Genomic DNA, 115,343 nt, shown 5'->3' on the forward strand with positions numbered 1-115,343 from the left:
CGACGGCATCGTCAGCGTCACCCAGCAGGGGCAGACCGCCGCTCAGCAGGTGGGCCAACTGACGCTGACCACGTTCGTCAACGACAGCGGTCTGGAGAGCGTGGGCGAGAATCTGTATCAGGAAACCGAAAGCTCGGGCGCGCCGAACGAGAGCACGCCGGGGCTGAACGGCGCCGGTCTGCTGTATCAGGGCTACGTGGAAACCTCCAACGTTAACGTGGCGGAAGAGCTGGTCAACATGATCCAGACTCAGCGCGCTTACGAGATCAACAGCAAAGCGGTATCGACCTCCGATCAGATGCTGCAAAAGCTGACGCAACTGTAATCTGTCCTTGACGGGCCCGGCATGCCGCGCCCGTCATTCTCTTTCGTGAAACAAAGGCGATACCCGTGGTAACCACATATTCGATGGCAATCCTGCCGCGGCAGGGACAACGCTGGCTGGCGGGAATGGTGATGCTGACGCTGAGCGGCTGCGCTTATATTCCGCACAAACCGCTGGTGGACGGCGCGACCACGGCGCAGCCCGCGCCGGCCAGCGCGCCGATGCCGAACGGCTCAATCTTCCAGACGGTGCAGCCGATGAACTACGGCTATCAGCCGCTGTTCGAAGACCGCCGGCCGCGCAACGTCGGCGACACCCTGACCATCGTGCTGCAGGAAAACGTCAGCGCCAGCAAAAGCTCCTCCGCCAACGCCAGCCGCAACGGCGCCAGCAAGTTCGGCGTCGCCACCTCGCCGCGTTACCTCGACGGCCTGTTGGGCAATGCGCGCGCCGATATGGACATTTCCGGCGACAGCACCTTCGGCGGCAAGGGCGGCGCCAACGCCAACAACACCTTCAACGGCACCATTACGGTGACGGTCAACCAGGTGCTGGCCAACGGTAACCTGCACGTGGTGGGGGAAAAGCAGATCGCCATCAACCAGGGCACCGAATTCATTCGTTTCTCCGGCGTCGTCAACCCGCGCACCATCAGCGGCAACAACTCGGTCACCTCGACGCAGGTGGCGGACGCGCGGATCGAATACGTCGGCAATGGCTATATCAACGAAGCGCAGACCATGGGCTGGCTGCAGCGCTTCTTCTTAAATGTTTCACCGTTCTAAGGATTGACTGATGCTGAAAAAATGGTTTATCGCGCTGTGCGTCGGGCTGGTGTGCTTGCCGGCGGCGGCGGAGCGCATCCGCGATCTGGTGACGGTGCAGGGCGTGCGAGACAACGCCCTGATCGGCTACGGCCTGGTGGTGGGGCTGGACGGCTCCGGCGACCAGACCATGCAGACGCCGTTCACCACCCAAAGCCTGAGCAACATGCTGTCGCAGCTGGGCATCACCGTGCCGCCGGGCACCAACATGCAGCTGAAAAACGTGGCGGCGGTGATGGTGACCGCCAAACTGCCGCCGTTCTCGCGCGCCGGGCAGAACATCGACGTGGTGGTCTCATCAATGGGCAACGCCAAGAGCCTGCGCGGCGGCACCCTGCTGATGACGCCGCTGAAAGGCGTGGATAACCAGGTCTATGCGCTGGCGCAGGGCAACGTACTGGTCGGCGGCGCGGGCGCGGCGGCCGGCGGCAGCAGCGTGCAGGTCAACCAGTTGGCGGGCGGGCGCATCAGCAACGGCGCCACCATCGAGCGCGAGCTGCCGACCACCTTCGGCAGCGGCGGCGTACTCAACCTGCAGCTGAACGACGAAGACTTCACGCTGGCGCAGCAGATCAGCGACGCCATCAACCGCCAACGCGGCGGCGGCACCGCGACGCCGCTCGACGCCCGCACGATCCAGGTGCTGGTGCCGCAGGGCAACAGCTCTCAGGTGCGCTTCCTGGCGGAGATTCAGAACATCACCGTCAACGTCGGGGCGATGGACGCCAAGGTGATCATCAACTCGCGCACCGGGTCGGTGGTGATGAACCGCGATGTGATCCTCGATTCCTGCGCTGTCGCCCAGGGCAACCTGTCGGTGGTGGTCGATCGGCAGAACACCGTCAGCCAACCGACGACGCCGTTCGGCGGCGGCCAGACGGTGGTGACGCCAAACACCCAGATCTCGGTGCAACAGCAGGGCGGGTCGCTGCAGAAGGTGAACGCCAGCGCCAACCTGAACAACGTCATTCGCGCGCTGAACGCGCTGGGCGCCACGCCTATCGATCTGATGTCGATCCTGCAGGCGATGCAGAGCGCCGGCTGCCTGCGCGCCAAGCTGGAAATCATCTGATGGCGGGCGATCTGATGGCGATGTCGGGCGCGGCCTATGACGCCCAGGCGCTGAACGGCCTGAAGCGCGACGCGGCGGCCGACCCGCAGGGCAACCTCAAGCAGGTGGCGCAGCAGGTGGAAGGCATGTTCGTGCAGATGATGCTGAAAAGCATGCGTTCCGCCTTGCCGCAGGACGGGGTGTTGAGCAGCGATCAAACGCGGCTCTATACCTCGATGTACGATCAGCAAATCGCCCAGCAGATGTCGCAAAAAGGGCTGGGGCTGGCCGACATGATGGTCAAGCAGATGAGCAACGCCAATACGGTGCCGAGCGAAACCGCGGGCTTGTCGCCGATGGCGCTGGACAACGAGGTGCTGCAAACGCTGCCGAACCAGGCGCTGGAGCAGATGGTGCGCCGGGCGATGCCGAAAGCCCCGCCGGCCGCCGCGCCGCTGTCGCTCAACAACGGCAACTTCGTCGCTCGTCTGTCGATACCGGCGAAGGTCGCCAGCCAGCAGAGCGGCATTCCGCATCAGCTGATCGTCGCGCAGGCGGCGCTGGAATCCGGCTGGGGGCAGCGCGAGATCCCAACCTCAGACGGCACGCCGAGCTACAACCTGTTCGGCATCAAGGCCGGCGGCAGCTGGAGCGGGCCGGTGACGGAGATCACCACCACCGAGTTCGAACAGGGCGCGGCGAAGAAGGTGAAGGCGAAGTTCCGCGTCTACGGCTCGTACGTCGAAGCGATCGCCGATTACGTCAAACTGCTGACCAACAACCCGCGCTACGCCGACGTGGCCGCCGCGCGCAGCCCGGAGCAGGCGGCGCATGCGCTGCAGCGCGCCGGGTACGCCACCGATCCCCAGTACGCCAGCAAGTTGGTCAGCGTGATTCAGCAGATGAAGAGCGCGGGGGAGCAGGCGGTGAAAGCTTACACCCACGATCTGAAAGATTTGTTCTAAATCCCCGTCATTCTTGACGCCGCTGCGGCGCCAATTATTTAGGGGATAGGCGGTAATGAAGGCTCGCTGGATGCTGACCGCGTTACCGCTTTTTTTCCTCAAGTTCTTCTCATTTTTGCCGATAACCGAAACAGGCTGAGCGAACAGGCTCAGCAGCTCAATTAAGAACCCTGTGGGCCACCGGCGCCGCAGCATAAGGAATTCCGATGTCCAATAGCTTAATCAATACCGCGATGAGCGGGCTGAATGCGGCTCAGGTGGCGCTCAGTACCGTCAGCAACAACATCTCCAACTACAACGTGGCGGGCTACAACCGCCAGACCGCGATCCTGGCGCAGAACGGCGGCATGGCCACCATGAGCGGCTTTATCGGCAACGGCGTGACCGTCACCAGCGTCAACCGCGAGTACAACCAGTTCATCACCAACCAGCTGCGCGGCGCACAAAGCGCGTTCGGGGCGCAAAATGCCTATTACGAGAAGATTTCACAGATCGACAACCTGTTGGCGAGCAAGACCAACCCGCTGTCGACCAACATGCAGGACTTCTTCACCAACCTGCAGAACCTGGTGAGCAACGCCGGTGACGACGCCGCGCGCCAGACGGTGCTGGGCAAGGCTAACGGCCTGGTGAACCAGTTCAACAACACTGATAAATTCCTGCGCGACATGGATAACGGCGTTAATCAACAGATCAGCGATACGGCGCAGCAGATCAACAGCTACGGCCAACAGATCGCCAAACTGAACGACGAGATCACCCGTTTGCGCGGCAGCGCCGCCGGCGAGCCGAATGCGTTGCTGGATCAGCGCGATCAGCTGGTCACCGAATTGAATCAGCTGGTGGGCGTACAGGTCACGCAACAGGACGGCGACGCCTATACCGTCTCCTTCGCCAACGGCTTGACCCTGGTGCAGGGCAGCAACACCTATCAGGTGGAAGCCGTGCCTTCCAGCAGCGATCCTTCCCGTCTGACTATCGGCTATAACCGCGGCAACGGCGCCAGCGAAGTGCCGGAAGGCCAGATCACCAGCGGCACGCTGAGCGGTGTGCTGAAATTCCGCAGCGAAACGCTGGACGGCGTGCGCAATCAACTGGGCCAGTTGGCGCTGGCGATGGCGGACAGCTTTAACCAGCAGCATCGCGCCGGCTTCGATCTGAACGGCGATGCGGGCGGCGACTTCTTCAGCTTCAGCGGCGGCCGGGTGGTGGATAACACCCGCAACACCGGCGACGCGTCGCTGTCGGTCTCTTACACCGATACCGGCAAGGTGAAGGCCAACGATTATCGCGTCGAGTTCGACGGCAGCAGCTGGCAGGTGAGCCGCCTGCCGGACAACGTGAAAGTCAACGCGACGCCGGGCACCAGCGCCGACGGCAAGCCGACGCTGAACTTCGACGGGTTGGAAGTGAGCATCGACGGCAATGCGCAGGCCAAAGACAGCTTCACCGTGAAGCCGGTCAGCGACGTGGCGGGCAATCTGAAAGTGGCCATCACCGATTCGTCCAAGATCGCCGCCGCCGGTAAAGACGACAGCGGCCGCGGCGATAACGAAAACGCCAAGAAGCTGCTGGATCTGCAAACCAAAAACCTGGTGGACGGCAAGGCGACCCTGAGCGGCGCTTACGCCGGCATCGTCAGCGGCGTCGGCAACCAGACCGCTGCCGCCAAGGCTATCGCCACCTCGCAGGCCAAGATCGTCACGCAGCTGGGCGCGCAACAGCAGTCGATGTCCGGCGTCAACCTTGACGAAGAGTATGGCGAGCTGCTGCGTTTCCAGCAGTACTACATGGCCAACGCGCAGGTGATTCAGACCGCCAGCTCGCTGTTCGACGCGCTGCTGAATATTCGTTGATTTCATTGTTAATCGGCGCCGATAACGGCGCCGGTCGCTCAGAGTAAGGAACCCACAGCATGCGCATGAGCACCAGCATGATGTACCAACAGAACATGAACGGCATCACAGGCAACCAGTCGCTGTTCATGAAGGCGGCCGAGCAGCTTTCCTCGGGCAAGCGGGTGATCAACCCGTCCGACGATCCGCTGGCGGCGTCGCGCGCGGTGATGTTGTCGCAATCGCAGGCGGAAAACAGCCAGTACACGCTGGCGCGCACCTTCGCTCGTCAGAACGTGTCGATGGAAGAAACGGTATTGGCCGGTGCGACCTCCACCATCGCGGACATGAAGGCGTTGATCGTCAACGCCGGCGGCACCGAAAGCGATAACGATCGCCAGTCGCTGGCCACCCAGCTGCAGGGGTTGAAAGATCAGCTGCTGAACCAGGCCAACAGCACCGACGGCAACGGCCGCTATATGTTCGGCGGGTATGTGAACGACAAGGCGCCGTTCGTCGACAACGGCGGCACCGTCAGTTACCAGGGCGGCGACAAGACGGTTGAGCAGAAAGTGGACGCTAACCGCACCATGACCATCGGCCATACCGGCAACGCGGTGTTCATGTCGTTGACCAGCAATCCGAAGCCCGAGCCGGACGGCAGCGCGCCGGTCAGCAACATATTCGAGAGCATCGATATTGCGCTGAACGCGCTGAAAACCCCGCTGCAGGACGCCGACGAGGCCACCAAGCAGCAGGTGAACGATGCGCTGGCGAAAGCCAACCGCGGTCTGGACAACTCCTACAACAACGTGCTGAGCGTGCGCGCCGAGCTGGGCAGCCAGCTGCAGGAGATGGATCAGTTGGACAGCATCGGTAAAGAGCGTGACATGACCAACCAGATCCAGATGAGCGCGCTGACGGATGCCGACCTGGCCGAGTCTATCTCGTCCTACTTCATGCAGCAGGCGGCGCTGCAGGCGTCGTACAAAACCTTCAGCGATATGCAGGGCATGTCGTTGTTCCAGATGAATCGTTAAGAGCAATACCCCGTTGCCTGACCGCGACGGGTTTCCCTTTAGTGCGCTTAGAAAACGCCTTCTCCGCCCCGCGGGGAGGGAGGCTTCTTGAAACCGGGCGCACTCGTTTGGCGCGTCGCTCGTTCTCCCACTACTGACTGAGTGACGCGCCTTTTTTTGTCTGCGTGTTCCCCATTCACCTTAAGCCTTAGCGGAAAGGCACGCCGCGATCGTTGCCGGACCCTTTAGTGCATTGACCGCCTATGTTGACAAAGGCTGAGGCCGGCGCCGCTCATCCGTTGCATTTCTGCTCTGGCCAGTTCTCTCAACATAGGTCGATCTCCTGTTAACGCGACTTGGCGTTATTTTTAGGGCTGTTGTTTTCGATTTGAGGCTTGCGGCTCTCATTGAACAGCCACCGTATTGGCGTATAGAGGCACTCGGCCAACTTCCATGAGCCAAATAAAGTAAACGGGATGATGACGAAACTATCGACGCCAGGCGGAAGAACAAATAATTCCCAGGAAAAGCCCAGCGTATTTAAAATAGTGCTCATGATCAAAAGGGCGATGCCGCTGATGAATAAATCACTCAGCTGGAATTTTATCTTCATGTTTACACCGATTATATTTGAGCGAGGCTTGCAGCGTGCTGTCTGCAAGGTTTCTTCCAATATAACGCTGGGGGAGTAAGGTGAGAAATCGATTTTTCTTGTCAGTGAATAAATAAGGGGTGTGAGTAAATTAAATCATTAATACATTGTTTTTAAATTTAACGCGGCAGTCAGGGTGATGTGGCGCGTTATTTCCTTCCTAAGAATAAAGTACACCGGCACGGTTTGCCGGCGAGTGATGAGTGTGGGTCCCGGGCTGCCGATGCGGCGCCGCGTCGAATGACGTTGCAGAAGCCGGATAGGGGGCAACCCGGAATTTTTGCTACAGGTCCTGCGCGATTATTTCTTTTTCTTCACCACTTTCCATTTTCCGCCATCGCTGGTCTCGGTGAAGGAAACTCTAAACTTGTTGCTTTTCCAGTGGGTCAAACCGAATAATCGGCGTGCCTTGCGGTTGCTTTTTGCTTTAATCATGATCTCGCTCCTGTAGTTAGCAAAGGTCGATGCTGCGCCCTGCAGCCGGCAGGCTGCCGGACGCATTTATTCAGGGTGTAAGTTATCTGCCGCGCATTTGACTCTGCGTGGCTGCGTTATTTTATTTTTCTCTAATCAATAAGTTTATATTATCGCCATGGGTGACTGACGGGGTGCTGGCGATATTTTTTCTACCGGGTCTATTTTAGGTCGGGGTTTTATTTATTCAAGCCGCCGGAGACATTTGAACCTTAATCCGGATAAAAGGCGTTTCTCAGGCTTTTGTCCCAATAAAACGGTTTTATTGCCATTTTGTCTCAGGCGGAAGAGGGGGGGAAGGAAGGGGCCGCACAGGGGCTCAGAAGGTCATGCCGCCGATCACCGCCGCCAGACGATCGAATATCTCACCGAACAGGTGCTCACAGAATGGCGCCAACATCGGCATCATCATGCCCAGCGTCATGATGCCGAAGGTCATGGTGACCGGGAAACCGATCACGAAGACCGACAGCTGCGGCGTCATGCGGTTGAGCAGGCCGAGCGCCATGTTGAGCGTTAACAGCAGGCAGATCAGCGGCAGCGCCAGCATCATGCCATTGATGAAGATCAGCGAGCCGACCTGAGTCAACACCAGGAAGCCGTTGCCGTTCAGCGGCTGCGTTTGGATAGGCAGGGTGTGGAAGCTGTCCGCCAGCAGCGAAATCAGCCACAGATGGCCGTCAAAGCTGAGGAACAGCAACATCGCCAGCAGGTTGAGCAGGCGCGCCAGCACTGGCATGTTCGGGCCGCCGCTGGGATCGAAGAAGGTGGCGAACGACAGTCCCATCTGCATGCCGATCACTTCCCCCGCCAGGCGCACCGCCGCGAAGGCGAACTGCATGGTTAACCCCAGCGCCACGCCGATCAGAATCTGCTGAATCGCCAGCCACAGGCCGGCGGCGGAGAAGATGGGGATATTGCTGGCGGGCAGCGTCGGCGCAATCAGGATGACGATCAGCCCGCCAAGGCCGATTTTGACCTTTTTGCTGATTTGCTTTTCGCTGAATATCGGCGCGGTGCTGATCAGCGCCAGAATGCGCAGCAGCGGCCAAAAGTAGTGGCTGAGCCAGACGGTGAGCTGGGCGCTGTCGAAGGTGAGCACGGTCAGCCGATCAGGGTAGGCAGGTTGCTGAACAGGGTGCGCATATAGTCCAGCAACAGATTCAACATCCAGGGACCGGCGATGATGATGGTGGCCACCACCGCCAGAATTTTAGGGATGAACGACAGCGTCATTTCGTTGATCTGGGTGGCGGCCTGCAGCAGGCTGACGACCAGGCCGCTGATCAGCGCCGCCAGCAGCAGCGGGGCGGCCAGCGCCAGCGCGACTTTCATCGCTTCGGTGCCGAGCGCCATAACCGATTCAGGTGTCATCTCGCTTTCTCCGGTCAGGGGTTACGAATAGAAGCTCTGCGCCAGCGAGCCGAGCAGCAGCTGCCAGCCATCGACCAGCACGAACAGCATCAGCTTGAACGGCAGCGAGATGGTGGCGGGCGGCACCATCATCATCCCCAGCGCCATCAGCACGCTGGCGACCACCAGGTCGATAATCAGGAACGGAATGAACACCGTAAAGCCGATCTGGAAGGCGGTTTTCAGTTCGCTGGTGACGTAGGCGGGCAGCAGGATGCGCATCGGCACCGCTTCCGGGCCGGCCAGCGGCGGCTGATTGGCCAGTCTGGCGTACAGCGCGAGATCGGTTTCGCGCGTTTGCCGCAGCATGAATTCGCGCAGCGGCTGCGCGCCTTTATCCAGCGCGACTTCCAGCCCGATTTTGTCCTGGCTGAACGGCAGATAGGCATCCTGATAAACCTTGTCGAACACCGGCGACATGATGAAGAAGGTCAGGAACAGCGCCAGCCCCAGCATCACCTGGTTCGGCGGCGCCGACGGCGTGCCCAGCGCGTTGCGCAGCAGGCCGAGCACGATGATGATGCGGGTGAAGCTGGTCATCATCAGCAGCATGGCCGGCAGGAAGGTCAGCGAGGTCAACAGCACCAGCGTCTGCACCGGCAGCGACCAGCTCTGGCCGCCGTTGGCCAGCGGCTGGCTGATCAGCCCCGGCAGTTGCGCGAAAGCCGCCGGGCTGATGAACAGCAGGGCGGCAGGGAGCCAAACCGCCGGGCGGCGGACGAGGGTATGAAGAGTCGAGGTCATGCCGATTTTTCCGGGCGTTTCAGAACTTTTTGCATCAGTTGGCGGAAGTCCGCCGGCGTCGCCGCGTCGGCTTCGCCTGCGTCTTTCGGCGGAGCGGGCAGGGTGTGCAGCGGGGTGATCTGCTGGGCGGTGACGCCCAATACCAGCAGGGTGTCGTCGACTTCCACCACCACCACGCGCTCGCGCTGCCCGACCTGGCAACTGGCGCGCAGGTTAAGCAGTTTGTTGTTGCGCGCCTGTGGGGCGAACCCCAGCCGACGGAACAGCCAACCGGCCAGCAGGATCAGCAGCAGAATGCCGCCGAGCGCGCTGCTGACCTGCATCAACACCGAACCGGCCGGCAGGGCCGGCGCGGCGGGGTGTTGGGTGCTTTGCACGGTAACGGGCGCCGCGGCGGTCATCAGCGGCTCAGTCGACGCATGCGTTCGGATGGGGTGATGATGTCGGTGATGCGCACGCCGAACTTGTCGGCCACCACCACCACTTCACCTTGTGCGATCAGGTAACCGTTGATCAGGATATCCAGCGGTTCGCCGGCCAGGCCGTCCAGCGCCACCACCGAGCCTTGCGACAGGCGCAGCAGCTCTTTGATGGTCATCTTGGTGCGCCCCAGTTCCACGGTCAGCTTGACCGGAATATCCAGGATCAGGTCGATATCCTGCAGGCTGCCGAGCGCATCCTGAGCTTCCAGCGACTTGAACACCCCTTCGGTGCTCGCGCCGGATTTCTCTGAAGACTGCTGCTCGTTAAACGCATCAGCCCACAGATCGTCTACGGATTCCTTTCCTTCGCCAGACGGTTGCTTAGGATCACTCATTGGGCTGTTCCTCACTCAGAGCATTCAAAATAGGGTTAATCAAATGTTCAACACGCAGGGCGTATTGCCCGTTCAACGTGCCGTATTGGCTGGTCAGAACCGGTACGCCGTCCACATGGGCGATCAGGCGTTCCGGCTTGTCTATCGGTAATACATCGCCCGGTTGCAGCTTCAGGACTTTCGACAGCCGCATCGGGATATCGACGAAGTTGGCGATCAGCTCCAGTTCGGAATGCTGCACCTGCTTCACCAGGGTTTCGCGCCAGTGGCTGTCTTCCTGCCGCGAATTTTCCAGCGGCGGGTTGGTCAACAGCTCGCGCAGCGGCTCAATCATCGCGAACGGAATGCAGATGTTGAACTCGCCGGTCAGCGCGCCGATCTCCACCTGGAACGGCGTGGTGACCACGATGTCGTTCGGCGAGGTGGTGATGTTGGTGAACTTCACCTGCATTTCAGCGCGCACGTACTCTACGTCGATCTTGTAGATGGCGCTCCAGGCGTCGCCGTAGGCGTCCAGCGCCAGGCGCAGCATGCGCTTGATCACCCGTTGTTCGGTCGGGGTGAATTCGCGGCCTTCGACCTTGGTCGGGAAGCGGCCGTCGCCGCCGAACAGGTTATCGACGGCGATGAACACCAGGCTCGGCGCGAACACGAACAGGGCGGTGCCGCGCAGCGGATTCAGATGCACCAGGTTCAGGTTGGTCGGCACCGGCAGGTTGCGAGCGAACTCGTGATACGGCTGGATTTTGATCGGGCCGACGGTAATGTCCGGGCTGCGGCGCAGCAGGTTGAACAATCCCATCCGGAACTGCCGGGCAAAACGTTCGTTGATGATTTCCAGCGCGTGCAGGCGCTCGCGCACCACGCGGCGCTGGGTGTTCGGATCGTAAGGCTTGACCTCGCTCTCTTTGCCGACCACCGCCTCGGGTTCATCACCCGCGCTGTCGCCGTTGAGCAAGGCGTCGATCTCTGCCTGTGAAAGAATGCTATCGCCCATAGTGATTACCGCAGTATGAAGGCGGTGAACAGCACGTCGCTGACCACCTGCTTCGGTTGTCCCTTAACCAGCGGCGGGCTGAGCACGTCCTTAATCTGCGCCACCAACTGTTGCTTCCCTTGTTCATTGGCCAGCTGGCTCGCTTCCTGACGGGAGAGCAGCATCAGCAGACGGCTGCGCACTTCCGGCAGAAAATCGTTCAGCTGGCGGCGGGTACTTTCGTCCGGCAGACGCAGCGTGAGGCCGATGTACAGCACGCGATCCGGGTTGTTGTCCGGCGTCACCAGGTTGACGGTAAAGGTGTCGAGCGGCATGAACACCGGCGCCGCCGGCGGTTGTTCTTTGACGGCGGCCGGTTCGGCGCCGTTTTTATGCTGTTGCAGCAGCCACCAGCTGTAACCCGCGGCGCCACAGGCGACGACGCTGATCAACACCAGCAGGATGACCAGAAGGGGGCGTTTCGGTGCTGCCGGAAGGGAGTTCTGAGACATAGCCAAATCTAATTCCTGTTGTTCCACCCGCGGCCTGTGAGGCGGCGGGCATAGCGCGCGGCAAAGCCGCACGCATGACATGTAAAGGTATTATCGCGTCTATCGCGGCGTGCAATAGCCTGAATAGACGCGCAAATGGGTGCCAGCTTGGGCGTTTGCGGCGGCTCAGGCGAAAATATCGACGCCGTTGACCGCGCTGGCCATGCGCTGCAACGCCACTGGCGCGCTGACGCCGTCGGCGACCGCCGCCTCGCCGCCAGAGTGTTCAGCATAGCTGGAACGCCCCTGGCCGTTGGAGGCCTGCTGCTGTGCCTGTTGCCATTGCGGGGTGGACTCGCCGCCCACGCTGCTCTGCCCCAGGTTGATACCGCTCTCCGCCAGCGCGTGCCGCAGCTGCGGCATCGCCGCTTCCACCGCCGCACGCACCTGGCCGTGCGCAGAGGCGATGTGCAGCTGCGCCTGCTGGTCGTCCAGTTTCAGCGTGATCTGCAAGGCGCCCAGCTCCTGCGGGTGCAGGCGCAGTTCGGCGCTCTGCTGGCCGTTGCGGTGGAACATCAACACCTGTTGGTTCAACGCCTGCTGCCATTCCGGGCTGCCCAACTGCGCGTTGAGCTGCGGCGTAGGCGGTACACTTACCAGCGCGCTGGCCGGGGCGGCCGTTTGCGTCGGGCTGGCGGCGGCCAGGGCGACAGCGTGATTGAGCGTCGGTTGCTGCTGTGCATCGTTCGCCGGCAGCGGCTGTGCGGTGCTTGCGCGTTCGCCGCCGGTCGGCTGCGGGAGCGCTGCGGCTGCGTTGTCGCCATCGGTAGCCGGCGTTTTCGCGCCCGTCACCGCCGGAGCGGGGGCCGCCGACGAGCGCGCGGCGGGGTTATCACCGGCCGCCGCGATGTTCAGCAGGCCGTTGCCGGGCTGCAGCGCAGTGGCCTCGTCAGCGTTTTCCACCGGCAGCGACTGTTGACCTTCGGCCGGTTGCGCCTGAGCGACGATCGCGGCCGGCAGCATGGCGTACAGCGCCTGCAGCGTCGCGGCATCCAGCTCTTTGGCGGCGACGATCGGCGGCTGCGCCGGTTTATCGCCGGCGGCGGGCGCATCGCCTTCAACGGCTTCAGAAGAAGGCGCGTCGGCTGAGGCTGACAGGTTCGGCAACAGGCCGCCGCGCTCGCCGAAGGTGGCCAGCAGCTGATTGAGCTGGTTGCGGCTCAAGGCCGGGGCGCGTTCATCGTCCGCGCTCAGCGTGGCCGGCTGAGGTTTGCCATCGGCGGCGGGCGCGAAACGCGCGCCGAGCAGCTGGGCAAAAGCGGACGACAGCTGGCTTTCGTCCAGCGCCGAGGTCAGTTCGGTCAGACCGCCGGCGTCGCCGGGTAAGGCCAGGCCGGGCAGGGCGTTCAGATTCATGGGTTGATATTCCTTTGTGCGCTGCGTTGAGCGAATTCATCCATCAATTTTTGATCCCGTTTGTTCTCCTGCTGCTGCTCCGCGTTCATTGCGCGGGTATGCAGGGTGTCGAAAGCGTTCAGCCGCTGTTGTTTGTCTTGCCATTGCTTCACCGCGTGATCCACTTTCTGCCCCCACTGCAGCAGCTGCTGGCGGTGCTGGTCGATGGCCTGCTCCAGCGTGCCGATAAACTGCTGGTAGTTTTGCCAGCGTGAGCTGTCCATGCCGTCGCAGAGCGTATGATTCAGCTTCTGGCGGTATTCGTCCTGATAGTTGAGCAGCATCGACAGCTGTTGCTCCGCCGCCTGCTGCGCCTGCCGTACCTGGCCCAGCTGTTGCGCGGCTTGCTCCACCGCATCCTGCGCCAGATCGCGCAGGGTAATCAGGGGGGATTGTGATTTCATCGCTGTGCGCCTCTGGTGACGTTAAACAATCAACTGCTGCAGCTGTTGACAGGCTTCATCATAGCCGCTGCGTTCGAAGATACCCTGCTGCAGGTAGGCTTCCATCTGCGGATACAGCGTCATCGCTTTGTCCAGCAATGGATCGCTGCCCGCCGCGTAGGCGCCGACGCTGATCAGATCGCGGTTGCGCTGATAGCTGGCCAGCATCTGTTTGAAGGTGCGAACCCGGCGATAATGCTCTTCGTCGATCAGCGACGTCATGGCGCGACTGATTGACGCTTCGATGTCGATAGCCGGGTAGTGGCCGGCCTCCGCCAGCCGCCGCGACAGCACCACGTGGCCATCAAGGATGGCGCGCGCCGAGTCAGCTATCGGGTCTTGCTGATCGTCCCCCTCGGTCAACACGGTGTAGAAAGCGGTGATGGAGCCGCCGCCGCTGATGCCGTTGCCCGCGCGTTCCACCAGGGCGGGCAGCTTGGCGAAGACCGAAGGCGGATAGCCTTTGGTCGCCGGCGGCTCGCCGATGGCCAGGGCGATCTCACGCTGCGCCATGGCGTAGCGGGTAAGGGAGTCCATGATCAGCAACACGTGCTGCCCGCGATCGCGGAAATCTTCGGCGATGCGGGTGGCGTAGGCCGCTCCCTGCATGCGCAGCAGCGGCGACACGTCCGCCGGAGCGGCGATCACTACCGAGCGCGCGCGGCCTTCGGCACCGAGAATGTTCTCGATAAAGTCTTTGACCTCGCGGCCGCGCTCGCCGATCAGGCCAACGACGATCACGTCCGCCTGGGTATAACGGGCCATCATGCCGAGCAACACGCTCTTACCGACGCCGGAGCCGGCGAACAGGCCCATGCGCTGGCCGCGCCCGACGGTCAGCAGGCCGTTGATGGTGCGCACCCCCACGTCCAGCACCTGCTCGATCGGCGTGCGCTGCAAGGGGTTGAACGGCGCGGTGATCAGCGGCGCGCGGTAACCGGTTTCCGGCGAAGGCAGGCCGTCGAGCGGTTTGGCGCTGCCGTCCAACACGCGCCCCAGCAGGGCCGGGCCGAGCGGCAGCTGTTTGCCGGCGCTTTGGCCTTCCGGCGCGATGCGGGCGTAAACCCGCGCGCCCGGCACGATGCCTTCCACTTCTTCCAGCGGCATCAGGAACAGCCGCTGGCCGTTGAAGCCCACCACTTCGCTTTCCACTTCCTGCACTTCACCGGCGTCGTGCCGTTCGATGAGGCAGGTCGCCCCGAGCGGCAGCTGCAGGCCGGTGGCCTCCAGCACCAGCCCGGTGGCGCGGGTCAGGCGACCGTAGCGGCGCACCGTCGGCGCGCGGGCGATGCGTTTTTCCAGCGTATCCAGAGAACTCAGCCAGCGGCCGAGACGCGCGGTCATCAGACTTCTCCCGGTGCCGCCAGGCGGCACAGTTCATGCCAGCGCGTCGCCAGGCTGGCGTCGAGATCGCCTTCCTCGGCGCTGACCTTGCAGCCGCCCGGATGCAGTTCGCCGTCCGCCAGCAGGCGCCAGCCGTGCAGGCTGAGGGTAACCCCCAACTGCTGCTCGACGCGTGGGTAGTCGTCCGGGTGGACCCGCAGCTGCGGCTTGCCGTTGAACATCGGCTCCTGCTGAATCAGCTGTTGGATCTGCGCGAGCAGGGCGGTGCCGTCGCACACCGGCGGCTGGCCCAGCACCTGTTTGGCGGCGGTCAACGCCAACTGCATCAACCGTGACGCGATCACGCTGTCGAGCGCGTCCAGCGTGTGCTGGAATTCGGTGACCAACTGCTGCCAGTGAGCGGTCAGCGGCTGTTGCTGCTGCTGCGCTTCCAGCAGCCCCTGCTGGCGGCCTTCCTCCAGACCGGACTGAAAACCGGCCTCGTAACCTTTCTGCTGGCCGTCGGCATAGCCCAGTTGCTGGCCCTGTTGCTCCGCCTGCAGGCGCAGCGTCGCCAGCTGCTGCTGCAATTCGGCCTGCGCGTCCGGCGACGGATCGTCAAGTTCGAGCTCCGGCAATGGCGGCAGGTCGAGAACCGGTTTCTGTTCGCCCAAATCGTTGAGCGACCAGGGCTGCCAGGGCAGGGTGTTAATGCGATCAGACATAGGTGTCCTCGCCGCCGCCGATGATCATTTCGCCGGTTTCCGCCAGGCGTCTTACCACCAGCAGGATGGCTTTCTGCTCGTTCTCCACCTGCGACATGCGCACCGGCCCACGGTTGGCCAGGTCGTCGCGCAGGATGTCGGCGGCGCGTTGCGACATGTTCTTGAGGAACTTCTCGCGCAGCGGCTGTTCGGCGCCTTTCAACGCGATCAGCAGCGACTCGCCTTCCACTTCCTGCAGCAGGCGTTGGATGCTGCGATCGTCGACTTCCACCAGGTTTTCGAACAGGAACATCTCGTCGATGATCTTCTGCGCCAGCTCGCCGTCGTATTCGCGCATCGCGTCGATGACCGCTTCTTCCTGCTGGGTTTTCATCAGGTTGATGATCTCGGCGGCGGTGCGCACCCCGCCCATTTTGCTGCGCTTGAGGTTCTGGCCGTCGAGCAGGTTGTTCAGCACTTCGGTCAGCTCCGCCAACGCCGCCGGCTGCACGCCGCCGAAGGTGGCGATACGCAGCATCACGTCGTTGCGCAGGCGTTCGTCGAACAGGGCCAGGATGTCTGCCGCCTGGCCGCGTTTGAGGTGCACCAGAATGGTGGCGATGATCTGCGGGTGTTCGTCGCGGATCAGATCGGCGGCGCTCTGCGGCTCCATAAAGTTGAGCGTTTCCATGCCGGTGGTGGTCTCGCGCGATTCGAGAATGTCTTCCAGCAGGCTGGCGGCGCGCTCTTCGCCCAGCGCTTTGACCAGCACCGAGCGCAGGTAGTCGCTGGCGTTGACGCTCAGCGCCGCGTATTGCTCGGCGTCGTCTTCAAACTCGGTCAGTATCTCGCCGAGCTGTTTGTGTGAAACCTGGCTCATGCCGGCCATGGTGCCGCTCAGCAGCTGTACTTCGCGCGAGGAGAGGTGTTTGAACACCTCCGCCGCGCGATCTTCACCCAGCGTCATCAGCAAGATGGCGCTTTTGTCGGTTCCGGTCAGGCTCATATCTCGTTACTCATCCATTGGCGGATTACCAGAGCGACCACGCGCGGGTCTTTGTCAGCCAGATCGCGGATCCGCTGGCTCTGGACTTCTGCGCTGACGCGCTGCTGCGATTTGCGACGCTGCGCCAGCTCCTCGTTGCTCGGTTTGTTGCTGTCGGCCGCTTTGGCGGCAGGGGCGTTGGCGGCGGCGAGGGCGGCCTGTTGCGCGGCCTGGCGCTGTTGCAGCTGCGGCCGCACCAGTTTGCGCCACAGCAGCCAGGCCACCAGCAGCACCAGCAGATAGCGACCCGCGTCGATCAGGCGATCGATAAACGACTGGCTTTGCCAGAACGGCAGTTCACCGCCGGTCACCTGGCTGTCGGTAAACGGTGTGTTGACCACGTTCAGGGTATCGCCGCGGCTGCTGGAGTAGCCCATCGCTTCACGCACCAGCGCTTCGATCTGCGCCAGCTGTTCTTTGCTCATCGGCTGCGGTTTGCCGTCTTTATCCGCGCCGAGGTAGTTGACCACCACGGCGACCGACAGACGCTGCACGGTGCCGGCTTTGTGCTGGGTATGACGGATGGTGCGATCGAGCTCGTAGTTGGTGGTCGCGTCGCGACGGGTATTTTGCGGCACGCCGCTGGCCGCCGCGCTGCGGGTGGTCGCGGCGTTTTGCGTGGTGGCGTTGGCGTTATTGCCCGCCGCCGGCTTGGCGGTTTCAATCGGCGCCGTAGGCGGAGCGCTCGGTTGGTTAGACAGCGCGCCCGGCACGCCGCCGACCTGCGGCCCGCCGATCTGCTCGCTCAGGCTGGTTTGCTGGGAGCGGATAGCGGCTTTATCCGGCTGCTGGTTAGGTTGGTACTGTTCATCGGTTTGTTCGCGCGTGGCGAAGTCGATCTGCGCCGTGACCTGCGCACGCACGTTGGCGCTGCCGACCACCGGGGCGAGGATCGCTTCAATGCGGCGCTGGAAGCCGTTTTCCACTTCGTTGGCGTATTTCAGCTGCGAAGCGTTGAGATCGCGCCCGGTGCCGTCGGACTGGGTCAGCAGGCGGCCGGCCTGATCGACCACGGTCACATTGCCCGGCGGCAGGCCGGCAACGCTGCTCGACACCATATAAACGATGGCGTTGATCTGGCCGTCGTCCAGGGCACGGCCGGGTTGCAGGGTGAGCGTTACCGAGGCGGAAGGGGATTTCTGTTCGCGCACGAACAGCGAAGGTTTAGGCAGCGCCAGGTGAACGCGGGCGTTTTGCACCGGCCCCAGCGATTCGATGGTGCGCGACAGCTCGCCCTCGAGGGCGCGCTGATAGTTAATCTGCTCGCTGAACTGGCTGATGCCGAATTTTTCCTGATCCAGCAGTTCGAATCCGACGGCGCCGCCTTTCGGCAGCCCTTGCTGCGCCAGACGCAGGCGGGTTTCATGCACCTTTTCCGCCGGGATCAGCAGCGCCGCGCCATTCTCGGCAAAGCGGTAAGGGATATTCATCTGCGTCAGCTGGGTGACGATGGCGCCGCCGTCGCGGTCGTTCAGATTGCTGTACAGCACGCGGTAGTCGGGGCTTTTCACCCACAACAGCAGCGCGACGACGATCGCGATCGCGGCGGAAGCGGCGACCAGCAACGGAATTTTCGGGTTGGCGCGCAGACGGTTCCAGATGGCCTGCAGGCCGTTGTCGCGGCTTTCGCCGGCGGTTATCGAAGCACTCATTTTAGGTCTCGTCCTTCAATGGCGCTCACGATCCCGTACGGGCCGCTGAGCAGCTCCCTGCCAGGCTGATGAACGGTATGGTTAGCGTTGTGTGACAAAACAGACTCCCTGATACACATATCTTCTAAATAGCGGCGCTCCCATTTCTGGGCAGGCCATTATTCGCCTTATCAGACAATTCCGATTGCCCGATAAGCCGGGTTTTTTGCGGTTAATTAACCGCTTTAGGTCCGAAAACGCTGTGCTAGGGTGTGCATCATTGGAGAAGTGCAGGGTGAAAACGTCACCCGGCGAGACGAGAGGATTGAGGACCAGATGGCGATTCAGGGCATTGAAGGGGTACTGCAGCAGATGCAGGTCATGGCGGTTCAGGCCGGCAAGATGGGGCAGAATGCGGCGCCGCAGGGCGTCAGCTTCGCCAGCGAACTGACCGCGGCGCTCGGCAAGATCAGCGAGACCCAGCAAACGGCGCGCAAACAGGCGCAGGACTTCGAGCTGGGCGCGCCAGGCATCAGCCTGAACGATGTGATGGTCGATCTGCAGAAATCGTCGGTCTCTTTGCAACTGGGCGTACAGGTGCGCAACAAGCTGGTGGCGGCCTACCAGGACATCATGAATATGCCGGTGTGATGAACGTGCCGACTATTTTTCAGTGAAATTTGGTTCGGCGCTGTTACCTTAGAGTGACGGCCAGTCCGACAATGCTGAAGCCGCAGCGCCAGCCGAGGAAAAAAAAACCAGCTATCGAAATAGCTGGTTGAAGGTGCGATAAAACATTTATGTCATGTAGGAGCGTCGACACCCGCTCGAGGTGGCGTCAACGCGATTATCATATTTGTTATGTTATAACAAATCAATGCTGCCGTGCGTTTGCTTCAGCCCGCCAATTCCGCGATCCGCTGGTGGGCGTTCGCCAGCCCCTGATCGCGGCCGTGCGGTTTCATATCCAGCCCTTCGGCATAGATAAATTGTACGTCGCCGATCCCCATCAGCCCCAGCACCGAACGCAGGTAGGGCGTTACGGCATCGGTCGGATGCCCGGCGTGCATGCCGCCGCGTGAACTGAATACCAGCGCATTGACGCCTTCCACCAACCCCACCGGGTAGGTGGCGGTATAGTTGAAGGTCATCCGGGCGCGGGCTACCAGATCGAACCAGTTTTTCAGCTGGGTCGGGACGTTGAGGTTGTACATCGGCGCCCCGATCAGTAACAGGTCGCTCTCTTTCAGTTCGGCAATCAGTTGATCGGAGAGCGCTATCGTGGCTTTGGCGCGCGGGCTGACATTTTCCGCGCCGCGCAGCGCGCTGAACAGCTCGCCGTCCAACACCGGCAGATCCAGCGCCGTCAGATCGTGTTCGACGATCCGATCGTCGTATCCTTTCGCTTTGCGCGCCGCCAGATAGCGGTCAATCAGGTTATTGGTCTGCGAGTCATTTCCCATAATGCTGGATTTGAGTGCCAGTATTTTTTTCATGCTGTTGTCCTCTGACGGTAATCTGTGGTTTTCACCGGGGACTCCGGAATGACTGCAGGTTATCATTGCTTAAGGTTCACCAGTGGTGATAGGTTTTCACCTAATTGATTCCATATTGGCAACATTAAGATGAAAAGCGATCTGAGTGCGCTGCCGGCCTTTGTTGCCGTAGCGGAAGGCGGCAGTTTCGCCGCCGCCGCAGAGAAACTGCATCTGACGCGTTCTGCGGTCAGCAAAATCGTGTCGCGTCTGGAGGCGCGGCTGGGCGTGATGCTGTTTATGCGCACCACGCGCAGCCTGAGCCTGACGGACGAAGGCGCGCTGTACTATGAACACTGTCGACAGGCATTGGCGAACGTTCAGGCGGCGGAAAACCAGCTCGACAGCGGCAAGATGCAGGTCAGCGGCCGGCTCAGAGTCTCGGTGCCGGTGCTGTTCGGCCACCTGTGCATTGCGCCCTTGTTGACGGCGCTGGCGAATGAGCATCCGTTATTGACGCTGGAAATCTCATTCAGCGACCGCAGGATCGATCTCGTCGACGAGGGATTCGATCTGGCGGTGCGCATCGGCGAACTGGCGGACAGCGGCAGTTTGGTTGCCCGACGTTTGGGCGAACATGGCATGCTCCTGTGCGCGTCGCCCGACTACGTGCGGCGCTGCGGCGAGCCGAGCACGGCGGAAGCGTTAAGCCGGCATCAGGCGGTGGGGTATCTGCACGCCGGCGCCGTGCTGCCGTGGCAGCTGCGTGGCGAAAACGGTGAGCTGCAATCGTTCAGCCCCCCGACCAAGATGATGATGGATGATATGCAGGGGATCGTCGATGCGATATCCGCCGGCGCCGGCATTGCCTGGCTGCCGGAGTGGCTGGTGCGCGAGCGGCTGATGGCGGGGACGTTGGTAGAGATCATGCGCGGTGAGTCCAGCCTCAGTTTCCCGGTGAACGTCGTGTGGCCCTATATGCCTTACCAGCCGCTTAAGGTGCGGCTGGCGGTAGACAAGCTGGTGGCGGAGCTGCCGGGAAAATTGGCGCTTGCGGCACCGTGGGTATCGCATCGCTAATGGCCGGTGCCACAACCGACTAATGTACCGAATAGAGGGCAGAAAATGGTGCTGTCAGGTTTATTGAATGCGCAGGTGACCGTTTATTATGACGTGATTAGTAGGGTTATTATTCGAGGCCGGTCAATGAGCACGAAAAGCGAATCCAGATGGCGTCTGATCAGTATTTTAATGTTGGCGCTGCTGGCGGTATTAATTGGCGTTCTGGTTAAACTGGACTGAAGTCTGACCAGACGATAAAAAGCCTGGCCGTTTTATTGTGCGGCCAGTAAACGCATCATCTCTTCTTCATTCAGTAAGGCTAACAGCCACAGCCCCAACAAAATTATTGCCAGAGAAAATAATCGCTTTTCATTACGCATCATTTAATTCGCTGTTCGGCAGATGGGTGTTGCTTAGCGTATCTCAGCGTTGTTACAACCGTTAGGGACTTGTGTTAAATAAAGCCATTTTGTTGCGCGTCTATTTATGTTTCTCCGGCGACCATCGCCTCAACGCCCTGAGAGCCGGGTTCCATAATCCTTTGATGGCCGCGAATGGCGGTAGGCGCGAAACCGAAGCGTTTGCGAAAACGTTCGGCGAAACGCGATGCGCTTTCATAACCCACATGTTGCGCGATGGCGGAGATCGGCCAGTCGGTCGACTGCAGCAGGGCCAGCGCGCTACTCATGCGCACGTCGATCATCAGATTGCGCAATGCGGTATTTTCCATCGACAGTTTGCGGCGCAACATCACTTCACTCATCGACAGGCTTTCCGCGACTTTGGCCGCCGTCCAAATGCTGTGCGGGTCGGTCGCCAGGCAGCGGCGCACGCGCTGCGTCAGATCCTTGGCTTCGTTGTGAATAAAGCGAATGCCGAATTGGGCCAGCCACAGCAGAATTTCCAGCATTTTGTGCCGCACGATGATGGTGGGAAAGCGTTGCCGCAGCGTCAGCGCCAGGCCGGTGGTTTCAAAACTGTGCTTGAGGGCGCAGGGCAGGTTGCGCAGCGCCAGGACGGCATCGAACGGCATCGCCGCCGGCGTTTCCTCGGCCGGAGGTTGGACGGTGAGCAACAGGGGATCGCAGGTCAGCAACTGACAGCTGAATACGCCGTCTTCGGACGGGCCGTTAATAATGTCCACCGTTTGCCCGCCGTCGATAATCAACAGCTCGCCGGGATGAGCGACCACTTCGTGTTGTTGCCAGCGTACGCGCTTATGGCCTTGTTGTATCAGATACAGATGTGGTTGCTCAAAATAGACTGAAGGGAATAATAATTCAGTATGCTGAATGATGTGCGCTGAGGCGCCAATTCCAGGACAGAGATTAATTGTACGTTCCATCGATATTCATTTCGCAGCCATTATCTGAGAATATCTTTACGCTTTGATCAGCGTTGGAGCAACATTTTTCCATGGGCCGTGAAACACAGCGGCGTGTTTTATCTATCAAAAATCAATTTCCTGCTGAACAGAAAACGTCCGTGTCGGGATGATGTTTATCCATTAAAGTGAGAGCCAGGCTCGAAGCGCGCATTTTACCAATTACCCATAAACTGAATAATTCAAATGCCATAGATTAATATCCTAACGTAACCCGAGAGTAATAGCGCATAGTGCTATTTAATCCATTTTCGTCAGTATTGTCGATCTTATCGGACCTGTGGTTCCCCCAGCAACAGCGCACGATCATGAAACTGGCCGTAGGTATTGTTGACCACGTTCTGGCGCGTGGACTGTTCGATCAGCATCTTCAGCTCATCCATTCGCTGCTGTAACAGACGCTTGAGCTCGGTTTCGTTGTCGAGGATCTGTTGCAACTTATTGCGCAACATCTCCTGCAGCGCCATGGACGGGCCGGCTTGCCCGGTATAGGCGGCGGTTTTTTCCACCGCCGTCACGTAAGCGAATTCGAGCTCGACGAGCTCCTCCCAGCGCCCGGTTTGCGCCAGCGCGATCATCTGGCTGCTCAGGCTATAAATTTGTTGATAAGCGGCTAACAGCTGCTGTTGACGTTCCATTACACGGCGTCCTGCGAAGGTTGGTAGTTAGGGCCGATTTGGCGCCAGGCGTCGGCGATGTTTTCCAGCAGTTTAACCACTTCGGCGATCGCCGCTTCGTCGTTGTGCAGGTTGGCCTGCATCAGTCGACGCTTCATGTAGTCGTACAATGCCGCCAGATTTTCGGCGATCTCGCCGCCCTGCTGAGGGTCGAGGCCACTTTTCAGGCCGTTGTCGATGATATTGATGGCTTTGGACAGCGCCATGCCTTTGCCGGCGATATCGCCCTGGTTCATCAGGATGCGTGCGCGAAGCAGGGCGCTGAGCGCCCCGTCGAACAACATCACGATTAACTGGTGCGGGCTGGCGCTCATGGCGCCGCTTTCCAGACTGACCTGTGCATAGGCCTGAGTGCCGCTACGGTTATACATGCTGTTTTCTTTACCTTGTTAAAGGGTTACTTGAACTGTTGAGCCAAATAGTTACTGGTGCCGTTCATTTTCGACATCATGGTATCCAGCTGAACGAACTGTTGTTTATAACGATCGATGGTGTTCTGAATGCTGGCGGTGACCGTTGTGATCTGGCTGTTCAGGCGATCGAGGTTGGTGTTGATGCTTTTGGTCGAGTTCTCGATGATGCCGCCGGATTTGATGTAGCTCTGGATCTCGTTGTGGATCTCGGTGGCCATGCCAGTGTCTTTGCCGTTACCGACGAAGAAGTTGCTGACTTGATCCGGCTTCTCATCCATCGCTTTCTTCAGCTTGGCGCTGTCGATTTCCAGCTTGCCGGTTTTGGTGTTGGTGGAAATGCCGAGGTTGCCCAGGCCTTTTAACTCCGGGTTGTCCTGGGCTGCGCTCAGCGCGCTTTTGATCGACGACTGAATGCCGCGCAGGGTGTTGTCGCCCAGCAGCGGGCCGTTGGTTGGGTTTGGCGCTTCGCCGGTTTTCACCGGGGTGAACTTGGACAACGCGTTGAAGGTGTCCAGCAGCGAGTTATAGCTGTCGACCCACTCTTTGATCTTGTCGGTGGTGCCGGTGGTGTTGGTGCTGATCACCAAATGTTGCGGTTCATCGGTTTTGGTTTTGGTTTTCAGATCGATGGTGACGCCTTGCAGGGCATCGCTGATCGAGTTGGTGCTGCGCTTGATAGCGGTGCCGTTCACCGTCAGCTCAGCATCCTGCGGCGCGACCGTCTGCTTCATGGCGGTGCCGGTGCCGCGGGTAGCGTTGTAGTTCAGGATATCGCCCAGTTGGTCGTCGTTATCGACCTGCAGAGAAATCTTGTTGTTTTCGCCGGTGGTGGAAGAGCTGACCGCCAACTGATAGTCGTTGTCGCCGACGCGCATGATGCTGGCCGTGACGCCAGCTTTGGCGCCGTTGATGGCGTCGCGCAGCTCAACCAGCGAGGTTTGATCGTCGCTCAGCGGGATTTTGGTTTCTTTCGGCGGGTTGCCGGCGGTGATGGTCAGGGAGCGGTCTGTCACGCCTTCAGCGCCTAACTTAGCGCCCTGGTCGCTGACTTTCGCCTGGGTGGTCAGGGTTTGCGCCTGCGCCAGTTTGTTCACTTCCACCACATAGTTGCCCGGCACCGCCTTGGCGTTGGTGGTGATCTTGAAGGCGTCGTGTTCGGTGGCGGTGGTGGCCTTGAAGAAATCTTCTTTCGCCATCTCTTTGCTGAGATTGTCGAATTTTTCCAGCGCACCCTTCAGCGTGCCGTAACCGGTCAACTGGGCGTTGTAGCTGGATTGCTTGGTGGTGTAAGGGGTCAGGCGCTGTTGTTCCGCTTTGGTCAGCTTATCCAGCAGGCCATTGAGGTCGAGTCCTGAGCCGAGACCTAATGAACTGATCGTTGCCATGAGTAATTCTCCTTGATGATGACTTTATTCGCTTTACGCGTTATCGGCCCAGTGGTGAAAAAGTTTACCGAAAAAAACAAAAAACCGATGGCGCAATAGAGGAGGGAAAAACCGCGTTATTTCCGCCATTGCGGCGGACGCAAAAAAAATTAAAAAAATTCTAAAGGTTGTTAGGGGAGGGCCGATACCTGAGGGGACGGTGGTTGACGCCGTGGGCAAACAAGCCCGAACCTTTTAACCGTGTTGCGAAGAACGCAACTGACTCGTAAGGAAAGCAAACAATGGCACAAGTAATCAACACTAACAGCCTGTCTCTGATGGCGCAGAACAACCTGAACAAATCTCAGTCTTCTCTGGGCACTGCGATTGAGCGTCTGTCTTCCGGTCTGCGTATCAACAGCGCGAAAGACGATGCTGCGGGTCAGGCGATCTCCAACCGTTTCACCGCTAACATCAAAGGCCTGACTCAGGCTTCCCGCAACGCCAACGACGGTATCTCTCTGGCGCAGACCACTGAAGGCGCACTGAACGAAGTTAACGACAACCTGCAGAACATCCGTCGTCTGACCGTACAGGCGCAGAACGGTTCCAACTCTTCCAGCGACCTGAAATCCATCCAGGACGAAATCACTCAGCGCATGTCGGAAATCAACCGTATCTCCGAGCAGACTGACTTCAACGGCGTGAAAGTGCTGAGCAGCGATCAGAAGCTGACCATCCAGGTTGGCGCTAACGACGGTGAAACCATCGATATCGACCTGCAGAAAATCGACTCCACTAAACTGGGTCTGGATGGCTTCGACGTGACCAAAAAAGGTCCTAAACTGGGTGCAGAAGTTACCGGTACCGTAAAAGTTGGTGATAAAGATCTGACTGTTGACGCCATGGCTGCAGGTAAAAAGCTGTTCTCCGGTAAAGATGCTACTGGCAAAGATACCTTCTACGTAGAAACTACCGATAAAGGTGTTAAAACTTATAAAGAAGCAACTATTACTGAAGACGGTACAACAGGTAAAGCAAAAATCACCGAAGGCACTACTGACGTTAAGATGGCAGATCCGCTGGCTACCCTGGACAAAGCACTGTCTCAGGTTGACGGCCTGCGTTCTTCCCTGGGTGCGGTACAGAACCGTTTCGATTCTGTGATCAACAACCTGAACAGCACCGTTAACAACCTGTCCGCTTCTCAGTCCCGTATCCAGGATGCTGACTACGCGACCGAAGTGTCCAACATGAGCCGTGCCAACATCCTGCAACAGGCTGGCACCTCTGTTCTGGCACAGGCTAACCAGTCTACTCAGAACGTCCTGTCCCTGCTGCGTTAATCGTCTCTCCCGATTAACTGTCGCAAAGAAACCCCGCTTCGGCGGGGTTTTTTTATGCTCGCGCACCGCGCGGTTATTACATGGCGCAAATAAAGCCCGTTTTGTGCGACTGTTCAGCCGATTGGCATTCTGCCCCCTACGCATAATAGCGCTGACTCTCTTATCCGCAGGTTTAAGACATAGTGAGCGATCTGTATACCGCCGAAGGCGTGATGGACAAAAATTCTCTCTGGTTGCGCTACGTGCCGTTAGTGCGCCACGAGGCGTTGCGCCTGCAGGTCAGGCTGCCCGCCAGCGTGGAGCTTGACGACCTGTTGCAGGCCGGGGGAATCGGGCTATTAAACGCCGTTGAGCGTTATGACGCCCTACAGGGAACCGCCTTTACCACCTATGCGGTGCAGCGCATTCGCGGCGCGATGCTCGACGAGTTGCGCAGCCGCGACTGGGTGCCGCGCAGCGTGCGGCGCCACGCGCGCGAGGTCGCGCAGGTGATTCGGCAACTGGAACAGCGTTACGGCCGCCCGGCGAGCGAGACGGAAGTGGCGCAGACGCTGAACATCTCGCTGGATGAGTACCGTCAAATTCTGTTGGACACCAATAACAGCCAGCTTTTCTCCTACGACGAATGGCGTGAGGAGCATGGCGAGAACGCGGAACCGATGCTGGAAGGGCATGAAGAGGCCAACCCGCTGCATCATCTGTTGGAAGGCAGCCTGCGCCAGCGGGTGATCGACGCCATCGAGGCGTTGCCGGAGCGCGAAAAAATGGTGCTGACGCTGTATTACCAGGAAGAGTTGAATCTCAAAGAGATCGGCGCCGTGCTGGACGTGGGGGAATCCCGCGTCAGCCAACTGCACAGTCAGGCGATCAAACGGCTGCGCGCGCGGCTGGCGAACGATACCTGACGGCGGAGCGCCGCCCCCAACTCGATGACTCATGCGACAATCGGACTGCCCCTTATGCCAGGAATACTGTTGAAGAAACGGCCGCTTAGCCGTTACCTGAAAGATTACAAGCACAGCCAGACCCATTGCTCCCAGTGCGGCAAACTGTTGGACCGCATGGCGCTGGTGTTTCGCGGCAAGATAATCAATAAAGAAGCCATCGCGCGCATGGATCAGCCGATCGACGATGCGGTCTGGCAAAACGTGCAGCACGAGCTGACCGCGCTGTGCCGCTTCTGCAGCGAGATTTCCTGCAACAGCCACCCGAGTTATTTCGACATTATGGCGTTCAAGCAGTATCTGTTCGAACAGACCGAGATGAGTCACAGCACCATTCGCGAGTACGTGGTGCGGCTGCGCCGGCTGGATGAAATGCTGGTGGCGAGGAATTATCCGGCGGACAAATTCGCCAACAGCGCCAGTCATCAGCGCATCATCGACGATCTGCCTACCGCGGCGCACAACAACTACCGCATTGCGCTACGCAAGTACGATCAGTATCTCGCCTGGCAGCGCAGCTACTGAGACTTTCCCCGGCCGCTGGGCCGGGGTCTGCTGTTTCCCCCGTGATAAAGGATGATTATTCAGTTCACATCTGCTAAATCTATCGGTTATCAGATGTTGATATTCGATTCCCTGGGGGGAAGTAGTGAACCTGCAACAACAACTGGCGCAATTTCCGCGTCTGGATCTGGTTGGCGTCGCCACACCGCTGGAAAAACTGTCCCGTCTCTCCGATTACCTCGGCCGTGAAATTTACCTCAAACGTGACGATGTCACGCCTATGGCGATGGGCGGCAACAAGCTGAGAAAGCTTGAGTTTTTGGCCGCCGATGCGCTGCGGCAAGGTGCCGATACGCTGGTCACCGCCGGCGCTATTCAATCCAATCACGTGCGCCAGACGGCGGCGGTGGCGGCGAAACTGGGCCTGCACTGCGTCGCGCTGCTGGAAAACCCTATCGATACCCGCGCGGAAAACTACCTGACCAACGGCAACCGTCTGTTGCTCGGCCTGTTCAACGCCGAGGTGGTGATGTGCGAAGCGCTGCACGATCCGCAGCAGCAACTGGCGGAACTGGCGACGCGCCTCGAGGCGCAGGGCTTCCGGCCTTACGTGGTGCCGGTGGGCGGCTCCAATGCGCTGGGCGCGCTGGGATACGTGCAGTGCGCACTGGAAATCGCCGAGCAGAGCCAACGCAGCAACGTGGCGTTCAGTTCGGTGGTGGTGGCGTCCGGCAGCGCCGGCACCCACGCCGGGCTGGCGGTGGGGCTGCAGCAGCTGCTGCCCGAAACCGAGTTGATCGGCGTGACCGTCTCGCGCACCGTGATCGATCAGCTGCCGAAGGTGGAGCAGATCCAGAAAGCCCTGGCCTGTTCGCTGAATATCGACGAACTGGCGCCGATCGCGCTGTGGGACGATTACTTCGCGCCGCAGTACGGCATGCCGAACGAAGAGGGCATGGCGGCGGTGCAGCTGTTGGCGCAGCAAGAGGGGGTATTGCTGGATCCGGTGTACACCGGCAAAGCGATGGCTGGTTTGATCGACGGCATCGCCCAGCGGCGCTTCCACGACGAAGGTCCCATCCTGTTTATTCACACCGGCGGTGCGCCGGCGCTGTTCGCCTACCATCCGCAGGTGTAAACACCGCGTGTTATTCCATTTTGAACTATATTTATAAGGTTATATTCCTTTATGCGGGCGGTTGCACTGTTAAAGTGCTGATATCAAAAAAGATAAACAACATACAGGGGTGTTTATGATGTTTGCGAAAGTTCGTCGTCAATGGTTGTTGGGCGTGGTGGGTATTGCGTTGGCCGCCGGTGTGACGACGCAAACCTACGCCGCCGATAACCTGCTGCAGCAGGTGAAACAGCGCGGCACGCTGATCGTCGGGCTGGAAGGTACTTATCCGCCATTCAGTTTCCAGGGGGAAGACGGCAAATTGACCGGTTTCGAAGTGGATTTCGCCAACGCGCTGGCGCAACATCTGGGCGTGAAAGCCAAGCTGAACCCGACCAAATGGGACGGTATGCTGGCTTCGCTGGATTCGAAGCGCATCGACGTGGTCATCAATCAGGTGACGCTCTCCGATGAGCGCAAGAAGAAATATGATTTCTCCACCCCTTACACCGTTTCCGGTATTCAGGCGCTGGTGAAAAAAGGCAACGAAGGCACCATTACCAAGCCGGATGACCTGAAGGGCAAAAAGGTCGGCGTTGGCCTGGGCACCAACTATGAGCAATGGCTGCGCGAGAATGTGCAGGGCGTGGACGTGCGCACCTACGACGACGACCCGACCAAGTATCAGGATCTGCGCGTCGGCCGCATCAACGCCATTCTGGTGGATCGCCTGGCGGCGCTGGATCTGGTGAAGAAAACCGGCGATACGCTGGCGGTGGCCGGGCCAGCCTTCTCCCGCCAGGAGTCCGGCGTGGCGCTGCGCAAGAATAACCCAGAGCTGCTGGCCGCGATTGACCAGGCGATCGCCGAGATGCAAAAAGACGGCACGCTGGCGAAGATCTCCGAAAAATGGTTTGGCGCGGACGTAACTAAATAATGCACGAAAGTATTCAACTGGCGCTGGATTCAGCGCCATTTTTATTGAAGGGCGCCATACTAACGCTGCAGCTTAGCCTGGGCGGTATGGCGTTCGGCCTGTTGCTGGGGTTTCTGCTGGCGCTGATGCGCCTTTCGCCGCTTTGGCCGCTGTCATGGCTGTCGCGCATTTACGTATCGCTGTTCCGCGGTACGCCGCTGATCGCCCAGCTGTTTATGATCTATTACGGTTTGCCGCAGTTCGGCATCGAATTCGATCCTTTCCCGGCGGCGCTGATTGGCCTGTCGCTCAATACCGCCGCCTACACCTCAGAAACGCTGCGCGCGGCGATTTCGTCGATCGACAAAGGGCAGTGGGAAGCCGCCGCCAGTATCGGCATGACCCGTTGGCAAACCCTGCGCCGGGTGATCCTGCCGCAGGCGGCGCGCACCGCCTTGCCGCCGCTGGGCAACAGTTTTATCGGCCTGGTGAAGGACACCTCGCTGGCCGCTACCATTCAGGTGCCGGAACTGTTCCGCCAGGCGCAGCTCATCACCTCGCGCACGCTGGAAGTGTTCACCATGTACCTGGCGGCATCGCTGATTTACTGGGTGATGGCGACCCTGCTTTCCGCACTGCAAAACCGTCTGGAAGCCCACGTTAATCGCCAGGATCAGGAGTAACGCATGAGTGCCATTGAAGTTAAGCAATTGACCAAGCAGTTCAAAGGTCAGACGGTGCTGCATGGGATCGATCTGGCGGTGGACGCCGGTGAAGTGGTGGCGATCATCGGCCCGAGCGGCTCAGGGAAAACCACCTTGTTGCGCTGCATCAACCTGCTGGAGGAGCCGGATTCCGGCACTATTCGCGTCGGCGATATCCTGATCGATGGCAGCAAACCGTTGAGTAAACAGAAAAATCAGGTCCGCGCGCTGCGCCAGCAGGTCGGTTTCGTGTTCCAGAACTTCAACCTGTTTCCGCATCGTTCGGTGCTCGAAAACATCATTGAAGGGCCGGTTATCGTTAAAGGCGAGGCGAAATCCAGCGCCGAACAGCGCGCTCGCGCGTTGCTGGCGAAGGTGGGGCTGAGCGGCAAAGAGGCGGCTTATCCGCGTCGGCTGTCCGGCGGGCAGCAGCAGCGGGTGGCGATCGCGCGCGCGCTGGCGATGCAGCCGGAGGTGATTTTGTTCGATGAGCCGACGTCGGCGCTCGATCCCGAGCTGGTGGGAGAAGTGCTCAATACCATGCGTTCACTGGCGGAAGAGAAACGCACCATGGTGATCGTCACCCATGAAATGAGCTTCGCCCGCGACGTGGCCGATCGGGTTATCTTTATGGATCACGGCCGCATCGTCGAACAGGGCCCGGCCAAAGCGCTGTTCGCCAATCCGCAGCATCAGCGCACCCAGCAATTCCTCGACAAGTTCCGGAATCAATAAGGCGTCGGGGGTGTTTCCCCCGACTGCATTCACTCTGCTTTCAACAATTCATTGCGCGCGGCGGCGGCGAGAAATCCGCTGCGGCTGCCGTATCCCGGATGTTGCCGAACCAGAGAGTCAATGCGACTTAACAGGCGATGGGGCAACGTGATGTTAATCCGTTCGGCTCGGCCGTCAAATTTATCCATATTGATAGCGACCAATAGCCATTGTCCTCCCTCGAAGGATCCCGCATCTTTGGCAAGATGGGCTGCGACGGCATGCGGGCGCGGTAGCGGTTGATTGTCTTCGCTCAACAACTCAAAGTGCGCATCCAGTGCGCTTTGGGCATCGGCAAAAGCGTCGTCCAGGCTGGTGCCGGCGAAGTAGCAGCCAGGGACGTCGGGAAAGAAACCGCTGGCGCTGCCGTTTGATTCTGTATGGATATAAGCGGGATAAAACATGGTCTCTCCTGTTAACGCGTGGCGATGTGAAGCGCACTTAACCCCGCGTCTTTAAGTATCTGCCGCAGTGTGCCCAGCTTGAGAGCTTTCTTTGGATGCGGCACGGTGATGATCAGCGCAAAATCGGGATGTTTGAATTGATGGTGGCTGCCTTTTACCCGCCGCAATACCCAACCGTGGCTTTCCAGCAGCGCAATCAGTTCTGAACTCTTCACGATGTTATTGTCCTTAATCTACACACCATACACACTCTCAGGCAAGAAGATTAATACGCTAACGGCTGACCGGGCTGCGGACAATAAAAAACCCTGCACAAGTGCAGGGTTTGCGTAGCGGTTAGCAAATCAGGCGGCAATGTATTGCCGCCTTGAGGATGCGTTAACCGATGGTCATCAGGCTGGCGTTACCGCCGGCGGCGGCGGTGTTGACGCTCAGCGAACGTTCGATCAGCAGGCGTTCCAACAGGATGTTGGTTTCACCGTGAGCGAAGCCCTGCACCGAGACGATGGCGCCGCCGCGCTGCGCGATCTGCTCGCACAGGGTGCGCAGCTGGTCGGCATCGCCGTGGTAGATGGCGGCGTCGAACTCGACCTTGTCCTGCTGCCAGTCTTTGCTGAAGGCGATGCGCGCCTGCACATCGTTCGGCAAGCGGCGGAACAGATTGCGCTGCAGTTCCGCTTCCGGCCACAGCGCACAGCTGCCAACCGCCAGCACGGCGGCCAGCTGGATCAGCGCGTCGGCTTCGTTATCCGCCAGGCACAGCACGCGTTCACGCGGCAGCAGGGCATAGGTATTGCGTTCGCCGGTCGGGCCCGGCAGCGGACGTACGGTGCCGCCCTGGCCCAGTTCCGCATAGCGCTGCGCCAATGCCGCCAGTTCGCCGTGCTGGCTGGTGACCGCCCATTTCTCCAGCGATTGCAGCGCACCCAACAGCTGCGGCCGCGCGGTGGCTTCCATTGGGCGCTCTTCGTCCTGGCGGTGCAGCGTACGTTGCAGCGCGTCGTCCGGACGGTTGGCCAGCAGACGGTACAGGTACAGCGGGCCGCCGGCTTTCGGGCCGGTGCCCGACAGGCCTTCGCCGCCGAACGGCTGCACGCCAACCACTGCGCCGACCATGTTGCGGTTGACGTACAGGTTGCCGACCTTGGCGCGTTCGGTCACCCGAGCGATGGTTTCATCAATGCGGGTGTGGATGCCCAGCGTCAGGCCATAACCGGCGGCGTTGATCTGATCGACCAGCGCGTCCAGATTGTTGCGCTGGAAGCGCACCACGTGCAGCACCGGGCCGAAGATCTCTTTTTGCAGCTCGTCAAAGCTGTCGAGTTCGATCAACGTCGGCTTGATGAAGGTGCCGCGCGCCCACTCTTTCTCATCCTGCGCGCTGCCTTTGGCGGCCTGGTACACCTTGCGGCCTTTGGCGCGCATCGCCTGGATGTGGCGCTCGATGCCGGTTTTGGCTTCGGCGTCGATCACCGGGCCCACGTCGGTAGACAGGCGCTCCGGGTTGCCCATGCGGCATTCGGCCATCGCGCCGCGCAGCATTTGCAGCGTGTGCTCGGCCACGTCTTCCTGAATGCACAGGATACGCAGCGCGGAGCAGCGCTGGCCGGCGCTGTCGAAGGCGGAGGCCACTACGTCGGTCACCACCTGCTCGGTCAGAGCGGAAGAGTCGACGATCATGGCGTTCAGGCCGCCGGTTTCGGCGATCAGCGGCGTCGGCCGACCTTGCGGATCGAGACGACCGGCGATGCTGCGCTGCAGAATGCCGGCGACGTCAGTGGAGCCGGTGAACATCACGCCGCGGACGCGGGCGTCGTTGACCAGCGTCGAACCGACGGTTTCACCCTGGCCTGGCAGCAGCTGTAGCACGCCTTGCGGAATGCCGGCTTCCAGCAGGATACGCACCGCCTGCGCGGCTACCAGCGGCGTTTGCTCGGCCGGTTTGGCCAGCACGCTGTTGCCCGCCGCCAGCGCGGCGGCGATTTGGCCGGTGAAGATCGCCAGCGGGAAGTTCCACGGGCTGATGCAGACCACCGGGCCCAGCGGGCGGTGGCTGTCGTTGGCGAAGTCGTCGCGCACCTGGCCGGCGTAGTAGTGCAGGAAGTCGACCGCTTCACGCACTTCGGCGATGGCGTTGTTGAAGGTTTTACCCGCTTCACGCACCAGAATGCCCAGCAGGCTTTGCAGCTGGCTTTCCATCAGTTCGGCGGCGCGTTCGAGGATCGCGGCGCGTTCCGTCGGCGGCGTAGCGAACCAAATTGGGCCGGCGGCCGCGGCGGCGTCGAGCGCGCGGCTGACTTCGCCTTCGGTGGCTTCACGCACGTAGCCGACCACATCGCCCGGCTCGGCCGGGTTGATCACCGGCTGCTCCACGCCCTGATCCAATTCGGCGTCGATGATAGGTTCCGCGCGCCACGGATGGCTGGCGCTGGTGAGCAGGGCGCTGGAGAGCGAGGCCAGACGCTGTTCGTTGGACAGATCCAGACCGCTGGAGTTAACGCGTTTCTCGCCATACAGCTCGCGCGGCAGCGGGATGCGCGGATGCGGCAGGCCAATCTGGCCTTCGCTGGCCGCCAGCGCTTCCACGGCGCTGACCGGATCGGCCACCAGCTCGTCGAGCGGCAGGGTGGCGTCGGCGATACGGTTGACGAACGAGGTGTTGGCGCCGTTTTCCAGCAGGCGGCGCACCAGGTAAGCCAGCAGGGTTTCATGGGTGCCGACCGGCGCGTAGATGCGGCAAGGGCGGTTCAGTTTGCCGTCGGCCACTTTACCCACCACCTGCTCGTACAGCGGCTCACCCATGCCGTGCAGGCACTGGAATTCATACTGGCCAGGGTAGTAGTTGTTGCCGGCCAGGTGATAGATGGCGCTCAAGGTATGGGCGTTGTGGGTCGCGAACTGCGGATAGATCAGGTTCGGCACCGACAGCAGCTTGCGGGCGCAGGCCAGGTAGGAAACGTCGGTGTACACCTTGCGGGTGTAGACTGGGTAGCCTTCCAGGCCGTCCATCTGGGCGCGTTTGATTTCGCTGTCCCAGTAGGCGCCTTTCACCAGACGGATCATCAGGCGGCGGCGGCTGCGTTGCGCCATGTCGATCACCGCGTCGATGGCGAACGGACAGCGTTTCTGATAGGCCTGGATCACGAAGCCGATGCCGTTCCAGCCGGCCAACTGCGGCTCGAAGCACAGCTTCTCCAGCAGATCGAGCGAGATTTCCAGGCGGTCGGCCTCTTCGGCGTCGATATTGATGCCGATATCATACTGGCGCGCCTGCAGGGTCAGTGACAGCAGGCGTGGATAAAGCTCTTCCATCACGCGTTCGTACTGCGCGCGGCTGTAGCGCGGGTGCAGGGCGGACAGCTTGATAGAGATGCCGGGGCCTTCATAGATGCCGCGGCCGTTGGAGGCTTTGCCGATGGCGTGGATCGCCTGCTGATAGGAAACCAGGTAGGCCTGGGCGTCGGCTTCAGTCAGGGCGGCTTCGCCCAGCATATCGTAGGAATAGCGGAAGCCTTTTTCTTCCAGCTTGCGCGCGTTGGCCAGCGCTTCGGCGATGGTTTCGCCGGTCACGAACTGTTCGCCCATCAGGCGCATCGCCATGTCCACGCCTTTGCGGATCAGCGGTTCGCCGCTCTTGCTGATAATGCGGTTCAGCGATCGGGACAGATTGGCTTCGTTATGCGTGGACACCAGCTTGCCGGTAAACAGCAGGCCCCAGGTCGCGGCGTTGACGAACAGCGACGGGCTGCGCCCCAGGTGCGAATGCCAGTTGCCGTTGCTGATCTTGTCGCGGATCAGGGCGTCGCGGGTCGGTTTGTCCGGAATGCGCAGCAGCGCTTCCGCCAGGCACATCAGCGCCACACCTTCCTGCGAGGAGAGGGAGAACTCTTGCAGCAGGCCTTGCACCATGCCGGCGCGGCCGTTTGCACTTTTTTGGTTACGCAGCTTCTCGGCGATGCCGTAGGCCATTTTGTGAGTGGCCTGCGCAAGATCGGCGGGTAATCGCGCCTGTTCGAGCAACATCGGCACCGCTTCGGTCTCCGGGCGGCGATAGGCGGCGGTGATGGCGGCGCGGGTCACCGACTGCGGCAGAATTTGTTCGGCGAAATCGAGGAATGGCTGGTGTGACTCTTCCTGCGCTTGCGGCATAATGTCGTCCGCTTCAGGCTGGCCCGCTGCGGCCAGCGCTGGAATTTCAGGGATATCGGTACCGCTCTCGAGACGCTCGAGGTAATTAAAGATGGCCTGCTTGATGAGCCAGTGCGGCGTGCGATCGATGCGCTGCGCGGCGCTCTTGATCCGGTCGCGTGTTGCCTCGTCGAGTTTCACGCCCATTGTGGTAGTGCCCATGCCTGTCCAACTCCTGTGTTTAGAACCTATCCCATCAGGCTAGACAAACAGCAGGCCGGAAAGCCTGTTGGGATAGGTTCGTGAGATGTGTGGGTTAAGAATGCAGACAATATCCTGCATGTTGCAACTTTGTGCAACCTTGTTAAATCAGGCTGATGAGCGAAGTGTGAGTTTCATCGATTTTTTAACACGGGCAGTTGGCATGAATGTTGCGTTATTGAGCGAATGCGGCGGGGTTTATTACGTCGCAGGCGCTTTACCCTGCGCTATATAAGGGTAACCGCAAGGTGCAACTCATTTTACTTGTCGTGAGTGCAACCTTTGAGCCCGGTAAATGTGACGTAGGGTAAACTTTGTGTAACTTTGTTGTTAAATATCTTGTTGGTTGATGAAAGGCTCATCTAGGATAACCGACGGTCAACAATTACGGGCAGAAACTATTTTACCTGCACTCGCTCGCAGGCTGCGCCACGTTCCGGCGCGGCGGCCAGTGAAATGCATTGCGCGTGGGTTTACCGGCGCCGGCTTGGCCGGAGCGAAACGCGAATAATAATGAAAGTGGAGAATTAAATGACAATGAGCACACCTATGCTGGTGACCTTCCTGGTGTACATTTTCGGGATGGTGCTGATCGGCCTGCTTGCCTACCGGGCAACCAATAACTTTGATGACTATATTCTCGGCGGCCGCAGTCTGGGCAGCGTGGTGACCGCGCTGTCCGCCGGCGCTTCCGACATGAGCGGCTGGTTGCTGATGGGCCTGCCGGGCGCCATCTTCCTCTCCGGCATCTCTGAAAGCTGGATCGCCATCGGCCTGACCATCGGCGCTTACCTGAACTGGAAGCTGGTGGCAGGAAGGCTGCGCGTGCATACCGAAGCCAACAATAACGCCCTGACGCTGCCGGACTATTTCACCAGCCGTTTTGAAGACAACAGCAAGCTGCTGCGGGTGATCTCGGCCATCGTCATTCTGGTGTTCTTCACCATTTACTGCGCCTCCGGCATCGTGGCCGGCGCGCGCCTGTTCGAAAGCACCTTCGGCATGAGCTACGAAACCGCCCTGTGGGCCGGCGCTGCGGCGACCATCCTGTATACCTTTATCGGCGGTTTCCTGGCGGTGAGCTGGACCGACACCGTACAGGCCAGCCTGATGATTTTCGCGCTGATCCTGACGCCGGTGATCGTGATCTTCGCCGTCGGCGGCATCGATACCTCGATGCTGGTGATCCAGGCGAAGAATCCGGCCAACCTCGACATGCTGAAGGGGCTGAACTTCGTCGCCATCCTGTCGCTGCTGGGTTGGGGCCTGGGCTATTTTGGCCAGCCGCACATCCTGGCGCGTTTCATGGCGGCGGATTCTCACCGCACCATCCGCAGTGCGCGCCGCATCAGCATGACCTGGATGATCCTGTGCCTGGCCGGGACCATCGCCGTCGGTTTCTTCGGTATCGCTTACTTCGCTAATAACCCGGATCAGGCCGGTAACGTGTCGCAGAACGGCGAACGCGTGTTCATCGAACTGGCGATGTTGCTGTTCAACCCATGGGTGGCGGGCGTGCTGCTGTCGGCGATTCTGGCGGCGGTCATGAGCACCCTGAGCTGCCAACTGCTGGTATGCTCCAGCGCGATCACCGAAGACCTGTACAAGGCGTTCCTGCGCAAGGGCGCCAGCCAGCGTGAGCTGGTGTGGGTCGGCCGCGTGATGGTGCTGGTAGTGGCGTTGATCGCCATCGCCTTGGCGGCCAACCCGGAGAACCGCGTGCTGGGCCTGGTGAGTTATGCCTGGGCCGGTTTCGGTGCCGCCTTCGGCCCGGTTGTGCTGATTTCGGTAATGTGGTCGCGCATGACCCGCAACGGCGCGCTGGCCGGCATGCTGGTCGGTGCGGTGACGGTGATCGTTTGGAAACAGTACGAATGGCTGGGCCTGTACGAAATCATCCCTGGCTTCATCCTGGGTTGCCTGGCCATCGTGGTGGTGAGCCTGATGGGCCGCCAGCCATCCTCAACCATGACCGAACGTTTCGATCAGGCGGAAGCCGAATACAAAACGGTATAACGCCGTTTGATGTCAGTCGGCAAGGGGCGCGCAGAGCGCCCCTTCTTTTTGCCTGTTTGCCCGTCATTCGGCTGTAACACCTGGCGACATTTGATTAGAAAAAATCACGCTTGTGCCTCTTGTATTTCTTTTTGCCAGAATGATAATCACTCTCGTTGTATTTTACGTTTCTTTACATACTCGCCGCGGCTCATTTCGAGCCGGTTTTCTCTGCCGCCGCGGTCTTTTCAGGGGTGATTAGTTATGTTCGTTCCCTTTCTTATCATGTTCCGTGAGGGGCTGGAGGCCGCGCTGATCGTCAGCCTGATCGCCAGCTACCTGAAGCGCACGCAGCGCAGCCAATGGCTGGGCGCGGTGTGGATCGGCGTGATTGTCGCCGCGGCGCTGTGTCTGGCGCTCGGCATCTTCATCAATGAGACCACCGGCGAGTTCCCGCAGAAACAGCAAGAGCTGTTCGAAGGCATCGTGGCGGCGGTGGCGGTGCTGATCCTCACCTATATGGTGTTCTGGATGCGTAAGGTGTCCAAATCGGTCAAGGTGCATCTGGAAGGGGCTATCGATCAGGCGCTCAGCGCCGGTAAAGGGCAGGGGTGGGCGCTGGTGGCGATGGTGTTCTTCGCCGTGGCGCGCGAAGGGCTGGAGTCGGTGTTCTTCCTGCTGGCGGCGTTCCAGCAAGACGTGGGCGCCGCGGCGCCGATCGGCGCGGTGCTCGGCCTGGTGGCCGCCATCGTGCTGGGCATGATGATTTACTGGGGCGGGGTGAAGCTGCACCTGGCCAAATTCTTCAAATGGACCAGCCTGTTCATTCTGTTCGTCGCCGCCGGCCTGGCCGCCGGGGCGATCCGCGCCTTCCACGAAGCCGGTCTGTGGAACCACTTCCAGGACATCGCCTTCGATTTCAGCAACACCCTGTCGACCCATTCGCTGTTCGGCACCCTGCTGGAGGGCATTCTCGGTTACCAGGAAGCGCCGACGGTCAGCGAAGTGGCGGTCTACTTCCTGTATCTGATCCCGGCGCTGATTTTCTTTTTCCTGCCGCAGCGCGCGGAGCCGGCAGCGGCCCCGGCGCAACGTAAAATCAATCATTAATGTTTAATAGGGAATCTCGTATGTCTACTCCGTTATTTCGCCGCAAGGCGTTGCACGCAGCATTACTGGCTATCCCGGCGTTTGCGCTGAGCATCGACGCCTTGGCGGCGGACGTGCCGCAGGTCAAGGTTACGGTTAACGACAAGCAGTGCGAACCGATGCAACTGACGGTCCCGGCCGGCAAGACGCAGTTTGTGGTGCACAACACCAGCCAGAAAAACGTCGAATGGGAAATCCTGAAAGGGGTGATGGTGGTGGAAGAGCGCGAGAACATCGCCCCGGGCTTTACCCAGAAAATGACCGCCACGCTGGAAGCGGGCGAATATGACATGACCTGCGGGCTGCTGAGCAATCCGAAAGGCAAACTGACTGTCACCGCAGCGGCCAACGGCGCCACCGACGGCAAGCCGAACGCGCTGGACCTGGTCGGCCCGATCGCCGAATACAAGGTTTACGTCACCAAAGAAGTCGATGGGTTGGTGAAACAGACCAAGCTGTTTACCGACGCGGTGAAGGCCGGCAACGTGGAGCAGGCGCGCAAGCTGTATGCGCCGACCCGCCAGCACTATGAGCGCATTGAGCCGATCGCCGAGCTGTTCTCCGATCTGGACGGCAGCATCGACGCCCGTGAAGACGACTACGAGAAGAAAGCGGCGGACCCGAACTTCACCGGCTTCCACCGTCTGGAGAAGGCGCTGTTTGCCGACAACTCCACCAAAGACATGGGCCAATATGCCGATCGTCTGTATCACGACACCGTTGAGCTGCAAAAACGCGTGAGTGAACTGACCTTCCCGCCGAGCAAGGTGGTGGGCGGCGCAGCCGGACTGATCGAAGAGGTGGCGGCCAGCAAGATCAGCGGTGAAGAAGACCGTTACAGCCGCACCGATTTGTGGGACTTCCAGGCCAACGTCGACGGCGCGCAAAAGATAGTCAATCTGCTGCGCCCGCTGCTGGTTAAGGCCAATAAGCCGCTGCTGGACAAAATCGACGCCAACTTCAAAACCGTGGACACCATTTTGGCGAAGTACCAAACCAAAGAGGGTTATGAGTCCTATGAGAAGCTGACCGATGCCGATCGCAATGCGTTGAAAGGGCCGATCACCACGCTGGCGGAAGATCTTTCCCAGCTGCGCGGCGTATTGGGTCTGGACTGAGGCATACGGTTATGAGCAACAAGGCAGGCCCGAATAACGGGCCGCATCCGCAATCGCAGGGGGCGGCATCGCCTTCGCGCCGCCGTTTGCTGCAAGGGCTGGGGCTGGGCGCGCTGGCGCTGGGCGGCAGCCGCCTGGCGCAGGCGGCGGGTAACGCGGCGGAGCCGTTGGCGACGCCGCAGGATGAGCGCTGGCAAAAACAGCCGTTTTATGGCCGCCATCAGGCCGGCGTGCTGACGCCGCAACAGGCGGCGATGATGCTGGTGGCGTTCGATGTGCTGGCGACCAGCAAAGCGGATCTGGAGCGCCTGTTCCGGCTGCTGACCGAGCGCATCGCCTTCCTGACTCACGGCGGCAAGGCGCCGGAGGTGGACGCCAAGCTGCCGCCGCTCGATTCCGGCATCATGGGGCCGGAGATTTACCCGGACAACCTGACCATCACCGTCTCGGTCGGCGCATCGCTGTTCGATGAACGCTTTGGTCTGCAGGCGCAAAAACCGCTGCGGTTGCAGAAAATGACCCGCTTCCCCAACGATGCGTTGGACGCCGCGCTTTGCCACGGCGACCTGCTGCTGCAGATCTGCGCCAACACCAACGAAACGGTGATTCACGCGCTGCGCGACATCATTAAGCATTCGCCGGATCTGCTCAGCGTGCGCTGGAAGCGGGAGGGGTTCATCTCCGCGCACGCGGCGCGCAGCAAAGGCAAAGAGACGCCGATCAACCTGTTGGGTTTCAAAGACGGCACTGCGAACCCGAAAACCGACGACAAACCGCTGATGGATAAGGTGGTGTGGGTCGGCGACAACGTCGGTGAGCCGGCGTGGACGGCGGGCGGCAGCTATCAGGCGGCGCGCATTATTCGTTTTCGCGTCGAGTTTTGGGATCGCACGCCGCTGCAGGAGCAGGAAACCATCTTCGGCCGCGAGAAGCACAGCGGGGCGCCGCTGGGCATGAAGCGTGAACATGACGAGCCGGACTACGCGAACGATCCCGACGGCAAGGTGATCCCGATGGATGCGCACATCCGGCTGGCTAATCCTCGCACGCCGGAAAGCCAAAGCAACCTGATGCTGCGGCGCGGCTACAGCTATTCCCTTGGCGTCTCCAATGCCGGCCAGCTGGAAATGGGGCTGCTGTTCGTCTGCTATCAGGCCGATCTGGAGAAAGGCTTCCTGACGGTGCAAAAAAGGCTGAACGGCGAAGCGCTGGAGGAATACATCAAGCCGATTGGCGGCGGGTATTTCTTCGTATTGCCGGGCGTGAAAGAGGGCGGCGATTATCTGGCCAGCGGCCTGCTCAAGGCCTGAAGGCGGAATGACGAGGCGGGATCTTCCGCCTCGTTTTACGTTTGTCTTACCCGCTGCAGGAGGGCAGTTAACGATGAAACGCAATTCAATGCTTTGCCAGCAGATAAAAAAACACCCATCTCTGCTGCTTTTGATTGCGCAAAATTTAATCGGGAAACCAAAGTGTCATTCGCAGATTTTAATTGTAATTCATTGATATTTATTGATTATAATTTTCTATGGAATGATGTCTTGGGCGTGATATAGTGTTTTTGCGTTAACTGAAAACAAAAGACATTAAATTTTTTTACATTTTAGTAACGCTGTGGGATTGAATGTCATTATACTGTAATCATCTGGCGGTAGTTTTCACACGGTGCACAGCTTGAAGCTGTAAATATCACTGCGGGGATCGCTAATGGTAAAGTCCTTGGTTGGGCTGGAAAGAAAAAATAACACATCTCCCCTGATTTCTCGTTGTAACGAGGGTTCTCTCTCCGACTCTCTTTTACCGGCAACTCCGCACCCTTATCGCTACCGAATCTCATCACTTTTTACTCCACGTTTATTGATGCAGTCCGCGTTGTCCCGTGAAGACACGGCGCTTAAGCGTTGCCGTCGATTCACCTTGTCCCTTGGCTCTTATTGGCTCGGAGGAGGCCAAAACCTAATACGTGTGTGAAACATAATCGCGCGGCCTGGCCGTTGCGGTAGGTGAAACAAACTGTAAGGTGCCACTATGGGTAGACAGAAAGCAGTGATCAAAGCACGTCGTGAAGCGAAACGCGTTATTCGTCGTGACGCTCGTAGTCATCGCCAGCTGGAAGAAGAGTCTGTGACCTCGCTGGTGCAAATGGGGGGAGTCGAGTCTATCGGCATGGCGCGAGACAAGCGCGATAGCTCACCCATCGAGGCTAGAACCGAAGCTCAGGGTCATTACTTATCAGCCATAGAGAATAAGCAGCTGATCTTCGCCACCGGCGAAGCCGGCTGTGGCAAAACATTTATCAGCGCCGCCAAGGCGGCGGAGGCGCTGATTCATAAAGAGGTGGATCGGATTATCGTTACCCGTCCTGTTTTGCAGGCGGATGAGGACCTCGGTTTCTTACCGGGGGATATCGCCGAGAAATTCGCGCCTTATTTCCGCCCGGTGTATGACATTCTGGTGCGCCGTTTAGGATCTTCCTTTATGCAGTACTGCCTGCGCCCGGAAATCGGCAAGGTAGAGATTGCGCCGTTCGCTTATATGCGCGGGCGCACCTTCGAAAATGCGGTCGTTATCCTGGATGAAGCCCAGAACGTGACCGCCAGCCAGATGAAAATGTTCCTGACCCGCCTGGGGGAAAACGTGACGGTTATCGTTAACGGCGACGTGACCCAGTGCGACTTGCCGCGCGGCGTGAAATCCGGTCTCAGCGATGCCCTGGAGCGCTTCGAAGAGGACGAGATGATCGGCGTTATCCGCTTTGAAAAACAGGACTGCGTACGCTCCGCTTTGTGCCAGCGCACGCTCAACGCTTACAGTTAACCTACCCGCTACTGAAAAGGCCGCTTCGGCGGCCTTTTTTATCTCCGCAATTTCCCCTTTCGTTTAACCTTTGTGTAAATTATTGTGGTTTTTTGTATAGATTTTCCTTGAGTTAGCGTCAATGATTAATGAGTTCCAGATTGGCGCGCAATTTGCCTGCGGCGCCAAAAGGACATTATCTGGGGTGTGCGCCGCGCGGCGCATAGCGTGTGGGTTCTTTGATACGATTCAAACATGAAATACATCATTCTGCTTTTGCTTATTTTATGCGTCGTCTATGTGCATTACCGCGGGCGGGTGCGCTACAACGTGTGGCGGCAGCTGTCTGACCATTCCACCTTTACCGCACCGTTGAACGTCTTCATGTATCTGTTTTCTCGTGTGCCGACTACGCCGTACCTGAAGCCGGAGCAGTTCCCAGAGCTGGCGGTACTGCGGGAGAACTGGGAAACCATCCGCGACGAAGGACAGAAGCTGATGGAGATCCAGCAGATCAAGGCGTCCGATCAATTCAACGACGCCGGTTTCAACTCGTTCTTCAAGACCGGTTGGAAACGCTTTTATCTGAAATGGTATGAGGACAGCCATCCCTCCGCCATGACCCTGTGCCCGCAGACCACGGAACTGCTGCGCAGCCTGCCTTCGGTCAAGGCGGCGATGTTCGCCGAACTGCCGGACGGCAGCCGTTTGCCGCGCCACCGCGACCCTTACGCCGGTTCGCTGCGTTATCACCTGGGGTTGATTACCCCCAACGATGACCGCTGCTTCATTGAGGTGGACGGTGAGCGCTACAGCTGGCGCGACGGTGAAGGGGTGATGTTCGATGAAACCTATCTGCACTACGCGGAAAACCAGAGCGGGGAGAATCGCCTGATCCTGTTCTGCGATATCGAACGGCCGATGCGCTACCGCTGGGCGCAGGCGGTGAATCACTGGCTGGGGCGCAACCTGATGAGCGCCGCCACCGCGCCGAACGAAGAGGGCGATCGCACCGGCGGCGTCAACAAGATGTTCAAATACATCTATGCGATACGCCGGGTGGGGAAACGGCTGAAGGCCTGGAACCGCACCGGCTATTACATCATCAAGTGGATTTTGTTCGGGGGGATCGCCGCGGCGATATTCTTCTCGGTATAACGCAGGCAGGGGCGCACAGAGTGCGCCCCTTTTTGATCAGGCGAAGATAGTCATCATGTAGGCGGCGAACAGCGCCAGGTGGGCGGTGCCGTTCAGCACGTTGGTGCGGCCGGTCGAGAACGACAGCTGGCACAGCAGCAACACCGTCAACATCACCACGATATGCGGTGTTTGCAGGCCGAAGATCAGCGTCTGCCCGGTCAGGGTAGCGATGATGGTCACCGCCGGCACCGTCAGGGAGATGGTCGCCAGCACCGAACCGAAGAACAGGTTCATGGCGCGTTGCACCTGATTGTTCAACACGGCGCGCAGCGCCCCCAGGCCTTCCGGCGAGAGGATAAGCAGCGCCACCAGGAAACCGGTGAACTGCGCCGGCGCGTTCATTTTGGTCAGCAAGCCTTCGAGCGGATTGGCATTGAACTTGGTGACGGCGATAACCGCGATCAGGTGCACGATGAGCCAGGCGGCGTGCCAGGCGCTGCTGTGCGAAGAGGGCTTGCCGTGATGCGGATCGCCATCGTCGTCTTCATGCTCGTACACGAACAGGCTCTGGTGGGTTTTGGTCTGGATCACCAGGAATACGCCATACATGGCGGCGGAAATCAGCGCCACCAACAGCGCTTGCCCGGTGCTGAAGTTGCCCCCTGGCAGCGCACTTGGGAACACCAGCACGATCACCGCCAGCGGGAAAATCGCCATCAGATACTGCTTTATGCCGCCGAGGTTGACGTACTGGGTGGCGAACTTGCGCCCGCCGAGCAGCAGCGCGAAGCCGACCAGGCCGGCGGAAACGATCATGATGATGGAGTACAGCGTGTCGCGCATCAGCGCCGGCGCGGCGTCGCCGGTGGCCATCAACGCCGAGATCAGGCTGACTTCGAGGATCACCACCGACAGGCTGAGGATCAGCGAGCCATAGGGCTCGCCCAACCGGTGGGCGAGCACGTCGGCGTGGCGCACCACGCTGAAGGCGCTGCTGAGGATCCCCACCAGCGCGAGAATATTGATGCCGACGATCAGCGGAAAGTTAGCGGTGCTGCCCCATAAATTCAACACCACCAGCGCGGCGATGGGGAAGATCAGTGAGTATTCGGTGTGGCGAGACTTGGTGGATCGGCCAGGATCGTGTTGCGACTTCATGAGGGTGGCACTCCTTCTCAAACAGCGTAGCCCGTCAGCGCCGGTCGCCGTGATGCGGCAACTCTGCGTTTCCAGCAGGTATTTTATATTAGGATACACCCGCGGCGCCGGTGTGATGTTGTTTTTATCTGAGAAAGCAATTGCTTGCTTTATGTGATCAGAGTAACAAAAAAACCGCACGGGGTGCGGTTTTATTTACTTACTTTTACGCAATAACGTCAATTTACAACGTTAGATTTGAGAAAAGTCGTGTTTACTTATTTAGTTCGTGGTTATTCAAGGAAAATATGAACGCTAGTCGTCAATATTGTCCATGATTTCATGCCGTTTATTGTGGTATCCCTCTTCATTTAGCCCTTCACGCCAGTAAGGCACGGCATAAAGACGATTACGATCGCATTGACGTTCGCGCCGCAGGTAACGGCGCAGTTCCACCACCAGGCGATCTTCACCGGCGAGCCAGAAGTGCGCTTCCCCCTGCGGCAGGGATTGTGCGCGGAATCGAGCGATCAATTCGTCGGTTTTCTCTGTGCCGCCGACGATCCAATTGACGTCAACATCGGCGGGTTTTTTCAGGTCAATCACGTCAGCGGTGCTGTCGACGCGGACGAAAGCGCGCCCTGCGCCGTGCGGCGGCAGGTTTTCCAGCAGCGCGGCCAGCGCCGGCAGCGAGGAAGGATCGCCCGCCAGGCAGTAGAAGTCGGCGGCCGGCAGCATCGGTTTGGGGCCGCCTGGATTGCTGATGCCGATTTTATCGCCGATTTTCGCCTGGCGCGCAAAGTCGACCGCCGGGCCCTGGTGATCGTGAATGGCGAATTCGATGTCCACTTCCGCCTGCTCCGGGCGCACGGCGCGAATGGAATAGGTGCGTACGATCGGGCGCACGGCATCCGCAGCCCAGCGCGGGCCGTTTTCAGTCAGCGTCGGCAGATCCGGCTGCGTTTGGCCGGCGAGCGGCAAAAAGACCTTGATGTGCGCGGCGGCGGCGTTGGCCGGGTAGTAGCGCAGATCGGGCGCGGTAAAGGTGATGCGGCGCAGGTGCGGCGTAATGTCCTGTACGGCGCTGACGGCGATCAGGTAGGGGGCGCGTGAGCGAGGGGCTTCGGTAGTCACGAGGATCTCCTTATAGTTCGTTTGGCGGTGAGTATACCATGCCGTTTGATAATGAGAATTGTTTGCTCATTGAGGCGCAACCGCGTGTGAGCTAGGCTTAAGGTCCACGCAATAAGCACGGGAGGACGTGATGCCATACCAAGACACGAACGACTTGCCGGACAATGTGAAGCATGTGCTACCGGAACATGCGCAGGCGATCTATAAAGAAGCGTTCAACAGCGCCTGGCAACAATACCGGGATCCCGACGATCGGCGCGGTGACGACAGCCGGGAGGAGACGGCGCATAAAGTGGCCTGGGCGGCGGTCAAGCAAAGCTATCGCAAGGGCGACGACGAACGCTGGCATAAAAAGTAACGCCTTTATGCCCCGGTAAAAAACGCGCAGACGTTATGCTGACCTCGGCAATTAATATTATTGCTGCTCAGTACAAATACTTTTCCACGTTAACGCCGCTTTGCAACTTGATTGCGCGGCGGGAAAAGAATATGGTCATTATTAATCGGCGCGGTTATTGAATTAATAAAATTCCGCACCAAAAAATAAAATTGCAAAGGTTCAGTAGTGGCGAGGGAGGACGAGAAATCGTATTCCCGGGAGGTTGTAACAGTGTTAACGCGAGATTTTCTGCAAAAAGCGGATTGCAAAACCGCCTTTGGCGCTATTGAGGAGTCGCTGTTGCTGACGCCTGAACAGCGCGCAGCCTCGTTGGAATGCACGTTATCGCGCCGGCCGGATCACAGCCCGGTATGGGTATTCGGTTACGGTTCGCTGATGTGGAATCCGGTTTTCGAATCTGAAGAAGTGCGGCCCGCCATGCTGCAGGGCTGGCATCGGGCGTTCTGCATGCGTTTGACCGCCGGGCGCGGCACGTTGCATCAACCGGGGCGCATGCTGGCGCTGAAAGAGGGCGGCCAGACCACCGGATTGGCGTTTCGTCTGCCGGAAGGCAAGCTGCGTGAAGAGCTGGAGCTGCTTTGGAAGCGCGAAATGGTGACCGATTGCTACGTGCCGACCTGGTGTGAACTGCAGTTGGATGGCGGAGAGACCGTCACGGCGCTGGTGTTCGTGATGAACGCGCAGCACCCGCTGTTTGAAGCAGACACCAGCCACCAGGTGATCGCGCCATTGATCGCCAGCGCCAGCGGCCCGCTGGGTACCAACGCGCAATACCTGTTTGCGCTGGATAACGAGCTGAAACACCACGGCATGCAGGATGATTGCATCGGCGATCTGGTGCGCTATGTACAGCAATGGTTGCAACAGAACCGCCCCGGCGCTTTCGGGGCTGAGGCTACCGCCTGAGGCGTTAACAGGGCAGCAGACACTGAAGGGCTCAGCATGCTGAGCCCTTTTTCATATATCTAATACCTCTATTTAATAACTTTATTCTGCATGATGATTTAAGGCTCTTTATTTGTATGGTTATTTATCTCGTTATTTTTAAAGACATTCATCATTTTCCCCCGTCCTCACCCCCCGAGAGCCACGATAAATAATTCACTTAGTATTAAATTGCATAAGTAAAGGTTATTTCTTATTTGTTCAGCCCCGCAGGACTCCGTATCAATATGGCAAACGCTACCGCAAGAAACAGGGAGACGGGGATGAACTTTCAACAATTAAAAATTATTCGCGAATCGGCGCGCTGCAACTACAACCTGACCGAGGTCGCCAATACCTTATTTACTTCGCAGTCCGGCGTCAGTCGGCATATTCGCGAGCTGGAAGAAGAGCTGGGCATTGAAATATTCATTCGCCGCGGCAAACGGCTGTTGGGCATGACCGAGCCCGGCAAAGAGCTGCTGGTGGTGGCGGAGCGCATTCTTAACGACGCGAACAACATCCGTCGCCTGGCGGATGTCTTCAGCAGCAACGATTCGGGGCAACTGCATATCGCGACGACGCACACCCAGGCGCGCTATAGCCTGCCGGGGGTGATCAAAGAGTTTCGCGCGCTTTATCCACGGGTGCGGGTGGTGCTCAATCAGGGCAGCCCGGAGGAGATCGTTTCTATGCTGGCCGCCGGTGAAGCCGATATTGGCATTGCCAGTGAACGGCTGATGAGCGACGAGTCGCTGGCGGCATTCCCCTACTACCGGTGGCATCACACCATTCTGGTGCCGGAAGGGCACGAGTTGACGCGGCAGCCGCAGGTGACGCTGGAGATGCTCAGCACCTTGCCGTTGATCACTTACCGCCAGGGCATTACCGGCCGCGCGAAGCTGGATGCGGCGTTCAAATCAGCGGGCCTGACGCCGGACATCGCGCTCAGCGCGCAAGATTCCGACGTGATTAAAACCTATGTCGAGCTGGGGTTGGGCGTGGGCGTGTTGGCGGACATGTCGTATGAAAAAGAGCGCGATCGCGGGTTGGTCAGCCTCAACGCCGAGCATTTGTTTGAACCCAATACGGTCTGGCTGGGCCTGAAACGCAGCCAACTGCAGCGCAACTATGCCTGGCGCTTTATTCAGCTGTGCAACCCGACGTTGTCGCTGACCGAAATCAAAGACAAGGTCTTCTCGTCGCAGCTGGATGCGGTGATTGACTATCAGATTTAACCGATAAGCGGCAGGCAATTCCTGCCGCGCATTCTGCATCGCCTGCCTAATAATCAAAATCCCATCTATATACATAAAAAGAATATCTATAGTGATTTAAGTACCTTCAGCTGCCGATCGTGCTCGCATACACTCGCAAAATTATTATAAATTCCATCCGCTTGGAGAGTTTCAGATGAAAGCGCTCGTTCCTTCTTTGCTGTTTTTGGCCGTGGCGGCCAGCGTTAACGTACAGGCGGCGACGCCGGCCAACACGCTGGTGATCGCGCAATCTATCGATGACGTGGTCAGCTTTGACCCGGCCCAGGGATTTGAGTTAACCACGGTGCAGTCGTTCAACAGCCTGTATCAACGTCTGATCCAGTCAGATCCGCACAATCCCATCGATCTTAAACCGACCCTGGCCAGCAGCTGGCAGGCCGGCGCCGACGACCGCAGCCTGACTTTCAGCCTGCGCCCGGACGCCAGGTTCGCCAGCGGCAATCCGCTGCGGCCGGAAGACGTGATCTTCTCGCTTTCACGGGTGGTGAAACTGAATCTGGAGCCGTCATTTATCCTGACGCAGCTGGGCTGGAACGCGAAGAACGTGGAGCAACACCTGAGCAAGGTGGACGAGCACACGGTAAAAATCAGCTGGAGTGAGAACGTCAGCCCGGCCTTCGTGCTCAGCCTGCTGTCGGCGCCGGTATCCTCGATCGTTGATGCCAAAGAGGCGTTGGCGCACCAGCAGGGCGACGATCTGGGGCATCAATGGTTGAACAGCCACTCCGCCGGCAGCGGCCCTTACAAAATCCGCACCTATGTGCCGCACGAAGTGGTGGTGCTGGACGCCAATCCCGGCTCGCCGGAAGGGGCGCCGACGCTGAAAACCATCCTGATCAAAAACGTGCCCGATCCGGCGGCGCGCCGTTTGCTGATTGAGCAGGGCGATGCCGATATCGCACGCAACCTGGGGGCAGACCAGATGGCGGCTCTGAAGGGCAAGCCGGGCGTCAAACCGTTGGCCATTCCTTACGCCTCGCTTTATTTCCTGCAGTTCAATGCCAAGGCGTCGCCGGCGCTCGGCAATCCGGCGTTCTGGGAGGCGGCGCGCTGGCTGTTCGATTATCAAGGCATCGCCGACGATCTGCTGAAAGGGCAGTTCCAGAGCCATCAGGCATTCCTGCCGGACGGTTATCTGGGCGCGCTCAAGGATCAGCCGTACAGCTTCAATCCGCAGAAAGCCAAAGAAATACTGGCCAAAGCGGGGCTGAGCAACGTCAGTTTCCGCCTGGACGTCAACAACCAGCCGCCGTATCTGGATATTGCCCAGGCGCTGCAGGCCAGTTTTGCCCAGGGCGGCGTGAAGGTCGAACTGGTGCCGGGCATCAGTTCGCAGGTCTCCACCAAGGTGAAAGCGCTTAACTACGATGCGACACTGACCTCCTGGGGGCCGGATTACTTCGACCCTAACACCAACGCCGCAGCCTTCGCCTACAACCCGGAAGACGGCAGCAAGACGCTGGCCTGGCGCGCCAACTGGCAGATCCCGGCGCTGAGCAAGCTGACGCTGACCGCCACTGCGGAAAACGACACCGCCAAACGGGTGGCAGACTACCAGCAACTGCAAAAACAGGTGCAGCAAAGCTCGCCGTTTGTCATCGGCCTGCAGGCGCGCAGCCTGATTGCGGTGCGTGATAACCTCAAGGGCTATGTGCAGGGCATCAACCCTGACATGGTGTTCTACAGCAAGGTCAGCAAGTAATGGCCGCTGACCTGTCCGCCGGCGCCGGGGCGGCCCGGCGGTATTGGCGCTGGGGCGGGCGGCTGCTCGGCGGCGCGCTGTCTCTGGCGTTAACGCTGCTCGGCCTGCTGCTGTTCACCTTCATGCTGTCGCACCTGGCGCCGATCGATCCGGCGCTGCAGGTGGCGGGCGATCACGCCAGCGAAGCCACCTATGCGCAGGTGCGGCACGAGCTGGGGTTGGATCAGCCGCTGCCGGTGCAATTTTGGCGTTACCTGGTGCACCTGGCGCACGGCGATTTGGGCATTTCGCGTATTACCGCGCAGCCGGTGTTGAGCGATTTGTTGCGTACCTTCCCGGCGACGGTGGAGCTGGCCACCTGCGCCATTATCCTCGGCGCCCTCGGCGGCATTACGCTGGCATTTCTGGCGGTGCTCAAACCGGGCAGCTGGCTGGATAACGCGGCGCGTCTGCTGTCGCTGATCGGTTATTCGGTGCCGATTTTCTGGCTGAGCCTGCTCGGGCTGTTGCTGTTCTACGCCACGCTGCATTGGTCGGCGGGGCCGGGGCGGCTGGACGACATTTACTTGTACAGCATGGAGCCGCGCAGCGGTTTCGTGTTGATCGACAGCTGGCTGTCCGGCGATCGTGAAATGTTCTACAACGCCATCGGCCACCTGTGGCTGCCGGTGGTGGCGTTGGCGCTGCTGTCGATGGCGGGCATTACCCGGCTGCTGCGGGCGGCGATGCTGGAAGAGTGCAACAAGGAATACGTGACGCTGGCGCGTTCCAAGGGCGCCGGCCGCCTGCGCATTCTGCTGCGCCATGTATTTCCCAATGTGCTTGGCACGCTGATCACCGTACTGTCTCTCTCCTACGCCAGCCTGCTGGAGGGCGCGGTATTGACCGAAACGGTGTTCGCCTGGCCCGGCGTCGGGCGTTACCTGACCTCGGCGCTGTTTGCTGCCGACACGCCGGCGATCCTCGGCGCCACGCTGCTGATCGGCACCTGTTTCGTGCTGTTGAATGCGCTGGCCGACGCCTTGACCTATTTAGTGGATCCGCGAACTCGATGAGCCAATATCTCTCTGAACACGAACCGCAAAGCGAGCCAGCCGTCGGTGACCGCCGCGGTCGGCGTCTGACCACGCTGACGCTGGGTGCGGCGCTGGTGGCGATCCTGATTGTCACCGCGCTGCTGGCTCCGTGGCTGGCGCCTTTCGATCCCAATCTGCAGCATATCGAGCTGCGGTTACTGCCGCCTTCGGCTGCACATTGGCTGGGCACCGACGGCTTTGGCCGCGATTTGCTCTCCCGCGTGATTTACGGCGCGCGGCCGACGCTGATCCTGGTGTCGCTGATTCTGGTGTTGACCATTCCCATCGGCCTGCTGGTCGGCATTTGCGCCGGTTACCTCGGCGGCTGGGTCGAGCGCATTTTGATGCGTCTGACCGACATTTTCCTGTCGCTGCCGAGTCTGGTGATCGCGCTGGCGTTCGTGGCGGTGATGGGGCCGGGGCTGATGAACGGCGCGCTGGCGCTGGCATTGACCAGCTGGCCGGCCTTTGCCCGCCAGGCGCGGGCCGAAACCCTGGCGCTGCGCCGCAGTGACTACCTGGCGGCGGCGCGCATGCAGGGCATCAACGGGTTGCGGCTGATGGTCGGCCACATTTTGCCTTTATGCCTGCCGAGCGCGGTGGTGCGTGCGGCGCTGAGCCTGGGCGGCATCATCCTGTCCGCCGCCGGTCTGGGGTTCCTCGGCATGGGCGTCGCGCCGCCGACCGCCGAATGGGGTTCGATGGTGGCCGAAGGCAGTAAAGTGATTTTCGACCAATGGTGGGTCGCCGCCGCACCAGGCGGGGCGATCCTGTTCGCCAGTCTGGCGTTTAACCTGCTGGGCGATGGCCTGCGCGACAAAATGGATCCTCGTCATGGGCACTGATAACACTTTATTGACCGTCGAACGGCTGGCGATCGGCGTGCCGGGGCCGCAGCCGGCGGCGCTGGTGAAGAATATCTCGTTCAGCATGGGGCGGGAGCGGCTGGCGCTGGTCGGCGAGTCCGGTTCCGGCAAGTCGTTGACCGCGCGTGCGCTGATGGGGCTATTGCCGCCGCCGTTGCAGCTGCAGGCGCAGCGCCTGACGCTGGGCGATGAAGACTTGACGCGCCTGAGCGAACGCCAGTGGAGCCGCCTGCGCGGCGACCGGGTGGCGATGGTGATGCAAGATCCCAAACATGCGCTGAATCCCAATCAGCCGATCGGCCGTCAGGTGGAGGAGCCGCTGGTGCTGCATGCCAAGCTGAGCCGCGCCGAGCGGCGTGAAAAGGTATTGGAGATGCTGGCGGCGGTGGGATTGCCCGATCCGGCGGCGCTGTGCGGCCGTTATCCGCATCAGCTCTCCGGCGGCATGGGGCAGCGGGTGATGCTGGCCATTGCGTTGATCAACGATCCGCAGCTGTTGATTGCCGACGAACCGACTTCGGCGCTGGATCACCAGATGCGCGATCAGGTGCTGCAACTGATAGACAATCTGGTGGCGCAGCGCAACATGGGGCTGATCTTGATCAGCCACGATTTGCAGCAGGTGGCGCACCACTGCGAGCGGGTGCTGGTGATGTACAAAGGCGAGCTGTTGGATCAACTGCCGGCGGCAGAGCTGGCGCAGGCTACGCATCCTTACACTCGCACGCTGTGGGCGTGCCGGCCGAGCCGCGAGACGCGCGGCAAACCGCTGCCGGTGCTGGACCGCGCGCTGTTGGAGACGTTGAAATGAGCGTAATTGCACTGGAGAACCTGAGCGTCAGTCACCGCCAGGGCTACGAGCTGCGCACCGTGGCGCATGAGGTTAACCTGCACATCGAACCGGGTGAGTGTTTCGGGCTGGTGGGGCCTTCCGGCTGCGGCAAGTCCTCGTTGCTGTGGGTGCTGGCCGGGCTGAATGGCAGCTGGCAGGGCGGTTTTGAGCTGCTGGGGCGGCGGCTGCAGCCGGGGCAGGCATTTACCGGCGAGCTGCGGCGCGAGGTGCAGATGGTGTTTCAGGATCCCTATGCTTCGCTACATCCCAAGCACCGGCTGTTGCGCACGCTGTCGGAACCGCTCAAACTGCTGCAGGAAAGCGATATCGAACGCAAGATCAGCGCGGGCTTTCGCCAGGTGGGGTTGGATCCGCGCCTGCTGGATCGCTACCCGCATCAGCTGTCGGGCGGCCAGCGGCAGCGCGTGGCGATCGTGCGCGCATTGTTGCTGCGGCCTAAGTTGTTGTTGCTGGATGAACCGACTTCGGCGTTGGACATGTCGGTGCAGGCGGAGATCCTCAATCTGCTCAACGAGCTGAAGCAGGCGGGCGATCTGACTATGGTGCTGGTCAGCCACGATGCGGACGTGATTGACCATATGTGCGATCGTTCGGTGGCAATGGCGCACGGCCGCATCATCATTTAAACCTGTGCCCGCCAACGCGGCGGGCATATCCATCTTGGTAATAAATAAAGCAATTTATCGTCGTTCTTCTGTTAATTCTTACCCCCTACACTCGAAAAACAGCGCAACCGCGTGATTGTGGAGAGTGTATCGATGAAACGGTTAATTCCAACCTTATTGTATGGCGCGCTGGCGGCCGCTTTCGGTGCGCAGGCTGCCACCCCGCAGGATACCTTGGTGGTGGTCAGTTCGTTGGAGGGCATTATCAGCCTCGATCCGGCGGAGAGCTTTGAAACCGTCAGTTCGGCCAATCTGGTCAACCTCTATCAGCGCCTGGTGGCGCCGGATCGCGCCGCGCCGCAAAAGCTGGCGCCGGACGCCGCAGGCAGTTGGCAAGCGGGCGCCGATGGCCGCAGCCTGACCTTTACCCTGAAACCGCAGCAGCGTTTCGCTTCCGGCAACCCGCTGCGGCCAGAAGATGTGATTTTTTCGCTGGTTCGCGCGGTGAAGCTGAACAAGGCGCCGTCGTTTATTCTCGGCGAGTTTGGCTGGACGCCGGATAACGTTGAGCAACAGCTGAAGAAGGTGGGAGATAACCAGGTGCAACTCAGTTGGCCCGCCAACATCGGCAGCGAGTTGGCGCTGCGGCTGCTGACGGCGAATGTGGCTTCGATCGTGGATGAAAAGCTGTTGAACGAGCACGCGCAGCAGGGGGACTACGGTAACGGCTGGCTGCGCAGCCATTCCGCCGGCGGCGGCCCGTATCGGGTGAACAACTATGTGCCGCATGAAGCGCTGCTGTTTGGCCGTAATGACTACGCTCCGTCGCCGGCAAGGTTGAAAACGGTGTTGTTCAAGAACGTCAGCGACGCCGGTACCCGCCGTTTGCTGTTGCTGAAAGGGGATGCCGACGTGGCCTACGATCTGGGGGCCGACCAGTTCGACTCACTGCGTAACGCGTCTGGCGTGCGCATTGAGCAGGCCGATGCGCCCCGGATCTATTACCTCGGTTTCAACACCGGCAGCAAAGACAATCCGGCGCTGGGCAATCCGGCGTTGTGGCAGGCGGCGCGCTGGCTGGTCGATTATCAGAGCATCGCCGAGCAACTGCTGAAAGGGCAATATCGCGTGCATCAGGCCTTCTTGCCGCAGGGATTGGACGGGGCACTCGACGATCGGCCGTTTAAGCTCGACGTGGACAAAGCCAAACAGATCCTGCGCGATGCCGGCATCGCTGAAGGCACGCGCATCGATCTTATCGTCATCAACCAACCGCCGTATACCGACATCGCGCAGGCGCTGCAGGCCAGTTTTGCGCAGGCCGGGCTGCGGTTGGATATCCATCCGGTGGTAGAAAGCGATCTGTGGGGCAAGATGCGCGGCCGCGATTTTCAGGCGATCTTCACCTACTGGGGCGCCGACTACCTGGATCCGAACACCAACGCCAGCGCCTTTGCCTATAACGTGCCCGGTGGGCCGAAAACCCTGGCTTGGCGCACCCAGTGGAACATTCCCGCCATCAGCGCGGAAACGCGCGCCGCGGCTGCGGAAGGGAACAGCGCCGCGCGCAGCGCACGTTACGTCACGTTGCAACGGGAACTGCAGGCCAGTTCGCCGTATGTGGTGGCGCTGCAGGGGCAAACGCTGGTGGCATTGCGGGACAACGTCGAAGGTGCCCGGTTGGATATCGCCAACAGCATGCTGTATCTGGATCGGGTCAGCAAGTAGCGGGCCTGGCCGAGCTTTCTGTCGCACCAAAGGCCAACGGCGAGTGAAATCGCTGGCTGTTGCTACCTCGGATCGCGAGATGTTGTGTCAGGGTGAAATAAAATGAAATTTCATAACGCGCTCATATGACGGTGATAGATTGGCACTGAAAGGCGGCGTTGTTTACGCCTTTCACCGCGGCCGTCCGCAATGATGCGGACACATCACGTCAGGAGATATTATGGACAATAACGAAAACGCTTCAGGAGCGCGCGCAGCAACCTTGATCGCCACCGGTGAGGTTGTTACGCCGGAACAGTTTTATCAGGACAGCGACGGAAGCAACTGGGGGCCGGCGATCAACAAAGCGGCGGCGGCGGCGCTGCAAGCCGGCGGTACGCTGTCCCTTGGGAAGCGGGTGTATACGGTCGCCGGACACGTACTCATTCAGACGACAACGGACATCTACGGCGGCATCGGGTTGCGGGTGGTCGGATTGGGACGGGCGACCAAAATTGTCAAGACGGCGGACAGCAGTTACACCAACGAACAGGGCGAAACGAAGAAAGCGGTGATCGTGGTGAAAGGCTTCGCCAATCTGACGCTGCACGGCTTGACGTTGCGGGATGATACCGGCGTAGACGACACTCACGGCGTGTGGTTCAGCGATCGCAATATGACGAAGTTTGATATTCGCGACATCTACACCAAGGTCGGCGGTTATTCGCTGTTTGTCTCGGGCGACATGTTCATTAACTGGCTGGTGAACGTGCAGATGGAGGCAAACGCCAATCGCCCGGGCGATGGGGTGCTGTGGATGGACAAGTCCGGCACCACCAATTTTATAGACGGCCTCTACGCCGCTCGTGCCAAGGGGACTGCGTTCAGAATTTCAGGGTTTTACTCTACTATCGGCTCGTTGGCTGCGGATGACTGCATCGGCGATATCTACTCGTTCAAAGATTTTAACGGCACGATCAATTCGTTGGGTTGCGAGAACCGCAACACGCAGCGCGCCGCCAATGTCAGCGTGTTGTCCACCAACTTTGCCCAAGGCACGATAGGCAATATCAATATCCAGGACGCGCAGAATGTGGAGAGCGGGAGCGTGTTGTGCCGATTCATCAACGAATCTCGTTGGGACATCGGTCAGTTGACTCTTTACAGCGGTTCTAAGACGCCGTTCCCGGCGGCGATCGCCGCCTGCAGCAACAATACCGAGGTAACCTTCAGTAACGTATACAACGGCGGCGTCCCGGTGGCCGGCAAAAGCACCGTCGACGTTACGTCGTTTTTAAGCGGGGTCGAAGCGATGTACAGTCTGGGCGAGCGGGGAATTGCCCCTTCCGCCACCAGCAACCATTTGCCGCGCAATATCTCGAAACAGCAATCGTGGACTTTTTTAGGCACCCTGACCGCGCCGGATCGGCAACCAACAACGCGCATTACTCTGCAACAGGGCGTAAGCACCAAGGTGCTGGCGTGCGATTTATATATCACGTTCGATCTGTCTTCGCAGGCGACCGCCTTTGTCGTCAATAAAGGCAGCTATAGCGCGAAAGGCGCCTTTATGTTGCGGCGCACCGGGCCGTTAAGCTGCGAAATATATTACCGCGTCGAGAAAGATTTCGGCTTTGGCAGTTATCAGGTGCAGACTACGCGCGGCAGCTACTGGCGGCCGGACGGCGTTTCATTGAGCACGCCACCCGCCGATGCGTTGGAAATCCGCAGCGATGAGGTGTTATCCACCACCAGGCTCGCGGTGATCCAGCCACTGGCCAATCCGACAACGGCCAGCACTGCGGAAGTGGCCGGATTGCTCAATCGGCTGATCGAGACACTGAAGAACTAACCGAATAACGCCGGCGCATTCTGGCCGGCGTCCATCAAGAGCAACAGCCAGCCGGCGGCCGCCAAGGCGATGCCGAAAGGTTGCCGCGTTCGCCAGGCGCGGCGGTTGCGGCGGCCGCGCGTCAATGCCATGCCTAATCCGAACATGGCCGCCAGACAGACCAGCAGCGGCAGCATCGTCCAACCGAGCCAGGCGCCCAGCGCCGCCAGCAGTTTGAAATCACCCTGGCCGATGCCGTTACGCCGCCGCACCTGCCGATAAAGCGCATTGAGCAGCCACAAACCCCCGTAGCCGGCGGCGGCGCCGATAACCGCGTCGCCCAGCGTCGCCCAGCGAGCATCAAGATTGCACAGCATCCCGCCCCACAGCAGCGGCTGGGTTAACCGGTCCGGCAGCCACCGGTGGCGCCAGTCTAGCCAGGCCAGGGCGATCAGCAACGCCGCGGCCGGCGGTAACCACAGCCGGTGTGCTGCCGGCAGGTCGAAGGGCAGCGCCGTCAACGCCAAACCGAAGGCCGTCAGCAGCAGGCTACGGCGGCGCAATTTCGGTGGGCTGGCGCGCCCGGCCGCCATTCGCTCCAACCGGGTGATGAGCGTGAAGGCGACCGCACCTGCCGACAGCAGCGCGGTGAAAAACAGCGCGGGCCACAGTAAGGAAAGAAACATCGGGGCTCCGTCAGTCGTGAAATAGATGTTTAAAATAACGGCAAAATGCGTATTTCATCGGGGTGAAATGCGGTGGGCTGTGAGGAATGCGCAGTTGTACGCATCGCCACTTCACGTATTGCAGAGTGAGGCAATGTCATGCGCGGAGGCGCGCAGCAGTGGGGTGTTGCGCTTTTTATCGGCAAAATCGGTGCTGAAATGGTGTGAATTCACCTGGCGGCCGGAATGGATCGGCAAATGGCGTAAGTGACGGCGTCACTGGGGAGTGATTGGGGTTTATCCTATTGTTTCTGTTCGTCAAGCCGTTAGACTTTAAGGGAGAGGCGCCCCGGCCTGGACGGGGCGTAGGGTTTCCAGAACTGCCGCGGGAAAGGCGACAGCAAAGCAGTGGGTTGGCGTGCTCCAGGAAGGAGGGAAGCCAACGGTGTCATGAAAGACGTTATTCAGGCAGTACTCATCAAGACTAAAAAACGACTCTGGCGCCGACGCCAGACGGCGTGGCTGGCCGGGGCGCTGGTGTGGCTGGCCGGCGCGGCGCCCGCCTGTGCCGAATCCCCGCCGGCGCCGGAGAGCGTTGTCTCTTCCGCACCGGCCGCCGCAGATCCGGCGGCGAACTTGCCCGAACTGGGCGGCGCGCCCGATGACGCCGCGCGCGAGAAGCAGTGGGCCGAGATGGCCAAGCAGTTCGGCGAAAAAGATCTGAATAACGTTTCCCGTCAGCAGATGCGCAGCCGCGCCGAGGATTATCTGCTGGGCCAGGCGACCGGCGCGCTGCAACAGCAGGCGCAGGAACTGTTGTCGCCGCTGGGCACCGCCCGATTATCGCTGAAGATGACCGGTGAGGGGGACTTTACCGGCAGCAACGGGCAGTTATTCAGCCCGCTGTACGACGTTGACGGATTGCTGACCTACAGCCAGATCGGCTGGCTACAGCAAAGCGCCGGGGCGCTCGGTAATTTCGCGCTGGGGCAGCGCTGGATCGCCGGTGACTGGCTGCTGGGGTACAACACGGCGCTCGACAGCGATTTCGCCCGGCAGCGCAATCGCGGCAGCGTCGGCGCGGAGGCCTGGGGAGACTACCTGCGTTTCTCCACCAACTATTACTACCCGCTGTCGGCGCTGGCGCAACAGCCTGGCGATGGCGTGTTTTTCAGCCGCCCGGCGCGCGGTTACGACATTACGACGCAAGGCTATCTGCCGTTTTATCGCCAGATCGGTGGTTCGCTCAGCTATGAGCAGTATCTCGGCGATAATGTCGATCTGTTCGGCAGCGGCAAAAAACAAAACGATCCGCGCGCGATGCAGCTGGGGCTCAATTACACCCCGGTGCCGCTGGTGACGATGAAGGCGCTGCATAAGATTGGCGCGGGCGGGCAGAGCCAGGATCAGATCGAGCTGGCGCTGAGCTATCGGCTCGGGGTGCCGTTGGTGAAGCAGATTTCGCCGGAGTATGTGGCGCAGGCCAAGTCGCTGCGCGGCAGCCGCTACGATCCTATCGAACGCAAGAACGTGCCGGTGTTGGAGTTCCGCCAGCGCAAAACGCTGCAGGTGTTCCTCGCCACGCCGCCGTGGAGCCTGCAGGCGGGGGAAACCGTGCCGCTGGTGCTGGAAATCAAGGCATTGAACGGGATTTCTCACGTCAGTTGGCAGGGGGATACGCAGGCGCTGAGCCTGACGCCGCCGCACAACGCCAACGATCCGCAGGGCTGGACGGCGATCGTGCCGCCGTGGGACGATGCGCCGGGCGCCGCCAACAGCTACCGGCTATCGGTCACGCTGGAGGACGATAAACAGCAGCGCGTGACGTCCAACTGGATAGAGCTGAAAGTGGCGCCGCCGCTGACGGCGACCGCCGGTGATGACGCGGGCCTGCCGCCGATCAAAACCCTGACGCCGCCGCCGATCCCGGCGCAAACCGGGCCGCTGTACGGCGGCGACTAACCGTTTTTACCCTGCAGCACCCACACGGCGGCCTCGACGCGGGATTTTAGCTTCATCTTTTTCAGCAGGTGTTTGACGTGTACCTTGACGGTGCTTTCGGTGATGGTCAGGCGGCGGGCGATCAGCTTGTTCGGCAGCCCCTGGGCGATCAGCTTCAGAATATCCCGTTCGCGCGGCGTCAATTGCTGAATATCGCGATCGGCGCTGGGGCGGTTTTCCCGCAGGCTGGCGGCGAGGATCGGCGTCAACGTTTCGCTGAGCACCATCTGCCCGGCCGCCGCCTGATGCAGCGCCTTCAGCAGATCCTCCGGCTCCATGTCTTTCAACAAATAACCGTCGGCGCCGCGTTTGAGCGCGCTGACGACGTCGTCTTCATGGTTGGACACGCTGAACACCACAACGCGCCCCGACAGGTCGGTCTGGCGCAGACGATCCAGCGTTTCCAGCCCGTTGATGCCGGGCATGTTGAGGTCGAGCAGGATCAGATCCGGATCGTGCTGCTCCGCCAGCGTGACCCCTTGTTCTCCGTTGCTGGCTTCGGCGATGACCTGCAGGCGAGCGTCCAAGCCAATCAGCTGTTTTACGCCGTTGCGCAGCATCGGGTGGTCGTCGATCAGTAAGATGGTGGCGGCGGTTTCTGTCGTCATGGTGTCTCCGTTAGTCGATGGCGTGGTTATCCGGCGTGAAGCTGACTCGCACCTCGGTGCCGCCGCCGCTGCGCGGTAAAATGTCGCAACGGCCGTGCAGGCTCTTGGCGCGATCGCGCATGATGATCAAGCCGTAATGGTCGGGGCGGGATGTTTCGGCCGGCAGGCCGCGTCCGTTATCGCATACGCTCAGGGTCACTTCGCCCCGTTTGTTGATGACCTGAATGCTCACCTCGCTGGCGGCGGCATGCTTAAGGATGTTGCTGAGCGCCTCGCGGGCGATCTGCAGCAGATGAATGGCCTGGTAGGCGGGCACCGTGCGCGGCCCCAGTTGGTAATCGAGGCTGATGTTCAGACCCAGTTTGGGATTGAACTCCGCTACCGTCGATTGCAGCGCCGCCAGCAGGCCCGGTTCGGTCAGCTGCAGGCGGAAGGTGGTCAGCAGCTCGCGCAGCTGGCGATAGGCGCCGTTCAGCTCTTCGCGCATCTGCTGCACCAGCGCCTGGCTGGCGGACGAGAGCGTTTCGCCTTGCATCTGCAGGCAGGCGATCTGCATTTTCAGGCAGGAGAGCGATTGGGCGATGGAGTCGTGCAGCTCGCGGGCGATTGCCGCCCGTTCTTCCATCAGCATCAGCTGCTGCTGGTGGTCTACCTGACGTTCGATGGCCAGCACGCTGGTCAGTTGCTCCACCAAAGTGTTGACCAGCTGGCGGTGCTCATCGTTCAGCGGCTGTTGCGGCGCATGTTGCGCCACGATCACGCCGTAGTCGCCAAGTTTGTCACTCAGGCTCCAGCTCAGCGACGGGTTGTCGGGATGCTGGCGGTCGCTGTCGTGCAGGCAGGCGCTGCACACCGGATTATGGCAATGCTCCGGCCGCAACGGCTGGTTGCCGCTCAGCTGCAGCAGCGGCTCCCGGCTGTCGTTTTCATACAGCCGCACCTGAATGGCGCGCAGCGGCGTCAGGATTTGCAGTTGGTTGAGCAGCGGCGTCAGGCGGCTGCACAATGGCTCGCTGGCGTGCAGCAGGCGGCTGGCGCGATAGAGGAAGCTCAGCATCTGATTTTTTTGCTGCAGGTCCGCGGTCTTCTCGGCTACGCGCTGCTCCAGCCCGCTGTAGGTGGCCGACAGTTCGTCAGACATGGTGTTCAACGCGCCGCCGAGCGACGCCATTTCATCCTGATGGCCGCGCTGCGCGAAGCGGCGGCTAAAGTCGCCGCGGCCCACCGCCAACGCCATTTCCACCAGCTGCCGCCACGGATGTAGCAACCGGCGGCGCAGGTAGCAGGTGGTGCCGATCAGCAGCAGCAGGGTCAGCGCGATAAAGCCGGCCTGCACCAGCGTCACCATCAGCAGGCGGCGTTCGGTTTGCCTGTCGATATCCGAGACCAGCTTATCCAACAGCTGCACGAAGTGCGCTACCTGCGGCGCGGCGTCGGCCGGGCGCTGCGCGCTACGCAGGCGAGGTTGCAGGGTCTGTTGCCAGTAGTCGCGCAAGGTGTCGAAAGGTTGCGTCAGCCCTTCCTGTTCCACCGAACGCTGCAGGTCGGGGCTGTTTTCGTCGCGCTCCAGTTCGCGGATCAACGCTTCATGCCGTTCATCCAGCGGCACCTGCGCCAGCAGACGGTAGCTTTGCATACGCAGCGAGCCGGCCTTGTTGATGGCATGCGCGTTGCCTTGAATGCTTTGCGACATCCAGGCGGAAATCCCCATGCCGGCCACGCCCAGAATGCCCGACAGCAACATCAGCAGGGCGACCTGATTTACGATCGAAAGCGGGGCCAACAGGCGTTTCATAAGCGCGGGTTCCTGGCATTTGGCGCCGCAGAAGCTCAGGGGCGAAGGCGGCGATGGGGTAAACAAGTAACGATTCAGCCGTATTTTTGATTATCCCTGAGCATAACCCCATACCTCGAATGAAGTACCCATTAGTTTCCAGCGGGGCGGCGAAGCGGTGAGGATGACGAAGTGGTTGATTATAATTTATTGATTATAAATGATTTAATTTTTATCCGGAACGTACCCCTAAGGGGATGAAGGCGCTATTTGTGCCGCCAACTACTTGCATTCGGGTTGATATACATCAACTTTGCCGCCGGGGCAGCCCCCTAGGGTGTCGGAATAATCCCCCGTGTCTGAGGTTTTTATGTCGCAACTTGCAACGCCTTCATCAAAGAAAACCGGTACGCTGATTCAGGATTGGCATCCTGAAGACAGCGCCTTTTGGCAGCAGCGTGGCCATCGCATCGCCACCCGCAACCTGTGGATTTCCATCCCCTGTCTGCTGCTGGCCTTCTGCGTCTGGATGCTGTTCAGCGCCGTTGCGGTCAACCTGAACAAGGTTGGCTTCAACTTTTCCACCGATCAACTGTTCCTGTTGACAGCGCTGCCGTCGGTCTCGGGCGCTATTTTACGCGTGCCGTATTCCTTCGTGATCCCGCTGTTTGGCGGCCGTCGCTGGACCGCTATCAGCACCTGCTTCCTGCTGGTGCCGTGCTTGTGGCTGGGATTCGCGGTGCAGGACAGCAGCACGCCGTACAGCGTGTTCGTCATCATTTCCCTGCTGTGCGGTTTTGCGGGCGCCAACTTTGCCTCCAGCATGGCCAATATCAGCTTCTTCTTCCCGAAAGCGCGTCAGGGCGGCGCGTTGGGTCTCAACGGCGGGTTGGGGAATCTGGGCGTCAGCGTCATGCAACTGGTCGCGCCGCTGGCGATCTCTTTCAGCCTGTTTGGTCTGTTTGGCGGCACGGCGCAAGATCAGGCAGAAGGGGGGCAGCTGTGGCTGGAAAACGCCGCCTGGATCTGGGTACCGTTCCTGCTGGTTGCCACCTTGGCGGCCTGGTTCGGCATGAACGATCTGGCGGCGGCCAAGGCATCGCTGCGCCAGCAACTGCCAGTGCTCAAACGTGGGCATTTATGGATGCTGAGTTTGCTGTACCTCGCGACCTTCGGTTCTTTCATCGGTTTCTCCGCCGGTTTCGCCATGCTGTCGAAGACGCAATTTCCGGAGGTCGTGATCCTGCATTACGCTTTCTTCGGGCCGTTCCTCGGGGCGCTGGCGCGGCCGGTCGGCGGCGCGCTGTCTGACCGTTTCGGCGGCGTGCGGGTGACGTTGATCAACTTTGTGGTGATGGCCGTGTTCGCCGCGCTGTTGTTCCTGACCTTGCCGACGGCGGGCGAGGGCGGTTCGTTCATCGCCTTCTACGGCATCTTTATGGTGCTGTTCCTCACGGCGGGGCTGGGCAGCGGATCGACTTTCCAAATGATCGCCGTCATTTTCCGTAAAATCACTGTCGATCGCGTGAAAGCGGCCGGCGGTAGTGACGAAAGCGCACAGCGTGAAGCGGTGACGGACTCCGCCGCCGCATTGGGCTTTATCTCGGCGATCGGCGCTGCAGGCGGCTTCTTTATTCCCCAGGCATTCGGTACCTCGCTGGCGCTGACCGGTTCGCCGGCGGGGGCAATGAAAGTATTCCTGGTGTTCTATATCTTGTGTGTGGTCATCACCTGGGCGGTGTATGGCCGCAAGAAAAAGGCCTGAGTATCAAACTGCTTTCTCAATCCCTCCCGCCAGGGGAGGGATATTTCTCTCATTCCGAGTCATCTCTCCTCGCCTCCTCAGTGAAATTTTCTGTCTTTAGGTAAAATTCTCATCTTAGCTTGCCGTTTTTTTCTTTTTTTATAGCACTATCTCTCAATGTGAGAATGTTTTCGCCAAAACGGATTATATTATTTGCACGTTTTTTTCGTTTTATTGAGAGTATTCTTACATTAAGGCGTTAATGTTTTTTCGCAGATTAAATGAAATTTCCGGGAGGGCAAAGCATAATTAGTGCGATTGTTATAAAATCAGTAATAGGATTTTGTCTTAGATGCAGCACACACCGAGTGGAATGTGTAACGGGGTTAAATCAGATAACTCTCATTCTGTTTTTTTCGGCTTTTTGTAGTCTATCTGACAATCAGATTAGGTGGGAAAACACCATGAATTCACGGATAAGAATGAAATTTCACAATTTCATTCGATTAACAATCGAACAACATGGTTAGTTTTTTCTTTTTAAATCAATGAGGTGTTCATTTGAATTTTACGGTAACCATGAAAGAAATCCATGTTGCCAACAGGGAAAAAGAGTCATTTGGATAAACGGAACATCCTTAATATGGCCTAATGTAAAAAATGAAATCAGAAAATTTTTATAAAGGCCAATATCCGATGAATGCAACCTGTTGAGTTTACATTTAATTTCTTGAACATTTTTTGATATTTCTATACAAAGTGTGCAGGACAGGCACGCTAAGGAAATTAAAAGTGAATCTTGATAAAAGAATAAAGATTAGGAATCTAGATGTTCTGACTCCTGCCGGGGAGAAATTTCGTCTGCGTTGGAAGGAGTATCAAATTCTTTCGCTGCTTGTCGCCAGATCGCCAGAACTGGTTACCCGAACGGAAATTATAGAAAATATCTGGAAAGGAACCTATTGCTCAGATTCAACGATAAATCAAACAATTAAATCTATTCGCCAAAAGATTAGCGATACGGAACACACGCTTATCAGAACCATTCCTCGTTTGGGTTACAAGGTGGAAAATCAAGCGGCTTTTCACTTTATATCCGAGGATGAAGACTACGCTGATGATGATATATTAAATGGCGGTGAAGATATTGGCGTTAATATTCAAGCGGAACTTTCTGAAAGTGAAAGTGAGTCGTCTGAAACAAACGATGAAAAAATAGATAAGCCGCATAAATCGACGCTGGTTGCTGCGCCTGTTGCAACGGTGGAGTCATCCAAAGAACCGGCGCGTGAAAAAAAGTCGGCGGCGGCGCGTCGCTTTTTCAGCATGCCCGCCAGCCGTGTAGTGAAATACCTGACGGTATTCGCCTCTTTGCTGGTTATTTCACATTTTTCATACGTGCTTGGCAACCAAACTCGCCCCCCGGTGATCAATGATATTCAGAACAACACGCGTGTGGTGTTGACGCTGACGCTGAATAACCCCCATACCAACAGCCCGCAAACTCTGTTCTGCCTGTACCAGGGCGAGAGCATGGAGCAGGCGACCATCGAATGTGTCGATCCTAAGCAAGGCCAGCTGAAATTGCCGGTAAAATATGAGACCTCTTCGTCCACCGGCAAGGGTCGGATTAATCTTATATTGCCGAATAAAACCTTGCAATATCAAGTTGCTTACGATGTTAAAAATTAGCGTTGAATGAGGTTTTATCTATAGCGATAATTTTACATTTGATGAAATCTTTTATTTCATTATTTGTTATTTGAAAGCCAGGTTCGATTTGTCCAGTCTGGAACTCATTACCTAACGCGTATTAGCGTCCTGCCCCAATCGGGTGACGGGAATAATGAGAACCTGCTGAGTGACAAATTATGGATAAGCGTAAAGTAGCTATTATCGGGGGTTCCGGTTTTATCGGAACACGCCTGGCGAAACGTCTCAGTAAGCGCGATGATCTGACATTGGTCATCGTCGATAAGCAACCCAGTGCACATTTTCCATCCCTTTATCAGTATGGCGATGTGACGCAACCCCAGACCTTGCAAGAACCGCTGGCGGGCTGCGACGCCATCATTAATCTGGCGGCGGAGCATCAGGACAATGTCGATCCTATTTCGCTCTATTATCAGGTTAATGTCGAAGGCGCGCGCCATGTCTGCATGACCGCCTCCGCCCTGAATATCCGTCAAATCATTTTCACCTCCTCGGTCGCTGTTTACGGCTTCGTCAAACAGGAGACCGGCGAAGAAGGACGTTTCGAGCCTTTCAACCATTACGGCAAATCCAAGCTTGAGGCGGAATACGTTTATGAAGCCTGGCGCAAGGCCGATGAGGAAAATCGGTTGACTATCATCCGCCCAACGGTGGTATTCGGCGAAGGCAACCGTGGCAACGTGTATAACCTGTTCCGTCAGATCGCCAGCGGACGTTTCGTGATGATTGGCAGCGGCAATAATATGAAGTCGATGGCCTACGTTGAAAATATTGCCGCGCGGCTGGAATATGCGCTGGATCAACAGTCAAGTTATCAGGTCAGCAACTACGTCGATAAACCGGACTTTACGATGAATCAATTGGTTGACGTAATTTCCTCTTCATTGGGGAGAGAAAATAAGACGATTCGCATTCCTTATGCCGTAGGCATATGCGGCGCAACCGCATTGGATGTTGTGAGTAAAATAAGTCGCAAAAAATTCCCAATCAGTCGCGTCAGAGTACAGAAATTCTGCGCCAGAACGCAGTTTAAAAGTAATGTGAAAAATAATTTCGTGGCGCCTGTTGAACTTGATTCGGCAATCGAAAGAACCATTAAACATGAGTTTTCTGATAGATAACTTAATCGCACGCTGACGTTATTTGATTATTCCGCCGACAAGCGGATAAATCTGTATTTTTCAGGATAAATTCATGCTGACTTATATCCTGGCAGGATCAATTTTGTTTTTGTTAATAGCGCATTGGGAGCTGTAACTCAAGGGCGGTAGCGTGCTTATTCGCTGGAGGAACGATGTTATATCAACTGAGCGTGATATTTGTGCTGGCGGTCGCGTGGATCCTTATTGCCCGCCGGGTCGCCTTGACGGTGGGATTAGTGGATAAGCCCAATGCGCGCAAGCAACATCTGGGACATATTCCGTTGGTCGGCGGCATCGCCGTGTACCTGACGCTGATGCTGATGACGCTGTGGCAACCCGACTGGCTGCCCGACAACACCGTCTACCTGCTGTGCATCACGGCGCTGGTGGTGTTGGGCGTACTGGATGACCGCTTTGATCTGCCCGTGGCGCCGCGCGTCATGGTGCAGGGAGGGATCGCGCTGGCGATGATGCTGGCGGCAGGGATGCAGCTTTCCTCATTGGGCCATGCCTGGGGCCATCAGGAAGTGATGCTCGGTTATGGCGCGTTGCTACTCACGCCGCTGGCGGTATGGGGGGCGATCAACGCCTACAACATGGTGGATGGCATCGACGGGCAACTGGGCGCCTTGTCCTGCGTGACCTTTGTTGCGCTGGCCATCGTGTTCGGACTGGGTGGCCGGGAAGATCTGGCGCTGTGGTGCCTGGGCATGATCGTCGCGCTGGCGGCTTATCTGCTGTTCAACCTGAGCTTGTTCGGCGCGCGTAACAAAATCTTTATGGGGGACGCCGGCAGCATGGTGATCGGCTTCAGCGTGCTGTGGCTGGTATTGCTGGCGACGCAGGGGCAGCAGGCGGTAATGCGCCCGGTCACCGCGCTGTGGCTGATCGCCATTCCGCTGATGGACATGGTGACCGTGATGGTGCGCCGCCTGTTGCGCCGCCAAAGCCCCTTCAAAGCGGGCCGCGATCATTTGCACCATATTCTGATGCGTCGCGGGCTCAATGCGCGTCAGGCACTGGCGATGAGCACCATGCTGGCGGTGACGCTGGCCTGCATCGGCATTTGCAGTGAAGTGTTGCAGCTGCAGGAAAGCCTGATGCTGGTGGCGTTTCTGTTCTGTTTTTGCGGTTATTTCGCCATGTTGCGCGAACCGCGTCAGGCGACGATGCTCAGCGATAATCCAACCGTCGGGCGTTAATCCTCTCACGGGCTGCGGCAGCAGCCCGTTTATCACGGTATTTCCATGAATTTTCATTTGCCTCTTTTGATGCCGTTGGCCTTCACCTCCGCGTTGTTGAGCGGTTGTACGGTGGTTCCCGGCTCACATTTACCGACCAGCGGAAAAGCCATCGTCGTGCAACAAGACGACGATTTCGATTTGAACAGCCAGGTACAGGTCTACCGCATGTCACCGATGCTGCTGCAGAAAATGCGGCGTATTGAACCGGTCGCCCAGCCGAATCCGGCACTGGATCAGCGGTTGCAGAGCTACCAATACCGTATCGGCGTTGGCGACGTGTTGAACGTCACCGTCTGGGATCATCCCGAGTTGACCACGCCGGCCGGGCAATATCGCAGCGCCAGCGACACCGGTAACTGGGTGCATGCGGATGGCACGATCTTTTACCCCTATATCGGGCGCGTGGCGGTGGTGGGCAAAACCGTCACCGAAGTACGCAGCCTGATCGCCGGCCGTCTGGCGCAGTATGTGGAAAGCCCGCAGGTGGATGTCAGCATTGCCGCGTTCCGCTCGCAGAAGGCTTATGTGACCGGTGAGGTGAAAACCTCCGGTCAGCAGGCGATCACCAACGTGCCGCTGACCATTCTGGATGCGATCAACGCCGCCGGCGGCCTGACGGACAATGCCGACTGGCGCAACGTGGTGCTGACCCATCAGGGCAAAGAGCGGGCCATCTCGCTGCAGGCGCTGATGCAGCGTGGCGACATCAGCCAGAACGCGCTGCTGCAGCCGGGCGACATCCTCTACATTCCGCGCAATGACAACTTGAAAGTGTTCGTGATGGGCGAGGTGGGCAAGCAAGCGACGCTGAAGATGGATCGCAGCGGCATGACCCTGACCGAAGCCCTCGGATCTTCCGAAGGGATCAGCCAGACGGTGGCGGATGCGACCGGGGTGTTCGTGATCCGGCCGAGCGGCGGCAATCCCCCGCAGCGGCTGGCGACGCTGTATCAGTTCGATCTCTCCGACGCCAGCGCGCTGGCGATGGGCGCTGAATTTCAGCTGCACCCTTACGACGTCGTGTACGTCACCGCGGCGCCTATCGCGCGCTGGAACCGTTTGATCAGCCAGCTGGTGCCGACCATCAGCAGTTTTAACGATCTCAGCGAGGCTACCTTGCGCGTGCGCAACTGGTAACTCCGCAGGGTGAATAAGGAACAGAAGATGAAAAACAATGCGCTGTCCGTGATGGTGGCCGAACAAGATGAAAAGCTGGAGTGGGAGCGTCTGGTAGGGCCGCTGTGGGATAACCGCTGGCGGATCGCCGTCGTGACCGGCGTGGCGGGTGCGCTGGGCGTCGCCTACGCCCTGTTGGCTACCCCGGTGTACCAGGCCACGGCGGTGGTGCAGGTGGAGAATCAGCTGTCCGGCGATTCGCTGCTGCGTGAAACGCTGGACAGTTCGCTGGGGCAAAATTCGGCGACGCAGGATGAGGTGACGCTGGTCAAGTCGCGCTACGTGCTCGGCAAAACGGTGGATGCCCTCGGCCTGACGGTGCGCGTCGAACCGGACTATTTCCCGGTATTCGGTAAAGGCTTTGCCCGACTGAGCGGTGAAAAGGCGCCGGTATTGGACATCGCCACGCTGACAACGCCGGCGGACATGCAGGGCGAAGCGCTGACGCTGACGGTGCGCGATGGGCAACATTATGAGCTGAGCCATGACGGCGCCAAATTGTTCAGTGGCGTGGTTGGGCAACCGGTGGCGCAGGGCGAGTGGGGCATGACCGTTTCGGCGCTGGACGCGGCGCCGGGCACCAGTTTCACCGTGGTGAAAGTCGCGCGTCAAGAAGCGGTGGACGATCTGCGTAAATACCTGGGCGTAGTGCCGAGCGGCAAAGACAGCGGCATCATGACGTTTACGCTGCCGAGCGAAGATCCGCAGCGCGCCGAGGCGGTGCTGAAGAACATCACCGATAACTACCTGCAGCAGAACGTGGATCGCAAAACGGAAGAGGCGCAGAGAATGCTGGCCTTCCTGCAGGAGCAGTTGCCGCAAACGCAAACCTCGCTCAACAACGCCGAAACCCAGCTCAACCAGTTCCGCCAGCAAAACGACTCGGTGGATCTGTCGCTGGAAGCCAAATCGGTGCTGGACACGCAGGTACAGCTCGAAGCCCAGCTCAACGAGCTGACCTTCAAAGAGGCGGAGATTTCCAAGCTTTATACCCGCGTGCACCCGGCTTACCGGGCGCTGCTGGAAAAGCGCGCCACGCTGGAGGCGGAAAAGGCGCGGCTCGGCAAACAGGTACAGACGCTGCCGAAAATGCAGCAGGAGATCCTGCGTCTCACCCGCGACGTGCAGGTGGATCAGCAGGTTTACATGCAACTGATGAACAAACAGCAGGAGCTGAGCATCAGCAAGGCCGGCACGGTGGGCAATATTCGCATCGTTGACGAGGCGGAAACCGCTATCCGACCGATTCAGCCGCAAAAGATGCTCATCGTGTTGTTGGCGTTGATATTGGGCGCTGCAGGCACCGCGGCCGTGGTGCTGCTGCGCACGGCCTTCCATCGCGGCATCAATGATATCGATACGCTGGAGAAGCGAGGCATCAACGTCTACGCCACCGTGCCGCTGTCGCCATGGCAGGCGAAACGCAATCGCGAACAACGCCTGCTGTTGCCCAAATCCGGCGGTCGTCGCCTGCCGATCCTGGCGGTGGCCGAGCCGGCGGATCTGTCGGTGGAGGCCATTCGCAGCCTGCGCACCAGCCTGCATTTCGCCATGCTGGAGGCCAAAAACAACATTTTGATGGTCTCCGGTGCCAGCCCGGAAAGCGGCAAGAGTTTTACCAGCACCAACCTGGCGGTGGTGGTGGCGCAGGCCGGGCAGCGGGTGCTGTTGATCGACGCGGATATGCGTAAAGGATTTTTGCATCGTTGGCTATCGGACGACGCTCATCAAGGGCTGTCCGACATGCTGGTGGGCAAAGTGACGACGGAACAGGCGGTGCGGAAAACCGCCATTGCCAATCTGGATTTCGTGCCACGTGGCCAGGTGCCGCCGAACCCGTCCGAGCTGCTGATGCATCGCCGTTTCGCCGATTTCCTGCGCTGGGCCGGGCAAAACTACGATCTGGTGCTGATCGATACGCCGCCGATTCTGGCGGTGACGGACGCGGCCATCGTCGGCAATCACGCCGGTACGTCACTGTTGGTGGTGCGTTTTGAGGTGAACACCGTCAAGCAGATCGAAACCAGCATGCGCCGTTTCGAACAGAATGGCGTGGCGATCAGAGGCGTAATCCTCAACGGCATCGTGAAGAGGGCGGCGACCGACATGAGCTATTACAACTTCGCCTATCCAAGCCATCGGGAAGATCACCGGCAGGCAGAGGAATAAGCGGGTGAAGGCCATTATCACCAACGCCCTGTGGCTGATGCTGGAACGCGTTTCGCTCAGCCTGTCCGGCATCTTCGTCTCCATTTACGTTGCGCGCTATCTGGGGCCCGCCCAGTTTGGCGCTCTCAACTATCTATTGGCGACGATCGCCATCGTGGTGCCGCTGGTGCAGCTGGGCGCCGACAGCATCATTTTCAACCGCGTCGCCCGCCGCCAGCCGAGCGGCATTCGCCTGATGTTGGCTTCGATGCGTTTGCGCCGCCGGCTGTTCCTGGTGGTGGCGCTGCCGATGCTGATATGGAGCTATTTCAGCCAGCCGCCAGCCAGTCAACTGATGACGCTGTTGCTGCTTATCAGCGCCTATTTCTCGATTCAGGACGTGTACAAAATTTATTACGATGCCCGCCTGCAGTCGAAACGCAATACGCTGATCAACAACCTGGCGCTGCTGCTGTCGATCGGGCTGCGGCTGGCGCTGGTGAGCGCCGCGCTGCCGCTGGTGTGGTTCGCGGTACCCTACATCCTCAGCAGCGCCGTACCTTATCTGGCGCGCCTCTGGCTATTCCGTGGGGAAGCTGCGGCCACGCCGCGGGTTACGCCGCGCCAGGCCGGGCGCTATGGCCGTTATTTGCTGAAAGTGGGTCTGCCGTTGGCCATCTCCAGTCTGGCGATAGTGATTTATACCCGCATCGATCAAATCATGCTGGGCAATCTGGTCGGCGAGCAGGCGGTGGGCTGGTTCAGCGCCGCTACCACCCTCAGTCAGGGGTGGGTTTTTGTGCCGATGGCGCTGATCACCTCGTTGATGCCGGGTATTGCCAACTGTCGCGATCCGTTGGAGCAGGAGTACCGCATCCGGGTGCTGTATCTGGTGGTATTGGGCCTGTCGTTGCCGGTGCTGCTGGGGCTGTGGTGGTTCGCCCAGCCGGCTATTGCGCTGCTGTATGGCGCCGCTTTTCAACCGGCCGCCGACATCCTGGCTATTTGTACGCTGACCTCGCTGTTCTCGGTGATGGGGACGGTTTCGTACCGCAGCATCGTGCTGTTCGCCGGTTATCGCTTTATCGCCATCAAGATGCCGTTGGTGGCTCTGATGAACGTGGCGATGAATCTGCTGCTGATCCCGCGTTACGGCCTGACCGGCGCTGCGGTGTCTACGCTACTGGCGGAATTCATTTCATTCTTCGTTCTGAACAGTTTATTCCGTGGCGGGAAAATTACCCGACTGCAGCTGACCTGTTTTTACTGCCTGCCGCGTCTTGTCAGCAAATTAAGGAGAGAGCATGTTAAACACCCTGGTTAAAAGCATTTCCAAGCGCCTGCCCGATGCCTGGCACCATCAGGTTAAATACGCGCTCTATTTCAAAAAACTGCCGCACTTGTCAAAACCGACCGGCTTCAGCGAAAAGATCATGCGCCGCAAAATTTATCCGCGCAGCATCTACACCACCTTGTCGGACAAATACAAGGTCCGTGAATTTATTGCCGGCCTGTGGGGCGAAGAGTATCTGGTGGAGCTGTATGCGCATGGCACTGAACTCAGCTACGACACGTTCAGGCAGTTGCCCGACGCCTTCGTGCTTAAGGCCAACCATGGCAGCGGCTATAACCGGTTGGTGTTCGACAAGCAACAGGTTAGCTACGCGGAATTGTACGATCTCAGCAGTGCGTGGATGCGCAGCAACTTTTACGAGCAGAGTCGCGAAAAGCATTATCTGGACATCGAACCCTGCATCATGGTGGAACGCATGTTGCTGGATGGTGAGCAGGTGCCGAACGATATCAAGTTTCATTGTTTCAACGATAACCATGAAATTCGCATGTTCATCCAGGTGGATTACCAGCGTTTTGGCACCCATCGGCGCGACATTTTTGATATCGACTGGAACCGCACCGAAATCCGCATCAGCTTGCCGAATGCCGACGAACCGATGCCGCGGCCTACGCGGCTGGAAGAAATGACGCGCTTGGCTCGCCAGGTTGCGCAGCAGTTCTCTTATGTCCGCGTGGATTTCTACCAGGTCGGTGAGAAGGTCTATTTCGGTGAATTGACGTTTACGCCTGGTGCGGGGTTAAGCAAGCTTAAGCCGGAAAACATCGAGCAGGAATGGGGCAGTTATTTTACTGAGTAAACGCTTATGCAGAGAGTCGCCTCCAATTTTCACATGCATGCCAATGTCGGTTATAATCAGTCGCGGGATTTGGTCAATCAATCAATCATATTGACCTTCCTGTTGATCTTTTTCGTGAAAACTTTCCTGACCTCGGGATCGTTCAACAGCGAGCTGATTAATAAAACCGTGACGGGGCTTAATGCCCTGATGTTGCTCTATGTCGGTTATGCATTTTTCATCGCTACGATGGCGGAAAAAGCGGTTGCGGGTTTTTTGGTTCTGCTGTTTCTGGTTAATATCGCCACCGGACATGGTGATTACCTTTTTGGCGCGGTATTCAGCTCGGCGGTGATAATTTTATTCCGCCGCATCGAGATGGTGCGCGGCGCTGAAATGTTCGCTATCGCTTTTGTGGTTGCCGGGCTGTTGATGGTTGTCCCCTATACCTTTTACACCGAGGGATTTGTTTACCTTGATGAGCGCTATGGCAACAGATTAACGCTGGGTTTCGATAACCCGAACACCTTGGCGTATTACTCTTTTGCCTTGTTCGCCATGCTGCTGTGCCTGATCGACCATGCGAAATTAACGCGTGGAATGAAAAATATCGCCTCACTGGCGGTGTCGGCGTTAATTATCCCGGTGCTGATGTATTCCTATTCCCGCACCTGTTTTATGTTGGCGCTGTTGATGTTGTTGCTGTTTTGGCTGGCGCCGCTGCTGCGTTTTACCCCCAATAGAAAAGTCTGCATTGCGCTGACGTTGGCCATCATAGGCTTTCAGTTCGCCAGCGTTATACGCTGGGGGAACAATCCGGCATTGGACGCGCTGTTGAACCAGGCGTTGACCGGGCGCATTTGGTTCTCCTGGCAGATGTTTCAGGCGGTGGGGCTACCCAATCCGCTGTTCGGCATGAATATCGAACCCTATAAGCCGGTCGATTTTTTCTTCATCGCCATGTTTTATTCGGCTGGTGGGATCGCCTCTGTTGTCATGCTTTTTTGTTATTTTCACCTGTTGGGGAATATGTGCAGGCTGAGTCGATTCATGCGCTGGGTAGTGGTGGTTTTCCTGCTGACAACTTTTACGGAAACCTATTTTTTGGTCCCGGTATTTAACGTGTCGTTATTGCTGCTTTGCCGTGGAAAAGAAATGATAAATTCTAAGTTGGAGGGTTAAGAAATGGATTTCTCGATCGTGATTCCTATTTATAATAGTGCGCGTTACCTGCCTAAAACTCTGAAGCGGATTTTCAACGCTTGCCAAGGGTTCGACTATCAGGTGATTTTGGTTGATGATTGCTCTGACGAGGATGACATCAAATATATTCGCCAGATAGCGGCGACTAATAGCAACGTGATGCTGCATGAGAAAAAACAGAAGAGCAATGCGGCGGTATCGCGCAACCTGGGTGCCAATTTAGCGCAATCGGAGATCGTGTTTTTTCTCGATTCGGATGATTACTTCACTACCAACTATATTATTCGCCGCATGAAGAAGCATGAAGATCGCCATATTGATATTATCTTCGGTAATTATGCAGAGGTGAGCGGCGATTCGGTACGCGACTTCAACTTCCACTACAAATCCGGTTCTTCCGGCGAGGATTTTCTTTTTCTGGAAATGGGCGATATTCGGTCATCCACCATCAGCATGCGTAAAAAAAGCGATCGCCGCTTTTTATTTCCCGAGTTTCTCAACAAACATCAGGATTGGGGCTTTCTGGTCAACGCCACCAATTTGGGCGCGCAGGTGGCGCATGACGCCGGCGGCGGGGTGTTTCTCGACGTGGGGCGCTACGGACGCATGACGGCGAAGCTTAACCTGGAGGCCAGCGACCGCTTTATCAATACCTTCCTCAGCCCCAGCGATCGCCATATCAGCGGATTCGCCTGCAAGCACCTGCTGGCCTCGCTGTATTCGGAAAACGCCCAGGCGTTCAATTATTACTCGTCGCGCATCGTGCGGCACAGCCTGAGCGGCAAGTTCAAGATGATCAAATGGTATGGCGATTGTCTGACGCGGCTGGGGTTGTTCTCGGTTGGCGGCCGGCTGTTGCGCAATGTGCGCCAGGGATTCAGGAGATGATATGCAAGCACGCAAGGTAATCATCGTCATCGAAAATATGGCGGGCAAGGGCGGCACTGAACGGGTCGCCAGCGGTTTGGCCAATGCGCTGGCGCGTCTGCCGAATTACGAGGTGGCGGTGTTTTCGCTGTGTGGCGAACGGAGCTTCTTTCCGCTGGCGAGCAACGTCCGGCTACGCTGTGGCGGCGGCGATTCGCTGTTCTGGCCATGGCGGCTGGCGTTGGCACTGCGGCGTGAACGCGCGGATGTGATCATTACCGTTTCCATGGGAAAACTGTCGGTGGTGATGACGCCTTTTCTACGTTTGTTCTGTGCCCGCAGCCGGCTGTTATTGAGCGAACACGTCAGCTTTCACCAGTATCCGCGCGTATTTAAGTGGTTGAAGTTGTTGGTTTACCGGTTGAGCGATCGCGTGATTTTCCTGACGCGGCAAGATAGCGACGCCATCGCTCGCTGGGTGGGCGCCGGGAAATGCCGGGTGATCGAGAACGTTTCGCCGTTCGGCGCACAGGCGCCGACGCCGGCGCTGCAGGAAAAGGTGGCGCTGGCGGTGGGGCGGTTGAGCAATCAGAAAGGCTTCGATCGTCTGATCGCGCTGTGGCGAGGGGTGGCGGCGCAGATGCCGGATTGGCGGCTGTTGATTATTGGCGACGGCCCTGAGCGCGACGCACTGCGGCGGCAGATTGAAGGCGCCGGGCTGGAGCGGCAGGTGAGCCTGCTGCCGGCCACCGCCGACGTGGCGGCCTATTATCGCCAGGCCAGCCTGTACGTGATGACGTCGCGCTATGAGGGGTTGCCGATGGTGCTGATCGAAGCCATGAGTTTCGGCCTGCCGCTGGTGGCCTACGACTGCAAGACCGGCCCGGCCGAGCTGATAGACAACGGCGTCAACGGCTATCTGGTGCCCGATGACGATGCCGCCGCCTTCAGCGAAGGCGTGCTCGAACTGATGCGCGATCCGGCTCTGCGCGATCGCTTTTCTGTCGCTGCGCTTGATAAGTCTCGCCGTTTTTCTCCCGAACGTATTTATCCCCAGTGGCAACAGCTCATTGAGTGAGGACCGAATGGAAAAGATATCCGTGATAATGCCCGCTTACAACGCGGCAAACTCAATCAAAGAATCGATTCTTGGTGTGCTGAACCAGCAATTTACCGACTATCACCTGTATGTGATCGATGATGCCTCCACCGACAACACCGCCGAGGTGGTGCGGCCGTTTATCCACGATCGCCTCACCTATATACGCAATGAGCATAACCAGGGCGTGGCGGAAACGCGCAACATCGGCATTGAGGCGGCGAGCGGGGATTATATCGCCTTCTGCGACAGTGATGACGTATGGCTCCCCAACAAGCTGTCGCGCCAGGCGAGCATTTTGCAAACCCGCCGCTATGACGTGGTGTGTTCCCATTATTACACCTTCGAAGACGATCTGAAGTTGATCAAAAACACCCGTGGTGCGGATGAGCTTATCGGCTATCAGGACATGTTGAAAAGCAACTGGATCGGCAATCTCACCGGCATCTATAACCAGAAGCGCATCGGTAAGGTGTATCAGCAAAAAGTGGGGCATGAGGACTATTTGATGTGGCTGGCGGTGCTGCAGAAGGCGCGTAACGGCCTGGCCTACTGTATTCCCGAACCGCTGGCCTGTTACCGATTGTCTACCCATTCGCTGTCGGGCAACAAAATCCGCGCTGCGGACTGGCAATGGCGGATTTACCGTCAGCATTTGGGGCTGTCGTACCAGAAATCCTGCTATTTGTTCGCCACCTATCTGTTCAATGCCGTAGTGAAAAGGAAATGACCATGAGGGGGATGTATCGGCGGGCGGCTCTGGGCTGTTGCGCCTTGTGGGGCGCAGCGGCTCTGGCGCAGAACTGCCAACCCAATCTGTTGACCAACCCCGGCTTTGAGCAGGGGCTCAGCGGCTGGCGAGCGCAGGGCGCGCAGGCCGACGGCGATACGCACAGTGGCAGGGGGAGTCTGCGTTATGACAATGCAGATGTAGCGCAATACCGTACCTTCAACCAGGCGCTGCAGGTTGTGCCCGGACAGACGATAGATTTCGGCGTCTGGCTCAAGACTCGCGGCGTACGCGGGCAAAGCCGCGACGGCGGCGCTGGGGTTTATCTGCAGAGCTTTGATGCGCAGGGGCGCTTTCTGGAAGGCAGCTATCCGGCTGGGGTGACCGGCGACAGCGGCTGGCGGCAGGTGAACGCCAGCTATACCGTGCCGCCTCAGGCGGCGCGAATCACTTTTGGCGTTTATCTGCGTAAGGGGAGCACCGGTACCGCCTGGTTTGACGACGCCTATGCCTGTGCTCGAGCGTCTATGCCGGCGTTGTATCAGCTCGGCGCGTCGGCGCAGGGGAAAGTTGACACGCTGGTCGTCACTTCGCAACCGCAGCATTTGCAGGTCGACAGCGAATTGCTCAATGCCGAGGGGCAGGTTGTTCACAGTAGCCGCGACCGTTATCAGGTTGAAGGACAACGCCGTATCGAATACCAACCGCCGGCCGGCCTGGCCCAGGGTGAATACCGCCTGCGTCAGCAGGTTACCGGTCCACAATCCCGCCAGGCTCAGGGCAGCGAGCTGTCTTTTCGCGTCGGGCAGCCTGCGGCCAAAGTGGCGATCGACAGCGAAGGTTTTACCCTGCGCGACGGTCAACGGCTTTTCCCGTTGGGCATTTACGCCAACGTGGCTACCGATGAGCATTTGGCGCGCATCGCCTCGGCGGGATTCAACACGGTGCTGAACTATGATTACGGGGAAAAGAAAGATCCATACGCCTTTTTCCGCAACGCACGCAAGCGCGGGCTGTTGGTCATTTACTCCGTCAAAGATCAGTACCGCGGCAGCCGCTTCGCGCCGGCCGTCCGCGGTGGCGACTACGCGGCGCTGACTGCCTGGTACGTGCAGCGTTTGCGCTCTCAGCCCAACCTGCTTGCCTGGTACATCAACGATGAGCTGGGGCCGGAATATCTCGATAAAATCGAGGAAAAAAACCTGCAAATAAAGCGACTTGACGGCGATCATCCGACTTTCCAGGTGCTGAACAAAACCGGGGAGTTGGACGCTCACTTCAACAGCAGCGACATTTTGGCGACCGACCCTTATCCGGTGGGGAACGATAGCGATCTGACGCGCACCACGCGTTATACCGCACTGACGGTGCAGGCCGCCCGCCAGGCACGCGGGGCCTGGGTGGTGATGCAAATCATGGATCACGCCGCTTATGACGCCCGCCGCAAGCCACATCCGCCGTCAGAGGCGGAAATTCGCAATCAGGCCTGGCAGGCGCTGATCGGCGGCGCCAAGGGGCTGTTGTTTTATTCTTATACCGATCTGTTTTATAAGCGTAAAACCGGCCGCTTCGACCAACGGGAGTTTGACGCCACCTGGCGTGGCGTGGCTGCCGTGTCGCAGCAAATCGCCGCCTTCACCCCTTATCTGCTGACGGGAAAATCAACGCCGCTGGCGGGAAGCGACCCGCAAATGCCGGCGCGGATGTTTATTCTGGGCGATCGCGCCTTGCTGCTGGTAGCCAATCCTTACTATCGGGAGGGAAGCACCCGCTTGCGCCTTCCGGCAGGTTGGCGGCAGCAGGGAGAGGGCACGGAGGTCAAGCTGACGTTGCCCGCCGTGGGTACCGCGACGCTGTGGCTTCAACGCTGAAAGCGACGAGTCAGCATCACGCGGGAGGTTTCTCCCGCGTGAGATTGATGACAAACCTTATACCCTTGCCGGGTTGGCAGAGAGCACCAAATAAAAAACAAGGAAAATCAATTTATTGATTTTCGGCCGCTCACCACAAAGGGGGAAAAACCACGCTTTTTCCCCCTTTGTCAACAGTCTGACGCGGGAGGTTTCTCCCGCGTCCTACCCCCAAATACCTCGCCTTGCCTCCCGCCTGCCCACCTTTATCTCTATATTCTGTTTTACTCGTTTTAATTCAATCAATTAACTTAATCTTTCACACCTATACTTTGGTGGTATTTCTCAGCCGACGCGCGCGGCGCCTCCCGCTTTCTCTTGATCGCAATCAATTTGCCGCCGGTTGGCCGTCAGTAGGCTGGCGGCAGATTGAGCATGTCTTCTTATAACGACAAGAGCCTTCAGGAGCATTCCGGATGAGCAAATTTTTAGACCGTTTCCGCTATTTCAAGCAGTTGGCGGAGCCTTTTTCTGGCGATCACGGCCAGACCTTGAACACCAACCGCGACTGGGAAGACGGCTACCGCAGCCGTTGGCAGCACGACAAAGTGGTGCGTTCCACCCACGGCGTGAACTGCACCGGTTCCTGCAGTTGGAAGATTTACGTGAAGAATGGTCTGGTGACCTGGGAAACCCAGCAAACCGACTATCCGCGCACCCGGCCCGATCTGCCCAACCATGAACCGCGCGGCTGCCCGCGCGGCGCCAGCTACTCCTGGTACCTTTACAGCGCCAACCGGCTGAAATACCCGCTGATGCGCAAGCGCCTGCTCAAGCTGTGGCGCGAAGCGAAAGCGCAGCACAGCGATCCGGTCGAAGCCTGGGGCTCTATCGTCGGCGATGCGGAAAAAGCCAAAAGCTACAAGGTGGCGCGCGGCCGCGGCGGTTTCGTCCGCTCCAGCTGGCAGGAGGTCAATGAACTGATCGCCGCCTCCAACGTCTATACCGCCAAAACCTTCGGCCCGGACCGCATTATCGGCTTCTCGCCGATCCCGGCGATGTCGATGGTGTCCTACGCCGCCGGCGCCCGCTACCTGTCGCTGATCGGCGGCGCCTGCCTGAGCTTCTACGACTGGTATTGCGATCTGCCGCCGGCTTCGCCGATGACCTGGGGCGAGCAGACCGACGTGCCGGAGTCTGCCGACTGGTATAACTCTTCTTACATTATCGCCTGGGGCTCCAACGTGCCGCAAACGCGTACCCCGGACGCCCACTTCTTTACCGAAGTGCGTTACAAGGGCACCAAAACCGTGGCGGTGACGCCGGACTATGCCGAAGTCGCCAAGCTGTGCGACCACTGGCTGAATCCGAAGCAGGGCACCGACAGCGCGATGGCGCTGGCGATGGGCCACGTGATGCTGAAAGAGTTCCATCTCGATCGCGAAGTCGGCTACTTCCGCGACTATGTGCGTCGTTATACCGACATGCCGATGCTGGTGCTGCTGGAGCCGCGTGAAGGCGGCCACTACGCCGCCGGTCGCCTGCTGCGCGCCGCCGATCTGGTGGACGGATTGGGCCAGGAAAACAATCCCGAATGGAAAACCGTCGCTATCGACAGCCGCAGCGGCGAGCTGGTGGCGCCGCAGGGCTCCATCGGTTTCCGCTGGGGCGAGAAGGGCAAGTGGAACCTGGAACAGCGCGAAGGCAAGGCGCAACAGGAAGTCGAGCTGCAGCTCAGCCTGTTGGGCAGGCATGACGACGTCGCCGAGGTGGGTTTCCCGTACTTCGGCGGCGCCGACAGCGAGCATTTCAACAGCGTGGCGCTGGACGAGATCCTGCTGCACAAGCTGCCGGTGAAACGCCTGCAGTTGGCGGACGGCAGCGAAGCGCTGGTGACCAGCGTGTACGATCTGACGTTGGCAAACTACGGCCTGGAGCGCGGACTGGGCGACGCCAACTGCGCCGCCGACTATGACGAGGTCAAGGCTTACAGCCCGGCCTGGGCTGAGCAGATCACCGGCGTATCGCGCCACAACATCATCCGCATTGCCCGCGAATTCGCGCAAAACGCCGAGAAGACCCACGGCCGTTCGATGATCATCGTCGGCGCCGGCGTCAACCACTGGTATCACATGGACATGACCTACCGCGGCCTGATCAATATGCTGATCTTCTGCGGTTGCGTCGGCCAGAGCGGTGGCGGCTGGGCGCACTACGTCGGCCAGGAAAAACTGCGGCCGCAAACCGGCTGGCTGCCGCTGGCGTTCGGCCTCGACTGGCAACGCCCGCCGCGCCACATGAACAGCACCTCGTTCTTCTACAACCATTCCAGCCAATGGCGTTATGAAACCGTCGGCGCCGATGAGCTGCTGTCGCCGCTGGCGGACAAGTCGCGCTTCGGCGGCAGCCTGATCGACTTCAACGTGCGCGCCGAGCGCATGGGTTGGCTGCCGTCGGCGCCGCAGCTGGGCGCTAACCCGCTGCGCCTGGCGGAGCAGGCCCGCGCGGCCGGTCAGTCGCCGGTCGAATTTACCGTCGACAGCCTGAAAAACGGCTCGCTGGGCTTTGCCGCCGAGCAGCCGGACAATCCGCAGAACTTCCCGCGCAACCTGTTCGTCTGGCGCTCCAACCTGCTAGGCTCTTCCGGCAAGGGTCATGAGTACATGCTCAAATACCTGTTGGGCACCGAAAACGGCATTCAGGGCAAAGATCTCGGCCAGCAGGGCGGCGTGAAGCCGCAGGAAGTGGAATGGCGCGAGCAGGGCGGCGAAGGCAAGCTGGATCTGGTGGTGACGCTCGATTTCCGCATGTCGAGCACCTGCCTGTATTCCGACGTGGTGCTGCCGACCGCCACCTGGTACGAAAAAGACGACATGAACACCTCCGACATGCACCCGTTCATTCATCCGCTGTCGGCGGCGGTCGATCCGGCCTGGGACTCGAAGAGCGACTGGGAGATCTACAAGGGCATCGCCAAAGCCTTCTCCGAGGCGTGCGTCGGCCATCTGGGTCAGGAAACCGACGTGGTGACCCTGCCTATTCAGCACGACTCCGCCGCCGAGCTGGCGCAGCCTTACGGCGTGCAGGACTGGAAGAAAGGCGAGTGCGAACTGATCCCCGGCAAAACCGCGCCGCACATCATTGCGGTGGAGCGCGATTACCCGGCCACCTACGAGCGTTTTACCTCCTTGGGGCCGTTGCTGGACAAACTGGGCAACGGCGGCAAGGGCATCAGCTGGAACACCCAGACCGAGGTCGATTTCCTCAAGCAGCTTAACTACGTCAAGGCCGACGGCCCGGCGGTGGGGCGGCCGAAGATCGAGAGCGCGATAGACGCGGCGGAAGTGATCCTGTCGCTGGCGCCGGAAACCAACGGCCAGGTGGCGGTGAAAGCCTGGGAAGCCCTGAGCAACGTCACCGGCCGCGATCACCGACATCTGGCGCTGAACAAGGAAGACGAGAAAATTCGCTTCCGCGACATTCAGGCGCAGCCGCGCAAAATCATCTCCAGCCCAACCTGGTCCGGCCTGGAAGACGAACACGTCTCCTATAACGCCTGCTACACCAACGTGCACGAGCTGATCCCGTGGCGCACGCTCAGCGGCCGCCAGCAGCTGTATCAGGACCACGAGTGGATGCGCGCCTTCGGCGAAAGCCTGCTGGCGTACAGGCCGCCGATCGACACCCGCGCCGCCCAGCCGCTGCTCAACAGCAAGCCGAACGGCAACAAGGAGAAGGCGCTGAACTTCCTGACGCCGCACCAGAAGTGGGGTATCCACTCCACCTACAGCGACAACCTGCTGATGCTGACGCTGTCGCGTGGCGGGCCGATCGTCTGGCTGAGCGAAGACGACGCCAAAGATCTGGGCATCGCGGACAACGACTGGATCGAGGCCTTCAACGCCAACGGCGCGCTGACGGCGCGCGCGGTGGTCAGCCAGCGTATCCCGGCCGGCATGACCATGATGTACCACGCACAGGAGCGCATCGTGAATCTGCCGGGCTCGGAGATCACCAGCCAACGCGGCGGCATCCACAACTCGGTGACCCGCGCCTGTCCGAAGCCGACCCACATGATCGGCGGCTATGCGCAGTTGGCCTACGGCTTTAACTACTACGGCACCGTCGGCTCCAACCGCGACGAGTTCGTGGTGGTGCGCAAGATGAACCGTATTGATTGGTTGGACGATGAAGGCAACGACTACGCGCAGGGCAGTCAGCAGGAGAACCACAAATGAAAATTCGTTCGCAAGTCGGCATGGTGCTGAATCTGGACAAGTGCATCGGTTGCCACACCTGTTCGGTCACCTGCAAGAACGTCTGGACCAGCCGCGAAGGCATGGAATACGCCTGGTTCAACAACGTGGAAAGCAAACCCGGCGTCGGCTATCCGCACGCCTGGGAAGATCAGGCAAAATGGAAGGGCGGCTGGATCCGTAAAATCAACGGCAAGCTGGAGCCGCGCATGGGCAGCCGCGTCGGCGTGCTGGCGAAAATCTTCGCCAACCCGGATGTGCCGGCGCTGGACGACTACTACGAGCCGTTCGATTACGACTACCAGCATCTGCACACCGCCAAACAGGGCAAGCACCAGCCGGTGGCGCGCCCGCGCTCGCTGATCACCGGCCAGCGCATGAACAAGATCGAAAGCGGCCCGAACTGGGAGGAGATCCTCGGCGGGGAATTTGAAAAACGTTCGCAGGACAAAAACTTCGAGAACCTGCAGAAGGCGATGTACGGCCAGTTCGAAAACACCTTCATGATGTACCTGCCGCGCCTGTGCGAGCACTGCCTCAACCCGGCCTGCGTCGCCACCTGCCCGAGCGGGGCGATCTACAAGCGCGGCGAAGACGGCATCGTGCTGATCGACCAGGACAAGTGCCGCGGCTGGCGCATGTGCCTGACCGGCTGCCCGTACAAGAAAATCTACTTCAACTGGAAGAGCGGCAAGTCCGAGAAGTGCATCTTCTGCTACCCGCGCATCGAAGCCGGGCAGCCGACGGTGTGTTCGGAGACCTGCGTCGGCCGCATCCGCTATCTCGGCGTGCTGTTGTACGACGCCGATCGCATCGAGCAGGCGGCGGCGGTGGAGAACGACAAGGATCTGTACCAGAGCCAGCTCGATATCTTCCTCGATCCGCATGATCCGAAGGTGATTGCTCAGGCGCTGGCGGACGGCGTGCCGCAGGGCGTCATTGAAGCCGCTCAGCAGTCGCCGGTGTACAAAATGGCGATGGACTGGAAGCTGGCGCTGCCGCTGCATCCGGAATACCGCACGCTGCCGATGGTGTGGTACGTGCCGCCATTGTCGCCGATTCAGTCTGCCGCCGACGCCGGCGAGCTGGCGCACAGCGGCGTATTGCCGGACGTCGAGAGCCTGCGCATCCCGGTGCAGTATCTGGCGAACCTGCTGACCGCCGGCGATACCGAACCGGTACTGTTGGCGCTGAAGCGCATGCTGGCGATGCGCCATTACAAACGGGCGGAAACCGTCGACGGCGTGGTGGACACCAGCGCGCTGGAGCAGGTCGGTCTGAGCGAAGCGCAGGCGCAGGAAATGTATCGCTACCTGGCGATCGCCAACTATGAAGATCGCTTCGTGGTGCCGTCGAGCCACCGCGAGCTGGCGCGTGAAGCCTTCCCGGAAAGCAAAGGCTGTGGCTTCAGCTTCGGCGACGGTTGCCACGGCAGCGACGGCAAGTTCAACCTGTTCAACAGCCGCCGTATCGACGCCATCGACGTGAGCGCGAGAAGCGCGCGGCCGGAGGACGCCTCATGATCAGCCTGAAAGTGATCGCCCGCCTGCTGGATTACCCGGAGCAGGCGCTGTTTGACCATCAGCAGGCGCTGATCGAAGCATTGGAGCCGGCCAGCGAGCTGGATCTGCACCACAGCGCGCAGCTGATTCTGTTTATCCGCCGCCTGTGCGCGCGCCCGTTGCTGGACGCGCAGGCCGATTATTGCGAACTGTTCGATCGCGGCCGCGCCACCTCGCTGCTGCTGTTTGAACACGTGCACGGCGAATCGCGCGATCGCGGCCAGGCGATGGTTGACCTGATGGCGCAGTACCGCGCCGCCGGGCTGGAGATCGACAGCCGCGAGCTGCCGGATTTCCTGCCGCTGTACCTGGAGTATTTGGCCAGCCGCAACGCGGCGCAGGCGCGCGAAGGGCTGCAGGACATCGCGCCGATCCTGGCGCTGCTGGGCGCGCGTCTGCAGCAGCGTGAAAGCCCGTATGCGGTGCTGTTCGATTTGCTGCTGGCGTTGTCCGGCAGCGAGGTGCAGGCGCAGGCGCTGGAGACGCAGGTCGCGCAAGAGGCGCGCGACGATACGCCGCAGGCGCTGGATGCGGTGTGGGAAGAGGAGCAGGTCAAGTTTCTCGGTGAACAGGGCTGCGCTTCCGCCCAGCAGACGGCGCACCAGCGGCGCTTCGCCGGCGCGGTGGCGCCACAGTATCTGGATCTGACGGATGCGTTAACCGGAACCAAAGGACGCTAATCATGCAATTTTTGAATCAGTTCTTCTTCGACATCTACCCTTATCTGGCCGGCGCGGTGTTCCTGATCGGCAGCTGGCTGCGCTACGACTACGGGCAATACAGCTGGCGCGCCGGCTCCAGCCAGATGCTGGATAAAAAAGGCATGCGGCTGGCGTCCAACCTGTTCCACATCGGCATTATCGGCATCTTCGCGGGCCATTTCCTCGGCATGCTGACGCCGCACTGGATGTATGAGGCCTTTCTGCCGATCGACGTGAAGCAAAAGCTGGCGATGATCGCCGGCGGCGCCTGCGGCCTGATGACGTTGATCGGCGGCGCGCTGTTGCTGAAGCGCCGGTTGACCAACCCGCGGGTGCGCGCCACCAGCAGCTTCGCCGACATCCTGATCCTGACGTTGCTGGTGGTGCAGGTGTGTCTCGGCCTGCTGACCATTCCGTTCTCCGCCCAGCATATGGACGGCAGCGAAATGATGAAGCTGGTGGCCTGGGCACAGGCGGTCGTGACCTTCCACGCCGGCGCCTCTGCGCACCTGGAAGGGGTGGCGCTTATCTTCAAGCTGCACATGGTGCTGGGCATGACGCTGTTCGTGCTGTTCCCGTTCTGCCGCCTGGTGCATATCTGGAGTGCGCCGGTAGAGTACCTGACCCGCCGTTACCAGCTGGTGCGCAACCGCCGCTGAGCCTGACCCCGCCGCCGCCGATCGCCAGCGGCGGCGCTATTCCGATAATTCCCCCGCCGTCTGCCCATTCTCGTCACCTTGTCGTAAACTCACTATCTCAGTTATGTTACGTTTATGCTTCCGCCGACGGACGTCGGCCTGTGGTAGCCGATAACAAGAGATACCGCCTTGATGAAAGGCATTTTGGGACATAAAAACCGGGGATGATCCGTGTGGCCTTCGCGCCGTACGGGAGAATCGCTTTATGGATAGTCAGGTTAATCAATAACAATAATGACCACACAATTACGCTCACCCGAGCTGCTGCCTCTGAAAATCATCGCCACCGGGGCCGCGTTGCCGTCTAACCGCGTGGCGTCCTCTGCGCTCGACGCTCGGCTGGGGAAACCGGCCGGCTACGTTGAAAAACGCTCGGGCATCGTTTACCGCTATCACGCCGCCGACGATGCCAGCCAGGCCGAACTCGCCGCCGCCGCGCTGCAAGACGCGCTGGCTCGCAGCGCCCTTCCGGCAGCCTCTATCGATCTGCTGATCTCTGCCTCGGCGATTTCGGTGCAGGCGCTGCCGTGCACCGCCGCGCACATTCTCAAGGTGGCGGGGCTGGCGCCGGGCACGCCGGGCTTCGACATCAACAGCAGCTGCGTCAGCTTTATCTCTGCGCTGCAGGTGGCGGCGGGGCTGCTGAACGCCGGGACGTACCGACGCATCGCCATCGTCTCGGCCGATCTCGCTTCACGTGGCATCGACTGGCAGCACGAAGAGTCGTCGCTGATCTTCGGCGACGGCGCCGCCTGCGCCATCGTGGAGCGCGGCGACGGCGCCAGCGGCATCCTCGCCAGCCTGGTGGAGACCTATCCCGCCGGCAGCGAACTGTGCGAAATCCGCGCCGGCGGCACGCGGCGCAACCCGCGCGCCGGCATGTGCGAGCAAGACTTCCTGTTTCATATGCAGGGCAAGCCGCTGTTCCGCCAGGCGTCGGCGCTGATTGAGGGTTACCTCGATCGGCTGTTGAGCGCCAGCGGCCTGACCCTGGCGCAGATCGCCACCGTGGTGCCGCATCAGGCCAGCCATTTGTCGCTCGAACATATGCGCAAGCGGCTGCATGTCTCCAGCGAGGCGCTGGTGGATATCTATCGCCACCACGGCAACCAGGTGGCGGCGTCCATCCCGACGGCGCTGCATGCCGCCGTGACCACCGGGCGCTTCAACCCCGGCCAGCCGGTGATGCTGATCGGCACCGCCGCCGGGCTGGCGCTGGCTGGCATGGTGTTGCTGCCATGAGGGTGCTGGTGACCGGGGCGACCAGCGGGCTGGGGCGCAACGCGGCGCAGTGGCTGCTGGAGGCCGGACATCAGGTGCGCGCCACCGGCCGCGATGAACGGGCCGGCGCAGCGTTGCGTCAGCTGGGCGCCGAGTTTTGCGCGCTCGATCTGGCGCAGGCCACGCCGCAGCAGTGTCGGCAGCTCGTCGCCGACTGCGAGTGGGTGTGGCACTGTGCGGCCAAGTCTTCACCCTGGGGCGGCAAAGCGGAGTTTCACCGCATCAACGCCGCGGCGACGGACAAGCTGGCGGAGGCGGCGGGGCGCTGCGGCGTGCGGCGCTTTGTGCATATCTCCACGCCGGCAATCTACTTCGATTTTCAGCCGCATTACGATCTTGACGAAGGTTATCGTGCCCGTCGCTTCGCCAATCACTATGCCGCCAGCAAGTATGCGGCCGAACAACGCCTGTTGGCGCAGGCGAAGATCTACCCGCAAACCACCTACATTATGCTGCGGCCGCGCGGCCTGTTTGGTCCGCACGATCGGGTGATCGTGCCGCGGCTGTTGCAGCAGCTCGAACGCGATCGCGGCGTGCTGCGGCTGCCCGGCGGTGGGCAAGCGCTGCTGGACCTGACCTTCGCCCCCAACGTGGTGCACGCCATGGAGTTGGCCAGCCGGCAGCGCGGGTTGCCGTCCGGCGCCGTTTACAACATCACCAACCACCAGCCGCAGCGGCTGGCGGAGATGCTGGATGCGCTGCTGCGTCAGGAACTGGGGCTGCACTACCGGCTGCAGGCCGTGCCCTATCCGTTGCTGCATACGCTGGCCGGCGGCATGGAGCTGTGGGCGACGCTGAGCGGCAAGGAACCGCTGCTGACGCGCTACAGCGTGGCGGCGGTGCATTTTGACATGACGCTGAGCCAGACTCGTGCGATCGAAGAGCTGGGCTATCAGCCGCGTTATTCGATGGAAGAGGGCATTCGTCTGACCGGCGAGTGGCTGCGGCGGCAAGGAGGCATACAGCATGGCTAAGGTTACCGTTTTTGAAGTGGGCTATTGCACGCATATCGGCTGCATGGCGCTGCGCGGCGCCGGGTTCCGGGTGTGCAAATTCCCGGCGCGCGCCTATCTGCTGGAGGTGGGGGAGCGCCGCTGGCTGTGGGATACCGGCTACGCGCGTTATTTTCAGCAGCACACGCAGTCGGGGGTGTTCAGCCTGTATCGCCGGATGACGCCGGTCTATTTCGATCCCGCCGAGTCGTTGGCGCATCAGCTGCGCGAAGCCGGTTACGCCAAAGGGGATATTCAGGCGCTCATTGTCTCGCATTTTCACGCCGATCACATCGCCGGGCTGCAGGATTTCAGCCAACTTGACTTTATTTGCTCCGGCGAAGCCTGGCGGCAAACCCGCGGGCTGCGCGGTTTCGCGGCGCTGAAGCGCGCCTTTATTCCCGGCCTGATCCCGGCGGATTTCGAGAGCAACCTGCAGTTTATGGAAGCTTTTCCCTCGGTGGCGTTGCCTGCGCTGCTGGCGCCGTTCGAGCGCGGCTATGCGCTGCCGGGCAGCGAAGGGCAGATCGTGCTGGTGCCGCTGCCGGGGCATGCGGCCGGCCATATCGGCGCCTTTATTCTCACCGACGCCGGCTGGACGCTGTTGGCCAGCGACGCCGCCTGGTCGCCGCAGAGTTACCAGACGCTGCGCGGGCCTTCGCGCCTGGCCAATCTGGTGATGGACGACGCGGCGGCGTACATCCGCACGCTGGAGCGGCTCAACCAGCTGTGGGCGGGCGGCCAGGTCAACATTTTGCTGTGCCACGAGGGGGACCTGTGATCCCGTTCATGACCCTTTGGCACTATTTCCGCGCCCGGCGCCTGCGCTTTGGCGATCGTGCGGCGCTGGAGGCGCATCAGGCCCGGCAGCTCGCGGGCTTCGCCCGTCGGGTGCTGAGCAAGAGCCCCTATTTTCAACGCTTCAGTCGCCGGCCGTTCGCCGAATGGCCGCAGATGGACAAGGCGCTGATGATGGCGCAGTTCGACCGGATGAACACCGCCGGGCTGCAGCGCGATGCGGTGCTGGCCTGCGCGCAGCGCAGCGAGGCGGATCGCGATTTCACGCCGAAGATCGGGCGCTACAGCGTCGGATTGTCGTCCGGCACCTCCGGGCAGCGCGGCGTGTTTGTCGTCAGCCCGCGCGAACAGCAGGTGTGGGCCGGCGGCATGCTGGCGAAGATGCTGCCGGACGGTCTGTTGGCCGGCGAGCGCGTTGCGCTGTTTCTGCGGGCGGACAATAATCTCTATCACAGCGTGAACAACCGTTGGCTGAGCCTGGCGTTTTACGATCTGCTTGCACCGTTCAGCGAGCATTTGCCCGCATTGGAACGGCAGGCGCCCAGCATCATCGTGGCCCCGGCGCAGGTGCTGCGCGCCTTGGCGCTGGCGGTGCTGGCCGGGCAGGTGAAGTTGCCGGTCAAAAAAGCGATCTCGGTGGCCGAGGTGCTTGAAGAGCAGGACCGCCGCCTGCTGCTGCAGGTATTTCCGGCGGTCGGCGAAGTGTATCAGGCCACCGAAGGATTTCTTGCTGCGACCTGCGCGCACGGTACGCTGCATCTGAACGAAGAGTTTTTGCATATCGAACCGCAGTGGATCGACGAACGGCGTTTTACGCCGTTGATCACCGACTTTACCCGCAGCACGCAGCCGATCGTGCGTTATCGGCTGGATGATGTGTTGGTGCTGCGCAAGGAACCCTGCCCGTGCGGGCAGCCGACGCGGGCGATCGCCCGCATCGAGGGGCGGCGTGACGATCAGCTGATGCTGCCCGATGCGCAGCGGCAACCGCAGGCGGTGTTCGCCGATGCCTGTAGCCGAACGATCGCCAATGCGTTGCCGCTGACCAGCGATTACCGCCTGATCCAGCATGGCGAACGGCGGCTGGAGCTGATTGCCGATTGCAGCCCGGCGGCGTTGGCGCACTGTCAGGCGCAGCTGATCGCGCTGTTCGCTCGCCAGGGCATCGCCACCGAGCGCCTCGAATGGCGGCTGACGGCGCAGGCGGTGCTGCCGCAGTTCGATCGCAAGCGGCGGCGCATCGTGCGCCAGGCGGAGGAAGCATGAAAAATACGCTGTTCAGACTAGGGCACATGTTACTCGGCTGGGGGACGGTCGGGGTGGTGTATAGTCTGACCGATCGCCTGCAGGGGGCGGGAACCCTGTTGTCGCCGTCGGCGCTTGACCGGGCGATCCCGTTCAGCTCCTCGGCCATCTGGCTCTACCTGTCGTTCTTCCTCATCGTCCCGGCGGGCTATCTGCTGGCGCCGCTGCAGCGGATAAAATGGCTGACGCGGGCGATGCAGCTCACCGCGTTGGGTGCCGGGGCGGTTTACCTGCTGTGGCCGACCACCATGGCCTATCCGCAGAACGATGGCGTCGGGATCAGCGCGCAGCTGCTGGCGGCGTTAACCCAGGTGGATTCGCCGCAAAACTGTTTGCCTTCGTTGCACATGGCGCTGACGGTGCTGGCGGTGTGGGCGCTGAGCGACGGCGAGCGCAAAATGCGCACGGCGTTGTGGATGCTGTGGGGCGCGGCGATCGCATTCTCCATTCTACAACTGCGCCGCCATTTGTTTGTCGATTTGGCCGGCGGCGCGCTGCTGGCGCTGTTCGCCGGCTGGCTGGCCCTGCGTATGAACACCCTGCGCCGGCGCGTGGTTAAAGGAGAAATGGGATGAGCGATCTGGCGTTGCCGATAGTGTTCATGCTGTTCATCGTGGTGGCCGAGGCGGTGGCGCTGCAGTGGGGGCGTCGCGAGCCGGTCAACTGGCACGATCTGGTGTTCAACCTGAATTCCGGCCATATCATGCTGTGGCTGTTCCGCGGGTTGGAGATCACCTGCTACGGCTACGTGGCCGCGCATTTCAGCCTGGGGCTGCTGGATGCCTGGCCGCCGCTGCTGATGTGGCTGTTCGCTTTGCTGGCGTGGGACTTCGGTTTCTACTGGCTGCACCGTCTGCATCATCGTTTCCGCCTGCTGTGGGCGGTGCATGTGGTGCACCATCAGGGCGAGCATTTCAATCTGTCGCTGGGGGTGCGCAACTCCTGGTATTCGTCGCTGACGTCGATCCCGTTCTTTTTGCTGCTGGCGCTGGCGGGCGTGCCATTGTCGGTGTTCGTCGCGGTCTCGATTTTTCACTACAGCATTCAACTGTTTAACCACAATGCGCTGACGCCGAAGCTTGGCGTGCTGGAAAAAATCCTGGTCACGCCGGCGCATCACCGGGTGCATCACGTCAAGGACATGGCCTATTCCAATAAGAACTTCGGCGGCAGCTTTATCTTCTGGGACAAACTGTTCGGCACCTTCTGCCCGGCATTGCCGACCACGCCGTTCAGCTACGGCGTCAGCGGCGACAGGCCGTCCGCCAACCCGTTCTGGGCGAGCAATCTGCCGTTCCTGCGCTATTTCCGTCTGGCCTGGCGCCCGGCGCCGGGCCGGCCGCGCGACCGCCGTTCGGCGCTCAGCGTTTTCAGCGGCGCCATGCTGTTGTTCTCGCTGGTGGTCGGTTACGTCTACCAATACGGTTACGGCTACGGCGACATCAGCTGGCCGCAAATGGCGCTGCTGGCGCTGCTGGCGTTGGGCTCGGTGGCGCTGGGCGGCATGACGGAAGGGCGACCTTGGGCGAGCGCCGTCTGGTTGCTGGTCGCGCTGGGCATGCCGCTGCTGTTTATCGGCTATCTAGGTTGGCCGCAGCGCTATTGGCATATCGCCATGGCCGCCGTGGCGTTGCATGCCCTGTGCGTCGCATTGGGCTGGGGAAGAGTAGCCGCACCGGCCGCCGTGGAGGAACCGCATGGCTGAATCATTGCCGCCGCTGCGTTTTCCCGCCGATGGCGAACAGGCATTCCACCGCGATCTTAAGCGCGCGGCGCACGCCTGCCTGGCGGGCGATCATCTCTATGCCGATGCCGCGCGATTGGCCAAGGCTGCGCTGTTGCTGGCGCTGTGCGCCGGGTTTTACGCGCTGAGTCTGCTGCAGCACCAGCCCTGGGCGTTTTTCCTCTGCTATTTCCTGTTCGTGGCCATGGGCATGCTGCTTAACGTCAACGTCAACCATGATGCTTCGCATAACGCCTTCTTGCGCGCGCCCTGGGCGAATCGCCTGGTGGGGCGACTGGTGACGCTGCCGCTGGGCGTCGATCCGGACTACTGGCGCACGCGGCATGTGGATTACCACCACGTTTACGCCAACGTCGAACACTACGATCTGGACACCGAAGAGAACGGTTTTTTCCGCCAGACGCCGTTCCAGCGCTGGCGACCGCATATGCGTTATCAGCATCTGTACTGGCCGCTGATCGCCGCGCTCTCCTTGCCCTACATCGCGTGGATTTTCGATTGGTCCGATCGGCTCGATAAAACGCCGCTGCGGGAAAAATGCGTGCTGGCGGGATGCGGCGGTTGGGCGCTGTTCGTGCTGAGCAAGCTCGCGCATCTGGCGCTGGTGCTGGTGGCGCCGCTGGTCGTGGGCCACCTGCACGGCATCGGCTGGGGCTGGGTGTTGCTGGCTTATGCGGTCGGCCAGATGTGCGCCTCGCTGCTGGTGGTGTTCCTGCTGCTGGGCACCCACTGGGCGCAGGCCGAGTTTTACCCGGCGCCGACGGGCGACAGCATGCCGCAAGGCTGGTACCGGCACAATTTCGCCACCGCCTGCGACTGGCAACCTGAGCCGCGCTGGCTGGAGCACCTGACCGGCGGGCTGAACTATCACCTGACGCATCACCTGTTCCCCGGCTGGAATCATCGCCACTACCCGGCGTTGGCCGCGGCGCTGGCAGAGGTGGCGCAGCGGCACGGCATGGCGTACCGCTGCATCGGCTATCGCGAATTGCTGGCGCAGCAACAGCGCTTCTTGCGCCTTATGGGGCAGCCGTGAAACCGCTGCGTCCGTTAGCCTATCGGCGCGACGACAACGGGTTGCACCGCGCGCTGATGCAGGCCGCCCAGCATTATCTGACGGCCAACGGTGATCACCGTTTCGCCGACGGCGGCATGCTGGCGAAGGTCGCGCTGCTGCTGGCGCTGTGCGGCCTGTGTTACGGGCTGAGCCTGCAGCAGCATAACGGCTGGGCGTTTTTCGCCTGCTATTTCGGTTTTATCTTTATCGGCATGTTCCTGACGGTGAACGTGGTGCACGATGCTTCGCACAACGCGTTTTTCCGCCGCCCCTGGGCCAACCGCGGGCTGAACGCCCTGGTGAGCGTGCCGCTGGGGCTGGATCCTGACTGCTGGCGCGTGCGGCACGTGCTGTTCCATCATGCCCATAACAACATCGAACATTACGATCCCGACATCGACGCCAACGGCGTGCTGCGGCAAACGCCGTTCCAGCGCTGGCGGCCCTTTATGCGCGCGCAGCGTTACTATTGGCCGCTGGTGGCGGCGCTGACTTTTCCGTACTACATCTGGCTGTTCGATTGGTTGGACAGGGCGGGCCGCACCCGCGTGGCGGCGCGCATGGCGCAGCAGGGCGTGCGTGGCTGGATCGGGTTTCTGGCGGGGAAGGCGGCGCACCTGCTGCTGGCGCTGGCGATCCCGTGCTGGCTGCTGCCGCCGGCTATCGGCATCGGGCAAATCCTGCTGGTCTATTTGCTGAGCCAGATGCTTTCTTCACTGCTGTTCGTGATGCTCATCATCGGCACCCACTGGGCCAAGGCCAACTTCTACCAGGCGCCAGAACAAGGCGCAATGCCGCACGGCTGGTATCATCATGTGTTCGCCACTACCTTCGACTGGCTGACCCGGCCGCGCTGGCTGGGGTACTGGCTCGGCGGGGCGAACCTGCATTTGACGCATCATCTGTTCCCGCACTGGAGCCACCGCCATTACCCGGCGCTGAGCCGCATTATCGGCGAGGTGGCGCCGCGTTTCGGCATCGACTACCGGCTGCTTGAGCTAGAGGAGCTGTTGCGCCTGCAGCAGCGCTTCCTCAGCGCGATGGGGCGCAAGCCGCACTAGCGTTGCATGCGGGTTATGCGAGGCGTTACGCAGTTCACTAATTGAACGATATTTACCCTTCCAGTAGACTTTCTCCCGGTGAATCAATGGCCACAGGAGGTGGAGTATGCGGAGTTTACCGATTCGGTTATCCAATGAAATCGACGACAGTTTGAACGATATTGCCCGGCGTCACGGGATGGCCAAAACCGACGTCATACGCCTGGCGTTTGCTTTGATGACGATTGCCGACCGTGAGTGGATGAAACAGGATGGTTCCCGCCTCGGTATCGTGCGTGAAAGCGACGAGGGGCTGGAGGCAGTCGCCGTGGTGGTGGGGATTTTTCCATGAAGCCGCAACATGAGCGCCCGCAGCTCGATGCTGAAAGGTTGTATTTGGATCCTTCGCTGGTCTTCGACGAAATGGAGCGGCTGCGCCTGGCGCGCCAGGTATTGTGCGGGATATTTGCGGTCAGCGTGGGCGTATTCGCCGCCCACGCATATTGGGACAAAAACGAAGCGCTCGGTCAAGTGTTCGAGCTGGTGAAGATCGGCGCCTTGCCGCTGGTCACGCTGGTGGTCTCTTTTTACTTTCCCAACAGCGCGTCCAGATAAGGCGCCGCGTTAATGCGACTTCATGCCCGCCGCAGTCATCAGCAGGCGGAACAGCGAGGCGACCACGAACAGCCCCAGCACGCTGGCGCTCCAGATGATCACCAGCCAACCGATGCGTTTCCACCAGGGCGCCGGAGCGGCGGCTGCCGTTTTATCTTGCATAGCGTCCTCCCTCCTCAGTGATAGCCGTGCTCATGGCTGATCTTGCCGCGGAACACGTAGTAGCTCCAGAAGGTGTAGACCAGGATGATCGGGATGATGAACAGCGCGCCCACCAGCATAAAGCCGAGGCTCTGCGGCGGCGCGGCGGCGTCCCACAGGCTGATGGCCGGCGGGATCAGGTGCGGCCAGATGCTGATGCCAAGCCCGCTCAGGCCGAGGAACACCAGCAACAGCGTCAGCATGAACGGCGAGTAGTGCGCGCCGCGTTTTACCCCGCGGTGAATACCCCAGGCGCTGAGCAGCACCAGCAGCGGCACCGGCAGCAGCCAGAACAGGTTCGGCAGCGTAAACCAGCGGGCGGCGATTTCCGGATGCGCGATCGGCGTCCAGATACTGACTGCGGCCAGCACCAGCAACAGGATCGCCAGCAGCGGCGTCGCCAGGTAATACATGCGCGCCTGCAGATCGCCGGCGGTTTTCATCACCAACCAGGTGCAACCGAGCAGGGCGTAGGTTACCACCAGCCCCAGCCCGCAGAACAGCGCGAACGGCGTCAGCCAGTCCAGCGCGCCGCCGGCGTAGGTGCGGCCTTCGACCGGGAAACCGTTGATCACGGCGCCCACCACTACCCCCTGGCTGAAGGTGGCGAAGAGAGAGCCCCAGATGAACGCTTTATCCCAGATATGGCGCTTCTGCGGCGTCGCCTTGAAGCGAAACTCGAAGGCCACGCCGCGGAAAATCAGCCCGATCAGCATCAGCGTCAGCGGGATCGCCAGCGCGTCGAGGATCACCGAGTAGGCCAGCGGGAAGGCACCGAACAGCGCCGCACCGCCCAGCACCAGCCAGGTCTCATTGCCGTCCCACACCGGGGCGACGGTGTTCATCATCAGATCGCGATCGCCGCTCTCTTTCACCCACGGAAACAGGATGCCGATGCCCAAATCGAAACCGTCCATCACCACATACATCATGGTGCTGAACACGATGATCACAAACCAAATCAGCGGAAGATCGATACCCATGTTCAGCTCCTGTCGTCCAGAGTGTCGTTGACCGCGGACAGCGGACGCGCCGGGCGGCCCTCGGTATTGTCTTCTTGGTGCTCATGCGGCTGCGGCCCTTTGCGGATCAGGCGCATCATGTAGGAGTAGCCCACGCCGAATACCGAGCAATAGACGATGATAAACGCCAGCAGGCTGATGCTCATGTGCAGATCGCCGTGCGCGGAGACCGCATCCTTGGTGCGCAGCAGGCCATACACCACCCACGGCTGGCGGCCGATCTCGGTGGTGAACCAGCCCGCCAGCAGCGCCAGCAGTCCGGATGGGCCCATCCACAGAATGAAGTACAGGAACGGGCGCGACTGATAGAGCCCGCCGCGCCAGCGCAGCCACAGGCTCCACACCCCGGCCAGGATCATCAGCATGCCCAGCCCGACCATGATGCGGAACGACCAGAACACCACGGTGGAGTTGGGGCGATCTTCCGGCGGGAAGGATTTGAGCGCCGGCACCTGCTCGGTCAGGCTGTGCGTCAGGATCAGGCTGCCGAGATAGGGCACCTCCAGCTTGAAGCGGGTCTCTTCACGCTGCATGTCAGGCCAACCGACCAGGATCAGCGGCGTGGCTTCGCCCGGCGGGTTTTCCCAGTGGCCTTCGATGGCGGCGATCTTCGCCGGCTGATGTTTCAGCGTATTCAGGCCGTGCGCATCGCCGATCAGCGCCTGCACCGGCGCGACGATCAGCGCCATCCACATCGCCATCGACAGCATCTTGCGCATCGCCGGCGTGTCGCGGCCGCGCAGCAGGTGCCAGGCGGCCGACGCGCCGACGAAGAACGCCGAGGAGAGGAAGGCGGCGGTGGACATATGCAGCAGGCGATACGGGAAGGACGGGTTGAAGATCACCTTCAGCCAGTCGACCGGCACCACCTGGCCGTTGATGATTTCGTGTCCCTGCGGGGTCTGCATCCAGCTGTTGGAGGCCAGGATCCAGAAGGTGGAGATCAGCGTGCCGAGCGCCACCATGCAGGTGGCGAAGAAATGCAGCCCTGGGCCGACGCGGTTCCAGCCGAACAGCATCACGCCGAGGAAACCGGCTTCGAGGAAGAAGGCGGTCAGCACTTCATAAGTCAGCAGCGGCCCGGTAATGCTGCCGGCGAACTCGGAGAAGAAGCTCCAGTTGGTGCCGAACTGGTAGGCCATCACCAACCCGGAAACCACGCCCATGCCGAAGTTAACGGCGAAAATCTTTGACCAGAAATGGTAAAGCTCACGATAGGCTTCATTGTGCGTTTTCAACCATAATCCCTCCAGCACCGCCAGATAGCTGGCTAAGCCGATGGTGATGGCGGGGAAGATGATATGGAAAGACACGGTGAAGGCGAACTGTATTCTGGCGAGTTCCAGTGCATCAAGACCCAGCATGGCGCCTCCTAGGGTTGAACATAAATTAACCTCTTGAGTATAGCTGTCATTTTTATGTGAAAAGCTTGGCGTGAAGTTAATCACGAAGTACAGTGACTATAATAGTGACAGTTATTTTACTTTTTCATATAACAGTTAATGGTTATGACCCGATACGAGCAGCTTGCGCAACAGATTAGAGAACAGATCCAGAACCGGGTGTGGCGGGCGGGCGACAAGCTGCCTTCGCTGCGCGAGAGTGGCAAACGAGCCGGATTAAGCCTGATGACGGTGGTGCAGTCTTACCAACTGCTGGAGAGCCAGGGGTGGATCGTCGCCCGGCCGCAGTCGGGTTACTACGTGGCGGCGCGTCCGCAGCCGCTGCCTCAGCCTTCGCGCGGCGAAAAACTGTTGCTGAGCGAGCAGGTGGACATCAACGCCTTTATTTTTGACGTGCTGCAGGCCTGCAAGGATCCGGACATCGTGCCTTTCGGTTCGGCCTTTCCCGACGCCACGCTGTTCGCCCAGCCGAAGCTGGCGCGGGCGCTGAGCAGCGTAGCGCGCAAGTTCACGCCGCACAGTTCGCTGGCCAACCTGCCGCCGGGCAACGACGCGCTGCGGCGGCACATTGCCCAACGTTATGCGCTGAGCGGCATGCAGGTTGCGCCGGACGAAATCGTTATCACCGCCGGGGCGATGGAGTCGCTCAGCCTCAGCCTGCAGGCGGTGACCCAACCGGGCGACTATGTGGCGATCGAGTCGCCGGCGTTTTACGGCGCGCTGCAGGCGCTGGAACGGCTGCGGCTGAAGGCGGTGGCGATCGCCACCCATCCGCAGGACGGCATCGATCTGGACGCGTTGCAACAGGCGGTGGAGCAGTATCCGATCAAAGCCTGCTGGCTGATGACCCACTTCCAGAACCCGCAGGGCGCCACCCTGCCGGAGGCCAACAAACAGCGTCTGGTGGCGCTGCTGCGCGAGCGGCTGATCTCGCTGATCGAAGACGATGTCTACGGCGAGCTGTACTTCAGCGCCGAACGGCCGCTGCCGGCCAAGGCGCTCGACAGCGGCGGCCAGATCCTGCACTGCTCGTCGTTTTCCAAATGCCTGGCGCCGGGCTTTCGCGTCGGCTGGGTGGCGGCGGGGCGTTATGCGCAGCAGATCCAGCGTTTGCAGCTGATGAGCACCGTTTCCACCAGCGTGCCGACCCAGATGGCGCTGGCGGATTATCTGCTGCACGGCGGTTACGACACCCACCTGCGGCGGTTGCGCCGCCTGCTGGCCCAGCGCCAAAGCGCGATGCGTCAGGCGATTGCCCACCATTTCCCGCCGACGGTGAAGGTCAGCCAGCCCGACGGCGGTTACTTCCTGTGGCTGGAGCTGGATCCGGCGCTGTCGTCGATGGAGCTGTACCGGCGGGCCCTTTCCCGGGGTATCAGTATCGCGCCGGGGCGCATGTTTACCACCGGCGACCATTTCAACCACTGCTTCCGTCTCAACGCCTCTTTTGAATGGAATGATCGCTTTGAAGAGGCGATCAAAACCTTAGCCAAACTTATCCGGGGGCTGGCGGCGGCCGGTTGAGCCGCGTTTTTCACGCCGCTTCGCCCCAGAAAAATTCATAATGCTTTTTTCGGCAATGGAATGCCGGTTTCGTTGTTAGACAGCCCTCCAGCCGCCCATTACTCTGCGATAAATTTTGTCACATTTTTATCAACGGGTAGACGAGGGGCAGTGGGTGAGTAGAATAAAAAACAAGCTAAACAAACTGTTGCGTTATCGGTTGACGCCGCTGGCGTTGATCTGCGCGCTGGGATTGAGCGCCGGCGCGCAGGCGGAAACGCTGGCCGAAGGCATCACGCCGGCCAGCGACGCCAGCCGGGTGCCGGCCGCCGCCAAGCTGCGCAAAGACACCGTGGTGGCGGGCATCTCGGAACCGCAGGGGATTTTCAACCCGTATCTGTTCACCAACGGCTGGGACGAGAACGTGACCGACGTGATCTTCAGCCGCCTGATCGGCCTGGACAGCCAGGGCAAGCCGGAAGGGCGTCTGGCGGAGTCCTGGCAGGTCAGCCCCGATAATCTGACCTACACCATCAAGCTGCGGCCGAATCTGGTCTACAGCGACGGCTCGCCGCTGAAGGCCGACGATATCGCCTTTACCCTGACGCTGTTGCACGATCCGGCCTATGACGGCGACACTGACATCACGCCGGCGCACATTCAGGGCGGCGCCGAGTATAAAAACGGCACCGCCGCCGGCATCAGCGGCCTGAAGGTGATCGACGATCGCACCATTCAGATCGTCACCACGCAACCGGGCGCCACCACGCTGCAACTGATCGGCGGCCCGGTGCTGTCGCGGGCTTACTACGGCAAAGACTATCAGCGGGGCAAGCTCGACGGCGTGCGCGCCTTGAACGGCAAACCGCTCGGCAACGGCCCCTATATTTACGACAAGTACGTGCCGGGGCAGGAGATCCGCTTCCACGCCAACCCGAACTTCTACCTCGGTACGCCGCCGATGGCGCGCTTTATCTACCGCGTCACCAACCCGGCCACCAACTTCCAGCTGTTCCAGACCGGTGAGACCGACTACGACGCCTTTACCGCCAAGCCGGACGATATCGAACAGCTCAAGCTGCTCGGCTTCGCCAATATCAACCTTTACAGCTCAAGCGATTACAGCCGCATCGACTTCAACCTCAAGCGCCCGGCGCTGCAGGACAAACGGGTGCGCCAGGCGCTGATTTACGGCCTGAATCGGCAAAAGCTGATCGCCGTGGTGTATCAGGGTTACGGCAAAGTCGCCAACCAGCCGATTTCGCCGATCTCCTGGGCCTATGACGCGAACGGCATCAATCCTTACGCTTACGATCTCGATAAGGCCAAAAAGCTGTTGGACGAGGCCGGTTGGCAGGTGGGCGCTGACGGCATCCGGCAGAAAGACGGTAAAAAGCTGGAGCTGACGCTGCTGGTGACCAAAAAGCTGATCAACGACGCGCTGGTGCCGATCGCCAAGGATAACTACCGCCGGCTCGGCGTGGTGCTGAAACCGCAGGTATTGGATTTCAACGCGCTGCTGGCGCAGCGCAAGGCGGGCAATTACGACCTGGCGTCTCTCAGCACCAGCACGCTGAACGATCCGCACGACGGCGTACGCGATTTCATCAGCCGCGAGAGCGAGACCGGCTATCACAACCCTCAGGTGGACGGGCTGATCGCCAAAGCCAATGCCACGCTGGATATCGCGCAGCGTAAGCCGCTGTACCATCAGCTGTATCAGGCGCTGGCGGACGATCCGCCGGTGATCCTGCTCGGCAACCGCGAGATTTTGAGCGCCAGCAGCGCGCGCGTCACCGGCTTTAAACCGGATATCTACAACGGATTGGTCGGCAGCCTGCCGAACGTCAAACCGGCGCCGTAACGCCCTGACGCCGCCGCGCCATTCCGGGCGGCGGCGATGGAACCCGCGATGAGAAATTTTATCCTGCGCCGCCTGCTGCAGACGATCCCGATGCTGCTGTTGGCTTCCTTGCTGATTTTTTGCATTTTCGCCCTGGCGCCCGGCGATTTTATCGACGGCAACATCAATCTGACCGCGCAACGCGCCGCCGAGCTGCGGGCGCTGTACGGGCTGGATCAGCCGTTGTTCAGCCGCTATCTGCACTGGCTTGGCCGGCTGCTGCAGGGCGACCTCGGCTTTTCACTGCAGTACCAGATCCCGGTCAGCACGCTGCTGAACCAATACATCTGGAATTCGTTCCTGCTGGCGGCGGTGGCGATGGTGTTGTATTGGGGCATCGCGCTGGCGGTGGGGGTGATCTCGGCGATGAAACCCTATTCGCTGTTCGATCATCTGATCACCGTGGCGGTGTTCGCCGCCATGTCGTTTCCGACGTTCTTCCTGTGCCTGTTGCTGATCAAATGGTTCGCCGTCGATCTGCACTGGCTGCCGGCGGGCGGCATGCTGCGCACCGGCAGCGAGGCGAGCGGGCTGGCCTGGGCGCTGGAGGTGGCGGCGCACCTGCTGTTGCCGGTGCTGGCGCTGGTGATGTTGCAGGCCGGCAGCCTGACGCGCTATTTCCGCGCCAGCATGCTGGAGGTGATCCGCATGGACTATATTCGCACCGCGCGCGCCAAAGGGCTCAGGGAGAAAACGGTGATCCTCAAACACGCGCTGCGCAATGCGCTATTGCCGATCATCACCCTGCTGGGGTTCGAGCTGCCGGGATTGTTCTCCGGCGCGCTGATCACCGAAAAAATCTTCAACTGGCCGGGCGCCGGACACATCCATATCGATTCGCTGGCGGCGCGTGATTACCCGGTATTGATGGGGTTCACGCTGTTTCTGGCCGCCTTGACCATTCTCGGCAATCTGCTGGCGGACATTCTGTACGCCTACGCCGATCCACGCATTCGCTTGAGGTAACACGATGTTGGCTACGTTGTTTTTCGGCCGCCGTCGCCGCTGGCGCCAGGCGCAACTGCCGGCGCTGGCGCAACTGTCGCCACCGCCCGCGGCGCAGGCCTGGCGGCGGCTGCGCCGCCACCGGCCGGCGATGATTTCGCTGGCGTTGCTGGTGCTGTTGGCGTTGCTGTGCCTGATTGGGCCGTCGTTGTCGCCGTGGCGCGACGATGCCGGCGATGTGCTGAATATCAATCAGGCGCCGAGCGGCGCGCACTGGTTGGGCACCGACTTTCTCGGCCGCGATATCTGCACCCGGCTGCTGCTGGCGGGGCGGATATCGCTGACCATCGGCCTGGTGTCGATGTTGCTGTCGGTGACGCTGGGCTACGTGCTGGGGGCGCTTTCCGGTTATCTGGGCGGCGTGGCGGACCGGCTGATCATGCGCTTCGCCGATCTGCTGATGACCATTCCCGGCCTGCCGCTGTTGATCATCATGGGCGCGATGCTGACCGAACTCGACGTGTCGCCGGACTACCGCATCTACATGGTGATGATCATGCTTAGCCTGTTGGGATGGCCGTCATTGGCGCGGCTGGTGCGCGGCCAGATCCTGTCGCTGCGCGAGCGGGATTTCATGCTGGCCACCGAGGTGCTGGGTCTCTCCACTCGGCGACGCCTCTTCGGCCATCTGCTGCCCAACACCGTACCGATTCTGGTGGTGGTGGCTACCATGGCGGTGGCCAACGCCATTCTCAGCGAATCGGCGCTGAGTTACCTCGGGCTGGGCGTGGTGCCGCCGACGCCGTCGTGGGGCAACATGATGGACGCCGCCAACAGCCTGATCGACTTTCAGCGCCGGCCCTGGCTGTGGATGCCGCCCGGGCTGGCGATCTTCGTCACCGTGGTGGCGATCAATATCCTGGGCGACGGCCTGCGGGACGCGCTCGATCCGAAAATGAACGGAGTAACACGATGAGTCAACCTCTGGTGGCGTTCGACCGACTGTCGGTGTCGTTTCAGGGCGAGCAGGGGCCGGTGCGGGCGGTGCAGCAGGTCAGCCTGGAACTGCAGGCCGGGCAAACGCTGGGGATCGTCGGCGAATCGGGCTGCGGCAAAAGCGTGACCGCCATGGCGCTGATGGGGCTGTTGCCGCAGCCGCTGGCGCAGGTAGACGGCGGTGAGATTCGTTTTGAAGGGCAAAACCTGCTGTCGCTGCGGGCGGCGCAAATGGCAGATTTGCGCGGCAACCGGCTGGCGATGATCTTTCAGGAGCCGATGAGCGCGCTCAATCCGGTGCTGACGCTCGGCGAACAGCTGCTGGAGCCGCTGATTCGTCATCTGGCCCTGTCGCCAAAAGCGGCCTGGCGTCAGGCGGTGCAACTGCTGGAGGAAGTGGGGTTGGCGCGCGCGGAGGCGCTGATGCGCTGCTACCCGCACCAGCTTTCCGGCGGCATGCTGCAGCGCGTGATGATCGCCATGGCGATAGGGTGCCGGCCGGCGCTGCTGATCGCCGATGAACCGACCACGGCGCTCGACGTCACGGTACAGGCGCAAATCCTAGCGTTGCTGCGCGAGCAGAGCCGGCGACACAATATGGCGATGATCTTGATCACCCACGATCTTGGGGTGATCGCACAAATGGCGGATCGGCTGGCGGTGATGTACGCCGGGCGCGTCGTCGAGCAGGGAACGACGCGGGAAGTGCTGGCCGAACCGCGGCACCCTTATACTCAGGGGCTGATCGCCTCGCGGCCGGTGCCGGGGCAGCGGCGTCGCCGTTTGTACTCCATTCCCGGCCAGGTGCCGGATCTGGCGCGGCTGCCTGAACACTGTGCGTTTGCCGAGCGTTGCGCGCAGGCCACCGCGCGCTGCCGCGACGGCATCCCGCCGTTGTACGGGACTCAGCAGCGCCAATCCGCCTGCTTCCTCAACGCCGGAGGGCGCCTGCATGTCGACTGAACCCCTGGTGGAAGTGAAAGGATTAAAGAAATATTTCCCGCTGCGCGACGGGCTGTTCGGGCGAACCACCGGCCAACTGAAGGCGGTGGACGACGTCAGCTTCAGCATTCGCAAGGGCCGCGTTTTCGGGCTGGTGGGCGAGTCCGGCAGCGGCAAAACCACAGTCGGCCGCACGCTGCTCGGCCTGCACGATAAAACCGCCGGTGAGGTGATGTTCAAAGGGCAGGCGCTGGATAGCCTCAGCAAAGACGCGCTGCGCGCCCTGCGGCCGAAAATGCAGCTGGTGTTTCAGGATCCGTACAGCTCGCTGAATCCGCGTCTGCGCGTGGGCGACGCCATCGGCGAAGCGCTGTTGCAGCATGGCCTGGCAAGCAAGGCGGAACTGCGCGAACGGGTGCTCGATACCCTGGCGATCTGCGGGCTGTCGCCGCAGCATTACGGGCGGTTTCCACATGAGTTTTCCGGCGGCCAGCGTCAGCGCGTCGGCATCGCGCGCGCGCTGATCCTGCAACCGGAATTTATCGTCGCCGATGAACCGATATCGGCGCTCGACGTGTCGATTCAGGCGCAGATCATCAATCTGTTTTCCGATTTGCAGGAAAGGCAGGGGGTGACGCTGCTGTTTATTTCGCACGATCTCGGCGTGGTGGAGCATCTGTGCCAGGACGTGGCGGTGATGTATCTGGGGCAGATCGTCGAGAGCGCCGACCGCGATTCGCTGTTTCGCCAACCGCTGCATCCCTACACGCAGGCCTTGTTGGCGGCGGTGCCGACGCTGGATGCGCACCGTTCGCCGGCGTGGGTGGCCGGGGGAGAAGCGCCCAATCCCGCCAACCCGCCGCGCGGCTGCCGTTTCCATCCCCGCTGTCCGCTGGCCACGGCGCAATGCCGTGAACAGGCGCCGCATCTGCGCAGCGTGGCGCCCGGTCATCAGGTGGCTTGCCACCTGGTCGGTTAGCGTCAGGACAGGTAGTGCTTCAACGCGCGCCCGGCCTGGTGGATTGCCGAATGCACCGCCGGGACGTGGGCGAGCGGGTTCAACAGGCCGTAGTCGTGGATCAGGCCGTTGTAGCGGGTGGCGGTGACCTCGACGCCGGCGGCGTCAAGCAGACGCGCGTAGGCTTCGCCCTCATCGCGCAGCACGTCCAGCTCAGCGATTTGCACCAGCGCCGGCGGCAAGCCCCGCAGCTGTTCCGGCGTGGCGTTGAGCGGCGAGGCGTAGATCTCTTTGCGCTGCGCCTTATCGGGCGCATAGCTGTCCCAAAACCACTTCATCATGTTGCGGGTCAGGAAATGGCCTTCGGCTAACTGATGATAGGAATCGGTATCAAAGTGGGCGTGCGTGACGGGCCACAGCAGGATCTGGCAACGCAATGCCGGTATGCCTTTCTCTTTGGCCATCAGGCTGACCACCGCTGCCATATTGCCGCCGACGCTGTTGCCGACCACCGCCAGCCGTGAACCGTCGACGTTGATTTTTTCGCCGTACTCGGCCACCCATTCCGTGGCGGCGTAGGCCAGATTGATCGCCTGAGGATAATGCGCTTCCGGGGAGCGTGGGTAGTTGACGAATACCGCCGCCGCGCCGGAGCTGTAAACCAGATCGCGCACCAGCCGTTCATGGGTGGGAAAATCGCCCAGCACCCAACCGCCACCGTGAAAGAACATGAATACCGGCAGCTTCTCTTTGACCCTGGCCGGCCGCACCAACTGCAGCAGAATATCCTGGCCCTCAACGTGGATGGTTTTCTCGCTGATTTCCACCTCGCGCAGCGGCACCTCGACGCTGCGTTGCACGTCCTCCAAAACCTTGCGCGCTTCTTTGGGCTTCATCTGCTCCATGGGTTTACCGCCACCGGCATTCAGCGCGTCGAGAAACGCGCGGATGTCGTGTTGGGCGTGCGGCTGGCTGAGATCGACGGTTTTCTTGGGCATGGTGGCTCCTTGTGCGCAGAAGAGAAGGGGCGGTCAGGATCACAGTGTAGTCGCTGGCGTACAAAGCAGGAACCGCGGTCAGCGCGGCTCCTTTTTCGCGAGTATGGCGGGTGGCGCCTCTGCGTCGCTGCCGCGTTGCACCATGCTGGCGCGCCGCTGCACCCGATGGGGGCAAAAAGTGTGATAGCGAGCAAATTGGGGGAAATTATTTTTGCGAGCCCGATCAGAAATCCTGAAGTTTTTCGTAATTGAATAGGATTTCGCACGCAATGATGATTTTAGGCCTTATTTTTTAATTTATGCATTACCAATGCATAGAAAATGAATAAATATTCATTATAAGCCGTTGTTTTAACGTAAAAAATAGCCAAATCCGGCAAAAATCCCGTTTTGGCACGATAGCTGCTCTACACTCTTTATCAAACGACATGTATTTTAACTGCTCGTTAACATTTACTCCCCGCTCAGGGACCGGATATACGCCATAAATAGTGAAAAACCGATTTTATGTAACAGATTTGTTTCTAAATCAGCGGTAAGGGACAGCATTTTCTCCGCCGCGAAAGTCGGTTTTGAACAACGGTTTTTTTGCATTGTGGCGGTCTAACCGGGCTTGAGCGGCCCTTACAGTCAAAATTCAGCCTTTGCTGAGATTATGAGGTCACTATGGAACAGCCAATCGCAGTTACCCGCCAGTCTTTCGATGACTGGATGGTCCCGGTTTATGCCCCTGCCGATTTTATTCTGGTGCGTGGCGAAGGATCGCAGGTGTGGGATCAGCAGGGTAAGTCTTACATCGATTTCGCCGGCGGCATCGCGGTTAACGCGCTGGGCCATGCGCACCCGGCGGTCAAGGCGGCGCTGGTGGAACAGGCGGGCAAACTGTGGCATCTGGGCAATGGCTATACCAACGAACCGGTACTGCGTCTGGCCAAAAAACTGATCGACGCCACGTTCGCCGACAAGGTGTTCTTCTGTAATTCGGGTGCAGAAGCCAACGAGGCGGCGCTGAAACTGGCGCGTAAGCACGCGCACGATCAGCACGGCGCCGGTAAAGATCAGATTGTGGCGTTCAACAACGCGTTCCACGGCCGCACGCTGTTCACCGTCTCCGCCGGCGGCCAGCCGAAATATTCGCAGGATTTTGCGCCGCTGCCGGGCGGCATCACCCATACGCCGTATAACGATCTGGCCGCAGCGGCCGAGCTTATCAACGATCGCACCTGCGCGGTGATCGTCGAGCCTATTCAGGGTGAGGGCGGCGTGCTGCCGGCGGAGGCCAGTTTCCTGCAGGGGCTGCGTGAACTGTGCGATCGTCACAACGCGCTGCTGATCTTCGACGAAGTACAGACCGGCGTCGGCCGCACCGGCCATCTGTATGCCTACATGCAGTACGGCGTGGTGCCGGACGTGCTGACCACCGCCAAAGCGCTGGGCGGCGGCTTCCCGATCGGCGCGATGCTGACCACCGATGCGCTGGCGAAAACGCTGGGCGTCGGCACCCACGGCACCACCTACGGCGGCAACCCGCTGGCGACGGCGGTGGCGGGGGAAGTGTTCTCCATCATCAACACGCCGGAAGTGCTGGAAGGCGTCAAACAACGTCACCAGTGGTTCATCGACGGGTTGAACGATATCAACCGTCAGTACCCGATCTTCGCCGAGATCCGCGGCGGCGGTTTGCTGATCGGCTGCCAATTGAAGAAAGACTATGCTGGCAAAGCGAAGCAGATCACCCAACTGGCCAACGAAGAAGGCGTTATCGCGCTGATCGCCGGTCCGGACGTGGTGCGTTTCACGCCGTCGCTGATCATCCCTGAGCAGGATGTGAAAGAGGGGCTGGCGCGATTCGCGCGCGCCGTGGCGCGCATTTGCAGCTAATCAGCGGGCTGCGCCTTCACCGGCGCAGCCTGATTCAGAAGAGGTTCGCATTATGATGATTATTCGCCCTATAGAGCGTCGCGATCTGGCGGATTTACTGACGCTTGCCGGTAAATCCGGCATCGGTCTCACTTCACTGCCGCAGAATGAAGATACCTTGTCGGCGCGCATTGAGCGGGCGTTAAAAACCTGGCAAGGCGAACTTCCGCAAAGTGACCAGTGTTATTTATTCGTATTGGAAGACAGCGAGCGCCGGCAGGCGGTGGGGGTCTGCGCGATCGAAGTGGCCGTTGGCCTGGCGGAACCCTGGTACAGCTTCCGCGTCGGCACGCAGGTGCACGCCTCCAAACAGCTGAACGTCTATAAATCGGTGCCGACGCTGTTCCTCAGCAACGACCATACCGGCCATTCGGAGCTGTGTACGCTGTTCCTCGATCCGGATTATCGCCACGGCGAGAACGGCAAGCTGCTGTCGAAGGTGCGTTTCCTGTTTATCGCCGCGTTCCGTGAACGCTTCTCCCGGCGCCTGATAGCCGAGATGCGCGGTTTCTCCGATGAAAACGGCCGTTCGCCGTTCTGGGAGAGCGTCGGTCACCGTTTCTTCTCCATCGAGTTCGCCAAGGCGGACTACCTGAGCGGCACCGGGCAAAAGGCGTTTATCGCCGAGCTGATGCCGAAACATCCGTTGTATGTCGATTTCCTGGCCGAAGACGCGCAGAAAGTGATCGGTGAGGTGCACCCACAAACCCTGCCGGCGCGCCGCCTACTGGAGGCGGAAGGCCTGAGCTATCAGGGCTACGTCGATATCTTCGACGGCGGCCCGACGCTGGAAGCCGAGATCGACCACATCCGTGCGGTGAAGCAGAGCCGCCTGGTGAAAGTGGTACTGGATGACACGCCGATGCGCGCCGATGCGCCGGTGCATCTGGTGGCCAACGACAACTATCAGAACTACCGCGCACTGCTGGTCAATGCCGATCTGTATGACGACCGCCTGCATATCAACGCCGCCACCGCCGCGGCGCTGGGCGTCGAGCAGGGCAGCCCGGTGCGGGTGCTCCCCCTTATTGCACAGGAGAAAGCATGATGTCCCATCCTGCTCTGTTGATTAATGGCGTCTGGCGGCAGGGCCGCGGCGCTGAGTTCGGCAAGACCGACCCGGTCGGCAATCAGCCGCTGTGGCGCGCCAACGCCGCCGACGCCGCCGACGTCGCCGCCGCCTGCGAAGCCGCGCGCGCCGCGTTCCCCGCCTGGGCGCGCACGCCGTTCGAGCAGCGCGAACAGCTGGTGACACGCTTCGCCGCCTTGCTGGAGGAACACAAGCAGTCGCTGGCGGAAACCATCAGCCGCGAGACCGGCAAGCCGCGTTGGGAAACGCTGACCGAAATTCAGGCGATGATCGGCAAGGTGGGCATTTCGCTGCAGGCCTATCAGGCGCGCACCGGTTTTAGCCAGACGGCGATGGCCGACGGCGCTTCGGTGTTGCGCCATCGTCCGCACGGCGTGCTGGCGGTATTCGGGCCTTATAACTTCCCCGGCCATCTGCCGAACGGCCATATCGTGCCGGCGCTGTTGGCCGGTAACTGCGTGGTGTTCAAGCCGAGCGAGCTGACGCCGTTGACCGCCGAGGAGACCCTGAAACTGTGGCTGCAGGCCGGTCTGCCGGACGGGGTGATCAATCTGGTGCAGGGCGGCCGGGAAACCGGCGAAGCCTTGGCGGCCAGTGCGGATATCGACGGTCTGCTGTTTACCGGCAGCGCTGGCACCGGCTATCACCTGCATCGCCAATTGGCGGGGCAGCCGGAGAAGATCCTGGCGCTGGAGATGGGCGGCAACAATGCGCTGATCGTCGACGGTTTCGAGGATCGCGACGCGGCGGTCAACCTGGCTATCCAGTCGGCATTTATCTCCGCCGGTCAACGCTGTACCTGTTCGCGTCGCATTCTGGTGAAGCAAGGGGCGGAAGGCGATGCCTTTATCGCGCGTTTGGTTCAGGTGGCGGGCGAACTGCGCGTCGGCCGTTGGGATGCCGAACCGCAGCCGTTCATGGGCGGGGTGGTGTCGGCTGCCGCGGCGGAAAACATGCTGAAAGCGCAGCAGCGCTTGCTGGCGCTGGGTGGCAAATCGCTGCTGACCCTGCGCCTGCTGGAACCGGGCAGCTCGTTGCTCAGCCCGGGGATCATCGATCTGACTGGCGTGGCCGGCGTGCCGGACGAAGAGTATTTCGGGCCGTTGACCACCATCGTGCGTTACCGCGATTTCGACGAGGCCCTGCGGCTCGCCAACCAGACGCGCTATGGCCTGTCGGTGGGACTGGTCTCGCCGCAGCGCGAGCTGTTCGAGCGGCTGTTGCTGGAAGCGCGCGCCGGCATCGTCAACTGGAACAAGCCGCTGACCGGGGCGTCCAGCGCGGCGCCGTTCGGCGGCGTGGGGGCCTCCGGCAACCATCGCCCAAGCGCCTTCTATGCGGCGGACTATTGCGCCTGGCCGATGGCTTCGCTGGAAAGCGAAAGCCTGTCGCTGCCGGCGACGCTATCGCCGGGCTTGTCGTTCCGTTAATCGTCTGCGGCGGCGCGATGGCGCTGCCGCACGCTATCCCCAGGGGATAAACATGTCAGGATATGAAGTCAATTTCGACGGTTTGGTGGGGCCGACGCACCACTATGCCGGGCTGTCGTTCGGCAACGAGGCGTCGACGCAGCATCAAAACAGCGTATCGAACCCGAAGCTGGCGGCGAAGCAAGGTTTGCTGAAAATGAAGGCGCTGGCCGATCTCGGTTTCCAGCAAGGGTCTTGCCGCCGCAGGAGCGGCCGCATTTGCCGATGCTGCGTCGCCTGGGTTTCAGCGGCAGCGATGAGACGGTGCTGGCGCAGGCGATGCGTCAGTCGCCGCGCTTGCTGTCGGCGCTCAGCTCGGCGTCGTGCATGTGGACCGCCAATGCGGCCACCGTGTCGCCTTCGGCGGACAGCGCCGACGGCAAGGTGCACTTCACCGCCGCCAACCTGAACAACAAATTCCACCGCGCCATCGAAGCGGAAACCACCACCGCCGTATTGCGGGCGATGTTCAGCGACGATCGGCATTTCGCCCACCACGAGGCGCTGCCGCAGGTGGCGTTGTTCGGCGACGAAGGGGCGGCCAACCATAACCGTCTGGGCGGTGATTACGCTAAGCGCAGCGTGCAGATGTTCGTCTATGGTCGTCAGGAGTTTGGCGGCGAAACGGCGCCGGCGCGTTACCCTGCGCGCCAGACGCGTGAAGCCGGCGAGGCGATCGCTCGCCTGCACCAGTTGGATGAACAGCATACGGTCTTCGTGCAGCAAAACCCGGCGGTGATCGATCAGGGCGTGTTCCATAACGACGTGATTGCGGTCAGCAACCAGAACGTGCTGTTCCATCATCAGCAGGCGTTTTACCGCCAGCAACAGGCGCTGGATGAAGTGCGCCGCAAGATGGCGACGCTGGACAGCGAGCTGGTAGCGATAGAAGTGCCGACAGAGCGCGTCTCGGTAGCGGACGCGGTGGCGACCTATCTGTTCAACAGCCAAATTCTTACCAAACCGAACGGCAAGATGATGATCGTCGTGCCGGAGGAGTCGCGTCAGCACGCCGGCGTGTGGCGTTACCTCAACGACATGGTCGGCAGCGGCGGCCCTATCGATGAAATCCGCGTGTTCGACCTGCGTGAAAGCATGCGCAACGGCGGCGGCCCTGCCTGCCTGCGGTTGCGGGTGGCGCTCAACGAACAAGAGTTGAGAGCGGTCAATCCGCGCGTGATGATGAACGATCGGCTGTTCGCAACCTTGAACGAGTGGGTCGATCGTCATTACCGCGATCGCCTGACGCAGGATGACCTGGCCGATCCGCTGCTGCTGCGCGAAGGGCGCGAGGCGCTGGATGCGTTGACGTCGATCCTCGGTCTCGGCGCCATTTATCCGTTCCAACGCTAAGGGAGGCAGCATGATCGATCTACTGCCCCTGACGCTGGAAGGGAACGAACCCGTCGAATGGCAAGGTGAAACACCGCAGCTGCGGTGGCGCTGGCAGGGGGAAGGGGTGCTGGAGCTTACGCCGCGACAGCCTTACCGCCAGGCGACGGTGATGTCGGCGGGCGTGCACGGCAATGAAACCGCGCCGATTGAACTGCTCAATCAACTGGTCGGCGATCTCCTTGCCGGCCGGTTGCCGCTGACGGTGCGACTGTTGGTGGTACTGGGCAACCCGGCGGCGATGCGGGCCGGCAAGCGTTATCTGCACAGCGATATGAACCGCATGTTCGGCGGCCGCTACCGCAACTTCGCCGCCAGCGGCGAAACCGTGCGCGCGCAGCAGTTGGAGCGTGCGCTCGCCGCCTTTTTCGATGGGGAGCAGGCGGCGCGTTTCCATTACGATTTGCACACCGCCATCCGTGAATCGCGTTTGCCACGTTTCGGCATTCTGCCCTTTCAGAAACGCCCGTACAGTGAGCCGATGTTGAAGCTGCTGGATGCCGCCGATCTGGATGCGTTGGTGGTACACAGTGCGCCGGGCGGGACTTTTAGCCATTACTCCAGCGAACATCTCAATGCGGCGAGCTGTACGCTCGAGCTGGGCAAGGCGCGGCCGTTCGGCAGCAACGATCTGCAGCAGTTCGCCGCCATCGATCGCGCTCTGCGGGCGGCGGTCAGCGAAGGGGCGCTGCCGACGCGTGCGGGCGCCGAGATTCGGGTTTTCCGTGTGATGCACTCGTTGATCAAGCACAGCGAAGATTTCAAACTGCATCTGGACGATGACACGGCCAACTTCACCGAACTGCAACCGGGCATGTTGCTGTGCGAGCAGCCGCAGGAGGACTATCGCGTGGGCCAGGAGGGGGCGTGGATACTGTTCCCTAACCCCAGCGTGGCGTTGGGCCTGCGTGCCGGTATGTTGTTGAGCGAAGTTTCCCGCTCTACGCTGTATTGATTTATCCACGGTGGCGCCGTCAGCGCGCCGCCGTTATTCCTTTCATTATTTTAATCTGCTATTTCCCGCTATTTTTATTCCCGTAAGGCGAATTTTATTCGTCACTAATCCGCGTCTTTATGCGAATGAATAGAAGGCAGTGTCGGGTCGTTATCTGAAAGCCTTAATTGCCTGATGAGTTTGTTAAGATAAAAATGTGAAATAAGTAACGTTTTTAATAACCATGCTAATATTGTTGTTACTTTTGAATCGCGCAGAAAGCACGCAAAACGAAACCGATTTGCACCACTTTGGTGCTATGCACCGTTTTGGTTATAACTTATGTGATAAAAAATTCTTATATTCAATGAGTTGAGTGATTTCTTTGTTGACACATTCGGTTACAAATAAACATGCTTTCTCCTCGTTGTTTCATGAACTTTTTGATTTTAAGTTTTGATTCATGATGCTAATGTCACATCACCCCTGCATTAGGGGAGCTCATAAAATACCAAAAGATAAAATCACAGCCCAAATTATAAATTGGGCGTGACGGGCAGGGTTCTAATTATAATATCTAGGAAAATAAATGATGAAACGCAGTGTATTAGCCTTAGCTGTCGCCCTCGGGGCGATCACCTCCTTCGCCAACGCGGCTGAAATCTACAATAAGGATGGCAATAAACTCGACCTGTACGGCCGCGTTAACGCCAAGCATTATTTCAGCGACAGTAAGTCCAACGACGGTGATATGACCTATGTTCGCCTGGGCTTCAAAGGTGAAACGCAAATCAATGACCAGTTGACCGGCTACGGCCAGTGGGAATACAACGTCCAGGCCAATCACGACGAAGCGCAGGGCACCGCCGGCACCAAAACGCGTCTGGGCTTCGCGGGGCTGAAATTCGGCAACTACGGTTCTTTCGACTACGGCCGTAACTACGGCGTGGTGTATGACGCCGAGGCTTACACCGACATGCTGCCGGAATTCGGCGGCGATTCCTACAGCTATACCGATAACTTTATGACCGCCCGTTCCAACGGTTTGGCCACCTACCGCAACCGTGATTTCTTCGGTTTGGTGGAGGGCCTGAACCTGGCGGTGCAGTATCAGGGTAAAAACGACGGTGACGGCCGCAGCGTGACCAAGCAAAACGGCGACGGTTACGGCCTGTCTCTGGACTACCAGGATATCGGCGGTTCCGGCATCGGCGTAGCGGCGGCGTTCTCCGATTCCAACCGCACCAGCGCTCAGAAAGCGCTGCAGTATGGCAAGGGTGACAGCGCTACCGCCTGGACCACCGCGGTGAAATACGACGCCAACCAGGTTTACCTGGCTGCGATGTATGCCGAAACCCGTAACATGACGCCGATCAGCGTCAACGGCACTTCCGGCTTCGCCAATAAAACGCAAAACTTCGAAGTTGTGGCTCAGTATCAATTCGAGAACGGCCTGCGTCCTTCCGTGGCCTACGTGCAGTCCAAAGGCAAGGATATCGAAGGGATCGGTGATGCCGACCTGGTGAAATACGTGGAAGTGGGGGCGACTTACTACTTCAACAAAAATATGTACACCTACGTCGATTATCAAATCAACCAGCTGAGCGACGATAACAAACTGAAACTGGCCAACGATGATATCGTTGCCGTCAGCCTGACGTATCGTTTCTAATTCTGCAATTTCATTACCTTCATCCTGTGTCGGGATTGGTAATCAGGCAGGGCGCAAGCCCTGCCTTTGTTTTATCGGGATCTCAGCCTTTGGGTGCCAGCCCGATCAGTTCAATGGCGGAACGCAGCGCGATGAAACGTTGCTGATCCTGCTCACGCTCTATTTCGTCCACCAGCTGCGAAAGAATATTGCCGCCGGATACCTTTTTATGGTTTTGGATTAACTGCAACACTGCGTCGCCTAACGCCAGGCTGACGTCGCGCAGCAGAGTTTCATATTGCTCGTTGGAATGAGCCGATGCTGGCATGACCTTTCTCTGTCTCTCTCTTCTTCGGGAGCCGCAATTTAGCAAAACAGCGGCCTTATGCCTCAGAGGAAGACGAAGTTTCCGATGAAATCAGAAATTCCTCAGCATTGCGCGGGGAGGAGGTTAAAAATCCGAATATTCGCTGGCTGGCAACCAGAAGCCGTCGATAA

At 59.9% G+C, this 115,343-nt stretch carries 104 protein-coding genes and 1 pseudogene (2 of these 105 running past the window's edge); 71 read left to right on the top strand and 34 right to left on the bottom strand.

Features of this window, described 5'->3' with window-relative positions; all coding sequences use genetic code 11:
- From flgG to flgL, 6 genes are all read left to right on the top strand, one after another.
- On the top strand, nucleotides 1-325 hold the 3' portion of the coding sequence (gene flgG, locus JL05_RS13975) for a flagellar basal-body rod protein FlgG (RefSeq protein ID WP_004934819.1). 458 nt of this gene lie to the left of the window's left edge; 325 of the gene's 783 nt are visible here — the last part of the coding sequence; its start codon lies off the left edge, out of view; it ends in the stop codon at nucleotides 323-325.
- A gap of 83 nt (nucleotides 326-408) precedes the next feature.
- Nucleotides 409-1,110, top strand: a complete 702-nt coding sequence (flgH, locus tag JL05_RS13980; RefSeq protein ID WP_004934817.1) for a flagellar basal body L-ring protein FlgH — start codon at nucleotides 409-411, stop codon at nucleotides 1,108-1,110.
- 10 nt (nucleotides 1,111-1,120) lie between these two features.
- On the top strand, nucleotides 1,121-2,221 hold the full coding sequence (locus tag JL05_RS13985) for a flagellar basal body P-ring protein FlgI (protein ID WP_004934816.1): 1,101 nt from the start codon (nucleotides 1,121-1,123) through the stop codon (nucleotides 2,219-2,221).
- Nucleotides 2,221-3,165, top strand: coding sequence for a flagellar assembly peptidoglycan hydrolase FlgJ (flgJ, locus tag JL05_RS13990; protein WP_033632749.1), 945 nt, complete (start codon nucleotides 2,221-2,223; stop codon nucleotides 3,163-3,165). Before JL05_RS13985 ends, flgJ begins: the two co-directional genes overlap by 1 nt.
- Nucleotides 3,166-3,371: 206 nt before the next feature.
- The gene (gene flgK / locus JL05_RS13995; RefSeq protein WP_015378251.1) at nucleotides 3,372-5,021 is read left to right on the top strand and encodes a flagellar hook-associated protein FlgK; all 1,650 of its coding nucleotides are present in this window, start codon (nucleotides 3,372-3,374) and stop codon (nucleotides 5,019-5,021) included.
- Nucleotides 5,022-5,080: 59 nt separating this feature from the next.
- The gene (gene flgL / locus JL05_RS14000) at nucleotides 5,081-6,040 is read left to right on the top strand and encodes a flagellar hook-associated protein FlgL (protein ID WP_033632751.1); all 960 of its coding nucleotides are present in this window, start codon (nucleotides 5,081-5,083) and stop codon (nucleotides 6,038-6,040) included.
- 325 nt (nucleotides 6,041-6,365) lie between these two features.
- On the opposite strand, the gene JL05_RS14005 is transcribed toward flgL, so the two are convergent.
- The 15 genes from JL05_RS14005 to fliF form a co-directional block, all read right to left on the bottom strand.
- Nucleotides 6,366-6,632 (bottom strand): hypothetical protein, encoded by a 267-nt coding sequence (locus JL05_RS14005; protein WP_033632752.1) that lies wholly within the window; start codon nucleotides 6,630-6,632, stop codon nucleotides 6,366-6,368.
- 339 nt (nucleotides 6,633-6,971) lie between these two features.
- Nucleotides 6,972-7,106: a stationary-phase-induced ribosome-associated protein gene (gene sra, locus JL05_RS25650; protein ID WP_013813483.1), complete on the bottom strand. Its 135-nt coding sequence runs from the start codon at nucleotides 7,104-7,106 to the stop codon at nucleotides 6,972-6,974.
- Between the two features lie 358 nt (nucleotides 7,107-7,464).
- Nucleotides 7,465-8,247 carry a flagellar biosynthetic protein FliR gene (fliR, locus tag JL05_RS14010; protein ID WP_033632754.1) on the bottom strand — a complete coding sequence of 261 codons (783 nt, stop codon included), beginning with the start codon at nucleotides 8,245-8,247 and terminating at the stop codon, nucleotides 7,465-7,467.
- A 2-nt stretch (nucleotides 8,248-8,249) separates the two neighbouring features.
- Complete coding sequence (fliQ, locus tag JL05_RS14015; RefSeq protein ID WP_004934803.1) at nucleotides 8,250-8,519, bottom strand: flagellar biosynthesis protein FliQ; 270 nt, start codon at nucleotides 8,517-8,519, stop codon at nucleotides 8,250-8,252.
- 21 nt (nucleotides 8,520-8,540) lie between these two features.
- Complete coding sequence (gene fliP / locus JL05_RS14020; protein WP_033632755.1) at nucleotides 8,541-9,302, bottom strand: flagellar type III secretion system pore protein FliP; 762 nt, start codon at nucleotides 9,300-9,302, stop codon at nucleotides 8,541-8,543.
- Entirely contained in the window at nucleotides 9,299-9,703 is a 405-nt protein-coding gene (fliO, locus tag JL05_RS14025; protein ID WP_033632756.1) for a flagellar biosynthetic protein FliO, read from the bottom strand. Before fliO ends, fliP begins: the two co-directional genes overlap by 4 nt.
- Entirely contained in the window at nucleotides 9,703-10,119 is a 417-nt protein-coding gene (gene fliN, locus JL05_RS14030) for a flagellar motor switch protein FliN (RefSeq protein ID WP_004934799.1), read from the bottom strand. The genes fliO and fliN overlap by 1 nt, the downstream gene beginning before the upstream one ends.
- Entirely contained in the window at nucleotides 10,112-11,116 is a 1,005-nt protein-coding gene (gene fliM, locus JL05_RS14035) for a flagellar motor switch protein FliM (protein WP_004934798.1), read from the bottom strand. The genes fliN and fliM overlap by 8 nt, the downstream gene beginning before the upstream one ends.
- Nucleotides 11,117-11,121: 5 nt before the next feature.
- Entirely contained in the window at nucleotides 11,122-11,607 is a 486-nt protein-coding gene (fliL, locus tag JL05_RS14040) for a flagellar basal body-associated protein FliL (RefSeq protein ID WP_015378245.1), read from the bottom strand.
- A 165-nt stretch (nucleotides 11,608-11,772) separates the two neighbouring features.
- On the bottom strand, nucleotides 11,773-13,002 hold the full coding sequence (locus JL05_RS14045; RefSeq protein ID WP_033632757.1) for a flagellar hook-length control protein FliK: 1,230 nt from the start codon (nucleotides 13,000-13,002) through the stop codon (nucleotides 11,773-11,775).
- A complete protein-coding gene (gene fliJ, locus JL05_RS14050; protein WP_033632758.1) occupies nucleotides 12,999-13,445 on the bottom strand; it encodes a flagellar export protein FliJ in 447 nt (148 codons plus the stop codon). The genes JL05_RS14045 and fliJ overlap by 4 nt, the downstream gene beginning before the upstream one ends.
- A gap of 21 nt (nucleotides 13,446-13,466) precedes the next feature.
- Nucleotides 13,467-14,828, bottom strand: coding sequence for a flagellar protein export ATPase FliI (gene fliI / locus JL05_RS14055; RefSeq protein ID WP_004934781.1), 1,362 nt, complete (start codon nucleotides 14,826-14,828; stop codon nucleotides 13,467-13,469).
- Complete coding sequence (fliH, locus tag JL05_RS14060; protein ID WP_033632759.1) at nucleotides 14,828-15,532, bottom strand: flagellar assembly protein FliH; 705 nt, start codon at nucleotides 15,530-15,532, stop codon at nucleotides 14,828-14,830. Before fliH ends, fliI begins: the two co-directional genes overlap by 1 nt.
- A complete protein-coding gene (gene fliG / locus JL05_RS14065) occupies nucleotides 15,525-16,517 on the bottom strand; it encodes a flagellar motor switch protein FliG (protein WP_004934775.1) in 993 nt (330 codons plus the stop codon). The genes fliH and fliG overlap by 8 nt, the downstream gene beginning before the upstream one ends.
- Nucleotides 16,514-18,208 carry a flagellar basal-body MS-ring/collar protein FliF gene (gene fliF, locus JL05_RS14070; RefSeq protein ID WP_033632760.1) on the bottom strand — a complete coding sequence of 565 codons (1,695 nt, stop codon included), beginning with the start codon at nucleotides 18,206-18,208 and terminating at the stop codon, nucleotides 16,514-16,516. Before fliF ends, fliG begins: the two co-directional genes overlap by 4 nt.
- A 315-nt stretch (nucleotides 18,209-18,523) precedes the next feature.
- Here fliF and fliE point away from each other — a divergent pair, with 315 nt between their 5' ends.
- The gene (gene fliE / locus JL05_RS14075) at nucleotides 18,524-18,838 is read left to right on the top strand and encodes a flagellar hook-basal body complex protein FliE (protein ID WP_033632761.1); all 315 of its coding nucleotides are present in this window, start codon (nucleotides 18,524-18,526) and stop codon (nucleotides 18,836-18,838) included.
- A 245-nt stretch (nucleotides 18,839-19,083) separates the two neighbouring features.
- Here the strand turns inward: fliE and JL05_RS14080 are convergent, their stop codons facing one another.
- Complete coding sequence (locus JL05_RS14080) at nucleotides 19,084-19,683, bottom strand: FMN-dependent NADH-azoreductase (protein WP_033632762.1); 600 nt, start codon at nucleotides 19,681-19,683, stop codon at nucleotides 19,084-19,086.
- Nucleotides 19,684-19,812: 129 nt separating this feature from the next.
- On the opposite strand from JL05_RS14080, the gene JL05_RS14085 reads away from it, so the two are divergent.
- Nucleotides 19,813-20,742 carry a LysR family transcriptional regulator gene (locus JL05_RS14085; RefSeq protein WP_033632763.1) on the top strand — a complete coding sequence of 310 codons (930 nt, stop codon included), beginning with the start codon at nucleotides 19,813-19,815 and terminating at the stop codon, nucleotides 20,740-20,742.
- A gap of 466 nt (nucleotides 20,743-21,208) precedes the next feature.
- On the opposite strand, the gene JL05_RS14090 is transcribed toward JL05_RS14085, so the two are convergent.
- The 4 genes from JL05_RS14090 to fliD form a co-directional block, all read right to left on the bottom strand.
- Nucleotides 21,209-22,069 carry a helix-turn-helix transcriptional regulator gene (locus JL05_RS14090; RefSeq protein ID WP_033632764.1) on the bottom strand — a complete coding sequence of 287 codons (861 nt, stop codon included), beginning with the start codon at nucleotides 22,067-22,069 and terminating at the stop codon, nucleotides 21,209-21,211.
- Between the two features lie 308 nt (nucleotides 22,070-22,377).
- Entirely contained in the window at nucleotides 22,378-22,746 is a 369-nt protein-coding gene (gene fliT / locus JL05_RS14095; protein WP_033632765.1) for a flagella biosynthesis regulatory protein FliT, read from the bottom strand.
- Nucleotides 22,746-23,156 carry a flagellar export chaperone FliS gene (gene fliS, locus JL05_RS14100; protein WP_004934758.1) on the bottom strand — a complete coding sequence of 137 codons (411 nt, stop codon included), beginning with the start codon at nucleotides 23,154-23,156 and terminating at the stop codon, nucleotides 22,746-22,748. Before fliS ends, fliT begins: the two co-directional genes overlap by 1 nt.
- Before the next feature lie 26 nt (nucleotides 23,157-23,182).
- Entirely contained in the window at nucleotides 23,183-24,583 is a 1,401-nt protein-coding gene (gene fliD / locus JL05_RS14105) for a flagellar filament capping protein FliD (RefSeq protein ID WP_033632766.1), read from the bottom strand.
- A gap of 281 nt (nucleotides 24,584-24,864) precedes the next feature.
- Between fliD and JL05_RS14110 the strand changes: the two genes are divergently transcribed.
- The 7 genes from JL05_RS14110 (at nucleotide 24,865) to tcyN (ending at nucleotide 30,828) form a co-directional block, all read left to right on the top strand.
- Nucleotides 24,865-25,908 (top strand): flagellin FliC, encoded by a 1,044-nt coding sequence (locus JL05_RS14110; protein WP_033632767.1) that lies wholly within the window; start codon nucleotides 24,865-24,867, stop codon nucleotides 25,906-25,908.
- 182 nt (nucleotides 25,909-26,090) lie between these two features.
- On the top strand, nucleotides 26,091-26,813 hold the full coding sequence (locus JL05_RS14115) for an RNA polymerase sigma factor FliA (protein WP_033632768.1): 723 nt from the start codon (nucleotides 26,091-26,093) through the stop codon (nucleotides 26,811-26,813).
- Between the two features lie 54 nt (nucleotides 26,814-26,867).
- Entirely contained in the window at nucleotides 26,868-27,377 is a 510-nt protein-coding gene (gene fliZ, locus JL05_RS14120; protein WP_004934751.1) for a flagella biosynthesis regulatory protein FliZ, read from the top strand.
- 124 nt (nucleotides 27,378-27,501) lie between these two features.
- Nucleotides 27,502-28,494 (top strand): D-cysteine desulfhydrase, encoded by a 993-nt coding sequence (locus tag JL05_RS14125; RefSeq protein ID WP_033632769.1) that lies wholly within the window; start codon nucleotides 27,502-27,504, stop codon nucleotides 28,492-28,494.
- Between the two features lie 115 nt (nucleotides 28,495-28,609).
- Nucleotides 28,610-29,410, top strand: a complete 801-nt coding sequence (tcyJ, locus tag JL05_RS14130; RefSeq protein WP_015378234.1) for a cystine ABC transporter substrate-binding protein — start codon at nucleotides 28,610-28,612, stop codon at nucleotides 29,408-29,410.
- The gene (gene tcyL, locus JL05_RS14135) at nucleotides 29,410-30,072 is read left to right on the top strand and encodes a cystine ABC transporter permease (RefSeq protein WP_015378233.1); all 663 of its coding nucleotides are present in this window, start codon (nucleotides 29,410-29,412) and stop codon (nucleotides 30,070-30,072) included. Before tcyJ ends, tcyL begins: the two co-directional genes overlap by 1 nt.
- Nucleotides 30,073-30,075: 3 nt before the next feature.
- Nucleotides 30,076-30,828 (top strand): L-cystine ABC transporter ATP-binding protein TcyN, encoded by a 753-nt coding sequence (gene tcyN, locus JL05_RS14140; RefSeq protein WP_033632770.1) that lies wholly within the window; start codon nucleotides 30,076-30,078, stop codon nucleotides 30,826-30,828.
- A gap of 29 nt (nucleotides 30,829-30,857) precedes the next feature.
- On the opposite strand, the gene JL05_RS14145 is transcribed toward tcyN, so the two are convergent.
- The 3 genes from JL05_RS14145 to putA form a co-directional block, all read right to left on the bottom strand.
- Nucleotides 30,858-31,271 carry a type II toxin-antitoxin system HicB family antitoxin gene (locus tag JL05_RS14145; protein WP_015378231.1) on the bottom strand — a complete coding sequence of 138 codons (414 nt, stop codon included), beginning with the start codon at nucleotides 31,269-31,271 and terminating at the stop codon, nucleotides 30,858-30,860.
- A gap of 11 nt (nucleotides 31,272-31,282) precedes the next feature.
- The gene (locus tag JL05_RS24890; RefSeq protein WP_072010101.1) at nucleotides 31,283-31,486 is read right to left on the bottom strand and encodes a type II toxin-antitoxin system HicA family toxin; all 204 of its coding nucleotides are present in this window, start codon (nucleotides 31,484-31,486) and stop codon (nucleotides 31,283-31,285) included.
- Nucleotides 31,487-31,649: 163 nt separating this feature from the next.
- Nucleotides 31,650-35,621 carry a trifunctional transcriptional regulator/proline dehydrogenase/L-glutamate gamma-semialdehyde dehydrogenase gene (putA, locus tag JL05_RS14150; protein ID WP_033632771.1) on the bottom strand — a complete coding sequence of 1,324 codons (3,972 nt, stop codon included), beginning with the start codon at nucleotides 35,619-35,621 and terminating at the stop codon, nucleotides 31,650-31,652.
- A 570-nt stretch (nucleotides 35,622-36,191) separates the two neighbouring features.
- Between putA and putP the strand changes: the two genes are divergently transcribed.
- From putP to lpxO, 6 genes are all read left to right on the top strand, one after another.
- Nucleotides 36,192-37,676 (top strand): sodium/proline symporter PutP, encoded by a 1,485-nt coding sequence (gene putP, locus JL05_RS14155; RefSeq protein WP_015378228.1) that lies wholly within the window; start codon nucleotides 36,192-36,194, stop codon nucleotides 37,674-37,676.
- Between the two features lie 243 nt (nucleotides 37,677-37,919).
- Nucleotides 37,920-38,765: an iron uptake transporter permease EfeU gene (gene efeU / locus JL05_RS14160; protein WP_004934730.1), complete on the top strand. Its 846-nt coding sequence runs from the start codon at nucleotides 37,920-37,922 to the stop codon at nucleotides 38,763-38,765.
- A 20-nt stretch (nucleotides 38,766-38,785) separates the two neighbouring features.
- A complete protein-coding gene (gene efeO / locus JL05_RS14165; protein WP_004934728.1) occupies nucleotides 38,786-39,922 on the top strand; it encodes an iron uptake system protein EfeO in 1,137 nt (378 codons plus the stop codon).
- 11 nt (nucleotides 39,923-39,933) lie between these two features.
- Nucleotides 39,934-41,232, top strand: a complete 1,299-nt coding sequence (efeB, locus tag JL05_RS14170) for an iron uptake transporter deferrochelatase/peroxidase subunit (protein ID WP_033632772.1) — start codon at nucleotides 39,934-39,936, stop codon at nucleotides 41,230-41,232.
- Nucleotides 41,233-41,950: 718 nt separating this feature from the next.
- Nucleotides 41,951-42,739, top strand: a complete 789-nt coding sequence (phoH, locus tag JL05_RS14175; protein ID WP_004934726.1) for a phosphate starvation-inducible protein PhoH — start codon at nucleotides 41,951-41,953, stop codon at nucleotides 42,737-42,739.
- A 234-nt stretch (nucleotides 42,740-42,973) separates the two neighbouring features.
- Nucleotides 42,974-43,876 (top strand): lipid A hydroxylase LpxO, encoded by a 903-nt coding sequence (gene lpxO / locus JL05_RS14180; protein WP_033632773.1) that lies wholly within the window; start codon nucleotides 42,974-42,976, stop codon nucleotides 43,874-43,876.
- A gap of 36 nt (nucleotides 43,877-43,912) precedes the next feature.
- Here lpxO and chaA read toward each other — a convergent pair whose 3' ends face one another.
- Both chaA and JL05_RS14190 read right to left on the bottom strand, forming a co-directional pair.
- Nucleotides 43,913-45,016 (bottom strand): sodium-potassium/proton antiporter ChaA, encoded by a 1,104-nt coding sequence (gene chaA, locus JL05_RS14185; RefSeq protein ID WP_004934723.1) that lies wholly within the window; start codon nucleotides 45,014-45,016, stop codon nucleotides 43,913-43,915.
- Nucleotides 45,017-45,310: 294 nt separating this feature from the next.
- Entirely contained in the window at nucleotides 45,311-46,129 is an 819-nt protein-coding gene (locus tag JL05_RS14190; protein ID WP_033632774.1) for a siderophore-interacting protein, read from the bottom strand.
- A 130-nt stretch (nucleotides 46,130-46,259) separates the two neighbouring features.
- Here JL05_RS14190 and chaB point away from each other — a divergent pair, with 130 nt between their 5' ends.
- The 10 genes from chaB (at nucleotide 46,260) to JL05_RS14240 (ending at nucleotide 57,394) form a co-directional block, all read left to right on the top strand.
- Nucleotides 46,260-46,487 carry a putative cation transport regulator ChaB gene (gene chaB / locus JL05_RS14195; RefSeq protein ID WP_016927335.1) on the top strand — a complete coding sequence of 76 codons (228 nt, stop codon included), beginning with the start codon at nucleotides 46,260-46,262 and terminating at the stop codon, nucleotides 46,485-46,487.
- 252 nt (nucleotides 46,488-46,739) lie between these two features.
- Complete coding sequence (locus tag JL05_RS14200) at nucleotides 46,740-47,435, top strand: gamma-glutamylcyclotransferase (RefSeq protein WP_021504033.1); 696 nt, start codon at nucleotides 46,740-46,742, stop codon at nucleotides 47,433-47,435.
- A gap of 302 nt (nucleotides 47,436-47,737) precedes the next feature.
- Entirely contained in the window at nucleotides 47,738-48,691 is a 954-nt protein-coding gene (cbl, locus tag JL05_RS14205; protein WP_004934716.1) for an HTH-type transcriptional regulator Cbl, read from the top strand.
- Between the two features lie 175 nt (nucleotides 48,692-48,866).
- On the top strand, nucleotides 48,867-50,435 hold the full coding sequence (locus JL05_RS14210) for an ABC transporter substrate-binding protein (RefSeq protein WP_033632775.1): 1,569 nt from the start codon (nucleotides 48,867-48,869) through the stop codon (nucleotides 50,433-50,435).
- Complete coding sequence (locus JL05_RS14215; RefSeq protein ID WP_004934713.1) at nucleotides 50,435-51,490, top strand: ABC transporter permease; 1,056 nt, start codon at nucleotides 50,435-50,437, stop codon at nucleotides 51,488-51,490. Before JL05_RS14210 ends, JL05_RS14215 begins: the two co-directional genes overlap by 1 nt.
- The gene (locus tag JL05_RS14220) at nucleotides 51,487-52,356 is read left to right on the top strand and encodes an ABC transporter permease (protein ID WP_033632776.1); all 870 of its coding nucleotides are present in this window, start codon (nucleotides 51,487-51,489) and stop codon (nucleotides 52,354-52,356) included. Before JL05_RS14215 ends, JL05_RS14220 begins: the two co-directional genes overlap by 4 nt.
- On the top strand, nucleotides 52,346-53,188 hold the full coding sequence (locus tag JL05_RS14225) for an ABC transporter ATP-binding protein (protein WP_016927340.1): 843 nt from the start codon (nucleotides 52,346-52,348) through the stop codon (nucleotides 53,186-53,188). The genes JL05_RS14220 and JL05_RS14225 overlap by 11 nt, the downstream gene beginning before the upstream one ends.
- A complete protein-coding gene (locus JL05_RS14230; protein ID WP_033632777.1) occupies nucleotides 53,185-53,856 on the top strand; it encodes an ABC transporter ATP-binding protein in 672 nt (223 codons plus the stop codon). Before JL05_RS14225 ends, JL05_RS14230 begins: the two co-directional genes overlap by 4 nt.
- Nucleotides 53,857-53,988: 132 nt before the next feature.
- A complete protein-coding gene (locus tag JL05_RS14235) occupies nucleotides 53,989-55,563 on the top strand; it encodes an ABC transporter substrate-binding protein (protein ID WP_004934699.1) in 1,575 nt (524 codons plus the stop codon).
- 220 nt (nucleotides 55,564-55,783) lie between these two features.
- Nucleotides 55,784-57,394 (top strand): hypothetical protein, encoded by a 1,611-nt coding sequence (locus tag JL05_RS14240; protein WP_004934698.1) that lies wholly within the window; start codon nucleotides 55,784-55,786, stop codon nucleotides 57,392-57,394.
- On the opposite strand, the gene JL05_RS14245 is transcribed toward JL05_RS14240, so the two are convergent.
- Complete coding sequence (locus JL05_RS14245; RefSeq protein WP_033632779.1) at nucleotides 57,391-58,059, bottom strand: prepilin peptidase; 669 nt, start codon at nucleotides 58,057-58,059, stop codon at nucleotides 57,391-57,393. The genes JL05_RS14240 and JL05_RS14245 overlap by 4 nt on opposite strands.
- A gap of 429 nt (nucleotides 58,060-58,488) precedes the next feature.
- Between JL05_RS14245 and JL05_RS14250 the strand changes: the two genes are divergently transcribed.
- Complete coding sequence (locus tag JL05_RS14250) at nucleotides 58,489-60,000, top strand: YchO/YchP family invasin (RefSeq protein ID WP_033632780.1); 1,512 nt, start codon at nucleotides 58,489-58,491, stop codon at nucleotides 59,998-60,000.
- Here the strand turns inward: JL05_RS14250 and narL are convergent.
- The gene (gene narL / locus JL05_RS14255; RefSeq protein ID WP_033632781.1) at nucleotides 59,997-60,647 is read right to left on the bottom strand and encodes a two-component system response regulator NarL; all 651 of its coding nucleotides are present in this window, start codon (nucleotides 60,645-60,647) and stop codon (nucleotides 59,997-59,999) included. The genes JL05_RS14250 and narL overlap by 4 nt on opposite strands.
- Before the next feature lie 10 nt (nucleotides 60,648-60,657).
- Nucleotides 60,658-62,442 carry a nitrate/nitrite two-component system sensor histidine kinase NarX gene (gene narX / locus JL05_RS14260; protein WP_015378206.1) on the bottom strand — a complete coding sequence of 595 codons (1,785 nt, stop codon included), beginning with the start codon at nucleotides 62,440-62,442 and terminating at the stop codon, nucleotides 60,658-60,660.
- 349 nt (nucleotides 62,443-62,791) lie between these two features.
- Between narX and JL05_RS14265 the strand changes: the two genes are divergently transcribed.
- The 27 genes from JL05_RS14265 (at nucleotide 62,792) to JL05_RS14395 (ending at nucleotide 95,518) form a co-directional block, all read left to right on the top strand.
- Nucleotides 62,792-64,186 carry a NarK family nitrate/nitrite MFS transporter gene (locus JL05_RS14265; protein WP_033632782.1) on the top strand — a complete coding sequence of 465 codons (1,395 nt, stop codon included), beginning with the start codon at nucleotides 62,792-62,794 and terminating at the stop codon, nucleotides 64,184-64,186.
- Nucleotides 64,187-64,957: 771 nt separating this feature from the next.
- Nucleotides 64,958-65,857 carry a winged helix-turn-helix domain-containing protein gene (locus JL05_RS14270; RefSeq protein WP_033632783.1) on the top strand — a complete coding sequence of 300 codons (900 nt, stop codon included), beginning with the start codon at nucleotides 64,958-64,960 and terminating at the stop codon, nucleotides 65,855-65,857.
- A gap of 179 nt (nucleotides 65,858-66,036) precedes the next feature.
- Nucleotides 66,037-66,999, top strand: coding sequence for an NAD-dependent epimerase/dehydratase family protein (locus tag JL05_RS14275; RefSeq protein WP_015378203.1), 963 nt, complete (start codon nucleotides 66,037-66,039; stop codon nucleotides 66,997-66,999).
- Nucleotides 67,000-67,172: 173 nt separating this feature from the next.
- Nucleotides 67,173-68,222 carry a UDP-N-acetylglucosamine--undecaprenyl-phosphate N-acetylglucosaminephosphotransferase gene (wecA, locus tag JL05_RS14280; protein WP_033632784.1) on the top strand — a complete coding sequence of 350 codons (1,050 nt, stop codon included), beginning with the start codon at nucleotides 67,173-67,175 and terminating at the stop codon, nucleotides 68,220-68,222.
- Nucleotides 68,223-68,267: 45 nt separating this feature from the next.
- Nucleotides 68,268-69,401 (top strand): polysaccharide export protein, encoded by a 1,134-nt coding sequence (locus JL05_RS14285; protein WP_033632785.1) that lies wholly within the window; start codon nucleotides 68,268-68,270, stop codon nucleotides 69,399-69,401.
- 27 nt (nucleotides 69,402-69,428) lie between these two features.
- A complete protein-coding gene (locus JL05_RS14290) occupies nucleotides 69,429-71,609 on the top strand; it encodes a polysaccharide biosynthesis tyrosine autokinase (protein ID WP_033632787.1) in 2,181 nt (726 codons plus the stop codon).
- 4 nt (nucleotides 71,610-71,613) lie between these two features.
- Nucleotides 71,614-72,912 carry a flippase gene (locus tag JL05_RS14295; protein WP_033632789.1) on the top strand — a complete coding sequence of 433 codons (1,299 nt, stop codon included), beginning with the start codon at nucleotides 71,614-71,616 and terminating at the stop codon, nucleotides 72,910-72,912.
- Complete coding sequence (locus JL05_RS14300) at nucleotides 72,893-73,741, top strand: ATP-grasp fold amidoligase family protein (RefSeq protein ID WP_004934663.1); 849 nt, start codon at nucleotides 72,893-72,895, stop codon at nucleotides 73,739-73,741. Before JL05_RS14295 ends, JL05_RS14300 begins: the two co-directional genes overlap by 20 nt.
- A gap of 6 nt (nucleotides 73,742-73,747) precedes the next feature.
- Complete coding sequence (locus JL05_RS14305) at nucleotides 73,748-74,902, top strand: hypothetical protein (protein WP_033632790.1); 1,155 nt, start codon at nucleotides 73,748-73,750, stop codon at nucleotides 74,900-74,902.
- Nucleotides 74,903-74,905: 3 nt separating this feature from the next.
- A complete protein-coding gene (locus JL05_RS14310; protein ID WP_004934661.1) occupies nucleotides 74,906-75,811 on the top strand; it encodes a glycosyltransferase family 2 protein in 906 nt (301 codons plus the stop codon).
- A gap of 1 nt (nucleotide 75,812) precedes the next feature.
- Nucleotides 75,813-76,868, top strand: coding sequence for a glycosyltransferase family 4 protein (locus tag JL05_RS14315; protein ID WP_033632792.1), 1,056 nt, complete (start codon nucleotides 75,813-75,815; stop codon nucleotides 76,866-76,868).
- A 7-nt stretch (nucleotides 76,869-76,875) separates the two neighbouring features.
- The gene (locus tag JL05_RS14320; RefSeq protein ID WP_015378195.1) at nucleotides 76,876-77,619 is read left to right on the top strand and encodes a glycosyltransferase family 2 protein; all 744 of its coding nucleotides are present in this window, start codon (nucleotides 76,876-76,878) and stop codon (nucleotides 77,617-77,619) included.
- Nucleotides 77,620-77,630: 11 nt separating this feature from the next.
- A complete protein-coding gene (locus JL05_RS14325) occupies nucleotides 77,631-79,490 on the top strand; it encodes a carbohydrate binding domain-containing protein (RefSeq protein ID WP_033632793.1) in 1,860 nt (619 codons plus the stop codon).
- Nucleotides 79,491-79,945: 455 nt separating this feature from the next.
- The gene (locus JL05_RS14330; RefSeq protein ID WP_033632794.1) at nucleotides 79,946-83,707 is read left to right on the top strand and encodes a nitrate reductase subunit alpha; all 3,762 of its coding nucleotides are present in this window, start codon (nucleotides 79,946-79,948) and stop codon (nucleotides 83,705-83,707) included.
- Entirely contained in the window at nucleotides 83,704-85,248 is a 1,545-nt protein-coding gene (narH, locus tag JL05_RS14335) for a nitrate reductase subunit beta (RefSeq protein WP_033632795.1), read from the top strand. Before JL05_RS14330 ends, narH begins: the two co-directional genes overlap by 4 nt.
- Entirely contained in the window at nucleotides 85,245-85,967 is a 723-nt protein-coding gene (gene narJ / locus JL05_RS14340) for a nitrate reductase molybdenum cofactor assembly chaperone (RefSeq protein ID WP_004934644.1), read from the top strand. The genes narH and narJ overlap by 4 nt, the downstream gene beginning before the upstream one ends.
- A gap of 2 nt (nucleotides 85,968-85,969) precedes the next feature.
- Nucleotides 85,970-86,647 (top strand): respiratory nitrate reductase subunit gamma, encoded by a 678-nt coding sequence (narI, locus tag JL05_RS14345; RefSeq protein WP_004934642.1) that lies wholly within the window; start codon nucleotides 85,970-85,972, stop codon nucleotides 86,645-86,647.
- 273 nt (nucleotides 86,648-86,920) lie between these two features.
- Nucleotides 86,921-87,928 (top strand): 3-oxoacyl-[acyl-carrier-protein] synthase III C-terminal domain-containing protein, encoded by a 1,008-nt coding sequence (locus tag JL05_RS14350; protein ID WP_033632796.1) that lies wholly within the window; start codon nucleotides 86,921-86,923, stop codon nucleotides 87,926-87,928.
- Nucleotides 87,925-88,941: an NAD-dependent epimerase/dehydratase family protein gene (locus JL05_RS14355; protein WP_033632797.1), complete on the top strand. Its 1,017-nt coding sequence runs from the start codon at nucleotides 87,925-87,927 to the stop codon at nucleotides 88,939-88,941. Before JL05_RS14350 ends, JL05_RS14355 begins: the two co-directional genes overlap by 4 nt.
- Nucleotides 88,934-89,740: an MBL fold metallo-hydrolase gene (locus JL05_RS14360; RefSeq protein ID WP_033632798.1), complete on the top strand. Its 807-nt coding sequence runs from the start codon at nucleotides 88,934-88,936 to the stop codon at nucleotides 89,738-89,740. The genes JL05_RS14355 and JL05_RS14360 overlap by 8 nt, the downstream gene beginning before the upstream one ends.
- The gene (locus JL05_RS14365; protein ID WP_033632799.1) at nucleotides 89,737-91,023 is read left to right on the top strand and encodes a F390 synthetase-related protein; all 1,287 of its coding nucleotides are present in this window, start codon (nucleotides 89,737-89,739) and stop codon (nucleotides 91,021-91,023) included. The genes JL05_RS14360 and JL05_RS14365 overlap by 4 nt, the downstream gene beginning before the upstream one ends.
- Nucleotides 91,020-91,637 carry a phosphatase PAP2 family protein gene (locus JL05_RS14370; RefSeq protein WP_033632800.1) on the top strand — a complete coding sequence of 206 codons (618 nt, stop codon included), beginning with the start codon at nucleotides 91,020-91,022 and terminating at the stop codon, nucleotides 91,635-91,637. Before JL05_RS14365 ends, JL05_RS14370 begins: the two co-directional genes overlap by 4 nt.
- Nucleotides 91,634-92,767: a sterol desaturase family protein gene (locus tag JL05_RS14375; RefSeq protein WP_033632801.1), complete on the top strand. Its 1,134-nt coding sequence runs from the start codon at nucleotides 91,634-91,636 to the stop codon at nucleotides 92,765-92,767. Before JL05_RS14370 ends, JL05_RS14375 begins: the two co-directional genes overlap by 4 nt.
- Nucleotides 92,760-93,842 carry a fatty acid desaturase family protein gene (locus tag JL05_RS14380; protein WP_033632802.1) on the top strand — a complete coding sequence of 361 codons (1,083 nt, stop codon included), beginning with the start codon at nucleotides 92,760-92,762 and terminating at the stop codon, nucleotides 93,840-93,842. The genes JL05_RS14375 and JL05_RS14380 overlap by 8 nt, the downstream gene beginning before the upstream one ends.
- Nucleotides 93,839-94,924 (top strand): acyl-CoA desaturase, encoded by a 1,086-nt coding sequence (locus tag JL05_RS14385; RefSeq protein ID WP_033632803.1) that lies wholly within the window; start codon nucleotides 93,839-93,841, stop codon nucleotides 94,922-94,924. Before JL05_RS14380 ends, JL05_RS14385 begins: the two co-directional genes overlap by 4 nt.
- Before the next feature lie 106 nt (nucleotides 94,925-95,030).
- Nucleotides 95,031-95,255 (top strand): hypothetical protein, encoded by a 225-nt coding sequence (locus tag JL05_RS14390; protein ID WP_004934623.1) that lies wholly within the window; start codon nucleotides 95,031-95,033, stop codon nucleotides 95,253-95,255.
- On the top strand, nucleotides 95,252-95,518 hold the full coding sequence (locus JL05_RS14395) for a hypothetical protein (RefSeq protein WP_033632804.1): 267 nt from the start codon (nucleotides 95,252-95,254) through the stop codon (nucleotides 95,516-95,518). The genes JL05_RS14390 and JL05_RS14395 overlap by 4 nt, the downstream gene beginning before the upstream one ends.
- Before the next feature lie 9 nt (nucleotides 95,519-95,527).
- Here the strand turns inward: JL05_RS14395 and JL05_RS24895 are convergent, their stop codons facing one another.
- The 3 genes from JL05_RS24895 to JL05_RS14405 are packed head-to-tail and all read right to left on the bottom strand — an operon-like array spanning nucleotide 95,528 to nucleotide 98,105.
- A complete protein-coding gene (locus JL05_RS24895) occupies nucleotides 95,528-95,680 on the bottom strand; it encodes a DUF2474 domain-containing protein (protein WP_004934619.1) in 153 nt (50 codons plus the stop codon).
- Between the two features lie 14 nt (nucleotides 95,681-95,694).
- Entirely contained in the window at nucleotides 95,695-96,702 is a 1,008-nt protein-coding gene (gene cydB, locus JL05_RS14400) for a cytochrome d ubiquinol oxidase subunit II (RefSeq protein WP_033632805.1), read from the bottom strand.
- Between the two features lie 2 nt (nucleotides 96,703-96,704).
- Nucleotides 96,705-98,105: a cytochrome ubiquinol oxidase subunit I gene (locus JL05_RS14405; RefSeq protein ID WP_004934615.1), complete on the bottom strand. Its 1,401-nt coding sequence runs from the start codon at nucleotides 98,103-98,105 to the stop codon at nucleotides 96,705-96,707.
- Between the two features lie 144 nt (nucleotides 98,106-98,249).
- On the opposite strand from JL05_RS14405, the gene JL05_RS14410 reads away from it, so the two are divergent.
- From JL05_RS14410 to JL05_RS14435, 6 genes are all read left to right on the top strand, one after another.
- The gene (locus tag JL05_RS14410; RefSeq protein ID WP_033632806.1) at nucleotides 98,250-99,668 is read left to right on the top strand and encodes an aminotransferase-like domain-containing protein; all 1,419 of its coding nucleotides are present in this window, start codon (nucleotides 98,250-98,252) and stop codon (nucleotides 99,666-99,668) included.
- A 187-nt stretch (nucleotides 99,669-99,855) separates the two neighbouring features.
- The gene (locus JL05_RS14415) at nucleotides 99,856-101,511 is read left to right on the top strand and encodes an ABC transporter substrate-binding protein (protein ID WP_050501248.1); all 1,656 of its coding nucleotides are present in this window, start codon (nucleotides 99,856-99,858) and stop codon (nucleotides 101,509-101,511) included.
- Between the two features lie 48 nt (nucleotides 101,512-101,559).
- The gene (locus JL05_RS14420; protein ID WP_004934604.1) at nucleotides 101,560-102,516 is read left to right on the top strand and encodes an ABC transporter permease; all 957 of its coding nucleotides are present in this window, start codon (nucleotides 101,560-101,562) and stop codon (nucleotides 102,514-102,516) included.
- Between the two features lie 4 nt (nucleotides 102,517-102,520).
- A complete protein-coding gene (gene opp4C, locus JL05_RS14425) occupies nucleotides 102,521-103,471 on the top strand; it encodes an oligopeptide ABC transporter permease (RefSeq protein ID WP_004934600.1) in 951 nt (316 codons plus the stop codon).
- Entirely contained in the window at nucleotides 103,468-104,454 is a 987-nt protein-coding gene (locus JL05_RS14430; protein WP_033632808.1) for an ABC transporter ATP-binding protein, read from the top strand. The genes opp4C and JL05_RS14430 overlap by 4 nt, the downstream gene beginning before the upstream one ends.
- Nucleotides 104,444-105,412, top strand: coding sequence for an ABC transporter ATP-binding protein (locus tag JL05_RS14435; protein ID WP_004934594.1), 969 nt, complete (start codon nucleotides 104,444-104,446; stop codon nucleotides 105,410-105,412). The genes JL05_RS14430 and JL05_RS14435 overlap by 11 nt, the downstream gene beginning before the upstream one ends.
- 2 nt (nucleotides 105,413-105,414) lie before the next feature.
- Here JL05_RS14435 and JL05_RS14440 read toward each other — a convergent pair whose 3' ends face one another.
- A complete protein-coding gene (locus tag JL05_RS14440; RefSeq protein WP_033632809.1) occupies nucleotides 105,415-106,389 on the bottom strand; it encodes an alpha/beta hydrolase in 975 nt (324 codons plus the stop codon).
- 666 nt (nucleotides 106,390-107,055) lie between these two features.
- Here JL05_RS14440 and JL05_RS14445 point away from each other — a divergent pair.
- The 6 genes and pseudogenes from JL05_RS14445 to JL05_RS14470 all read left to right on the top strand — a co-directional run bounded on the left by JL05_RS14445 (nucleotide 107,056) and on the right by JL05_RS14470 (nucleotide 114,866).
- Nucleotides 107,056-108,270, top strand: a complete 1,215-nt coding sequence (locus JL05_RS14445; RefSeq protein WP_015378175.1) for an aspartate aminotransferase family protein — start codon at nucleotides 107,056-107,058, stop codon at nucleotides 108,268-108,270.
- A gap of 52 nt (nucleotides 108,271-108,322) precedes the next feature.
- The gene (astA, locus tag JL05_RS14450; protein ID WP_004934585.1) at nucleotides 108,323-109,357 is read left to right on the top strand and encodes an arginine N-succinyltransferase; all 1,035 of its coding nucleotides are present in this window, start codon (nucleotides 108,323-108,325) and stop codon (nucleotides 109,355-109,357) included.
- Nucleotides 109,357-110,829: a succinylglutamate-semialdehyde dehydrogenase gene (gene astD, locus JL05_RS14455; RefSeq protein ID WP_033633638.1), complete on the top strand. Its 1,473-nt coding sequence runs from the start codon at nucleotides 109,357-109,359 to the stop codon at nucleotides 110,827-110,829. Before astA ends, astD begins: the two co-directional genes overlap by 1 nt.
- Before the next feature lie 52 nt (nucleotides 110,830-110,881).
- A pseudogene (gene astB / locus JL05_RS14460) lies at nucleotides 110,882-112,221 on the top strand (N-succinylarginine dihydrolase).
- Between the two features lie 10 nt (nucleotides 112,222-112,231).
- Nucleotides 112,232-113,215, top strand: coding sequence for a succinylglutamate desuccinylase (gene astE / locus JL05_RS14465; protein WP_033632810.1), 984 nt, complete (start codon nucleotides 112,232-112,234; stop codon nucleotides 113,213-113,215).
- Between the two features lie 568 nt (nucleotides 113,216-113,783).
- Nucleotides 113,784-114,866: a porin OmpC gene (locus JL05_RS14470; protein WP_015378171.1), complete on the top strand. Its 1,083-nt coding sequence runs from the start codon at nucleotides 113,784-113,786 to the stop codon at nucleotides 114,864-114,866.
- 82 nt (nucleotides 114,867-114,948) lie between these two features.
- Here the strand turns inward: JL05_RS14470 and JL05_RS14475 are convergent, their stop codons facing one another.
- Both JL05_RS14475 and JL05_RS14480 read right to left on the bottom strand, forming a co-directional pair.
- Nucleotides 114,949-115,173 carry a biofilm development regulator YmgB/AriR family protein gene (locus JL05_RS14475; RefSeq protein WP_033632811.1) on the bottom strand — a complete coding sequence of 75 codons (225 nt, stop codon included), beginning with the start codon at nucleotides 115,171-115,173 and terminating at the stop codon, nucleotides 114,949-114,951.
- Between the two features lie 123 nt (nucleotides 115,174-115,296).
- Nucleotides 115,297-115,343, bottom strand: partial view of a YdfD/YebW family protein gene (locus JL05_RS14480; protein WP_004934567.1) — the 3' portion only. The gene runs 145 nt beyond the window's last position; the window shows 47 of its 192 coding nt (coding positions 146-192); its start codon lies beyond the right edge, outside the window; its stop codon occupies nucleotides 115,297-115,299.

Origin of the sequence: Serratia nematodiphila DZ0503SBS1, assembly GCF_000738675.1 — a bacterium.
Lineage (GTDB): Bacteria > Pseudomonadota > Gammaproteobacteria > Enterobacterales > Enterobacteriaceae > Serratia > Serratia nematodiphila.

Coding starts and splice junctions, on each gene's coding strand:
- JL05_RS14110 (WP_033632767.1), top strand. CDS start 24,865: ATGGCACAAGTAATCAACACTAACAGCCTGTCTCTGATGGCGCAGAAC.
- JL05_RS14375 (WP_033632801.1), top strand. CDS start 91,634: ATGAGCGATCTGGCGTTGCCGATAGTGTTCATGCTGTTCATCGTGGTG.
- fliF (WP_033632760.1), bottom strand. CDS start 18,208: ATGAGTGCTTCGATAACCGCCGGCGAAAGCCGCGACAACGGCCTGCAG.
- fliE (WP_033632761.1), top strand. CDS start 18,524: ATGGCGATTCAGGGCATTGAAGGGGTACTGCAGCAGATGCAGGTCATG.
- opp4C (WP_004934600.1), top strand. CDS start 102,521: ATGTTGGCTACGTTGTTTTTCGGCCGCCGTCGCCGCTGGCGCCAGGCG.
- flgJ (WP_033632749.1), top strand. CDS start 2,221: ATGGCGGGCGATCTGATGGCGATGTCGGGCGCGGCCTATGACGCCCAG.
- JL05_RS14310 (WP_004934661.1), top strand. CDS start 74,906: ATGGATTTCTCGATCGTGATTCCTATTTATAATAGTGCGCGTTACCTG.
- JL05_RS14085 (WP_033632763.1), top strand. CDS start 19,813: ATGAAAAGCGATCTGAGTGCGCTGCCGGCCTTTGTTGCCGTAGCGGAA.
- JL05_RS14215 (WP_004934713.1), top strand. CDS start 50,435: ATGGCCGCTGACCTGTCCGCCGGCGCCGGGGCGGCCCGGCGGTATTGG.
- putA (WP_033632771.1), bottom strand. CDS start 35,621: ATGGGCACTACCACAATGGGCGTGAAACTCGACGAGGCAACACGCGAC.
- JL05_RS14360 (WP_033632798.1), top strand. CDS start 88,934: ATGGCTAAGGTTACCGTTTTTGAAGTGGGCTATTGCACGCATATCGGC.
- JL05_RS14275 (WP_015378203.1), top strand. CDS start 66,037: ATGGATAAGCGTAAAGTAGCTATTATCGGGGGTTCCGGTTTTATCGGA.
- flgL (WP_033632751.1), top strand. CDS start 5,081: ATGCGCATGAGCACCAGCATGATGTACCAACAGAACATGAACGGCATC.
- JL05_RS14210 (WP_033632775.1), top strand. CDS start 48,867: ATGAAAGCGCTCGTTCCTTCTTTGCTGTTTTTGGCCGTGGCGGCCAGC.
- JL05_RS14395 (WP_033632804.1), top strand. CDS start 95,252: ATGAAGCCGCAACATGAGCGCCCGCAGCTCGATGCTGAAAGGTTGTAT.
- fliT (WP_033632765.1), bottom strand. CDS start 22,746: ATGGAACGTCAACAGCAGCTGTTAGCCGCTTATCAACAAATTTATAGC.
- JL05_RS14090 (WP_033632764.1), bottom strand. CDS start 22,069: ATGGAACGTACAATTAATCTCTGTCCTGGAATTGGCGCCTCAGCGCAC.
- JL05_RS14355 (WP_033632797.1), top strand. CDS start 87,925: ATGAGGGTGCTGGTGACCGGGGCGACCAGCGGGCTGGGGCGCAACGCG.
- fliJ (WP_033632758.1), bottom strand. CDS start 13,445: ATGAAATCACAATCCCCCCTGATTACCCTGCGCGATCTGGCGCAGGAT.
- fliQ (WP_004934803.1), bottom strand. CDS start 8,519: ATGACACCTGAATCGGTTATGGCGCTCGGCACCGAAGCGATGAAAGTC.
- sra (WP_013813483.1), bottom strand. CDS start 7,106: ATGATTAAAGCAAAAAGCAACCGCAAGGCACGCCGATTATTCGGTTTG.
- JL05_RS14435 (WP_004934594.1), top strand. CDS start 104,444: ATGTCGACTGAACCCCTGGTGGAAGTGAAAGGATTAAAGAAATATTTC.
- JL05_RS14300 (WP_004934663.1), top strand. CDS start 72,893: ATGTTAAACACCCTGGTTAAAAGCATTTCCAAGCGCCTGCCCGATGCC.
- JL05_RS14470 (WP_015378171.1), top strand. CDS start 113,784: ATGATGAAACGCAGTGTATTAGCCTTAGCTGTCGCCCTCGGGGCGATC.
- JL05_RS14350 (WP_033632796.1), top strand. CDS start 86,921: ATGACCACACAATTACGCTCACCCGAGCTGCTGCCTCTGAAAATCATC.
- JL05_RS14250 (WP_033632780.1), top strand. CDS start 58,489: ATGAAAGACGTTATTCAGGCAGTACTCATCAAGACTAAAAAACGACTC.
- JL05_RS14305 (WP_033632790.1), top strand. CDS start 73,748: ATGCAGAGAGTCGCCTCCAATTTTCACATGCATGCCAATGTCGGTTAT.
- astE (WP_033632810.1), top strand. CDS start 112,232: ATGATCGATCTACTGCCCCTGACGCTGGAAGGGAACGAACCCGTCGAA.
- JL05_RS14380 (WP_033632802.1), top strand. CDS start 92,760: ATGGCTGAATCATTGCCGCCGCTGCGTTTTCCCGCCGATGGCGAACAG.
- tcyJ (WP_015378234.1), top strand. CDS start 28,610: ATGATGTTTGCGAAAGTTCGTCGTCAATGGTTGTTGGGCGTGGTGGGT.
- narH (WP_033632795.1), top strand. CDS start 83,704: ATGAAAATTCGTTCGCAAGTCGGCATGGTGCTGAATCTGGACAAGTGC.
- JL05_RS13985 (WP_004934816.1), top strand. CDS start 1,121: ATGCTGAAAAAATGGTTTATCGCGCTGTGCGTCGGGCTGGTGTGCTTG.
- wecA (WP_033632784.1), top strand. CDS start 67,173: ATGTTATATCAACTGAGCGTGATATTTGTGCTGGCGGTCGCGTGGATC.
- JL05_RS14005 (WP_033632752.1), bottom strand. CDS start 6,632: ATGAAGATAAAATTCCAGCTGAGTGATTTATTCATCAGCGGCATCGCC.
- efeU (WP_004934730.1), top strand. CDS start 37,920: ATGTTCGTTCCCTTTCTTATCATGTTCCGTGAGGGGCTGGAGGCCGCG.
- narL (WP_033632781.1), bottom strand. CDS start 60,647: ATGACGACAGAAACCGCCGCCACCATCTTACTGATCGACGACCACCCG.
- phoH (WP_004934726.1), top strand. CDS start 41,951: ATGGGTAGACAGAAAGCAGTGATCAAAGCACGTCGTGAAGCGAAACGC.
- JL05_RS14315 (WP_033632792.1), top strand. CDS start 75,813: ATGCAAGCACGCAAGGTAATCATCGTCATCGAAAATATGGCGGGCAAG.
- JL05_RS14440 (WP_033632809.1), bottom strand. CDS start 106,389: ATGCCCAAGAAAACCGTCGATCTCAGCCAGCCGCACGCCCAACACGAC.
- cbl (WP_004934716.1), top strand. CDS start 47,738: ATGAACTTTCAACAATTAAAAATTATTCGCGAATCGGCGCGCTGCAAC.
- fliS (WP_004934758.1), bottom strand. CDS start 23,156: ATGTATAACCGTAGCGGCACTCAGGCCTATGCACAGGTCAGTCTGGAA.
- JL05_RS14230 (WP_033632777.1), top strand. CDS start 53,185: ATGAGCGTAATTGCACTGGAGAACCTGAGCGTCAGTCACCGCCAGGGC.
- JL05_RS14420 (WP_004934604.1), top strand. CDS start 101,560: ATGAGAAATTTTATCCTGCGCCGCCTGCTGCAGACGATCCCGATGCTG.
- fliI (WP_004934781.1), bottom strand. CDS start 14,828: ATGACCGCGCGTCTCGGCCGCTGGCTGAGTTCTCTGGATACGCTGGAA.
- fliL (WP_015378245.1), bottom strand. CDS start 11,607: ATGTCTCAGAACTCCCTTCCGGCAGCACCGAAACGCCCCCTTCTGGTC.
- JL05_RS24895 (WP_004934619.1), bottom strand. CDS start 95,680: ATGCAAGATAAAACGGCAGCCGCCGCTCCGGCGCCCTGGTGGAAACGC.
- fliN (WP_004934799.1), bottom strand. CDS start 10,119: ATGAGTGATCCTAAGCAACCGTCTGGCGAAGGAAAGGAATCCGTAGAC.
- narJ (WP_004934644.1), top strand. CDS start 85,245: ATGATCAGCCTGAAAGTGATCGCCCGCCTGCTGGATTACCCGGAGCAG.
- efeO (WP_004934728.1), top strand. CDS start 38,786: ATGTCTACTCCGTTATTTCGCCGCAAGGCGTTGCACGCAGCATTACTG.
- narI (WP_004934642.1), top strand. CDS start 85,970: ATGCAATTTTTGAATCAGTTCTTCTTCGACATCTACCCTTATCTGGCC.
- JL05_RS14240 (WP_004934698.1), top strand. CDS start 55,784: ATGGACAATAACGAAAACGCTTCAGGAGCGCGCGCAGCAACCTTGATC.
- JL05_RS14145 (WP_015378231.1), bottom strand. CDS start 31,271: ATGTTTTATCCCGCTTATATCCATACAGAATCAAACGGCAGCGCCAGC.
- JL05_RS14045 (WP_033632757.1), bottom strand. CDS start 13,002: ATGAATCTGAACGCCCTGCCCGGCCTGGCCTTACCCGGCGACGCCGGC.
- JL05_RS14330 (WP_033632794.1), top strand. CDS start 79,946: ATGAGCAAATTTTTAGACCGTTTCCGCTATTTCAAGCAGTTGGCGGAG.
- tcyN (WP_033632770.1), top strand. CDS start 30,076: ATGAGTGCCATTGAAGTTAAGCAATTGACCAAGCAGTTCAAAGGTCAG.
- JL05_RS14405 (WP_004934615.1), bottom strand. CDS start 98,105: ATGCTGGGTCTTGATGCACTGGAACTCGCCAGAATACAGTTCGCCTTC.
- putP (WP_015378228.1), top strand. CDS start 36,192: ATGACAATGAGCACACCTATGCTGGTGACCTTCCTGGTGTACATTTTC.
- fliP (WP_033632755.1), bottom strand. CDS start 9,302: ATGACCTCGACTCTTCATACCCTCGTCCGCCGCCCGGCGGTTTGGCTC.
- fliO (WP_033632756.1), bottom strand. CDS start 9,703: ATGACCGCCGCGGCGCCCGTTACCGTGCAAAGCACCCAACACCCCGCC.
- JL05_RS14245 (WP_033632779.1), bottom strand. CDS start 58,059: ATGTTTCTTTCCTTACTGTGGCCCGCGCTGTTTTTCACCGCGCTGCTG.
- fliZ (WP_004934751.1), top strand. CDS start 26,868: ATGCCAGGAATACTGTTGAAGAAACGGCCGCTTAGCCGTTACCTGAAA.
- JL05_RS14390 (WP_004934623.1), top strand. CDS start 95,031: ATGCGGAGTTTACCGATTCGGTTATCCAATGAAATCGACGACAGTTTG.
- astA (WP_004934585.1), top strand. CDS start 108,323: ATGATGATTATTCGCCCTATAGAGCGTCGCGATCTGGCGGATTTACTG.
- JL05_RS14445 (WP_015378175.1), top strand. CDS start 107,056: ATGGAACAGCCAATCGCAGTTACCCGCCAGTCTTTCGATGACTGGATG.
- JL05_RS14475 (WP_033632811.1), bottom strand. CDS start 115,173: ATGCCAGCATCGGCTCATTCCAACGAGCAATATGAAACTCTGCTGCGC.
- narX (WP_015378206.1), bottom strand. CDS start 62,442: ATGAAACGCCTGTTGGCCCCGCTTTCGATCGTAAATCAGGTCGCCCTG.
- JL05_RS14430 (WP_033632808.1), top strand. CDS start 103,468: ATGAGTCAACCTCTGGTGGCGTTCGACCGACTGTCGGTGTCGTTTCAG.
- chaA (WP_004934723.1), bottom strand. CDS start 45,016: ATGAAGTCGCAACACGATCCTGGCCGATCCACCAAGTCTCGCCACACC.
- JL05_RS14220 (WP_033632776.1), top strand. CDS start 51,487: ATGAGCCAATATCTCTCTGAACACGAACCGCAAAGCGAGCCAGCCGTC.
- JL05_RS14370 (WP_033632800.1), top strand. CDS start 91,020: ATGAAAAATACGCTGTTCAGACTAGGGCACATGTTACTCGGCTGGGGG.
- efeB (WP_033632772.1), top strand. CDS start 39,934: ATGAGCAACAAGGCAGGCCCGAATAACGGGCCGCATCCGCAATCGCAG.
- lpxO (WP_033632773.1), top strand. CDS start 42,974: ATGAAATACATCATTCTGCTTTTGCTTATTTTATGCGTCGTCTATGTG.
- JL05_RS14225 (WP_016927340.1), top strand. CDS start 52,346: ATGGGCACTGATAACACTTTATTGACCGTCGAACGGCTGGCGATCGGC.
- JL05_RS14285 (WP_033632785.1), top strand. CDS start 68,268: ATGAATTTTCATTTGCCTCTTTTGATGCCGTTGGCCTTCACCTCCGCG.
- JL05_RS14265 (WP_033632782.1), top strand. CDS start 62,792: ATGTCGCAACTTGCAACGCCTTCATCAAAGAAAACCGGTACGCTGATT.
- fliD (WP_033632766.1), bottom strand. CDS start 24,583: ATGGCAACGATCAGTTCATTAGGTCTCGGCTCAGGACTCGACCTCAAT.
- JL05_RS14325 (WP_033632793.1), top strand. CDS start 77,631: ATGTATCGGCGGGCGGCTCTGGGCTGTTGCGCCTTGTGGGGCGCAGCG.
- cydB (WP_033632805.1), bottom strand. CDS start 96,702: ATGGGTATCGATCTTCCGCTGATTTGGTTTGTGATCATCGTGTTCAGC.
- JL05_RS14410 (WP_033632806.1), top strand. CDS start 98,250: ATGACCCGATACGAGCAGCTTGCGCAACAGATTAGAGAACAGATCCAG.
- astD (WP_033633638.1), top strand. CDS start 109,357: ATGTCCCATCCTGCTCTGTTGATTAATGGCGTCTGGCGGCAGGGCCGC.
- JL05_RS14290 (WP_033632787.1), top strand. CDS start 69,429: ATGAAAAACAATGCGCTGTCCGTGATGGTGGCCGAACAAGATGAAAAG.
- flgK (WP_015378251.1), top strand. CDS start 3,372: ATGTCCAATAGCTTAATCAATACCGCGATGAGCGGGCTGAATGCGGCT.
- flgH (WP_004934817.1), top strand. CDS start 409: ATGGCAATCCTGCCGCGGCAGGGACAACGCTGGCTGGCGGGAATGGTG.
- JL05_RS14235 (WP_004934699.1), top strand. CDS start 53,989: ATGAAACGGTTAATTCCAACCTTATTGTATGGCGCGCTGGCGGCCGCT.
- fliM (WP_004934798.1), bottom strand. CDS start 11,116: ATGGGCGATAGCATTCTTTCACAGGCAGAGATCGACGCCTTGCTCAAC.
- fliG (WP_004934775.1), bottom strand. CDS start 16,517: ATGAGCCTGACCGGAACCGACAAAAGCGCCATCTTGCTGATGACGCTG.
- JL05_RS14080 (WP_033632762.1), bottom strand. CDS start 19,683: ATGAAAAAAATACTGGCACTCAAATCCAGCATTATGGGAAATGACTCG.
- chaB (WP_016927335.1), top strand. CDS start 46,260: ATGCCATACCAAGACACGAACGACTTGCCGGACAATGTGAAGCATGTG.
- fliH (WP_033632759.1), bottom strand. CDS start 15,532: ATGTCTGATCGCATTAACACCCTGCCCTGGCAGCCCTGGTCGCTCAAC.
- tcyL (WP_015378233.1), top strand. CDS start 29,410: ATGCACGAAAGTATTCAACTGGCGCTGGATTCAGCGCCATTTTTATTG.
- JL05_RS14320 (WP_015378195.1), top strand. CDS start 76,876: ATGGAAAAGATATCCGTGATAATGCCCGCTTACAACGCGGCAAACTCA.